General features: G+C 70.3%; 91 protein-coding genes and 4 pseudogenes. 48 read left to right on the top strand and 47 right to left on the bottom strand.

Going from position 1 to position 113,691, the window contains the following annotated elements; genetic code table 11:
• Nucleotides 1-878 precede the first annotated feature (878 nt).
• A complete protein-coding gene (locus POF73_RS29165) occupies nt 879-2,453 on the bottom strand; it encodes a Na+/H+ antiporter (RefSeq protein ID WP_272121374.1) in 1,575 nt (524 codons plus the stop codon).
• Between the two features lie 233 nt (nt 2,454-2,686).
• Between POF73_RS29165 and POF73_RS29160 the strand changes: the two genes are divergently transcribed.
• Both POF73_RS29160 and POF73_RS29155 read left to right on the top strand, forming a co-directional pair.
• Nucleotides 2,687-5,200: a sensor histidine kinase gene (locus POF73_RS29160; RefSeq protein ID WP_272121372.1), complete on the top strand. Its 2,514-nt coding sequence runs from the start codon at nt 2,687-2,689 to the stop codon at nt 5,198-5,200.
• Nucleotides 5,201-5,302: 102 nt separating this feature from the next.
• The gene (locus POF73_RS29155) at nt 5,303-6,100 is read left to right on the top strand and encodes a DUF4118 domain-containing protein (protein ID WP_272121370.1); all 798 of its coding nucleotides are present in this window, start codon (nt 5,303-5,305) and stop codon (nt 6,098-6,100) included.
• A gap of 24 nt (nt 6,101-6,124) precedes the next feature.
• Here the strand turns inward: POF73_RS29155 and POF73_RS29150 are convergent, their stop codons facing one another.
• Nucleotides 6,125-6,655, bottom strand: a complete 531-nt coding sequence (locus POF73_RS29150) for a hypothetical protein (protein ID WP_272121368.1) — start codon at nt 6,653-6,655, stop codon at nt 6,125-6,127.
• 225 nt (nt 6,656-6,880) lie between these two features.
• On the opposite strand from POF73_RS29150, the gene POF73_RS29145 reads away from it, so the two are divergent.
• The 9 genes from POF73_RS29145 (at nt 6,881) to POF73_RS29105 (ending at nt 18,868) form a co-directional block, all read left to right on the top strand.
• The gene (locus tag POF73_RS29145) at nt 6,881-8,722 is read left to right on the top strand and encodes an APC family permease (RefSeq protein WP_272121366.1); all 1,842 of its coding nucleotides are present in this window, start codon (nt 6,881-6,883) and stop codon (nt 8,720-8,722) included.
• 261 nt (nt 8,723-8,983) lie between these two features.
• Nucleotides 8,984-9,073 (top strand): K(+)-transporting ATPase subunit F, encoded by a 90-nt coding sequence (gene kdpF, locus POF73_RS29140; RefSeq protein ID WP_016434100.1) that lies wholly within the window; start codon nt 8,984-8,986, stop codon nt 9,071-9,073.
• A gap of 8 nt (nt 9,074-9,081) precedes the next feature.
• Nucleotides 9,082-10,746: a potassium-transporting ATPase subunit KdpA gene (kdpA, locus tag POF73_RS29135; protein WP_272121345.1), complete on the top strand. Its 1,665-nt coding sequence runs from the start codon at nt 9,082-9,084 to the stop codon at nt 10,744-10,746.
• Nucleotides 10,743-12,878 (top strand): potassium-transporting ATPase subunit KdpB, encoded by a 2,136-nt coding sequence (gene kdpB / locus POF73_RS29130; protein ID WP_272121342.1) that lies wholly within the window; start codon nt 10,743-10,745, stop codon nt 12,876-12,878. Before kdpA ends, kdpB begins: the two co-directional genes overlap by 4 nt.
• Nucleotides 12,879-12,884: 6 nt before the next feature.
• Complete coding sequence (locus POF73_RS29125; protein ID WP_272121339.1) at nt 12,885-13,553, top strand: potassium-transporting ATPase subunit C; 669 nt, start codon at nt 12,885-12,887, stop codon at nt 13,551-13,553.
• Between the two features lie 133 nt (nt 13,554-13,686).
• Nucleotides 13,687-14,370 (top strand): response regulator, encoded by a 684-nt coding sequence (locus POF73_RS29120; RefSeq protein WP_272121337.1) that lies wholly within the window; start codon nt 13,687-13,689, stop codon nt 14,368-14,370.
• A 2-nt stretch (nt 14,371-14,372) separates the two neighbouring features.
• Complete coding sequence (locus POF73_RS29115) at nt 14,373-16,919, top strand: sensor histidine kinase (protein ID WP_272121336.1); 2,547 nt, start codon at nt 14,373-14,375, stop codon at nt 16,917-16,919.
• Nucleotides 16,920-17,175: 256 nt separating this feature from the next.
• Complete coding sequence (locus POF73_RS29110) at nt 17,176-18,114, top strand: alpha/beta hydrolase (protein WP_272121335.1); 939 nt, start codon at nt 17,176-17,178, stop codon at nt 18,112-18,114.
• A 10-nt stretch (nt 18,115-18,124) separates the two neighbouring features.
• A complete protein-coding gene (locus POF73_RS29105; protein WP_272121334.1) occupies nt 18,125-18,868 on the top strand; it encodes a helix-turn-helix transcriptional regulator in 744 nt (247 codons plus the stop codon).
• An 827-nt stretch (nt 18,869-19,695) separates the two neighbouring features.
• Here POF73_RS29105 and POF73_RS29100 read toward each other — a convergent pair.
• The gene (locus tag POF73_RS29100; RefSeq protein WP_272121333.1) at nt 19,696-20,370 is read right to left on the bottom strand and encodes a hypothetical protein; all 675 of its coding nucleotides are present in this window, start codon (nt 20,368-20,370) and stop codon (nt 19,696-19,698) included.
• Nucleotides 20,371-20,416: 46 nt separating this feature from the next.
• Nucleotides 20,417-22,600, bottom strand: a complete 2,184-nt coding sequence (locus POF73_RS29095; RefSeq protein ID WP_272121332.1) for a glycoside hydrolase domain-containing protein — start codon at nt 22,598-22,600, stop codon at nt 20,417-20,419.
• Nucleotides 22,601-22,979: 379 nt separating this feature from the next.
• Here POF73_RS29095 and POF73_RS29090 point away from each other — a divergent pair, with 379 nt between their 5' ends.
• Complete coding sequence (locus tag POF73_RS29090) at nt 22,980-23,978, top strand: helix-turn-helix domain-containing protein (RefSeq protein ID WP_272121331.1); 999 nt, start codon at nt 22,980-22,982, stop codon at nt 23,976-23,978.
• Here the strand turns inward: POF73_RS29090 and POF73_RS46335 are convergent.
• Both POF73_RS46335 and POF73_RS29080 read right to left on the bottom strand, forming a co-directional pair.
• Nucleotides 23,950-24,147, bottom strand: a complete 198-nt coding sequence (locus POF73_RS46335; protein WP_443049659.1) for a rhamnogalacturonan lyase family protein — start codon at nt 24,145-24,147, stop codon at nt 23,950-23,952. The genes POF73_RS29090 and POF73_RS46335 overlap by 29 nt on opposite strands.
• 173 nt (nt 24,148-24,320) lie before the next feature.
• A pseudogene (locus tag POF73_RS29080) lies at nt 24,321-24,526 on the bottom strand (transposase); the annotation flags it as partial.
• 229 nt (nt 24,527-24,755) lie between these two features.
• On the opposite strand from POF73_RS29080, the gene POF73_RS29075 reads away from it, so the two are divergent.
• Nucleotides 24,756-25,442, top strand: a complete 687-nt coding sequence (locus POF73_RS29075) for a phosphatase PAP2 family protein (RefSeq protein ID WP_272121330.1) — start codon at nt 24,756-24,758, stop codon at nt 25,440-25,442.
• Between the two features lie 92 nt (nt 25,443-25,534).
• On the opposite strand, the gene POF73_RS29070 is transcribed toward POF73_RS29075, so the two are convergent.
• From POF73_RS29070 to POF73_RS28970, 21 genes are all read right to left on the bottom strand, one after another.
• Nucleotides 25,535-26,890, bottom strand: coding sequence for a glutamate-1-semialdehyde 2,1-aminomutase (locus tag POF73_RS29070; RefSeq protein WP_272121378.1), 1,356 nt, complete (start codon nt 26,888-26,890; stop codon nt 25,535-25,537).
• A 49-nt stretch (nt 26,891-26,939) separates the two neighbouring features.
• On the bottom strand, nt 26,940-27,491 hold the full coding sequence (gene rfbC / locus POF73_RS29065; RefSeq protein ID WP_272121329.1) for a dTDP-4-dehydrorhamnose 3,5-epimerase: 552 nt from the start codon (nt 27,489-27,491) through the stop codon (nt 26,940-26,942).
• Nucleotides 27,488-28,729: a polysaccharide pyruvyl transferase family protein gene (locus tag POF73_RS29060; protein WP_272121328.1), complete on the bottom strand. Its 1,242-nt coding sequence runs from the start codon at nt 28,727-28,729 to the stop codon at nt 27,488-27,490. Before POF73_RS29060 ends, rfbC begins: the two co-directional genes overlap by 4 nt.
• Nucleotides 28,726-29,682, bottom strand: coding sequence for a glycosyltransferase family 2 protein (locus tag POF73_RS29055; protein WP_272121327.1), 957 nt, complete (start codon nt 29,680-29,682; stop codon nt 28,726-28,728). The genes POF73_RS29060 and POF73_RS29055 overlap by 4 nt, the downstream gene beginning before the upstream one ends.
• Nucleotides 29,679-30,977 carry a hypothetical protein gene (locus tag POF73_RS29050; RefSeq protein WP_272121326.1) on the bottom strand — a complete coding sequence of 433 codons (1,299 nt, stop codon included), beginning with the start codon at nt 30,975-30,977 and terminating at the stop codon, nt 29,679-29,681. The genes POF73_RS29055 and POF73_RS29050 overlap by 4 nt, the downstream gene beginning before the upstream one ends.
• 5 nt (nt 30,978-30,982) lie before the next feature.
• Nucleotides 30,983-32,266 (bottom strand): DUF4910 domain-containing protein, encoded by a 1,284-nt coding sequence (locus POF73_RS29045; RefSeq protein WP_272121325.1) that lies wholly within the window; start codon nt 32,264-32,266, stop codon nt 30,983-30,985.
• Nucleotides 32,254-33,279: an NAD-dependent epimerase/dehydratase family protein gene (locus POF73_RS29040; RefSeq protein ID WP_272121324.1), complete on the bottom strand. Its 1,026-nt coding sequence runs from the start codon at nt 33,277-33,279 to the stop codon at nt 32,254-32,256. Before POF73_RS29040 ends, POF73_RS29045 begins: the two co-directional genes overlap by 13 nt.
• Before the next feature lie 3 nt (nt 33,280-33,282).
• A complete protein-coding gene (locus POF73_RS29035; protein ID WP_272121323.1) occupies nt 33,283-33,930 on the bottom strand; it encodes a PIG-L deacetylase family protein in 648 nt (215 codons plus the stop codon).
• Nucleotides 33,927-34,721 carry a sugar phosphate nucleotidyltransferase gene (locus tag POF73_RS29030; protein WP_272121322.1) on the bottom strand — a complete coding sequence of 265 codons (795 nt, stop codon included), beginning with the start codon at nt 34,719-34,721 and terminating at the stop codon, nt 33,927-33,929. Before POF73_RS29030 ends, POF73_RS29035 begins: the two co-directional genes overlap by 4 nt.
• The gene (locus POF73_RS29025) at nt 34,718-35,953 is read right to left on the bottom strand and encodes a class I SAM-dependent methyltransferase (protein WP_272121321.1); all 1,236 of its coding nucleotides are present in this window, start codon (nt 35,951-35,953) and stop codon (nt 34,718-34,720) included. Before POF73_RS29025 ends, POF73_RS29030 begins: the two co-directional genes overlap by 4 nt.
• Nucleotides 35,950-37,194: a glycosyltransferase gene (locus POF73_RS29020; protein WP_272121320.1), complete on the bottom strand. Its 1,245-nt coding sequence runs from the start codon at nt 37,192-37,194 to the stop codon at nt 35,950-35,952. Before POF73_RS29020 ends, POF73_RS29025 begins: the two co-directional genes overlap by 4 nt.
• A 2-nt stretch (nt 37,195-37,196) precedes the next feature.
• Entirely contained in the window at nt 37,197-38,441 is a 1,245-nt protein-coding gene (locus POF73_RS29015) for an O-antigen ligase domain-containing protein (protein WP_272121319.1), read from the bottom strand.
• Nucleotide 38,442: 1 nt separating this feature from the next.
• A complete protein-coding gene (locus POF73_RS29010; protein WP_272121318.1) occupies nt 38,443-39,984 on the bottom strand; it encodes a right-handed parallel beta-helix repeat-containing protein in 1,542 nt (513 codons plus the stop codon).
• 9 nt (nt 39,985-39,993) lie between these two features.
• Nucleotides 39,994-41,961, bottom strand: coding sequence for a heparinase II/III family protein (locus tag POF73_RS29005; RefSeq protein WP_272121317.1), 1,968 nt, complete (start codon nt 41,959-41,961; stop codon nt 39,994-39,996).
• On the bottom strand, nt 41,958-44,138 hold the full coding sequence (locus POF73_RS29000; RefSeq protein WP_272121316.1) for a bi-domain-containing oxidoreductase: 2,181 nt from the start codon (nt 44,136-44,138) through the stop codon (nt 41,958-41,960). The genes POF73_RS29005 and POF73_RS29000 overlap by 4 nt, the downstream gene beginning before the upstream one ends.
• Before the next feature lie 17 nt (nt 44,139-44,155).
• Nucleotides 44,156-46,090: an asparagine synthase (glutamine-hydrolyzing) gene (gene asnB, locus POF73_RS28995; protein ID WP_272121315.1), complete on the bottom strand. Its 1,935-nt coding sequence runs from the start codon at nt 46,088-46,090 to the stop codon at nt 44,156-44,158.
• A 3-nt stretch (nt 46,091-46,093) separates the two neighbouring features.
• Nucleotides 46,094-47,647: a Wzz/FepE/Etk N-terminal domain-containing protein gene (locus POF73_RS28990; RefSeq protein ID WP_272121314.1), complete on the bottom strand. Its 1,554-nt coding sequence runs from the start codon at nt 47,645-47,647 to the stop codon at nt 46,094-46,096.
• A 2-nt stretch (nt 47,648-47,649) separates the two neighbouring features.
• Entirely contained in the window at nt 47,650-49,011 is a 1,362-nt protein-coding gene (locus tag POF73_RS28985; protein WP_272121313.1) for a Wzz/FepE/Etk N-terminal domain-containing protein, read from the bottom strand.
• Entirely contained in the window at nt 49,008-50,273 is a 1,266-nt protein-coding gene (locus POF73_RS28980) for a glycosyltransferase family 4 protein (protein WP_272121312.1), read from the bottom strand. Before POF73_RS28980 ends, POF73_RS28985 begins: the two co-directional genes overlap by 4 nt.
• Entirely contained in the window at nt 50,263-51,594 is a 1,332-nt protein-coding gene (locus tag POF73_RS28975; protein ID WP_272121311.1) for a nucleotide sugar dehydrogenase, read from the bottom strand. The genes POF73_RS28980 and POF73_RS28975 overlap by 11 nt, the downstream gene beginning before the upstream one ends.
• 73 nt (nt 51,595-51,667) lie before the next feature.
• Complete coding sequence (locus tag POF73_RS28970; protein WP_272121310.1) at nt 51,668-53,146, bottom strand: sugar transferase; 1,479 nt, start codon at nt 53,144-53,146, stop codon at nt 51,668-51,670.
• Between the two features lie 948 nt (nt 53,147-54,094).
• Here POF73_RS28970 and POF73_RS28965 point away from each other — a divergent pair.
• Nucleotides 54,095-54,472, top strand: a complete 378-nt coding sequence (locus tag POF73_RS28965; protein WP_272121308.1) for a hypothetical protein — start codon at nt 54,095-54,097, stop codon at nt 54,470-54,472.
• Nucleotides 54,473-54,669: 197 nt separating this feature from the next.
• Here the strand turns inward: POF73_RS28965 and POF73_RS28960 are convergent.
• Nucleotides 54,670-54,762: pseudogene (locus tag POF73_RS28960) on the bottom strand (transcriptional regulator); the annotation flags it as partial.
• Nucleotides 54,763-54,825: 63 nt separating this feature from the next.
• The gene (locus POF73_RS28955; protein WP_272121307.1) at nt 54,826-55,653 is read right to left on the bottom strand and encodes an alpha/beta fold hydrolase; all 828 of its coding nucleotides are present in this window, start codon (nt 55,651-55,653) and stop codon (nt 54,826-54,828) included.
• A gap of 491 nt (nt 55,654-56,144) precedes the next feature.
• Between POF73_RS28955 and POF73_RS28950 the strand changes: the two genes are divergently transcribed.
• Both POF73_RS28950 and POF73_RS28945 read left to right on the top strand, forming a co-directional pair.
• Nucleotides 56,145-57,194 (top strand): hypothetical protein, encoded by a 1,050-nt coding sequence (locus POF73_RS28950; RefSeq protein WP_272121305.1) that lies wholly within the window; start codon nt 56,145-56,147, stop codon nt 57,192-57,194.
• Nucleotides 57,195-57,196: 2 nt separating this feature from the next.
• On the top strand, nt 57,197-58,312 hold the full coding sequence (locus POF73_RS28945; protein ID WP_272121303.1) for a hypothetical protein: 1,116 nt from the start codon (nt 57,197-57,199) through the stop codon (nt 58,310-58,312).
• Nucleotides 58,313-58,366: 54 nt separating this feature from the next.
• Here the strand turns inward: POF73_RS28945 and POF73_RS28940 are convergent, their stop codons facing one another.
• The 3 genes and pseudogenes from POF73_RS28940 to POF73_RS28930 form a co-directional block, all read right to left on the bottom strand.
• Nucleotides 58,367-59,305: an amidohydrolase family protein gene (locus POF73_RS28940; protein ID WP_272121302.1), complete on the bottom strand. Its 939-nt coding sequence runs from the start codon at nt 59,303-59,305 to the stop codon at nt 58,367-58,369.
• Between the two features lie 215 nt (nt 59,306-59,520).
• Nucleotides 59,521-59,805 (bottom strand): annotated as a pseudogene (locus tag POF73_RS28935) (RICIN domain-containing protein); the annotation flags it as partial.
• 150 nt (nt 59,806-59,955) lie between these two features.
• Nucleotides 59,956-61,590, bottom strand: coding sequence for a hypothetical protein (locus POF73_RS28930; RefSeq protein ID WP_272121301.1), 1,635 nt, complete (start codon nt 61,588-61,590; stop codon nt 59,956-59,958).
• A 338-nt stretch (nt 61,591-61,928) separates the two neighbouring features.
• Between POF73_RS28930 and POF73_RS28925 the strand changes: the two genes are divergently transcribed.
• Nucleotides 61,929-63,131 carry a glycoside hydrolase family 64 protein gene (locus POF73_RS28925; RefSeq protein ID WP_272121299.1) on the top strand — a complete coding sequence of 401 codons (1,203 nt, stop codon included), beginning with the start codon at nt 61,929-61,931 and terminating at the stop codon, nt 63,129-63,131.
• Between the two features lie 87 nt (nt 63,132-63,218).
• On the opposite strand, the gene POF73_RS28920 is transcribed toward POF73_RS28925, so the two are convergent.
• Entirely contained in the window at nt 63,219-63,878 is a 660-nt protein-coding gene (locus POF73_RS28920; protein ID WP_272121297.1) for a helix-turn-helix transcriptional regulator, read from the bottom strand.
• A 597-nt stretch (nt 63,879-64,475) separates the two neighbouring features.
• Between POF73_RS28920 and POF73_RS28915 the strand changes: the two genes are divergently transcribed.
• From POF73_RS28915 to POF73_RS28905, 3 genes are all read left to right on the top strand, one after another.
• On the top strand, nt 64,476-65,357 hold the full coding sequence (locus POF73_RS28915; protein WP_272121295.1) for a hypothetical protein: 882 nt from the start codon (nt 64,476-64,478) through the stop codon (nt 65,355-65,357).
• Nucleotides 65,358-65,425: 68 nt separating this feature from the next.
• Entirely contained in the window at nt 65,426-65,965 is a 540-nt protein-coding gene (locus POF73_RS28910; RefSeq protein WP_272121293.1) for a hypothetical protein, read from the top strand.
• Nucleotides 65,966-66,092: 127 nt separating this feature from the next.
• On the top strand, nt 66,093-66,752 hold the full coding sequence (locus POF73_RS28905) for a TetR/AcrR family transcriptional regulator (RefSeq protein WP_272121290.1): 660 nt from the start codon (nt 66,093-66,095) through the stop codon (nt 66,750-66,752).
• A gap of 44 nt (nt 66,753-66,796) precedes the next feature.
• On the opposite strand, the gene POF73_RS28900 is transcribed toward POF73_RS28905, so the two are convergent.
• The 4 genes from POF73_RS28900 to POF73_RS28885 form a co-directional block, all read right to left on the bottom strand.
• Nucleotides 66,797-68,458 carry a carboxylesterase/lipase family protein gene (locus tag POF73_RS28900; RefSeq protein WP_272121287.1) on the bottom strand — a complete coding sequence of 554 codons (1,662 nt, stop codon included), beginning with the start codon at nt 68,456-68,458 and terminating at the stop codon, nt 66,797-66,799.
• Between the two features lie 56 nt (nt 68,459-68,514).
• Nucleotides 68,515-69,768 carry a choice-of-anchor Q domain-containing protein gene (locus POF73_RS28895; protein ID WP_272121284.1) on the bottom strand — a complete coding sequence of 418 codons (1,254 nt, stop codon included), beginning with the start codon at nt 69,766-69,768 and terminating at the stop codon, nt 68,515-68,517.
• A gap of 408 nt (nt 69,769-70,176) precedes the next feature.
• Nucleotides 70,177-70,998, bottom strand: coding sequence for an SCO6745 family protein (locus POF73_RS28890; protein ID WP_272121282.1), 822 nt, complete (start codon nt 70,996-70,998; stop codon nt 70,177-70,179).
• Nucleotides 70,999-71,000: 2 nt separating this feature from the next.
• Complete coding sequence (locus tag POF73_RS28885) at nt 71,001-71,882, bottom strand: alpha/beta fold hydrolase (protein WP_272121281.1); 882 nt, start codon at nt 71,880-71,882, stop codon at nt 71,001-71,003.
• A gap of 278 nt (nt 71,883-72,160) precedes the next feature.
• Between POF73_RS28885 and POF73_RS28880 the strand changes: the two genes are divergently transcribed.
• From POF73_RS28880 to POF73_RS28850, 7 genes are all read left to right on the top strand, one after another.
• Nucleotides 72,161-73,360 (top strand): acetyl-CoA C-acyltransferase, encoded by a 1,200-nt coding sequence (locus POF73_RS28880; protein WP_272121278.1) that lies wholly within the window; start codon nt 72,161-72,163, stop codon nt 73,358-73,360.
• Nucleotides 73,360-73,986: an HAD family hydrolase gene (locus tag POF73_RS28875; RefSeq protein WP_272121275.1), complete on the top strand. Its 627-nt coding sequence runs from the start codon at nt 73,360-73,362 to the stop codon at nt 73,984-73,986. The genes POF73_RS28880 and POF73_RS28875 overlap by 1 nt, the downstream gene beginning before the upstream one ends.
• A 130-nt stretch (nt 73,987-74,116) precedes the next feature.
• Entirely contained in the window at nt 74,117-74,818 is a 702-nt protein-coding gene (locus POF73_RS28870) for a TetR/AcrR family transcriptional regulator (protein ID WP_272121272.1), read from the top strand.
• Nucleotides 74,819-74,961: 143 nt separating this feature from the next.
• Nucleotides 74,962-75,780: an SDR family oxidoreductase gene (locus POF73_RS28865; RefSeq protein WP_272121269.1), complete on the top strand. Its 819-nt coding sequence runs from the start codon at nt 74,962-74,964 to the stop codon at nt 75,778-75,780.
• On the top strand, nt 75,777-76,601 hold the full coding sequence (locus POF73_RS28860; protein ID WP_272121266.1) for an enoyl-CoA hydratase-related protein: 825 nt from the start codon (nt 75,777-75,779) through the stop codon (nt 76,599-76,601). Before POF73_RS28865 ends, POF73_RS28860 begins: the two co-directional genes overlap by 4 nt.
• On the top strand, nt 76,588-77,817 hold the full coding sequence (locus POF73_RS28855; RefSeq protein WP_272121263.1) for an acyl-CoA dehydrogenase family protein: 1,230 nt from the start codon (nt 76,588-76,590) through the stop codon (nt 77,815-77,817). Before POF73_RS28860 ends, POF73_RS28855 begins: the two co-directional genes overlap by 14 nt.
• 1 nt (nt 77,818) lies before the next feature.
• The gene (locus POF73_RS28850) at nt 77,819-78,601 is read left to right on the top strand and encodes an SDR family oxidoreductase (protein ID WP_272121261.1); all 783 of its coding nucleotides are present in this window, start codon (nt 77,819-77,821) and stop codon (nt 78,599-78,601) included.
• 69 nt (nt 78,602-78,670) lie between these two features.
• On the opposite strand, the gene POF73_RS28845 is transcribed toward POF73_RS28850, so the two are convergent.
• Both POF73_RS28845 and POF73_RS28840 read right to left on the bottom strand, forming a co-directional pair.
• A complete protein-coding gene (locus POF73_RS28845; RefSeq protein ID WP_272121376.1) occupies nt 78,671-79,327 on the bottom strand; it encodes a TetR/AcrR family transcriptional regulator in 657 nt (218 codons plus the stop codon).
• 5 nt (nt 79,328-79,332) lie between these two features.
• Nucleotides 79,333-80,628, bottom strand: coding sequence for a PucR family transcriptional regulator (locus POF73_RS28840; RefSeq protein WP_272121259.1), 1,296 nt, complete (start codon nt 80,626-80,628; stop codon nt 79,333-79,335).
• A 188-nt stretch (nt 80,629-80,816) separates the two neighbouring features.
• Between POF73_RS28840 and POF73_RS28835 the strand changes: the two genes are divergently transcribed.
• Genes POF73_RS28835 through POF73_RS28815 form a run of 5 tightly spaced genes read left to right on the top strand, consistent with a single transcriptional unit; the run spans nt 80,817 to nt 85,702 of the window.
• Nucleotides 80,817-81,575: an ABC transporter ATP-binding protein gene (locus POF73_RS28835; RefSeq protein ID WP_272121257.1), complete on the top strand. Its 759-nt coding sequence runs from the start codon at nt 80,817-80,819 to the stop codon at nt 81,573-81,575.
• Nucleotides 81,572-82,378, top strand: a complete 807-nt coding sequence (locus POF73_RS28830) for an ABC transporter ATP-binding protein (RefSeq protein ID WP_272121255.1) — start codon at nt 81,572-81,574, stop codon at nt 82,376-82,378. The genes POF73_RS28835 and POF73_RS28830 overlap by 4 nt, the downstream gene beginning before the upstream one ends.
• 5 nt (nt 82,379-82,383) lie before the next feature.
• The gene (locus tag POF73_RS28825; protein WP_272121253.1) at nt 82,384-83,265 is read left to right on the top strand and encodes a branched-chain amino acid ABC transporter permease; all 882 of its coding nucleotides are present in this window, start codon (nt 82,384-82,386) and stop codon (nt 83,263-83,265) included.
• Entirely contained in the window at nt 83,262-84,419 is a 1,158-nt protein-coding gene (locus POF73_RS28820; RefSeq protein WP_272121250.1) for a branched-chain amino acid ABC transporter permease, read from the top strand. The genes POF73_RS28825 and POF73_RS28820 overlap by 4 nt, the downstream gene beginning before the upstream one ends.
• Nucleotides 84,420-84,424: 5 nt before the next feature.
• Nucleotides 84,425-85,702, top strand: coding sequence for an ABC transporter substrate-binding protein (locus tag POF73_RS28815; RefSeq protein WP_272121248.1), 1,278 nt, complete (start codon nt 84,425-84,427; stop codon nt 85,700-85,702).
• A 79-nt stretch (nt 85,703-85,781) separates the two neighbouring features.
• Here POF73_RS28815 and POF73_RS28810 read toward each other — a convergent pair whose 3' ends face one another.
• Both POF73_RS28810 and POF73_RS28805 read right to left on the bottom strand, forming a co-directional pair.
• Complete coding sequence (locus tag POF73_RS28810; protein WP_272121246.1) at nt 85,782-86,591, bottom strand: SDR family NAD(P)-dependent oxidoreductase; 810 nt, start codon at nt 86,589-86,591, stop codon at nt 85,782-85,784.
• Nucleotides 86,584-87,231 carry a carboxymuconolactone decarboxylase family protein gene (locus POF73_RS28805; protein WP_272121244.1) on the bottom strand — a complete coding sequence of 216 codons (648 nt, stop codon included), beginning with the start codon at nt 87,229-87,231 and terminating at the stop codon, nt 86,584-86,586. The genes POF73_RS28810 and POF73_RS28805 overlap by 8 nt, the downstream gene beginning before the upstream one ends.
• A 222-nt stretch (nt 87,232-87,453) precedes the next feature.
• Between POF73_RS28805 and POF73_RS28800 the strand changes: the two genes are divergently transcribed.
• Both POF73_RS28800 and POF73_RS28795 read left to right on the top strand, forming a co-directional pair.
• Nucleotides 87,454-88,641, top strand: coding sequence for a PucR family transcriptional regulator (locus POF73_RS28800; RefSeq protein ID WP_272121242.1), 1,188 nt, complete (start codon nt 87,454-87,456; stop codon nt 88,639-88,641).
• 63 nt (nt 88,642-88,704) lie between these two features.
• Nucleotides 88,705-91,125, top strand: coding sequence for a SpoIIE family protein phosphatase (locus POF73_RS28795; RefSeq protein WP_272121240.1), 2,421 nt, complete (start codon nt 88,705-88,707; stop codon nt 91,123-91,125).
• Nucleotides 91,126-91,164: 39 nt separating this feature from the next.
• On the opposite strand, the gene POF73_RS28790 is transcribed toward POF73_RS28795, so the two are convergent.
• Together POF73_RS28790 and POF73_RS28785 are read right to left on the bottom strand one after the other, a co-directional pair.
• Nucleotides 91,165-92,781 carry a sodium/solute symporter gene (locus tag POF73_RS28790; protein WP_272121238.1) on the bottom strand — a complete coding sequence of 539 codons (1,617 nt, stop codon included), beginning with the start codon at nt 92,779-92,781 and terminating at the stop codon, nt 91,165-91,167.
• On the bottom strand, nt 92,778-93,290 hold the full coding sequence (locus POF73_RS28785; RefSeq protein ID WP_272121236.1) for a DUF485 domain-containing protein: 513 nt from the start codon (nt 93,288-93,290) through the stop codon (nt 92,778-92,780). Before POF73_RS28785 ends, POF73_RS28790 begins: the two co-directional genes overlap by 4 nt.
• Before the next feature lie 210 nt (nt 93,291-93,500).
• Between POF73_RS28785 and POF73_RS28780 the strand changes: the two genes are divergently transcribed.
• From POF73_RS28780 to POF73_RS28770, 3 genes are all read left to right on the top strand, one after another.
• Nucleotides 93,501-94,508, top strand: a complete 1,008-nt coding sequence (locus POF73_RS28780) for an NADP-dependent oxidoreductase (RefSeq protein ID WP_272121234.1) — start codon at nt 93,501-93,503, stop codon at nt 94,506-94,508.
• Complete coding sequence (locus tag POF73_RS28775) at nt 94,505-95,308, top strand: SDR family NAD(P)-dependent oxidoreductase (RefSeq protein ID WP_272121233.1); 804 nt, start codon at nt 94,505-94,507, stop codon at nt 95,306-95,308. Before POF73_RS28780 ends, POF73_RS28775 begins: the two co-directional genes overlap by 4 nt.
• Nucleotides 95,309-95,388: 80 nt before the next feature.
• The gene (locus POF73_RS28770; RefSeq protein WP_272121231.1) at nt 95,389-96,186 is read left to right on the top strand and encodes a maleylpyruvate isomerase family mycothiol-dependent enzyme; all 798 of its coding nucleotides are present in this window, start codon (nt 95,389-95,391) and stop codon (nt 96,184-96,186) included.
• Nucleotides 96,187-96,204: 18 nt separating this feature from the next.
• On the opposite strand, the gene POF73_RS28765 is transcribed toward POF73_RS28770, so the two are convergent.
• Nucleotides 96,205-98,865 (bottom strand): SpoIIE family protein phosphatase, encoded by a 2,661-nt coding sequence (locus POF73_RS28765; protein ID WP_272121229.1) that lies wholly within the window; start codon nt 98,863-98,865, stop codon nt 96,205-96,207.
• A gap of 162 nt (nt 98,866-99,027) precedes the next feature.
• Here POF73_RS28765 and POF73_RS28760 point away from each other — a divergent pair, with 162 nt between their 5' ends.
• Complete coding sequence (locus POF73_RS28760) at nt 99,028-100,149, top strand: PP2C family protein-serine/threonine phosphatase (RefSeq protein WP_272121227.1); 1,122 nt, start codon at nt 99,028-99,030, stop codon at nt 100,147-100,149.
• A gap of 55 nt (nt 100,150-100,204) precedes the next feature.
• On the opposite strand, the pseudogene POF73_RS28755 reads toward POF73_RS28760, so the two are convergent.
• Nucleotides 100,205-100,985: pseudogene (locus POF73_RS28755) on the bottom strand (phosphotransferase); the annotation flags it as partial.
• An 80-nt stretch (nt 100,986-101,065) separates the two neighbouring features.
• Between POF73_RS28755 and POF73_RS28750 the strand changes: the two are divergent.
• Nucleotides 101,066-101,542, top strand: a complete 477-nt coding sequence (locus POF73_RS28750) for a tautomerase family protein (protein ID WP_272121225.1) — start codon at nt 101,066-101,068, stop codon at nt 101,540-101,542.
• A gap of 220 nt (nt 101,543-101,762) precedes the next feature.
• Here POF73_RS28750 and POF73_RS28745 read toward each other — a convergent pair whose 3' ends face one another.
• A complete protein-coding gene (locus POF73_RS28745) occupies nt 101,763-102,986 on the bottom strand; it encodes a GNAT family N-acetyltransferase (protein WP_272121223.1) in 1,224 nt (407 codons plus the stop codon).
• A gap of 366 nt (nt 102,987-103,352) precedes the next feature.
• Between POF73_RS28745 and POF73_RS28740 the strand changes: the two genes are divergently transcribed.
• The 3 genes from POF73_RS28740 to POF73_RS28730 all read left to right on the top strand — a co-directional run bounded on the left by POF73_RS28740 (nt 103,353) and on the right by POF73_RS28730 (nt 106,531).
• Nucleotides 103,353-104,243, top strand: a complete 891-nt coding sequence (locus POF73_RS28740; protein ID WP_272121221.1) for a LuxR C-terminal-related transcriptional regulator — start codon at nt 103,353-103,355, stop codon at nt 104,241-104,243.
• Between the two features lie 511 nt (nt 104,244-104,754).
• Complete coding sequence (locus POF73_RS28735) at nt 104,755-105,552, top strand: 2OG-Fe dioxygenase family protein (RefSeq protein ID WP_272121219.1); 798 nt, start codon at nt 104,755-104,757, stop codon at nt 105,550-105,552.
• 64 nt (nt 105,553-105,616) lie between these two features.
• The gene (locus POF73_RS28730) at nt 105,617-106,531 is read left to right on the top strand and encodes a DMT family transporter (protein WP_272121217.1); all 915 of its coding nucleotides are present in this window, start codon (nt 105,617-105,619) and stop codon (nt 106,529-106,531) included.
• A 359-nt stretch (nt 106,532-106,890) separates the two neighbouring features.
• Here POF73_RS28730 and dapA read toward each other — a convergent pair whose 3' ends face one another.
• Entirely contained in the window at nt 106,891-107,775 is an 885-nt protein-coding gene (gene dapA, locus POF73_RS28725) for a 4-hydroxy-tetrahydrodipicolinate synthase (protein ID WP_272121215.1), read from the bottom strand.
• 301 nt (nt 107,776-108,076) lie between these two features.
• Here dapA and POF73_RS28720 point away from each other — a divergent pair, with 301 nt between their 5' ends.
• From POF73_RS28720 to POF73_RS28695, 6 genes are all read left to right on the top strand, one after another.
• Complete coding sequence (locus tag POF73_RS28720; RefSeq protein WP_272121213.1) at nt 108,077-109,294, top strand: ATP-grasp domain-containing protein; 1,218 nt, start codon at nt 108,077-108,079, stop codon at nt 109,292-109,294.
• Nucleotides 109,295-109,556: 262 nt separating this feature from the next.
• Entirely contained in the window at nt 109,557-110,831 is a 1,275-nt protein-coding gene (locus tag POF73_RS28715; RefSeq protein WP_272121211.1) for a DUF1015 family protein, read from the top strand.
• A 10-nt stretch (nt 110,832-110,841) separates the two neighbouring features.
• Nucleotides 110,842-111,636, top strand: coding sequence for a hypothetical protein (locus tag POF73_RS28710; protein ID WP_272121209.1), 795 nt, complete (start codon nt 110,842-110,844; stop codon nt 111,634-111,636).
• A gap of 76 nt (nt 111,637-111,712) precedes the next feature.
• A complete protein-coding gene (gene sbnA, locus POF73_RS28705) occupies nt 111,713-112,690 on the top strand; it encodes a 2,3-diaminopropionate biosynthesis protein SbnA (protein WP_272121207.1) in 978 nt (325 codons plus the stop codon).
• A gap of 63 nt (nt 112,691-112,753) precedes the next feature.
• On the top strand, nt 112,754-113,344 hold the full coding sequence (gene cysC, locus POF73_RS28700) for an adenylyl-sulfate kinase (protein ID WP_443049658.1): 591 nt from the start codon (nt 112,754-112,756) through the stop codon (nt 113,342-113,344).
• Nucleotides 113,344-113,691: phosphoadenosine phosphosulfate reductase domain-containing protein (locus POF73_RS28695; protein WP_272121202.1), on the top strand; the 348-nt coding region annotated here is incomplete at its 3' end. The genes cysC and POF73_RS28695, both read left to right, overlap by 1 nt.

Raw genomic sequence — 113,691 nt, 5'->3', positions numbered from 1 at the left:
CCCCCCCCCCCCCCCCCCCCCCCCCCCCCCCCCCCCCCCCCCCCCCACGGCGGGCGCACGGGCGCCGGCGATGGGACGACGACAGGCGTGGTGCGCGGGTGCGAGCCGTTCGGACGGACGGGCACCGGGCCGCCCCGAGCCGCTGCGGAGCGTGGACTCCGGCGGCCGTGAGGCCGTTGACGCCAGCGGCCTCGGCGATGGCCGACAGGGAATCTAGCTGCGGCAGCGGCCCGAACCAGGCTTTCCGGCTCGGAATTTGCGGGACTCATACGGGCCGGGCACGGAGGTCGTCAAAGTCCCGTCAAACAGGTCAGGGAAACCATCAGGGGAGTGTCAACGCCGGCCGTTGGTGGCTCGATCCGGTCGCAGACTGATCGGCAATGGGGGACGGGCGACCGTCCGTGGCGTCATGTCGGTGGCGTCGTGACTTCACGACCGGCATGACGCGGGGCTCTCGATCAGGGCTCTGCGGCACCGCCACGACCACTGGCGATCGCCCCGCCGGGCGGTGCCCCGGGCCACGGAGACGAGGGGATCGCGGACGGGCGATCCGGGCCCGGGGCACGCCCGAGCAAGCAGACCGTGGCCGCGCGGGCCGCTCTGCGCCTCCGCCACCGGGCCACCGCACCCGCGCGGCTGCGCTTCCTGCGCGTGGCCACGGTCCTGCTCGCCGGGACGGTCCTGACCGTGCTGGGACCGCGGCCGCGACGCTCGGACCGAGGCTGTGACGCTGGGACCGAGGCTGCCACGCTGGGACCGAGGCTGTGACGCTGGGACCGAGGCTGCCACGCTGGGACCGCGGCTGTGACGCTGGGGCCGAGGCTGCCACGCTGGGACCGCGGCTGCGACCGAGGCGGCCGACTTCAGCCGGCCCTCGGTCACGCGTCCGTGAGCCGTGCTTCCTCCAGGTCGAGGGTGCGCTGGAGGCGGCGGCGGGTGGTGTCGCTGATGGTGTGGTCGTCGTAGAGGCGTTGCAGTTCCTCGGCCTCTACGGCGATCAGGTCGCGGCGCAGTTGACGGTAGATCAGGTCGGCCGACTCGGTGGGAGCGCCCGTGCCGTTGGTTTCGGCGAGGCGGTCGCGGGCGTCGTCGAGGCGGGCGGTGAGACCGCGGCGGAGGCGGTCGAGGACCATGTCGGGGACGGCCTCCAGCTCCGAGAGCTCCTCAAGACGCCGGATACCCGCGGCGGCCAGGCTGCAGCGGGCCGAGGTTTCCTCGCGCTCGGTGTGGTCGGGCTCCAGGGCGATGCCGGAGCGGCGTACGACGGGAGCCAGGGTGAAGCCCTGGACGACGAGGGTCACCACCACTACCGAAGTGGTCAGTACGAGGACCAGCGGGCGGTCGGCCAGCGGCGTGCCCGCCTCCGTGGCCACCGGGATGGACAGGGCCGCCGCCAGCGGCACCACACCCCGGGTGCCCGCCCAGGTCAGCACCACCGGCACCCGCCAGTTCATCCGCTGGATGCCGCCCTCGCGCTGGACCACCGCCGACAGCGGAGCCAGCCACAGCAGCCGTACGGCCATCAGGGTGCCGGCGACGGCGAGGGCGTACAGGGGCCAGGCCCGGTCGGCGTCGGACAGCGCCCGCACCTGCCCCGGCAGTGCCAGGCCGATGAGCGAGAAGACCACGCTCTCCAGGAGAAACACCACGGTGCCGTAGACCGCGTGCAGTTGGAGCCGTATGCGGGCGTTGGTGAGCCGATCGCCCCGGCCGCCGAGCACCACACCGGCGACCACCACGGAGGTGACGCCGGAGGTGTGGGCGGCCTCCGCGAGGACGTAGACGGCGTACGGGGTGACCAGGGCGATGACCGTCTCCAGGACCGGGTCCTCGGTGCGGCGGCGGATGAGCGCCACCACCCCGGCCACGGCGGCGCCGATGACCGTCCCACCACCCGCGAGCACGACGAACTCGCCGCCCGCCGCGCCCCAGTCGGATGCCGCGGTGGCCACGGCGACGCTCACCGCGACGCGGAACAGGACCAGCGAGGTGGCGTCGTTGAACAGACTCTCCGCCTGCACCAGGACCTGCACCTTGGGCGGCAGCGCGAGCCGTCTGCCGAGCGCGGTGACCGCCACCGGGTCGGTGCTGGCCAGGACCGCGCCCAGCACGAACGCCATCTGCCACGACAGCGGAGTCACCAGCGACGCCACCCAGCCGACCGCAGCTGCCGATGCCAGCACCAGCCCGATGGAGAGGACGCCGACCGGCTTCCACACGGCCTTCAGCTCACGCCAGGACAGTTCCTCCGCGCTGGCGTACAGCAGCGGGGGCAGGACGATCAACCCGATGACCTCGGGGCTGATCTCGATCTCCGGGGTGCCCGGCAGCAGCGCTACCGCAAGGCCCGCCACGACCAGCAAGGACGGTGCGGGAATGCGCCACCTGCGGGCGAAGGTCGCCACGACCGTGGCCAGGATGACCAATGCCAGAACAGTGCCTACGCCACGCATGCCGTCCCCCTGGGGCTTGACGGAGCCGCCGTGGCTCCCCGCCGACCAGACTTCCCGGCACACCGCTTTCACCCTATCCGCCCAAGAGATGTCAAGACAGTGTCAAGGTCCCCGGCACGGGCGCCAAGAAAGCGCTAACGCGCGTCCTGCTCCGTCCCCGGAAGCGCTTCCGTAGGGAGAAGTAACCCACCTCCCGAGGGAGTTGAACCAGTGAGCGGAGCGCGTCGACTGCGATGAGTGACGTACGGTCCGGACGACTGAAGGTCTACCTGGGGGCGGCCCCGGGAGTGGGCAAGACCTACCGGATGCTCGACGAGGGACGGCGGCGAGCCGCCCGTGGGTCGGACGTGGTGGTGGCGTTCGCCGAGTGTCATGGCCGGCCACGCACGGAGGCGATGCTCGACGGCCTGGAAACGGTTCCCCGGGCCCGCTGCGCCTACCGTGGCGGGCAGTTCGAGGAGATGGACCTTGCCGCGGTGCTGGCCCGCCGCCCACAGGTGGCGATCGTCGACGAGTTCGCGCACAGCAACGTTCCCGGCGAGGGCCGCAATGCCAAGCGGTGGCAGGACATCGAGGCACTACTCGCTGCCGGAATCGATGTCGTCACCGCGCTGAACATCCAGCACCTGGAGTCCCTCAACGACGTCGTCGAGAAGATCACACACGTGCCGCAGCACGAGACGGTGCCCGACGAGGTCGTACGCCGTGCCCAGCAGGTCGAGCTGGTGGACATGCCCCCGGAGGGGCTGCGGCGCCGTATGGCGCACGGGAACATCTACGCGCCCGAGAAGGTCGACGCCGCCCTCGCCAACTACTTCCGGCCCGGCAATCTGACCGCGCTGCGTCAGCTCGCGCTTTTGTGGGTGGCCGACCGGGTCGACGAGGCCCTCCAGATCTACCGCGCCGAGCACTCCATCGGCGGCGTGTGGGAGACCCGGGAACGGGTGGTCGTGGCGCTGACCGGCGGTCCGGAGGGCGACACCCTCGTCCGGCGGGCCGCCCGTATCGCCGCCCGGTCGGCCGGAGGCGATCTGCTGGCCGTGCACGTGGCCCGCAGCGACGGGCTCGCGGCCGGGGTCTCGCACGCCTCGCTGGCCCGGCAGCGCAGGCTGGTGGAGGACCTCGGCGGCAGCTACCACTCGGTCGTCGGCGACGACGTCGCGACCGCGCTGGTGGAGTTCGCGCGGGCCGAGAACGCCACCCAGCTGGTGCTGGGTACCAGCCGCAGAGGCCGTCTGGAGCGGTTCCTGACCGGACCCGGCACAGGGGAGACCGTGACCGAGATGTCCGGTGACATCGATGTGCACCGGGTCACCCACGAGCGGGCCGGACGCGGCACACTGCTGCCGTCCCGGCGGCGCACCCTTTCCAGGGCCCGGCGCATCGCGGGGCCGGTGGCCGGGCTCGTGCTGCCGGTACTGCTGACCGCCGCCCTCGCGCAGCTGCGCGGGCCGCTGAACCTGACCAGCGAGGCACTGCTGTTCCTGCTCACAGTGGTCGGCGTGGCCTGCATAGGCGGAGTCGTGTCGGCGCTGATCGCGTCACTGACGGCGTCCCTGCTGCTGAACTACTGGTTCGTCCCGCCCATCGGGTCCTTCACGCTGGAGGACCCGAACGCGCTGCTCGCCGTGAGCGTGTTCGCCGTGGTGGCAGCCACCGTGGCCGCCGTCGTCGACCGCTCCCTGCGCCTCTCCCGCCGTTCCGCCCGCGCCACCGCCGAGGCCGAGACCATGTCGTCGCTGGCCGGCAGCATCGTGCGCGGCGGCACGACGATCCCGGCCCTGCTGGAGAGGACCCGGGAGACCTTCGGCATGGACTCGGCGGAACTCGTCGACGAACCGCCTGACGCCGAGGAGATCACGGCTGTTCCCGCCGGCCCCGGCGCGTATCTGGTGCTGCGCGGGCGCACCCCGTCTTCCTCCGAGCGGCGGGTGCTCGCCGCGTTCGCCGCGCACGTGGGGTCGGCCGTCGAGCGTGCCCGGCTCGCCGAAGCGGCGGCCGAGGTGGAGCCCGTGAAGGCCGCGGACCGGATGCGTACGGCGCTGCTGCGGGCCGTCGGCCACGACCTGCGTACGCCGCTCGCCGCGGGCTGGGCGGCCGTGACGTCCCTGCGGAGCAGGGACGTGGATTTCTCGCCTGCGGACCAGGAGGAACTCCTCGCCACCGCCGACGAGTCGATGGCCAAGCTCAGCCGCCTGGTGGAGAACCTGCTCGACCTCAGCCGCCTGGAGGCCGGAGCCCTCACACTGAACCTGCGGGCCACCACCCTGGATGAGGTCCTCCCGATGGCGCTGGCGGACGTGCCCGCGGCCGAGGCGCGGGACATGGAGGAGATCCCCGCGGTGCTCGCCGATCCGCCGCTGCTGGAGCGGGTCGTCGCCAACCTCGTCGGCAACGCCGCCCGGCACACACCGCCCGGCCAGAAGGTGCTGGTGACCGCCAGTGCTCTGGCGGGCCGGGTCGAACTGCGGGTTGTGGACCGCGGACCCGGCCTCCCTCCGACGGGCCGGGACCGGATCTTCGAACCGTTCCAACGGCTCGGCGACACCGACAACACCACCGGCCTCGGCCTCGGCCTCGCCCTCGCCCGGGGCCTGACCGAGGCGATGAACGGCACTCTCACCCCGGAGGACACTCCGGGCGGCGGCCTGACCATGGTCGTGTCGCTGCCTTTCGCGGAGCAGGCCGGCGTGGCACACGGGACACCGTGTCCGGTGGAGCAGGCGCACCCGGCGGGAGGCGCCTGATGAGGTCCGGGAGCAACGCACGACGAATGCCGCAGCGCGAACACCGCAAGCCCCAGCCGACGGAGAACCCGCACCGCGTGCGCGGAATCTAGGAGGTACCCGATGACCACCGGAATCGGAACCGGAATCGGCACATGGCGGAGGCCGCACCGCAGGGGCGGGACCCGCGGCACAGCGGACTCCTGGCCGCTACGCGACCGGCTCGCCCTGGCGGCGGGGCTGCTTGCCCCCTTCCTGGTGGCGCTCGCGATCGTCCCGTTCCGTGCGGACCTGTCGCACACGAACGCGGCGTTGATCCTCGTCGTGGTGGTCGTCGCGGTCGCAGCGCTGGGAAGCCGTACGGCGGGTGTCGTGGCGGCGCTGTCCGCTGCGGCATGGTTCGACTTCTTTCTCACCCGGCCGTTCCAGACCTTCACCATCAGCGCGTCGGAGGACATCGAGACGGCCGTGCTGCAGCTGGTCGTCGGCCTGCTCGTGTCCCAACTCGCCGCCCGTGCACGGCGCCTGGAGGTCATCACGGTCACCGACGCGGCCCACCTGGCGCGGATCCACCGGACGGCCGGTCTCGCCCAGTCGCCCAACGCGGCGAACACCGTGGTCGACCACGTCCGGGGAGAACTGGTCGAACTGCTCGGGCTGCGCGCCTGCCGTTTCGAGTACGGGAGGCTGACGGGGCGGCCACCGCGCCTGCTCAAGGACGGGAGCGTGACCGGCGGGCGGGGGTGGGCGCAGGACGACATCGAGCTGCGGGCGTACGGCAACGGCCACTATCTCGGTCGCTTCCTGCTCACTCCCGGTCCCGGGCCGGTACCGGCGCTCCAGGCCCGGCTGGTCGCGGTGACTCTGGCCGACCAGGCGGGGGCGGCGCTGGACACGCCGGGGCGGGTAGGGCGGGGATGACCCCGAACCGCCGGGCTGAGTCCGCTATTCCAAACCGGAGGCTCTGAAGACCGCGTGGGCGGTCTCGCTGTCGATGCGCCGCGAGAGCCGGCGCAACGCCGTCGCCCCGCACAGCAGCGTGCTGCCGGCCGCCGACTTCTGGGCGCCCCTCTCCACAAGGAACCACAACTGCGGGTTCCTCTGGAGGACGTCCGGGTCGATCTCCACCCGGCCGCCGACCGCGTCCCGCAGCACGAGCCGCTCCGACATGCCCTCCAGACGCCGGACGGACACCAGCAGGTCGGTACGGACGCGGTGTTCGCGCAGCAGGCGGCGCGAAGCGAGCCAGCCGTCGCCGGCGGAGACCCGGGCGGGATACAGCACGAGGAAGAGCAGCAGCCCCAGGGCGAGCCACAGGGTGCAGCGCCAAGGAGTGAGGCGGCCCGTGCCCCAGTCGAGGAGAAGGAGCAGGGCGAGCAGCACACCGCTGCAGCGGACCGAGTCCCGTACATCCCGCGCCCAGCGGAGGTCGTGCGCTGCGTCACTGGGGCCACGCATGTCGTTACGGGGTGCCATGGCGGTGACCTTAGAGATCCGGAGAGCGGGAGCACCTCGCCTTTGACGCGACTCTGATGGCTCTGTCACCCGGGTCACATCCCCGTCAAGACCTCATCAAAGTCGGCCGGTTCAGCGCGAAGAAACCGCAATGAGCGGTCCGCCGCGGCCGGGACCGGACACACCCTGACTGCACCGCGCACACGTCAGCCCTCGCGCGGCCGAAGGAAGAAGGAGCACGCACCGATGTCCGTCCTGACCGTCCAGCCGGGTGCGACCCCCGCCGACGAAGAGCCCCCCGATACCGGCGAACGCCACCGGCTGACCGCCGTCACGGGCCTGGCCGCCCTCTCGCTGGACGCGATGGCGTCGGTGGCGTACGGACCCGAGGCGATCGTTCTCGTCCTGGCCGCCGCCGGCGCGCACGGCCTCGGGTTCACCCTGCCGGTGACGCTCGCCATCGCCGCCCTGCTGGCAGTACTGGTCGCCTCGTACCGGCAGGTGATCGCGGCCTTCCCCGACGGAGGCGGCTCGTACGCGGTCGCCAAGGCTCATCTGGGTGCGCGCACGAGCCTGGTGGCGGCCGCCTCGCTGGTCCTGGACTACGTCCTGAACGTGGCCGTCGCGGTCACGGCCGGCGTGGCCGCGCTGACCTCCGCCTTTCCGGGCCTGTACGGCGACCGGCTGGTCCTGTGCCTGGTGGTGCTGGCGTTGATCACAGCCGTGAATCTGCGGGGCATCGTGGAGTCGGCGAAGGCGTTCATCGTGCCGACCGTGGTGTTCGTCGGCTCGATCTTCGTGATGACAGCCGTCGGTCTGTTCCGGTCCGCCCCGGTCAGCACGGCCACCACCGCCGGGCATGCGTCGGTCCTGGCCGACAACGCGACCACTGTGGGTGTGCTGCTCCTGCTGAAGGCCTTCGCCTCCGGGTGTTCCGCCCTCACCGGCGTCGAGGCCATCGCGAACGCCGTCCCCTCCTTCCGGGTTCCGCGCGCCAAGCGCGCGCAGCGGGCGGAGGTCGCCCTCGGAGCGGTCCTCGGCGTGATGCTGATCGGCCTGTCGGTGCTGATCTCCCGCTTCCACCTCCAGCCCGTCGAGGGCGTCACGGTCCTCGCCCAGCTCGCGGACGCCTCCTTCGGCCACAACTGGGCTTTCTACGTCATCCAGTTCGCGACGATGATCCTGCTCGCCCTGTCGGCCAACACCTCCTTCGGCGGGCTGCCCGTGCTGCTGAAGCTGCTGGCCCGGGACAACTACCTCCCGCACGTCTTCGCGCTGAAGGCCGACCGCCAGGTCCACCGGCACGGCGTGCTCGCCCTGGCCGTTGTCTCCGCGGCGCTGCTGGTGTTCTCCGGCGGCGACACCAACACGCTCGTGCCGCTGTTCGCGATCGGCGTCTTCGTCGGCTTCACCATCGCGCAGGTGGGGATGGTCCGGCACTGGCGCGGCGAGCGTGGACCGGGGTGGCGGGGCAGGGCGCTGCTGAACGGCCTCGGCGGGCTGCTGACCGGCGTCTCGGCCGCCGTCGTCACCGCGTCCAAGTTCGAGGAGGGTGCCTGGCTGATCGTGGTGGCGCTGCCGCTGCTGGTGGCGGCCTTCGGCGTCGTGCACCGCGCCTACACCCGCATCGGCGAGCGGCTCGGCCTGGGCCGTGTCCCCGAGCCCCCGCACCGCGACCGCTCGCTGGTGATCGTGCCCGTCTCGTCCCTGTCCCGCCTGACGTCCGAGGCGCTGACCGCGGCAGTCTCCCTGGGCGACGAGGTGCGCGCCGTCACCGTCTGCTATCCGGATCCCGAGGACCGGGCCCAGATGCACGCGCTGGAGCACTCCTGGGCGGAGTGGGATCCCGGCGTGCCGCTGGTCCGGCTGGCCTGCGAGCGCCGCAGCCTGGGCCGCCCCATCGCCGCGTACGTCCGTGACGTCATGGCCTCGGAGCCGGCCACCCAGGTGACGGTGCTGATCCCGGAGGCCGAGCCGGAGCGGCTGTGGCAACGGCTGCTGCAGAACCAGCGGGGCGCGGTCGTCGCCCATGCCGTGCGGCGGGAGACGGACGCGGTGATCTGCCGACTGCGCTTCCGGCTGCTGTGAGCGTGGGGCTCCGTACCGTTACGGCCCCTGCTCCCGACCGGTCGGGAGCAGGGGCCGTAAGAGTCTCGTCAAGGCTCTGGCCGCCGCCGTAAGAGAGCCGTCAACGGACGACCGAATCCGGCCAGAGAGGCGCTTTCCTCTAGAGGTCCGTTGTTCCCGAACCTCACTCCAGGAGTCTGCGGTGGCCGATCTGGCCTTCGTCGTCACCACGATCGCGTGCTTCGCGATGGTGGCTCTCGTCGCCAAGGGGGTGACGAAGCTGTGACCGCCGAGAACATCGTCGGCCTCGTCGTGGCCGTCGCCCTGCTGGGCTATCTCGTCCTCGCCCTGATCTTCCCGGAGAGGTTCTGAGACAAGAAATGGGTCCCGTACTCGCCGGCGTGCTCCAACTGCTGGCCCTCATAGGCGCGCTGGCGCTCGCCTACGTCCCCCTCGGCAACTACATGGCCAAGGTCTACTCCTCCGACAAGCACTGGCGCGTCGAGAAGTGGATCTACAAGGGCATCGGTGCCAACCCCGACACGCAGATGCGGTGGCCCGCGTACCTGCGCGGCGTCCTGGCCTTCTCGGCTGTCGGGGTCCTGTTCCTGTATCTGCTGCAGCGTCTGCAGGGTGTGCTGCCCGGTTCGCCGGGCTTCGCCTCCATCGACGCGGACCAGGCGTTCAACACCGCCGTGTCCTTCGTGACCAACACCAACTGGCAGTCCTACTACGGCGAGCAGGCCATGGGCCACGTCGTGCAGACCGCCGGTCTTGCCGTCCAGAACTTCGTCTCCGCCGCCGTCGGCATCGCCGTCGCCGTCGCTCTCGTGCGCGGTTTCGCCCGCTCCCGCACCGGAGAGCTGGGCAACTTCTGGTCCGACCTGGTGCGAGGTGTCGTACGCATCCTGGTGCCGGGCGCTGCGATCGCCGCGGTCGTGCTGGTGGCCTGCGGTGCGATCCAGAACTTCTCCGGCATCCATGAGGTCGGGCAGTTCATGGGTGGACACCAGCAGTGGAACGGAGGTGCGGTCGCCTCGCAGGAGGCCATCAAGGAGCTGGGCACCAACGGCGGCGGTTACTTCAACGCCAACAGCGCCCATCCCTTCGAGAACCCCACTCCTTTCTCGAACCTCTTCGAGATCTTCCTGATCCTCGTCATCCCGTTCGCGCTGACCCGCACCTTCGGCCTCATGGTCGGCTCGGTGAAGCAGGGATACGCCATCCTCGCGACGATGGCGACCATCTGGGTGGGCTTCGTCGCCCTGATGATGTGGACCGAGTTCGCCCACCACGGCCCGGCGTTCGACATCGCCGGTGGGGCGTACGAGGGCAAGGAGGTCCGCTTCGGGGTCGGCGCCTCGTCGATCTTCGCGACCTCGACCACGCTCACCTCGACCGGTGCGGTGGACTCCTTCCACTCCTCGTTCACCGGTCTCGGCGGCGGCATCACCATGCTCGGCATGATGCTGGGCGAGATCGCGCCCGGCGGTACCGGCTCCGGCCTCTACGGCATGCTGATCATGGCGATCATCGCGGTGTTCATCGCCGGTCTGATGGTCGGCCGTACGCCCGAGTACCTGGGCAAGAAGATCGGCACCCGCGAGATCAAGCTGGCGGCCTGCTACATCCTGGTCACCCCGGCGCTGGTGCTCGTCTTCACCGCAGCGGCGATGGCCCTGCCGACCCCGGCCGACTCGATGACGAACTCCGGCGCGCACGGCTTCTCCGAGATCCTGTACGCCTACACGTCCGCCTCCAACAACAACGGCTCGGCCTTCGCCGGTCTGAACGCGGACACGCAGTGGTTCAACACCACGCTGGGCCTGTGCATGCTGCTCGGCCGCTTCCTGCCGATGGTGTTCGTGCTGGCGCTGGCCGGCTCGCTCGCCGAGCAGAAGCCGGTCCCGGAGACCGCGGGCACCCTGCGGACCGACAAGCCCCTGTACACGGGTCTGCTCGTCGGCACGATCCTCATCATCACCGGTCTGACCTACTTCCCGGCGCTCGCGCTGGGCCCGCTGGCCGAAGGGCTGGCGTCATGACCACTCGTATGGAGAACCAAGAGGACTCGATGTCCACAGCCACCCCGACCCGGGCGCCGCACAGCGACGTACCCACCGGGCACAAGCCCGCCGAGGGCCGCGTCGGCGCGGGCCTCTTCGACCCGAAGCAGCTGCTCAAGTCGCTGCCGGACGCCTTCCGCAAGCTCGACCCGCGGGTGATGGTCAAGTCCCCCGTGATGTTCGTGGTGCTGGTCGGCTCCGTGCTGACGACCATCTTCTCCTTCAAGGACCCGGGCGACTGGTTCGGCTGGGTGATCAGCGCCTGGCTGTGGCTCACGGTGATCTTCGCCAACCTCGCGGAGGCCGTCGCCGAGGGCCGCGGCAAGGCCCAGGCCGACACCCTGCGCAAGGCCAAGACCGACACCGTGGCACGCCGACTCCTCAAGGACGGGGCCGAGGAGCAGGTCGCGGGCACCGAGCTGAAGATCGGTGATCTGGTGGTCTGCGAGGCCGGCGACATCATCCCCGGTGACGGCGATGTCGTCGAGGGCGTGGCCTCCGTCGACGAGTCGGCGATCACCGGTGAGTCGGCGCCCGTCATCCGTGAGTCCGGCGGCGACCGCTCGGCCGTCACCGGCGGTACGAAGGTCCTCTCCGACCGCATCGTCATCAAGATCACGACGAAGCCCGGCGAGACCTTCATCGACCGGATGATCAACCTGGTCGAGGGCGCCGCACGGCAGAAGACGCCGAACGAGATCGCGCTGAACATCCTGCTCGCCTCGCTGACGATCGTCTTCCTGCTGGCGGTGGCGACCCTGCCCCCGTTCGCGGACTACGCGGGCACCCACTTGACCATGGTGGTGCTGGTCGCCCTCCTCGTCTGTCTCATCCCGACGACGATCGGCGCCCTGCTCTCCGCGATCGGTATCGCGGGCATGGACCGCCTGGTGCAGCGCAACGTCCTGGCCATGTCCGGCCGTGCGGTCGAGGCCGCCGGCGATGTCTCCACGCTGCTGCTCGACAAGACCGGCACCATCACGCTCGGCAACCGCCAGGCGGCGGAGTTCGTGCCGGTGCGCGGGACGACGGAGGCCGAGGTCGCGGACGCCGCCCAGCTGTCGTCGCTGGCCGACGAGACGCCCGAGGGCCGTTCCATCGTCGTCCTGGCGAAGGAGAAGTACGGCCTGCGCGAACGCCACCAGGGCGAGCTCGTGGGCGCCGAGTGGATCGCCTTCACCGCACAGACCCGGATGTCCGGCGTGGACGTCGACGGGCGCAAGATCCGCAAGGGCGCGTCCGGTTCGGTCATCGCCTGGGTCCAGGAGCAGGGTGGCACGGTCGCCGAGGACGCCGACACGATCTCCAACCGGATCTCCGAGGCCGGCGGCACGCCGCTGCTCGTGGCCGTCGAGGACGACCGGGGCGCCCGGGTCCTCGGCGTGATCCACCTCAAGGACGTCGTCAAGGACGGCATGCGCGAGCGGTTCGAGGAACTGCGCCGCATGGGCATCAAGACCGTCATGATCACGGGTGACAACCCGCTGACCGCCAAGGCGATCGCCGAGGAGGCGGGCGTCGACGACTTCCTCGCGGAGGCCACTCCCGAGGACAAGATGGCCCTCATCAAGCGGGAGCAGGCCGGCGGCAAGCTCGTCGCGATGACCGGTGACGGCACCAACGACGCCCCGGCGCTCGCGCAGGCGGACGTCGGCGTGGCGATGAACACCGGGACGTCGGCCGCCAAGGAGGCCGGCAACATGGTCGACCTCGACTCCAACCCGACCAAGCTCATCGAGATCGTCGAGATCGGCAAGCAGTTGCTGATCACCCGCGGTGCGCTGACCACGTTCTCCATCGCCAACGACGTCGCGAAGTACTTCGCGATCATCCCGGCGCTGTTCGCGGCCGTCTACCCGGGCCTGGACAAGCTCAACATCATGGGCCTGTCCTCGCCGGACTCCGCGATCCTGTCGGCGGTCATCTTCAACGCGCTGATCATCATCGCGCTGGTGCCGCTGTCCCTGAAGGGCGTGCAGTACCGGCCGGTCAGCGCTGACAAGATGCTCCGCCGCAACCTGACCGTCTACGGTCTCGGCGGTCTGATCGCCCCCTTCATCGGCATCAAGCTCATCGACCTGCTCATCTCTCTGATCCCCGGGATCGGGTGAAGGACCATGAACAACTCGGTAACGAACACGGCCCGGTTGATCGGGGCGGGCCTGCGCGCCCTCCTCGTCCTCACCCTGGTGACGGGCGTCATCTACCCGCTGGTCATCACCGGCATCGCGCAGGGGCTGTTCAACGACAAGGCGAACGGCTCCGAGATCAAGGCGGACGGCAAGGTCGTCGGCTCCTCGCTCATCGGCCAGTCGTACAACCTGCCGCTGAAGAAGGGCCAGGAGACCCCGGAGCCCGACCTGAAGTGGTTCCAGGGCCGTCCGCAGAACGGCCTCGGCACCAACAGCGTCAACACCCAGTACAAGCTGATCCTGTCCGGCGCCACCAACCGTTCCGCCGACAACAAGGAACTGATCGACTGGGTGACGGCCGCCAAGGCCGCGGTCATCAAGGACAACTCGACCGCCGACTACAACGTCAAGGCGTCCGAGGTCCCCGCCGACGCGGTGACGTCCTCCGCATCCGGTCTGGACCCGAACATCTCCCCGGCCTACGCGGAGATCCAGGTTCACCGGATCGCCGAAAAGAACGGACTGTCCGTCGCCCAGGTCGAGAGGCTCGTCGACGAGCACACCGAGAGCCGCACCCTCGGCTTCATCGGGGAGCCCCGGGTGAACGTCCTGGAGCTCAACATCGCGCTCAAGGACCTCCTGGCCAAGCGCTGATGGCGTTACCCGATCCACGGGGGGAGTTGGCGGTCCGGGAGAGATCCTGGTCCGCCAACTCCCGTCGTCATGAAGCCGGTTGCACCGCTCCCGGCGTCCAAGGCCCGACGTACGACAGGAAAGGCACACACCCATGACACGGGTGCTGGTGGTGGAGGACGATCCGCAGCTCGTACGGGCTCTCCTCATCAATCTCCAGGCACGCCAGTACGGGGTCGACGCGGCCTCCGACGGTGCCACCGCGCTCCGGCTCGCCGCGGCGCGGCAGCCCGACGTGGTCGTGCTCGACCTCGGGCTGCCCGACATGGACGGCACCGACGTCATCAAGGGTCTGCGGGCCTGGACGCGGGTGCCGATACTGGTGCTCTCCGCCCGCCAGGCGTCCGAGGAGAAGGTCGCCGCGCTGGACGCCGGTGCCGACGACTACATCACCAAGCCGTTCAGCATGAACGAACTGCTCGCCCGGCTCCGGGCCGCAGTCCGCCGTACCGAGGAGGTACCGCCGGCCCCCGGGGCGACCTTCGTCGAGACGGATGAGTTCACCGTCGACCTCCTGGCCAAGAAGGTTGTACGGGGCGGTCGCGACATACGCCTCACCCCGACCGAGTGGCACCTGCTGGAGATCCTGGTCACCAACCCGGGCCGGCTGATCACGCAGAAGCATCTGCTCCGAGAGGTCTGGGGCGTCTCGCAGAGCAGCAAGACCAACTACCTGCGGGTCTACATGGCCCAGCTGCGGCGCAAACTGGAGACAGAGCCTGCCCACCCCCGCTATCTCATCACCGAGCCCGGCATGGGCTACCGCTTCGAAGGGTGAACATGGCACGCGGCAAGCTCCGGATCTACCTCGGCGCGGCCCCCGGCGTCGGCAAGACCTACGCCATGCTGTCCGAGGCGCACCGCCGTGTGGAGCGGGGCACCGACTGCGTGGTCGCCTTCGTCGAGCACCACAAACGGCCGCGTACCGAGGTGATGCTGCACGGTCTGGAGGAGATCGAACGCAGGCAACTGGAGTACCGGGGCACCGTCTTCACGGAGATGGACGTGGATGCTGTCCTCGGCCGCCGCCCGCAAGTGGCGCTGGTCGACGAACTCGCCCACACCAACGTCCCCGGCTCCCGCAACGAAAAGCGCTGGCAGGACGTGGAGGAACTGCTGGCCGCCGGGATCGACGTCGTCTCCACGGTCAACATCCAGCACCTGGAGTCGCTCGGCGACGTCGTCGAGTCGATCACAGGCGTCAGGCAACGGGAGACGGTCCCCGACGAGGTCGTACGCCGGGCCGACCAGATCGAGCTGGTCGACATGTCCCCGCAGGCGCTGCGCCGGCGGATGGCGCACGGCAACATCTACAAGCCCGACAAGGTCGACGCGGCCCTGTCGAACTACTTCCGGCCCGGCAACCTGACGGCCCTGCGCGAGCTGGCGCTGCTGTGGGTGGCCGACCGGGTCGACGCATATCTGACCGAGTACCGCAGCGAGCACCGGGTGTCGAAGATCTGGGGTTCACGCGAGCGGATCGTGGTCGGCCTGACCGGCGGCCCGGAGGGGCGGACGCTGATCCGCCGGGCCGCCAGGCTCGCGGAAAAGGGCGCCGGAGGCGAGGTTCTCGCCGTCTACATCTCCCGCAGCGACGGCCTGACCGCGGCATCGCCCAAGGAACTGGCCGTCCAGCGCACCCTGGTCGAGGACCTCGGCGGCACCTTCCACCAGGTCGTCGGTGACGACATACCCGTCGCCCTGCTGGACTTCTCCCGCGGAGTCAACGCCACCCAGATCGTCCTGGGCGTCTCCCGTCGCAAGAGCTGGCAGTACGTCTTCGGGCCGGGGGTCGGCGCCACGGTCGCCCGTGACTCCGGCCCCGACCTCGACGTCCACCTCATCACCCACGACGAAGCGGGCAAGGGACGCGGACTCCCCGTCAACCGGGGCGCCCGCCTGGGCCGGTCCCGCCTGATCTGGGGCTGGCTGGTCGGCCTCGGCGGCCCTGCACTGCTGACCTTGCTGCTGAGCGGCGTCCTCCCGGACGTCGGGCTCGCCAACGACATGCTGCTGTTCCTGACGATGACGGTGGCGGCGGCGCTGCTGGGCGGGCTCCTCCCGGCCCTGGCCTCGGCGGCGGCCGGTTCCCTGCTCCTGAACTGGTACTTCACTCCGCCGGTCCACACCCTCACGATCGCCGACCCGAAGAACATCGTCGCCATCGCGATCTTCGTGGGCGTTGCTGTGTCCGTCGCCTCAGTCGTCGACCTCGCCGCCCGCCGCACGCATCAGGCGGCGAGGCTGCGCGCCGAGTCGGAGATCCTTTCCTTGCTGGCCGGCAACGTCCTGCGCGGCGAGACCAGCCTGGAGGAACTGCTGGAACGGGTCCGGGAGACCTTCAGCATGGAATCGGCGGCTCTGCTGGAGCGCGAGAGCGATGTGGCGCCCTGGACCTGCGCCGGCAGCGTGGGTCCCCGGCCCTGCGCCACCCCCGACGAGGCGGACGTCGACGTACCGGTCGGCGACCACATGGCCCTGGCGCTGACCGGGCGGGTACCACCGGCCGAGGACCGCCGGGTCCTCGCGGCCTTCGCCGCCCAGGCCGCCGTTGTCCTGGACCGTCAGCGCCTCCAGCAGGAGGCCGGGCAGGCCAAGGAACTCGCCGAGGGCAACCGCATCCGCACGGCCCTGCTCGCCGCCGTCAGCCACGACCTGCGCACCCCGCTCGCCGGTATCAAGGCCGCGGTCACCTCCCTGCGCTCGGACGACGTCGAGTGGTCGCAGGAGGACCAGGCCGAGCTCCTGGAGGCCATAGAGGAGGGCGCCGACCGCCTCGACCACCTCGTCGGCAACCTCCTCGACATGTCGCGCCTGCAGACCGGCACCGTCATGCCGCTCATCCGCGAGACCGACGTCGACGAGGTAATCCCGATGGCGCTCGGCGGCGTCCCCGAGGACAGCGTCGACCTCGACATCCCGGAGACCCTGCCGATGGTCGCCGTCGACCGGGGCCTCCTGGAACGGTCCGTCGCCAACATCGTCGAGAACGCGGTGAAGTACAGCCCTACGGACACCCCGGTCCTGGTCTCGGCGAGCGCCATCGCGAACCGCGTGGAAGTGCGGGTGGTCGACCGCGGCCCAGGTGTCCCCGACGAGGCCAAGGACCGCATCTTCGAACCCTTCCAGCGCTACGGCGACGCCCCGCGCGGCGCGGGCGTGGGGTTGGGCCTGGCGGTCGCCCGCGGTTTCGCGGAGGCCGTCGGCGGCACCCTGCACGCCGAGGACACCCCGGGCGGCGGCCTCACGATGGTGCTGAGCCTGCCGAGAGCGGCGGGCCCCAGGCCGCCGTCGGAACCGGATGTGCCCGTGACGGCGACCTCGTAGGTCGCGGCCCCGGCCGGGTTCCGATGGAGGCGTTCGCGACCTCCGCCGCCGACGCTTCTTCCACGTCTTCGTGCGCTGGACGATGATCTGGCGCCGGAGCAGCAGCGTCCGCGGGGCCTGGCCCCATCCCGCCGGCACTCAGCAGGGACGGCATGAGCAGGGCGGGATGGTGGCGCAGCAGGAAGTCAGGAGTGTGACGCAGTTCACCGATAAACGGTGACAGGGTGTTGTCGCGGACGACTGCGATGGTCGACGCATGACGATCACCGATGAGGACTGCCTCGCCGAGACCCTGGCATTCAACAAGCAATTCGAGGCCACGGCGGCGAGCCGTCCGGCCCGCGAGGAGACGCCCGATGCAACCATGCTGGCCGCCCTGAGGCGCAACCGGCTCGGCGGCGACACGCCACCGGTGCGACTTCCGCAGGGCCAAGACCGCCTCGTTGAGGGCGGGGTGAAGGTACGAGTCTTCGTCCCGGAGCATGTTGACGGCGTGTACCTGCACTTCCACGGAGGCGGCTGGACGTTCGGCTCCGCGGACGGGCAGGACGAAAGGCTGTGGCGACTGGCCGAGCAGACCCGGCTCGCCGTGGTCAGCGTGGACTACCGCCTCGCACCGGAACACCCCTTTCCCGCCGGACCCGACGACTGCGAAGTGGCCGCCCGGTGGCTGGTGAAGCACGCCGCGGCCGAGTTCGGTGCCGAGCGGCTGCTGATCGGCGGTGAATCGGCCGGCGCCCACCTCAGCGTCGTGGCGCTGCTGCGCCTTCGCGACCGGCACGGCATCACCGGTGCCTTCCGGGCCGCCCACCTGCTCTTTGGCCCCTACGACCTGTCGATGACACCCAGCCAGCGATCGTTCGGCTCCAAGCGGCTCCTGAGCAACACCGACACCCTGCGGCGGACCTATGAGATGGTCACCCCCGGCATGGACGCGGAGCAGCGCCGTGATCCCGAGGTCTCACCGCTGTTCGCCGACCTCGCCGGCATGCCGCCCGCCCGGATCGTGGTGGGCAGCGAAGATCCGCTTCGGGACGACTCGCTGTTCCTGGCCCAGCGGTGGCAGGCGGCGGGCGCCCCCGTGCAACTGGGCGTCGTGGCCGGCGCCATGCACGGCTTCACCCTCTTCCCGCTGACCATCGCCGAACGGGAACAGCACCGCGAACGGGACTTCCTGTCCACCACGGGCCTGTAGCGTCGCCGGCATGAACCGCACTGCCCGACTGTATGCGCTGGTGGAGGAGTTGCGGGCAGCCGTGCCGCGGCCGCTGACGGTCGCGGCACTCGCCGCGCGCTTCGAGGTGAGCGCGCGCACGGTGCAGCGCGACCTCCAGGCGCTGATGGAGACCGGCGTCCCGGTACGCACCACACCGGGACGTGGCGGGGGCTGGTCGATCGACCCGGCCATGACCCTGCCTCCAATCCACTTCACCGCCGAGGAAGCCTCCGCCCTGGCCGTCGCCCTCGCCGCGACCGATACCTTCGCCCCGTACGCCGGTGCGGCCCGCACGGCAGCCCAGAAGATCACGGCCTCGATGACCGGCCCCGCCTCAGCGGCGGCACAGAGACTGGCCACCCGGATCGTTGCGCTGCCCGTGGCCTCCGACACCACGGTCCGCACCGCGGTGGAACAGGCCCTCACCACCAACACGGCCCTGCGGCTGTCCTACACCGACGCGGCAGGACGCGAAAGCAACCGCATGGTCGAACCGGCCGGACTGCTCACCGCCGACGGCCGGTGGTACCTCATCGCCTGGTGCCGCACGCGACAAGCCGGCCGGGGCTTCCGGCTGGACCGCATCACAGCAGCGACTCCGACCACCGAGCAGGCACACCCTCACGACCTGACCGATCTCCTGCGCGGCTCGGCCGCAGCCGACGCGGTGCAACCCGCCACACTGGCTCCACTCACACCCCGCCCCGAGAAACCGATGGCACCACTCCGGTGAACCATCCCGGTCACGGCACCAGCAGGCCGTGTGCGACTCCGCCCGTACCACTCGACCATCCGCCAACCTGCCCAAATTCGGCTCGCGGAAAGTCGAAAGGCGGCAAGGCATGCGTGAAGAAAGCCATTGCCCGAACCCGAGTGGGATTCACCCTTTTCAACTCGAAGAGTTCCGCGGCCGGCGCACCTGCCTTGCACGCCATCTGCCCACGGGGCGCTCAACTGGTGGTCACGGGGGACCCGTCCGGCATGTGAGGTACTTCGCGGCGTCCTTCAAGGTGCTGCGATCGTCGGCGCTGTCATCGCGATGGGATCGACGCTGCTCGTGGAACGGCGCAGGACCCAACGTGAGACAGAGGCCGAATGGCGGCGAGCCCGCCAAACGCTGTACGCAGCATTCCTGGCTGCCCACGCGCAGGCAGGCAGCGATCTGAGGAACATTGCCGCCACGAGTTGGAGCTGCTGGCTCCGGACGACGTTGTAACTCCTGCGTATGAGTGCAGTCGGGCTGTCCGGGCGATGCGGCACGCCGTCAGCACTGGTGCGCGCCTCGACGCCCCCGAGTTTCAAGAGTTGACCGATCACTACCTGGACGCTCGGCTGCAGACGACGATCGCCATGCGCCGCGACCTCTGGGCGGGACATCCCTGAGCCGGCCCAGGCTCGCCACGGCGGGCCGGCCTGGCCCACCTCGGCCTGTCTTTCCGGACCCCGACAGGCGAAGTGGGGACTCTGGGCTCGGGACGAGGTTGGTCTGCGGGCCGCCCGTCGGTTCCTCGCGGTAACTCAGGGCGCGCGTCCACGGTCGCACGCGCCCTCGCTCGGCGGTCAGCGGGTCCGGATGCGCTGAACGCGGCGGGACTTGGCGAGGCGGGCGGGGGTGGCCGGGTCCGCGACCGCGCCGGCGGTCTGGGTCCGGAACTCGCTGTGCCGACTGGTGTCCAGCCGGGTGGCGACCTTCGCCAGGGCGCGGCTGCCGGGCCCGGCGTTGAGGTGGAAGTGCGAGGCCTTGACCGGGGTGAGGTCCGCGCCCCAGGTCACGATGCCTTCACAGTCCGCGAGGATGTCGCGGACGACGGCTTCCTGGTGGGGCCACAGTCGCTCGCTGCCGCCAAGGGGGTAGGCGGTGGGGTGGAGAGCGATGGCCGTGCCGGACAGATGGTTCGACTCGAAGTCGGCGCCGATGACGCGGCTGGTGGTGTGGCCGGTGACACCGCCGCCTTCGCCCGTGTCCAGCGGGGCGATCTCGTAGTGCCAGCGGCGTGCGACGTGCAGCAGCACCGAGGCCGCGGCGGTGTGCAGGGCGACCTTGGCGGTGGTGCCCTGGATTCGGTGGGTGCCGATGGCGGCGGGGGCGATGCGCCAGCCGTTGGCGGACCGGTCGCGGCTCCACCGACGGTCGGTCGGTGCCGCCGCGGCCGACCCGGGGACGAGGGCGCCGTCCGCGAGGACGAGCAGGCCGGTGCCCGCGGCGGCTCCCATGAAGGTACGTCTGGTGATCACGGACGGTTTCCTCGCTTCTCTTCCTCGGGGTTGGCCGGTGCGCGGATCAGGAGACACGGGACACCCCCGGGTCGCCGCCGTCGCGCCAGACGTTGTGGTCCAGGCCCCAGCCGGGCTGGAACTCGTACTCCCGTATCTGGTTGAGCGACCAGTTCGCCGGCAGGGGATAGCCGAGGTTTCCCGAGAAGCCCCAGGACATACCGGAGACGAACGACCAGCGGGCGTCGGCCTCGTGCGAGACGCGGATGCAGACGTTGCGGGAGCCGTAGACGCCGTAGTCGTAGCGGTTGCCCAGCGCGGCGAGGGCATCCCTGACGCCCTTGAAGTACGGCAGCACGTTGCTGTCGATCTCGGAGTCCATGGCGTCGTAGTCGACGGCGAAGTAGATGCAGGCGCCCGCTCCGATGCCGTGCTCCACGGCCTTGGCGTGGGCCTTCGCGCCCTGGTCGTGCCCCTTGTCGTAGGTGAAGTTGCCGAGTTGGGTGCCGTTGTACTGGAAGATCGGGAAGAGTCTGAGTCCGGCGTCGTAGATGACCTGCGGTTCGCCTGGCTTGAGGGCCTTGCCGAGGTAGTAGGGATCGCTCGGAGGGAGGTGTTCGTCGAGGTAGCGGCCGACGATCCGGTAGCCGGCGGCCTTGAGTGCCTGGGCCCGTGCCGGTGTGATTTCGGTGATGCAGTCGCAGCCCGTGGCGGGGCGCGAGGTGTCACCGGAGGACACCAGGAGCTGGGCCCAGGTCGTGTAGTCGTTGGTGGCGGTGACCGGGATCTGCGAGAACGCCTGGAACGATCGCAGCCACGTCAGGTGCGTACTGGTCTCGGCGTCCGTTCCGATGTCGTCCGGGTTGTACATCAGCGGCGCGCCGTTCGACAGGATCGTCGGCGAGTTGAAGTAGCAGGCCGCGCGGAACAGGTGGCGCAGGTCGCCGCTGAGCGTGGCGGAGCCCTTGCCCTTCAGCCCGGCCTGGGTGCCCGGACCGAAGTACCCGTTGATGGAGGCGGGGGCGATGCCGATCTCGTACTGGATGGCCATCATGAACCCCTGCTGGACATCACGGGAGTAGATGCCGTCGCAGGGGACGAGCCCCATCGCGGGTATACCGATGCCCGCGACATAGCGGGAGTTGAGACGGTGCTGGACGGCACGTATGTTGATGTCGCCGCCGCGCACGAGACGGAACTGGTCCATGCGCAGCAACGCCTTGGAGACGTGGGGCCACATGGCGTACTTCTGCGACAGGTTCGTGTACGACAGGCCGATGTCACCGTAGAGCTGGGCGAGCGCGTCCTCGGAGTCGCTGTTCCATATGCCGAGCTTGGTCGACGTCCAGTAGCCCTTGCACCACAACGCGCTGTTGTAGATGTGGACGATGTTGGCGTTGAACTCCTGGCCGGGCAGCGTGTTGTGGTTCTTCACGGCGGTGAAGGTGCCCGGTCCATAGCTCTGGACCGTGGGCGATATACCGAGTTCGTGTTGCAGTCCCTGGGTCAGGGACAGAACGGTCGACCAGCCCGTGTATCCGGTCTCCGGACATCTCACGTACCCGGAGGCGACCCCTGAGTAGGCGGCGTTCACCCACTTCTGCGCCGCGTAGACGTAGATGTCCCCGCGACCCTTCCACGGAACGGAGGGATCGATCGTCGAGCCCTGCTGCGCGTACATGGTGAGATTGCCGGGGCATTGGGTGTCGTATCCCTTGGAGTGCGGGAAGATGTTCGGCCCGGCCCGTCTGTCGCTCGGGGCCTCGCTGCGCAGATAGCCGATGAGGTCCCTGTACGACCGCAGCATCTCGTCGGTGGGGTAGTCCGGTTCGGCGAGCAGGGCACAGATCGAGTAGAAGGCGGTGTTCCGCCCGACGGCGCCGTAGCCGTCGACCCAGATGTGGCCCTTGGGGACGTCGCCGCTCGCCGGGGCGTCACCTCCGTTCGCCTCCCCCCGTTCCAGGCCGCGGCCCTCGTAGACGACGCCGTGCGGGCAGATCAGGAAGTTGTACTGGATGTCCTTCTCGCCGTCGTCCAGATCTTCCTCGAAGACGCCCGCGATGTCCTTCTTGCAGTCTTCCTCCGAGTCGGGATCGAAGGAGAAGAACGATCCTCTGTAGTGGATGAACACGCCGCCCTTGTACGGCTCCCACGGGCTCCCGGCTTCCGGCGGAGCGGCTGCCTTGGCCCGCTCCGCCTCGTCCTCCACGTACACGGCCCACGTGCTGCGCGGCTGGATGGTGACTGGCATGGTTCCTCGTTTCGCCTGAACGCGGTCTCAGTGGCGAGCGGTGCAACGGATGCCGTACTCGTTGTCGATCACCGGGTCGGACTCGTCGTCGTACTGGTGGGAGCAGGCCCGCGCCGTGATGTGCCCTGCCACTTTTCGGCCATGTTTGTCTCGGGCATGACAGGCCCTTCCCCCTCGGGGCATGCACCCTCGGCCGTCCCGGATCCGGCGTCGGGTTCGGTGAGCTGCGTTCGAACACGGACCGGCCGGATCGGTCCGGTGACACTCATGGTCGTGGTCCCCCGGCGGGTGGGGAGGGCATCCCGCCAAAGCTGGGAAATTCGGGGACGACCCCTCCACGACCTGGTGGGATGCCAGCCACCGTGGGAAGGATGGGGACATGACACGTTGGAGAGCGCTCCCGGAGGATCTCGAACCGGAGGTGGCTCACCTCGTTCGAGAACTGCGCGGCCTCAAGGACGTCACCGAACTGACGCTCGCCGCTCTCGCCTCGAAGACGGCTTACAGCAAGTCCGCCTGGGAACGCTACTTCAACGGCAAGAAGCTGCCACCCCGCCAGGCCGTCACCGCGTTGGCGGAGATCGCGGGCCCCGAGCACGTCGCACCCCTGCTCGCGTTGTGGCAGCGGGCGACACAGGCCGAGACGCGAGGCCGACCTCGCCGACAGGACGGCTCTGGGGGGACTGCGGCGGCTGACGAGCAACGCCGGCAGGATGGTTCTGGGGGGACTGCGACGGTAGACGAAAAACCCGTGATGACCGGCGGCGATGGCCACGGCGACGGCGACGAGGGGGCTGGTGGCAACGAGCCCCTCCCTTCAGGCCGACGTGCCCGACGGGGTGTCGTAGCCGTCTGCGCGGCAGCGACCACCCTCCTCACGGGCCTCGCCGTCCTCCTGGCCGTCGTCCTGCAGCAGCAGGAGCCCCGGATGCCGGGAAGCGGAACCGGAAAGGCCGGGGCGACGGCGGCAAGCCCCTCGCTCCTGGCGGCCGATCAGTCGGCAGCGCCGGTCGGCTGCCGGAAAGAGGCGTGCGAGGGGAAGGATCCTCAGCTGATGGGCTGTGGACAGGACGCGCGGACAGCGGCCTCCGTGTGGCTGTCCGGCACGCTGATCGAGCTGCGCTACAGCTCGCGCTGCCAGGCCGCCTGGGGTCGCATCCTGGCGGCGAAGGTGGGGGATCAGGTGCACGTCGACGCCGTGGACGGACGAGCGCTGACCGGCCGGGTGAAGTTCGGTGTCGACGCCTACAGCCCGATGGCCCCGGCCACGGACCCGTCCGAGGCGCGGGCCTGCGCCACACTGACGGAGAAGATCGCGAAATGCACACCCCAGGGGTCGAATGCCGTGGTCAGCCCGAGTTCTTCTTCCGGCGGCTGAAGGTCTCGCGGGGGCCGCGCATCTGTATCTCGTTACTGATGGGGGAGCCCGGGTGCGGAGGCTGGTTGTAACCGGAGTTCTGCCGTGCGGGCGCCGTGCGGTACTTGGTGTCTTGCAGCAGCGTCGTGATCTTCGTGCTCGTCTCCTGCGGCGTCGAGTGGTTCCGCAGCGCCGTATTGCCGGTCGTCGGCCAGACGACTCCTCGCGCGAGTCACCGAAGATGCCGCCGGACGGAGGTGGCGTTGCCTTGGTTCCGCTGCTGGACTGCACCGAGGCACCGGGTGGTGGAACGCCTGCCTTGGGCACGTCGGCGCCGAGTAGGTGCACCATTGGGCTGCCGAGCAGAGAGTCGGGGCGCCGACGCGGGCGACCCGGCCGCCCGCCCCCACGGGCGGGATGCCGTCGGTCAAGGCCAGGGTCTCGGTAACGTCGCCGACGTTTGCCGGGGTAGTGATGACCTTGAACGGGGTGCCGCGTCCGTCCCAGATCAGGTGGCGTTTGCTGCCCGTCTTCCACCGGTCGACCGGCGACGGACCAGTTTCGGCTCCAACGGCCGTTTGGCACCGCCGCGTTGTTGGTTAGGGTGGCCGGGGGAGACAGGTTCCGATGCCCTTGACCAGGGCGATGGACGGGCCGACGGCAGCGGGCAGTTCTCAGGGGCGCGGCATCGCGATTGCGGCGGGCGACATGGCGTCAACGGCCTCGAAGGTCTCGTCAGTCTCTAGGGGGACACATGGGTGGGCAAGGCACCTCAGGGCGACCGGACACGGTGGGCCCGTGACCGGCCGGTCGGCACCCACGGTGCTGCCTCCGGCGCTGCGCGCGTGGCTCGGGCTGATCGCGGCCCTCGCCGCGCTGGTGGTCGTCGTGCTCGGGGTTCTGTACGCCGGACACAGCGAGCCCGGCAGGGTCGACAGGTGGTTCGTCGACCCGACGGCGGACAGTGTGCGGCCGCCGTGGCGGCATGTCGCTCTGGCCACGGACTTCCTGGGGGAGCCTGTCGGAGCGGCGACGCTGGTCGTGGTCGCCGTGACGGGCTGCCTGCTCTTGCGGTGTACTCGCGCGGCGGTGTTCGTCGTTGCCGGGGCCGGCATCACCGTGGTGACGGCGACGCTGCTCAAGTCCCTGGTGGGACGCACCATCCACGGCGAAGGCAACCTGTCCTATCCGAGCGGGCACACCGCGTTCCTCACCGCGCTGGCCCTCGTGGTGGCGCTGCTCGCGACCGGCCGGCTCGGCCTCGGCAGGACGGCCGGCACGCTACTCGTGCTCACCGCGGCGCTGGTCGCCGGCGCCGCCATGGGCTGGGCCCAGGTCGCCCTGGGTGCGCACTACCCGACCGACGTCCTCGGCGGCTGGTGCACCGCGCTGGCGGTGGTACCGGCGACCGCGTGGCTGGTCGACCGGACGGCTGCCCGGCCGGTCGACCAGCCGGCCGGCGCCGGTCAGCGCGAGCGCAGCTGACGTCACATCACTTCACGTCAGGCCACGTCCCGCCAGGTCACGTCCCGCCAGGTCACCCCACACCACTCCACGCCACTTCACGTCGCCTTACATCACGCCAAGCGGCGGAACACCGGCTTCACCGGTCGTCCGGCCATCCAAGGAGTGGGGTCACCGGCGTCAAGTGCCTTCCGGTACACCGCACATGCCTGGGCCACCACGTCGACGGTGTGGTCGATGTCGGCCTCGTCGAGCGCGCTGCTCACCACGAACGACGGGGCCAGCACCCCGCCCGCGAGGAGCCGGCGCAGGAACAGGGTGCGGTACTGCTGCGACGGCTGCCCGTTCTCGTCGAGGGTGGCGAAGACCAGGTTGCTGGCCCGGCCCCGGACGACGACGTGGTCGCCGACGCCCATGCCGACCGCGGCGTCGCGGACACCGGCCGCCAACCGCTCGCCGAGGGCTTGCAGTTGTGCGGTGATGCCCTCCTCGGCATAGATGGTCTGCACGGCCATCGCGGCGGCCAGTGAGTGTGTTTCCGCACCGTGCGTGGTGGAGAGCAGGAACACCCGATCGCCGGAGTGGCGCAGCCCGCCCCACTCCATCAGATCGCGGCGCCCGGCCAGCGCGGAGACGGCGAACCCGTTGCCCAGGGCCTTGCCGAAGGTGGACAGGTCGGGGACGACGCCGTACAGGCCCTGGGCGCCCGCCTCGGACCAGCGGAAGCCGGTGATCATCTCGTCGAAGATCAGTACGCAGCCGTGCCGGTCGGCCAGTTCGCGCAGGCCGGCGAGGTATCCGGGCGGGGGCTCCGTGTGGGTGGCGGGTTCGAGGATCAGGCAGGCGACCTCGTCCTGGTGCCGGGTGAGCAGTTCCTCCGTGGCGGCCAGGTCGCCGTAAGGGAACGTCACCGTGAGCTCGTTGGTGGCCGCTGGAATGCCGGCGGACATCGGCGTGGTGCCGATGAACCAGTCGTCGACGGAGAAGAACGGATGGTCGGCGCAGATGGCCACCCGTGGGCGCCCGGTGGCGGCTCGGGCGAGGCGCACCGCGGCGGTGGTGGCGTCGGAGCCGTTCTTCGCGAACTTCACCATCTCGGCGGTCGGCACCGTGGCCAGGAAGCGTTCCGCGGCCTCGACCTCCACGATGGACGGCCGGACGAAGTTGCTGCCGCGTTCGAGTTCCCGCCGCACCGCCTCGGTGACGCGGGGGTGGGCGTGGCCGAGGCTGACCGACCGCAGGCCGGAGCCGTACTCGATGTAGCGGTTGCCGTCGATGTCCCACACATGGGCACCGCGGCCGTGGCTGATGACCGGGGCCAGGTCCTCTGGGTACTGGTCGTCGCCCTTGGCGTAGGTGTGCGCGCCCCCGGGGATCATGGCGTGCAGCCGCTCGTTCGCCGTCCGCGACCGGGGCAGGAGGAACTCCTCGGTCTCCTCGGTCGCGTCAGCCGCCTTGGGCTCGTCGATCTCGTCGGTCCCGACGGTCGCTTCGGTGTGTGCGGTGTTCACGCCGGCCTCACCTCTCCTCGTGCTTCAGGACCTCGGCGAGGCTCGGCGCCTCCCGGTCACGCTGGGACATCGATGTGACCGGCAGCGGCCAGGGAATGGCGAGCTCCGGGTCGTCGAAGGCGATGGTCACGTCCTCGGCCGGATCGTGCGGGCGGTCGATCCGGTAGGAGGTGTCGGCGGTTTCGGTCAGGGCCTGGAAGCCGTGCGCGCAGCCTGCCGGGATGTACAGGGTCGTCTGGGTCTCGCCGGACAGTTCGAAGAAGGCCCGGCCCAGGTATGTGGGCGAATCCGGCCGCAGGTCCACGACGACGTCGAAGATCCTCCCGTACGAGCACCGCACCAGCTTGGCCTCGCCGACGCCGGAGCGCAGGTGCAGGCCGCGCAGCACGCCCCGGACCGAGCGGGACAGGCTGTCCTGGACGAAGGCGTCCGGGTCGAGGCCCACCGAGCGGACCACGTCGGCGTCGAAGGTGCGGCAGAAGAAGCCGCGTTCGTCGGCGTACGGCGTCGGCTCGAACAGGAACGCGCCGTCGATCGCCGGGACTTGGGTCGCCTTCATGGAGTCTCCTGCCGGGTGCGGGCTTGCGAGTGGTCGTTCGCCGGGAACAGGGCGGCGGTCAAGGCGGTGAACTGGTCCCGGAGTTGCCGAGCGGCGAGCCGGTTCCGCTCGGCGAGGGTCTGCCGTAGCTCCGTCGATCGCTTCTCCAGCGCGCGGAACTGCTCCAGGAGCCGGTCGGCGTCGACCTCGCGAGCCGGGTGGCAGTAAGCGCCCAGGCCCATCCGGTCCATGAGCGCGTCGCTCTTCGCCGCATAGCTGAGCGCGAGCGTCGGAGTGCCGACCTTCAGTGCGCAGATCAGGTTGTGGTACCGGGTCGCCACCACGGTGTCGGCGGCCGCCGTCTCCTTCATCAGGTCGGCCAGCGAGGCCGTCTCGGCGGCGGCGACCAGCGGGGAGTCCACGGCGTCGAGGATCTCGGCGACCACGGAGGCGTCGCATCCGTCGCCGGTGAGCAGGCGGACCGGCCTGCCGTCCTCGACCAGCGCGCGGACGAAGCGGGTTGTCCCGTCCAGGTAGCGCCGGTGGATCTCCTCGGCTCGGGCGCGGTCGTCGTTGCCGCCGTGGAAGTCCATGACGCCGACGCAGACCAAGCCGCCCGGCGTGCCCGAGGGCGCGTTCCTCCGTGGTGTGGGCAGGGCGAACGCGAGGTCCGGGTAGACCTCGTCGCGGCTGGTGTCCACGCCCATCGCCCGCATCGCGTCACGGGACTGGGCGTCCCGGTACGACCGGTAGGCGGCCAGCCGCGCGGACCGGCGCATCAGGGCCCGGGTCGCCCGGTCGCCGATCGCGGCGGCGCCGACGCCGACCAGCGCGACCTTGGTGCGGAACAGTCGGCCGGTCGCGCAGAGCAGGAACAGCGAGTACGGGAATCCCCACGGCCGGAGCGGCAGCGTGGCCTCCAGGACGCCCATGCCCGGCACGATCACCACGTCGTGCCGGCGCACCCAGGCGGCGGTGCGGAAGACGTCGACGAGTTTGCCCAGACCCTTCCCCGCGATCGAGGCCGCACGGGACGCCGTCCGGTACTCCCCGCGGTACCAGTGCAGCCGCGTCGCCGGGATCCCGTACCGGGTCGCGACGACCTCGGGTCCGCCGCACAGCGCGTCCACGACCGCCTCCGGGTGCTCGGCGCGCAGGTACCCGAGCACGGCTTCGAGCGACCCGTCGTTGCCGAGGTTGCCGGAGCCGAGCAGGCCGAACACCCCGACGCGCGGTGGGGGTTGGTGCGCCGACGTCATGCCTGCCCTCCGGTACGTCCCTCGCGGCCGGCGACGAGGGCGTCGACGGACACGGTGAGCCGGGCCGGGTCGACCGGGGCGCGGTCCTCGACCCGCTCGCCGGCACCCGGCCGGACCCGGCTGGTCATCCATGCGGCGAGGTGGCGGTAGCACGCGCGGCGGTCGGCCGTGGACAGCGGCGCCCGCTGGATCGCTGAGACGAAGCCCCAGACGTACTCGGCGAGCAGCCGGGGCGTCGGGTGCAGCGCGCCCGCCCGGCGGGGGTCCAGGTTGACGCACCGGGAGCGCTTGGAAGGGTTCGCCCGCTCGGCGCGGGTGGGGTGGTCGCGGCGGAAGTACAGCAGCTCCGGCACCTGGTGGAAGGGTCCGTGCAGGACGATCTCGGCGACGAACGTGCGGTCCGCGTGGTGGTAGCTGTCGTGCGGCTTCACCCGGCGCAGCATGTCGGCACGCATCACCCCGTAGAAGTCGTCGCCACCGGGCTCGAACAGGAAACTGCGGAACCGCTCCGGCGCATGCGGCGAGGCGGTGGCGAGCCCGTACTCGTACGGGACCTTCACCTGCCCTTCGCCGTCGATGACCGCCTGGTCGGAGTGCGCGAGGACGGCGTCCGGCCGCTCGTCCAGCGCCTCCACACAGCGCCGCAGCAGGTCCCGGGCATATAGGTCGTCGTGCGAGGCCCACTTGAACAACTCGCCCCGGCACTCGGTGAACACGTAGTTGTGGTTGGGCGCGGCCCCGATGTTCCGGGTCAGCCGGATGTACCGGATGCGCGAGTCCTGCGCGGCGTACTTGCGGCAGATGTCCTGGGTCCCGTCGGTCGAGGCGTTGTCGGAGACGACCAGCTCGAAGTCCTCGTAGGTCTGGCCGAGCAGGGCGTCGAGCGACTCGGCCAGATACTCCTCGCCGTTGTACACGGGCAGGCCGATGCTCAGCCGGGGATGGGCGGTCATGACGTCCTCACTTCCAGGATGGAATGGTGCTGGTGCTCGTGGAGGGCGGACCGCAGATGCAGCCACCACACGGCCGAGGCGCAGCCGGTCGCGGCGGCGACGCCCCAGGCCGAGCCGACCGTGCCGGCCAGGGCGGCCCCGCCGAGACCGCCGGTGACGTAGCAGGCGGAGGCGAGCAGTTGGCAGCGCAGGCTGCGGCGGGCCGCGGCGAGTGCGCGCAGCCCCGCCGCCGCGCCGGTGCCGAGGCCGGCGCCCGCGACGCCGAGGGTGACCGGCACGATGAGTTGTGCGGCGGAGTGCCAGACGTCGCCGAGCACGAGCTCGCCGAGCCGGTCCGGCATCAGGAGCAGCGCCCCGCCCCACAGCAGCGCGGCGGCGGCCTGCGCGCCGCCCAGCAGGAGGCAGAACCTGCCGAGGCGGTGCGGGGCACGCCGCAGCACCCGTGCCGCCTCCGCGACGGTGACCAGCGACAGCCCCATCAGCACGGCGAGGAACGGGCCGAGCAGGAGCTCGGCGCCCCGGACCGCACCCACCGCGCCGACCCCGACGATCGCGCCGAGCCCGTACGCGCGCAGCTGGCTCGCGCCGCTGAGGCTGACGTTCTCGACCAGGTACCGGTAGCCGAGGTCGCGTTGCTCGCGAAGCCACGCGCGGGCCCGGGTCACCCGGGGCAGGATGCCGGACTGGACGTAGCCGTAGCCCGCGGCCACCGTGGCCGACGCGCCCCAGGCGAGCACGAAGGCGGCCACGCTGCCCACACGGGCCGCCACGACCATGGCGGGGACGAGCGCGACGCCCCACACGACGTCGTTGACGAACGCCTTCCGCCCGGCTCCGGCGGCGAAGAACGCGTACCGCCAGGCGTCCTGGAGCAGCAGCCCCGGCAGCATGACACCGAGGCAGGCGAACGCGGGCCCCACGCGGCCGCCGAGCGCGAGGCCGGCCACCAGACACGCCGCACCGATGGCGGCACCGACGCCGAGCGCGGTACCCGACGAGCGGGCCACGGCCCTGCGCCAGGACGTGTCCGGTACGCCGCTGAAGCGCACCACGAGCGGATCGGTGGCAAGCCCGCGGGAGACGTTGAGCACCACGCCGTAGGTCACCCAGGCGAGGCTGAACACCCCGAACGCGGTCACCCCCAGCGAGCGCGCCACGTAGATGCCCACCGCGAAGTTGCTGATGCTGGAGGCCGCCTGGTCGGCCAGTCCCCAGGACAGCCGGCCGACGAAGGCCCGCCGGGCGGATCCGGCCGGGGGCGCCGTCGTCGGCGGTTTCTCCTCCTCGGTGGTCATCGGCGTCACACCTTGATCAGTTCGGCGCCGTGCAGGGCGTCGGCCGCGGCGGCGACGGTGTCGAACGGCAGGCCGGACCGCTCGGCGACGTCCAGCAGACTGTGCTCGCCGTCGGAGAGGCTGAGCACCCAGAGCATGGCCATCTGGGCCTGCTTGGTGTCGCTGCGCCCGCCGAGCGCGTCGTACAACCCGCGCCGCCCCAGCTGTGGTTCGCCGTAGGGGCTGAGGTTGACGTACCGCCGGTTGCGGTCGAGGACGCCGAAGGCCTCGCGGCACACGGCGAGGGTGTCCGCCATCGCCTCCGGGGAGACGAAGTCCAGGTTGTCCGCCGAGGTGTGATACTCGGGGTAACCGGCGTACGGCGTCCGGCTGAGCGAGCCCACGCCGAGGTTGAACCCGGGCGAGCAGTACTGCCGCTCGTCGTAGCCGTACGGAGTGAACTCGGCGACACTGTGCGGGCGTTCGGAGGCGGCCAGCACATGGCCCATCACCCGGTCGATCTCCGCGTCGCCGCGCCTGCTCCGCTTGTACGTCAGACTGCCCGAGTCACCCGCGCAGGCCAGCACGAGCCCGTGCTTGACCCGCTCCACCCGCTCGGCGTTGCGGGCCAGCCAGGTGATCGCCCCGATGGTGCCGGGCGCGAAGATGAACCGGTAGGTGTAGTACGGCGTTTGCTTCGCCAGCTCCCGGGCCAGGAACGTCGCCACCGCGACGCCGGCCATGTTGTCGTTGGCCAGCGACGGGTGGCAGACGTGGCAGGAGACGATCACCTCGTCGGCGACCTGCCCGGGGACCACGTGCTCGGCATAGGTGAGGTGGCCGTCGGCGAGTGTGGAGTCGATCCGCACCTCGTACTCGCCGTCCGGCAGCGCGTCCAGGGTCTCCTGGGCCAGGCAGAAGCCCCACTCCGGCTTGTAGTAGCTGGTGCGGTACGGCACCCAGGACGGGTGCTCCGGCAGGGTGTGCAGGTGTTCGCGCAGCTCGGCGAGCGGCATGGTCGCCGACACCGGCACGCTGTAGCCCAGCACGTGCAGGCTGGACGCGGCGAAGTCGACGACCCGCTTGCCGGTGCTGTCGGCGACGTACGCGTCCCGGATGTTCCACTCCTGCGGCACCGTCCAGTCGAGCACCTGCGTCCCGGTCGGCACCTCGTGCACTTGCAGCGGGATGTACTCGCCGACGATGTCCAGGGTGGCGCGCACACCGTCGCCGGTGATGCTCCGGCAGAGCGGGTACAGCCGCTCCACCAGGGCGTACATCTCATCGCCTTGCGTGGTCACCGGCGCCACCGCAGGGTGTCGTCGACGGCGCCGGCCTCGGACGCCGCGCGCAGCACGGCAAGGCGGGTGAAGCGCTGGTCGAAGTTCTCCCGGGTCAGCCCGTGTTCGTGGTAGGCGTCGGCGAGTTCGAGCGCGCCCTGCTTCACCGACCACTCGCAGTCGAAGCCGGGGATCGCGGCGCGGAACCGGGAGAAGTCCACCCGGTAGGAGCGCGGATCGGCGCCGTTCTCCCCGGTGATCCTCACCTTCGCGCCGGACACCGCCTCGGCGACCTGCTCGGCGATCTCGGCGACTGTGACGTTGTTGGTCTCGCTGCCGATGTTGAACGCCCGGTCGTGCACCGCCTCGCGCGGCGCGGTCAGCGCGGCCGTGAAGGCCCGTGCGATGTCGGCGGCATGTACCAGCGGACGCCAGGGGGTGCCGTCGGAGAGCACCAGCACCTCGCCGGACAACAGCGCGTGGCCCACCAGGTTGTTCAGCACGATGTCGGCGCGCAGCCTGGGGGAGTAGCCGAAGGCGGTGGCGTTGCGCATGTACACCGGGCTGAAGTCGCCGTCGGACAGCGCGTGCAGGTCGTCCTCCACCCGCACCTTGGACTCCGCGTACGGCGTCACCGGGCGCAGCGGGGCGTCCTCGGCCACCAGGTCGTCACCGCCGGCGGCGCCGTAGACCGAGCACGTCGACGCGTACAGGAAGCGCCGCACTCCGGCGTCGCGGGCCAGCCGGGCCAGCCGTACGGAGGCGTGGTGGTTGATGTCGTAGGTGAGCTCCGGTGCCAGCGATCCCAGCGGGTCGTTGGACAGCGCGGCCAGGTGGATCACGGCGTCTACGCCTGCCACGTGTTCAGCCGTGACGTCGCGCAGGTCCACCCGATGTCCCGACGGGTCCGCGGGCGTCGGGCCCAGGACGCAGTCGGCGAACAGGCCGGCGTCGAGGCCGACGACCTCGTGCCCGGCGGCGGCAAGGACCGGGGCCATGACGGTTCCCAGGTATCCCTGATGTCCGGTCAGCAGTACGCGCATGGTTCAACCCCCCAGGTTGAGCGTGAGTTTGGTGACGGCGAACGCCTCGGCGTATCGCTCGTGGCATTCGATGCCGCGGATCCGTGCCAGCCCGAGGAAGGCCTCCCGGTCGTACCAGGGCCGGTGCCGCTGCGAGGGGTAGTGCTCCTGCAGCAGCCGCACCTTTTCTTCGGCGACCTCCGGCGCCAGCGGCTGGTACGCGGCCATCCGGCCGAGGTCGCCGTCCCACTTGACGATCTCGTAGCCGAGCACGAGATGGTCGCGGAACGCGGTGGGTATCAGCTGCGCCAGGCCGCGGTGGTCCTGGTGCGCGTCATCGGTGCGCGGGGCCAGGATCAGATCCGGGTCGGTCTGCCCGCGCAGTTCCTCGACCGCGGCCTTGGCCTCGTCCCAGTGCACGGGCATCCGGCCGTCCGGCAGCTTGAGCACGGTCAGCCGCAGGTCGGCGCCAGGGCAGAAGGCGGCGAGCGCGGCCCGCTCCTCCTGCTCGCGCTCGCTGCCGCCGCCGGAGAGCACCAGCGCGTCGACCCGCAGACCCGGCCGCGCCAGGCACAGCGTCAGCAGCGTGCCGCCGGCGCCGATGGCGATGTCGTCGCAGTGCGCGCCCACCGCGACGATCCGGTCCGGGCGCCCGGCGCCGAGCCGGATCACGCGCCCACCCCTGCGTTGTCGTGTTCCCACACGGCCCACGGGCGGTCGCCCCGGGCGTAGGCGTCGTCGAGCGCTGCCCGTTCCTTCACGGTGTCGGTCGGCTTCCAGAAACCGCGGTGCTGGTGCGCCACCAGCCGGCCGCGCTTGGCCAGTTGGGCGCACCCGTCGGCGACCAGGTCCCCGTTCTCCGGTATGTGGTCGAAGACCTCCTGGCGGAGCACGAAGTAGCCGCCGTTCTCCCACAGCGGCAGTTCGCTCACCGCGGTGATGCCGCCCACCAGGTTGTCCTCGCCCAACTCCACGCAGTGGAACGACGACTGCGGCGGCACCACCATCATCGACGCACCCGCGTCGCGCGCGGCGAACTTCTCGATCATCTTCGGCAGCGGGGCGTCGGTGAGCACGTCGGCGTAGTTGGCGAGGAACATCTCGTCGCCGTCCAGATGGTGCCGCACCCGGCGCAGCCGCTCACCGATCGGCGACTCGATGCCGGTCTGCGCGAACGTGATCGTCCAGTCGGCGATGTCGGTGGACAGCAGCTCGGTCCGCCCGCCGCGCAGCACGAAGTCGTTGGACGTCGTCTCCTCGTAGTTGAGGAAGAAGTCCTTGATGTGGTGCGCCCCGTACCCGAGGCACAGGATGAACTCCTTGTGCCCGAAGTGCGCGTAGTAGCGCATGACGTGCCAGATCAGCGGCCGGGGGCCGACCATCGCCATCGGCTTGGGTACGTCGTCGGAGGTGCCGTTGCGCATCCGCATCCCGTAACCGCCGCAGAACAGAACGACCTTCATGCCTTGACCTCGACAATGCTCAGTTCCGGGATGGGGAAGACCAGTCGGCCGCCCCAGTCGCCTACGAAGGACAGTTGCTCGACCAGCTCGGCCCGCAGGTTCCACGGGAGGACGAGGACGTAGTCCGGCCGGTCGGCCGCTATCTGATCGGGCGGCAGGATCGGGATACGGGTGCCCGGGGTGAACCTGCCGTGCTTGTACGGGTTGCGGTCGACCGTGTACGGGAGCAGGTCGGGGCGGATGCCGCAGTGGTTGAGCAGGGTGTTGCCCTTGCCCGGGGCGCCGTAGCCGACGACCGTCTCGCCGCGCTCGGCCGCCTCGATGAGGAACTTCAGGAGGTCCCGGCGCACCTTGGCGACCCGGGCGGAGAACTCGGTGTACCCGGACAGCTCCTGGAGTCCGGCGGCCTTCTCCCGGGCCAGTACGTCGGCCACCCGCTGCGTCGGCTCGCCGGCCACCTCGGCCGGGCGGGCCCACAGCCGGATGGAGCCGCCGTGCGTGGGCAGCAACTCGACGTCCACGAGCGTGAGTCCGCCGCTGGCCAGGGCCCGGATCGCGGAGGCGACCGTGTAGTACTGGAAGTGCTCGTGGTAGATCGTGTCGTACTGGTTCTCCTCGATCAGGGTCAGCAGGTGCTGCACCTCGACGGAGACCCAGCCGTCGTCGGCGACCAGGGCGCGCAGCCCCTTGGTGAAGCCGACCACGTCGGGGATGTGCGCGTACACGTTGTTGGCCACGACCAGGTTCGCCGGGCCGTGCTCGGCGCGGACGGCCGCGCCGGTGTCCGGGGACAGGAACGCCGTGAGCGTGGGCACACCCGCGTCCCGCGCCGCGGCGCCGACGTTCACCGACGGCTCGATGCCGAGGCAGCGCATCCCGCCGTCCACCACATGCCTGAGCAGGTACCCGTCGTTGCTCGCCACCTCGACCACGAAGGCGTCGGGGCCGAGAGCAAGGCGCTGGACGGCGTCGGCGACGAACGTGCGCGCGTGCTCCACCCAGGAGGTCGAGAAGGAGGAGAAGTACGCGTACTCGCTGAACGTGTCCTCCGGCGTGATCAGCGGAGGAATCTGCGCGAGCCAGCAGTCGGTGCAGACCCGCAGGTGCAGCGGGTACGCGGGCTCCGGCCGGTCCAGTTGGTCCGCGGCGAGAAAGCTCTCACACGGTGGCGTCGCTCCGAGATCGACGACGCTCGCCATCGCTTCCGAGCCGCAGAGTCGGCATTGTGTCATCTACTGTCCCCATCCCCCCTGTTCGCGTGGGTGTCCCCACCGCGAGCCAGTGCTGACCGACCCGCGATCGCGGTGCGGTACTCCTCCACCAGGCGCTCAAGGCCGACGGCCGGGCTGAAGCCCTGCTCGTAACGGCGCCGGGCCGCCTGGCCCATCTCTTGGTTGCGGTCCGGCTCGGCCGTGATCCGGCGGATGCAGGACGCGAGCGAGGCGGGCTCGCCCGGCCGGTGCAGCAGCCCCGTCACGCCGTTCTCGACGAGCTCGACGAAGGCGCCGTGACCGGCCGCGACGACCGGGACCCCGGCCGCCATCGCCTCCACGACCACCAGGCCGAACGCCTCCAGCCACGTCGAGGGCGCCACCACGGCGACCGACCGCGCGATGGCCTTCTGGCACTCGGCCGTGTCGTACAGGCCGACGTAGCGCACGTCGTCCCGGCCCGCCGCCCAGGCCCTGATCTCCGCCTCCAGCGGTCCCGTGCCGGCGATCATGAGCGGTACGCCCACACCGCCGCTCGCCGCGACCTCGTCCCACGCGGTCATGAGCAGCCGCACGCCCTTGGCCTCCGCGAGCCGGCCGAGGTAGAGCAGATGTTCACCGGTGTCCGAGCGGCGGGCGTCCGGGTCCGGCACGAAGTTGTGCTTCACCACCAGCCGCTCCGCCGGCATGCCGGCCCGCACCAGGACGTCGCGCTGCGCCGCGGAGATGCACAGGAACCGCTCCACGCCGGACCACCACCGCCGCCGGTTGGCCGACAGGCTGACCGCGAGCGGCACCGTCGCGAGGCGGGAGCCGCGGTAGCAGCCGTGCCGGACGGCGGGCAGCGGCGCCGCCGCCCCGACGCACTCGGTGCACGGCCGGCCGTCCCGCTGGAGCGTGCCGGGCGGGCAGACCTGGGTGTAGTTGTGCAGTGTGGCGACGGCGGGCACCCCGGCGTCGGCGCAGGCGGCGAGGACCGCGGGCGACAGGAGCGGGAAGACGTTGTGGACGTGCACCACGTCCGGCCGCTCGCTGCGCAGCCGGGCGGCGAGCTTCGCGCGGACCGCCGGGTTCCACGGCACCCGCAGGGGCACCGCGGCCTTGGCGAGCAGGGACATGGCGGCGATGTCGTCGCTGCGCCGCTCGAACACCTCGACCCGGTGGCCGGCCCCGCGCAGCAGCGCCACCTCCTGGTCGACGACCTTGTTCTCCCCGCTCGGCTGCGTCGAGGCGTAGCGGTTGTGCACCACGAGAACGTGCATGCTCAGCTCACCTCCGATCTCTGGGCCCATCGCGGGACACGTCGTCGTGGGACTTCGGGCGTCGAGAGGGGAGCCACCGCAGCAGGTGCCGCCAACAGCGAGGCGGCCACGGCCAGATGGAGCAGATACGGCGAGGCGTCGCCCAGCCCGGCCTCGGTGTACGACGCGATTCCGCAGTAGCTGATCAGGAAGATCGCGCAGGCCCTCGACAGCGAGGGCGGCCGCAGCAACGCGACGCCGCCCAGCACGACGATGATCGACGCGACCAGGGTGACGCCGATCAGACCCTGCTCGTTGTAGACCGCCAGCCAGCTGTTGTCGATCGGCAGCCCGCCGAACGACTTGTCGCCCAGGCCCACGCCGAACAGCTCCTGCGAGGTCGACCGGGGCGCGGCCAGCAGGGCGTCCCAGACCTTGGCCCGACCGGTGAGGTTGGAGAAGTTCTCCTTGCTCTGTCCGCGCAGGAACCACGTCTGCAGCGCGGAGGCGAACCCCACCGCGGCCACCACGGCGCACACCACCGTCCAGGTGAAGAACCGCCGGGCCGCGGCGCTGGTCAGGATCAGCGAGCCGATCGCCAACGCCAGCCCGATGAACAGGCCGAGCGTGGCCGTCCGGGTGTGGGTCAGCGCGAGCAGGACGAGAGACGGCACGATGACCACCGCCGCGCTGGTCCGGTCGGTCCGGCGGCCCAGCACGAGCAGCACGGTGAGCCCGATGATCACCGCGGCGTACTGTCCGATCTGCGGCGGGGTGAGCGGCCACAACGCGCCGACCAGGCGTCCGCCGTAGAGGTCGGGCAGGGCCGCGCCCGGTGACACGGCCAGGCCGGCGGCCACCGACCCGAGCACCGCGAAGTACATCCGGATGTGGTGCCGGACGAACGTCATGGAGCCGTCCCACCAGCGGCTGAGCAGCCACAGCGTGCCGACGAAGAGAGCCAGCCGTGCGCAGCGGAACAGCGCGCCGAACCCGGACTCCAGGTTGGCGCTGGAGATCACGCTCAGCACCAGCAGCAGGGTGAGCAGGAGCAGATAGGCGCTGGCCCGGATGCGCAGCCGGAGATTGACCGCGAGCGCCAGCGTGAACGCGGCGACCAGCGCACCCATGGTGACCATCTGGATGAGGGAGCGGGGCAGCGGGATGATGGTCTTCGCCCCGGCGGAGCCGAGCGTGTTGAGGATCAGCAGCCCCCACACGGTCCCGACGATCTTCGGCGGGTGGTCCGCGGATGCTATGGCGGTCATCTCAACCACCGTCCTGTGCACGGAGGGTGCTGCCCGTGTCCTGCCGGTACGGCGTGCCCTGCCACTGCCCGAAGTCGAGCACCCGGCTCGGGTCGTAGGCGACGAACGTCCACGGTCCGAGGTAGACGTTGTCGTGCCAGCGGTTGTGCTGCTTGCGGGTGATCGCCTCGGACACCCGCTCGCCCTGGTAGGGCGACCAGTCCGGATAGGTGCCGTAGTTGGCCAGCACCGCCATCCGGTCGCACTTCACCGTGCAGTCGAGGACGGACTTGTCCAGCACGAAGCGGTTGTCGTGGATGTCCACCCGCTGGGTCTTCCACCGGCAGTCGGCGTAGAGCGGTGCGCTGGCGATCGCCGGCTGTGCGCAGCGGTCGGTGTTCTTCACCAGCAACGTGCAGTCACCGGAGGAGGTGTTGGCCGGGCTGTTGCAGAACCGGTCGGCGTTCTCCCACAGGGTGATCCCGGACCAGTTGTTCTCCAGCACGTTCCGGTAGATCTCGATCTTGTCCGTGCGGGCTTTGACCCGTGGTTCGCCGCCGGACTCGGACAGGTAGACGGTCGCGAACGGGAAGTTGTCGCCGCGGTCGGCGTAACTGCGGCCCTCGACCCAGTTGTTCCGCCGGATCGTGTTCCTCCGGATGACCGCGTTGTAGCTGGTCTCGTAGATCAGCGCGGCGCCGTCGTTGGCCTCGAACACGTTGTCCTCGATGCGGAAGTCGTTGTTGTTGGTGTCCGCCCACAACCCGGTTCCGCGGTTGTCATGCACCCAGTTGCCGCGCACGTCGGCACCGTTGACGGCCCAGAACTTGATGCCTCCGGTGCAGCCGCAGCCCTTCCGGCGCCGCTCCCAGTCGCCGGTGTTGTTGCCCACGATCTCGTTGCCCTCGACCACCAGGCCGCGGATGGGATCACCGGCCTTGTACGCGTTCATGCCGTACTGGCCGTTGTCGCGCAGGCAGCTGGCGCGGACCTGCTGATGGGCACCGGCCATCAGCCCGGCGCCGGAGTTCTTCTGGATCGTCGCGTGCTCGATCACCCACCCGTCGGCCGAGTCATGGTTGACCACGCCCTCGTTGTGCGGCGCGACGAACCCCTGCACGGTCAGGTAGCGGATGGTGACGTCGCGGGCGGTGCCGCCGAACGCGTACTGGTTGGTCTTCCGGCCGTCGAGCACCGCGCCCGGCGCGCCGAGGTAGGTGTTCCCCTTCTTGGGGATGACCTGGGCGTAGCGGTCCGGCTCAAGCCGGTGCTTGCCCGGCCGGAGCCAGAACGTGGTGTTCGGAGGGCTGCTCTTGGTCTTCGCGGCCAGGTCACCGGCCACCGCGGGGTCGACCGTCACCGCGCCCTTCGGCGCCTCGGCCGGCCCGGCCGCGGGCTTGGCGCACACCCGGGCCACGGACGTGGACGGTGCCCCGGACGTGACGGGTGCAGCGTTCGGCCCCGCCGCCGGGGTGCCCGGCGTGCTGCTCTCGCAGCCGGTCACCGCCAGCAGGGCCAGCGCCAGCGGTGCCGCCGACGCCCAGTGCCGTCTGTTGATCCCCACGCGCGCCCCCTAGCCGCGGAACCTGAGCACGGTGGTGAAGCCCTCCGTGCCGTCGGCGAAGCCGGTGCCGACCAGCGTGGTGGTGGGTTCCTTGCGCCCGAATCCGGCGGAGTACCAGCCCAGCGGCGGGTTGCTCTCGCCGCGATGCGCCCGCCATGACAGCTGCCCGGGCAGGTCGAGTGCCGCGGAACGGTCCTCGCCGTCCCGGGTCCAGGTGAGCACGGCCCGGTTCCCCACCAGGTCCGCGGCGATCGCCGGACCGAGGTGGAACGCCAGCCGCACGGCCCGGCGCGGACCGCGCACCTCGTCGACGACCCGCAGCTCCCGGCTGGCGGCCGTCAGCTCCACCCGGCGGCGGTGCACGGAGCCCTGGTAGCCGTCGTGCTCGGCGACCCAGCGGGCCGTCCCCCCTGCGGAGGCGTCGGATGTGTCCGCGGTCAGGACGCGGCTGCGGGCATGCCGGGTCCACAGGAACGGGCCGCCGGAGACGGACTGGTCACCGCCGTCCAGTTGCAGGGTGTTGTGGCCGAGGGTGGACCGGAAGTACTGCCGCCACTCGGGCTGCCCGTGGTAGCAGTACGTCCCCGGGTCGGCGAGCACGTCGACCCCGTCGTGCCGGACCTCCACGGACAGCGCGTCGGCGTGGGCGTGCGCGGCGATGGACAGGAAGCCGTGCGGACCGCCGTCGCAGCGGCACCAGATCTCCTCAGGACCGCGCAGGATGGTGAGCCCCGCGTCGGCGAAGTGGCCCGGTCGGCCTGCCGGGCGGGCCACGGCCGGTGCGGTTCCCTTGTTCGCGTACGGCCGGATGAGCGAGGCCAGCAGCGGGGTGCGCACATCGGTGCCGGTCACCACCGGCCACCAGTCGAGCCGGCCGAACACGGCGTCCCCGGTGGCCAGCAGCGAGGCCCAGCGGTCGGTGCCCGTGCCGTCCACGACCAGACCGTGCCCGTCGTCGGCGTCGCCCTGGCGCGGCGGCCGCAGCCGGTTGTCCACGACGGCCGCGAGCGCGTCGGTCATCCGCAGCAGCACCAGCCGGATCGACGCGGGAACCGGCACAGCTGCGGTATCCGCCTCGGCCACCGCGGCCAGGCCGAGCTCCAGCACCAGGCCGTGATATTCGGTGGCCAGCTCGCGGTTGAGGCCGGAGCCGAAGGTGTTGCCGCGCAGATGCCGCTCCAGCGACCGCAGCGCGTCGGCCCGCCAACGCGCCGAGGTGGGGAACCAGTCGAACGCGCAGGCCGCGGCGAACTGCCCGGCGGCCTCGGCGATGATGTGGTTGTTCGCCGAAGATCCCCGGCTGGGGAAGGCGGCCAGCCAGCGCTGGTGGTGCCAGATCTGGTTCAGCGCCACCGGGTTGCCCTCGAACAGCCCGGCCGCGCCCGGCCAGCCGTCGAGCAGCCGGCGGATCCACACCCAGGACAGCAGCCGGATCCCCAGCTCGATGCCGCTGGTCCAGTGCACGCCGCGCAGCGGGGGGTTGGCCGCCCACCACGACCGCAGATGCTCGGTCACACGCTCGGCGTACCGCTCGTTCCCGGTGACCGCGTAGGCGGCGGCGAGCACGGTGAGGTACTGATGCCGGGACAGCTCCCAGATCTGCTTGATGTCCCCGACCGCGTCCTCGCTGCGGTACGGGACGTCGAAGGCGTAGCCCCACGGGGCGCGGCGGCCCGTCTTAGGGTCGTACCACCAGTCCGGGTCGGCCAGATCGTCGCGGTCCACCCCGAAGAACTCGGCATGACCGGCCATCAGCCGGTCCGCCTCGGCGATGAGATGTTTCGCGGCGTCCGGCGGCACCGCGGCGACCGTCCCTGCGGGCAGTACGGCGGTGAACCGGGCGCCGGTCACGCTCGGGCAGTCCGGCCGCGCCGACCGCCACAGCCGTCTGCGCACCGTGTCACCCACTCGGCCGCCGACCTCCCGCGGCCCCATCCGGGACAGTCGGCGCAGGTACCAGCCCGCGCTCATGGTCATCGTGCCCTCGCCAACGTCACGGGCGCGCCGCCGGCCAGGCCGGCCCGCACGGCGAGGGTGGCCGCCGTGGTGGCGACCAGCGACTCCAGCGGCACCGGCATGGGCCCGCCGGTCCGTACGGCCTTGACGAACGCGGCCAGTTCGGCGTTCTGGCCCTTGTCCCGGGCCTTGGGCAGCCGCGAACTCAGCCACCGCTTGCGGTCGTACACCGAAGCACGGACGAAGTCGTCGAGCTGGAGCACCTTGCCGTCCGCGACCAGGTCCAGCGTCTCCTTGGGGAAGCCGGCCGCTCCGGTGGTGACGTAGCTGATGGTGGCGGTGGACCCGTCCGGGTAGCGCAGTACGACCTGGAGGTCCTCGTTGCCGGCCGCGGCTACCGCGTACACCGACACGGGGTCGGCATCGAGCAGCCAGCTCGCCGTGTCGATGAAGTGTCCGCCCTCGCCGGCGAACCGCGAGCCCTCGGTGCCCTGTTGGAGATACCAGCTGCCGTGGTCGAGCCGCCCCGCGTTGACCAGGTAGCGCAGGCTCGCCGGCCCGGTGCGGGCGCCGAACCGCTTCTTGGCCTCCTGGAGCAGCGGCGCGAACCGGCGGTTGAAGCCCACCTGGAGCCGGTCGTTGCCGGACTCCTCCACAGCCGCGAGCACGCCGGCCAGCTCGTCCTCGGTCAGCGCCAACGGCTTCTCCACGAACACTGCCTTGCCGGCCAGCAGTGCCTTTCGGGTCAGGTCGGCGTGCGAGCTGTGCCGGGTGACCACGAACACCGCGTCGATGGACTTGTCGCCGAGCACGGCGTCGAGGTCGGTGGTCGCCTCGGCGAAGCCGAACTTCCGCTGCGCGTTGGCCGCGGACAGCGCCGTCGTGGTGACGACGGTCGACAACTCGACGCCGTCGCGCGCTGCCAGATGCGGCAGCAGCATCGACGTCGCGTAGTTGCCCGCGCCGATGAACGCGAGGCGCACCGGCGTCCCGGCGGCCCGGGCCGGACTCCGCTTCACGCTCACCGTCGGCACGGCCACCGCCGGGGCCTCGGCCTCGGCCTTTTCGGCCGCCTGTTCGGGGTACCGGAACAGCACCGCCACGGCCTTCAAGTCGCCGTCCTTCAGGCGCTGATACGTCTCGACGGCGTCGTCGAAGTCGGCGATGTGGGAGACCAGCGGCTCCACGTCGACGCGGCCTCGGGCGACGAGGTCGAGGAAGCACGCCAGGTTGCGGCGCTCCGTCCAGCGCACATAGCCGATCGGGTAGTCCCGTCCTTCGAGCTCGTACTCCGGGTCATAGCGGCCGGGGCCGTAACTGCGGGAGAACCGGACGTCGAGCTCCTTCTCGTAGTACGCGTTCCACGGCAGGTCCAGGCGGCACTTGCCGATGTCGACGACCCGGCCGCGGTCCCGGCAGAGCCGGGCGGCCAGCTCGACGGGCTGGTTGCTGCCGCCGCCCGCGGCCAGGTACACCTGGTCCACGCCGTGACCGCCGGTGAGCTCGGCGACGGCCGTTTCCACGGCCGCCGACGCGGGATCGCCGCAGGTCACAGCACCCAGCCGCGCGGCGAGTTCGCAGCGCGCGGGGTCGGGGTCGGCGCCGACGACGCGGACTCCCGAGGCGGCGAGGAGCTGTACCACCAACTGCCCGATCAGGCCGAGGCCGATGATCAGCGCCACCTCGCCGAGCTGCGGCTCGCCCTGGCGGACGCCCTGCATCGCGATCGACCCGACGGTGCCGAAGGCCGCGTGCCGCGCGGCCAGGCCGTCCGGCACCGGGGCGTAGAGGTTCTTCGGCACCCAGTTCAGCTCGGCGTGCAGCGCGTGCTCGTTGCCTGCGCAGGCCACGAGGTCGCCGACCTTCACGTCGTCGATGCCGGTGCCGACCTGCTCGACCACCCCGCACAGCGAGTAGCCCAGCGGTGTGTAGGAGTCCAGCTTGCCCATCACCTTGCGGTAGGTCGCGGGCACTCCGTTGGTGGCCACGCTCTGCATGACCTTGGCGACCTGGTCCGGGCGGGAGCGTGCCTTGCCCAGCATCGACATGCCGGCCTCGGACACCTTCATCAGCTCGGTCCCGGTGGAGATCAGCGAGTAGGCGCTGCGTACCAGCACACCGCCCGGCTTGCACCCGGGCACCGGCACGTCGAGCACCGCCAGCTCGCCGCTCTTGTAGTTCTGTACAACCTGCTTCACCCGAACTCCTCTGATTCCTAAGCCGTTAACCGAGTGCTCTGGCCGGACCCAGAGATCGCGTCGCGATACCAGTACTCAAGGGTCAGCACATGCCACAGATGCTTGGAGAAGTCCCGCTGTCCGGCGGCGTCCTCGGCGGCCATCCGCTCCAGCGCGTCGCGGCGCAGGAACCCTGAACGGACGAGCTCGCCGTCGTGGATCACCTCGCGCACCAGCGGGGCCAGATCCCGGCTCATCCAGGCCCGCAGCGGCGCGCTGAACAGGCCCTTGGGCCGGTAGACGATCTCCCGGGGCAGGATCGAGGTGGCCGCCTCCTTGAGGACGGCCTTGCCCTGCCGGCCCACGATCTTGCGATCACCGGGCACGGCGAACGCCGCCTTCACCACCTCGACGTCCACGTACGGCACCCGCACCTCGGTCGACGCGGCCATGCTGGAGCGGTCCGTGTACGCGAGGTTCAGGCCCGGCAGGAACATCCGGGCGTCGCCCAGGCACATGCGGTTGACGAAGTCGTCCAGCTCGTTGTCCTCGTAGACGTCGGCATGCTCGGTCAGCACGTCGTCGACCGTCCCGGCCAGGTCCGGATCGACCAGGGCGAGCAACTCGTCCTGGTCGTACATCGTGTAGCTGCGCCGGAACGCGGTCTCCTCCGGCAGCTCGGCGAAGGACAGGAACCGCTTCGCGAAGCGCACCGACCGGTACCCCCGGCGGGCCGAGGCGACCGGCAGCCGGTCCACCACCGCGGACACCCCGCGCCGCAGCGGCCGCGGGACGCGCTGGTAGCGCAGCGCGAGCAGATTGGCCAGGTGCTTGCGGTAGCCGGCGAACAGCTCGTCGGCGCCCATCCCCGAGAGCATCACCTTGACCCCGGCCTCCCGGGCGGCCGAGCAGATCAGGAAGGTGTTGATCGCGGCCGGGTCGCCGATCGGCTCGTCCAGGTGGTACGTCATCTGCGGCAGCAGATCGAGCACGTTCGGGGCGATCTCGATCTCGTGCAGGTCGACGCCGAACCGCTCGGCCACCTGCCGGGCGTAGCGCAGGTCGTCCGGCATCGCCTCGAACTTGGCGTCCTCGGCGCGGAACCCGATCGTGTAGGCGGAGATCCCGGGTTGGTGGCGGGCCGCCAGCGCGGTCAGGTAGCTGGAGTCGAGACCGCCGGAGAGGAACGTCGCCACGGGTACGTCGGAGAGCAGGTGGCGTCGGGTCGACTCCTCGACGATGGCGGCCAGGTCCGGCTGCTCGCCGGCCCGCGCGCGCTCCCGGCCCTCGGCGGCGACGTCCTTCAGGTTCCAGAACCGGCCGCGCTCCACCCGGCCGTCGGGCCGGATCCGCAGCCAGCTCCCCGGCGGCAGCTTCTCCGCCTCGCGGAACGCACACCGTGAGTCCGGCACCCAGTAGTACAGCAGCGAGGCCACCAGCGCCCCATGGTCCACCTGCAACGCCCCGCCGGTCACCGCGGCGAGCGCCTTGAGCTCGGAGGCGAACACCAGACCCTCGCCGCGCCGCAGCAGGAACAGCGGTTTGATGCCGAGCTGGTCGCGGGCCAGCACCAGCTCACCGGTCCGCTCGTCGAAGACCGCGAATACGAACATGCCGCGCAGCCGGGGCAGGCAGTCCGTGCCCCAGCGCCGCCAGGCCTCCAGCAGCACCTCGGTGTCGGAGGTGCCGCGGAAGCGCACCCCGGCTGCGGCCAACTCCGCCCGCAGCTCGGGCGCGTTGTACAGCTCGCCGTTGTACGAGAGGGCGAGGCTGTCCTTGACCATCGGCTGGGCGCCGGTCTCGGACAGGTCGATGATGGACAGCCGGCGGTGCCCGAGGTGCACCTCGCCGTCACCGGCTAAGTGGCTGTACCGGCCCGCCCCGTCCGGGCCGCGGTGGGCGAGGGTCTCGGTGAGCCGGTCGGTCACGACCTTCCCGTCCGGCCATCGGTAAGTGCCTGCGATGCCACACATGTGCTACCGCGCCTCCTGGTCGCTGTCCGGGACCCGCGTCGCCCACATCGGCTGCCGCTCCGTCCGCAGTTGGCCCTCTCCCACTGCCTTGACGGCGTGGGAGGTACCCCCGCTGTTCTGCCGGGCCTGCCGTTCGCCGTGGCCCCGCAGCGCGGTGTGGAGCCCGTTCCACAGCGTGCCGTCGGTCCGGTCACGCGGATCGGGGTCGATCAGCACCACACCGATCACCTCGATGCCCTGGTCCGCGAGCTGCCGCGCCACGGTGTGCAGCCATGCGGCGTTGCCGTGCCCGGCACGCACCACGAGCACGGTCTGGGTGCCGAGGTACTGGAGGTCGGTCCACGCCGTGCCGGGCGCGACCGAGCCGACGCCGAACCGGCGCTCCTCGTACGAGAGATCCGCGGCACGTTTGCCGCTGACCACGGTCGGGTCTCCCGGCTTCTGCCGGCGGCCCGCGAGCTGCCGGCCGGGCAGCGCGTCGACGATCACAAAGGGCCCGTCCGGTGCCAGCGCTGCGGCGAGGTCCAGGGCGATCACGCTCGCGCTGCGCGCACAGCCCAGTTCCAGCAGCGACACCGGTTCCGCCGAGCCGCGCACGGTGCGGGCCAACGACGCGGTGAGCCGTTCGCGTGCCGCCCGGATCCGGCGGCGCTGCCACAGCCTGCCCGACCGGCGGGGCAGCTCCGCGATGACGGAGGCGCCGAGGTTCGCCGCGATCTCCCGGCGCAGTACGGGCCGGTCCGCGACCACCGTGCCGACCGCGGCCACCACGAGCCCGAGGACGAGCCCGAGGACGAGCCCGATCCCGGCGTTGGTGGCAGCGGCCTTGGGCAGGGAGTGCCGCACCGCGCGCGGGGCGTCCACGACCTGGGTGCCGGCGACGACCTTGGGTGTGCCGGTGCGCGCCTCCGCGGCGCGCTGGCCGAAGTCGGTGATCCGCGAGGTGAGTTCGGCCCGGCGGGCGAAGAGCGACTCCATGTTCGCCGACGCCTTCGGCCCGCTCTCCGGGGATCCCTCGCCGATCGCCTTGTTGACCTGGGCGAGCTCGTCCCGCATGCGGTCACGCTGGTCGAGCAGGGCCTTGGCCTCGGCCGTCGCGGTGTCCCGCATCCGCTTCACATGGTCGGCGACGAACGCGTCGGCCAGCGCCTTGGCCCGGGCCGTCGCCTCCGCGTCGCTGTCACCTGTCACGGTGATCTGCAGCAGGTTGTTGGTCAGGCCGGCACCCCGGTAGTCCCGCATGAAGTCTTCCGGTTTTTCCGGGGACTTGAGGGATCGCAGGGCCTTCTCGGCGATCCGGGTGGTCCCCAGTAGTTCGACGTCGGTGCGGATCAGCGTTCCGGTGTCGTTCGGCTGGTCCTCCTGATGCGCGACCAGCACCTTGGTCACCGCGGTCGGGGGCGGCGGTATGAGGACCGCCACCGCCGCGCCGGCCAGCAGTCCCAGCAGTGCCATGGCGCTCCAGAGGCGGCGGCGCCTGCGCACCGCCACCACCAGGGCCTGCAGGTCGAGGAGCGGAGTGGAGGCCGACGACTCCGCTGTCGTGCTCGTCGTCACGCTCAACCTCCCGTCGCGGGGCCGCGCACCGCGACAGCCAGAGTGGCCTCGTCGGCAGGACGTTCGGCGGTTCGCGGGGGATGGACCCGGACCGGGTCGGCGACGACGATGCCGACGACCTGATGGCCGCCGTCCGCACACGCCTCGGCGATGCCGGCGAGCTCCTCCGCGGTCCAGCTGCCCGCGCTGAGGACGACCAGGGCACCTGCCTCGGTGTCGCGGTCCGGCACCGTCGGCCGGTCCACCGAAACCTCCACCACCCGCAGCAGCGGATCGCTCTTGGCCTCGGTGACGAGCTGCCCGGCGGCCCGGCGGGCGATCTCGTCGCCGTCCGGTACGACGACCAGCAGCCGTCGGGGGGCAGGCAGCTGGTTCCGGAGGCGAGCGCACACCCGCCGGTAGCGGATCCGTCGGCCGGCCTCGTCGCCGGACCGCTGCGGGGCCGGTACGTCCCACGGGGTGTCGAGGCCGAGGAGCCGGCGGACACCGGCCCGTGGGCCACTGCCTTGCGGCCGGTGCGCGTGACCTTCGGCAGGCACGTCGACGGTGCCGAGGAGCCCCGAGCCCAGCGCCGCGGCGATCTCCGGTTCGGTGCGCAGCCGCCGATTCATCCGTGCGGCGACGAGATGGCCGATGACCGCGAGCAGGAAGGACAGCAGCGCCCCGGCGACGACGAGCTGAATCCGCGTCGGCGGCGCCGCGCCGGTCGGCCGGGCTGCCGGCCCCATGACGACCATGCTGGCCTTGTTGGCCGCCGGGTCGGCCTCGTCCAGCTTCTTCATGGCCTCCTGCAGCGACGTACGCAGCTTTTCCAGCTCGGTGCGGGCCTGCACGCTCTCCACGGTCTGCCCCGGATCGGCCCCATTGGCCAGGTCGGTGATACGGCGGTTGGTCTCCGCCACCTTCTGTCGCAGCGCCTCGGCCTCCGTGGCCGCCTCGGGGTCGGTGTCGCCGCCCGCGATCCGCGCGGCGAAGCCGACGAACTGCTGGGCCACCCGGTCGGCGAGCTGCTGCGCGCGCGCCGGGGTGTCGGCCGTACCCGCGATCTTGATGATGTTGCCGTCGGCGGCGGTGGCGCTCACCTGTTCGCGTAGCTCGCTGCCGCTGACGCCCTTCCAGCCGAGCTTGGCCGCCACGCCGTCGACCACCGTCGAACTGGTCGCGATGTCGACCTGGGTCAGCAGCTCGCGCTCCTCCCACTGCCCCGGCAGCAGGACCGAAGCCGACGCCGTGTACCGCGGCGGAAACACCACCGAGGCGCCGTAGCCGACCAGCGCGCCCACCACGGCGACGATGGCGAGAAGCCGCCACCGTCGACGGAGTATCCACCCGATCGTGACCAGGTGGATCGTGTCATCGCTCAACTGCCCGGCCTCTTCCCTGTGCGAACCGGGGCGCCCGCCGAGACCGGAGTACGGTCACGGCACGCGGCGGCGTAGGCGGCGAGCAGCGAGACTTGCGAGTTTCGCCAGGAAAGCGGTCCGCTGATCCGCTCCTGGCCGACCTTGCCCATCCGGGCCCGCTTCTCCGGATCGTCCAGCAACAGCGTGATGAGCCCCGCGAACTCGGCCTCGTCGTTGGCGGGCGCGTAGACGGCGGCGTCACCGGCGGAGACGCGCGCCTCCTTGAGGTCGAACGAGACGATCGGCCGGCCCATCGCCATGTACTCCAGGACCTTGTTCATGGTCGACACGTCGTTGAGCGGATTGCGCGGGTCGGGGGAGAGGCACACGTCCGCGGTGGACAGGTAGCGCACCAGGTCGGCGTCCGGAATGCGCCCGGTGAACTGCACCTGCTCCGTGAGTCCGAGTTGCCGGGACAGCTCCACCATCGCGTCGAAGGCGTCGCCGGCGCCGACGAACACCGCGTGCCAGTCGGTCCGTCCGAGCTCGTCGCGCAGTTTCGCCAGGGCTCGCAAGGCGTAGTCGACGCCGTCCTGCGGGCCCATGACGCCGAGATAGCACAGCAGATGGGGCTTGCCGCGCTTCAACTCCGGCTCGGGCGGCACCGGTTGGAACCGCTCGATCTGGGGTGCGCTGCGCACCACGAAGACGTCCTCGGGGCGTCGACCGCCTCGGCGTATGGCGACGTCCCGGTAGCTCTCGTTCGTGGCGAGCACGATGTCGGCGGCCCGGTAGGTCCGCCGTTCCAGCGCGCACACGGCGCGGTAGAGCAGATCCTTGCCGCGGTCGAACCGGGACAGGTACAGCTCGGGTACCAGGTCGTGCTGGTCGAAGACGAACCGCGCGCCGCGCCGCCTGAGCCACCTGGCCGCCAGGAACAGCAGGTCGGGCGGGTTGCAGGCGTGGACCACGTGGACCGGGCCGACCTTGCGGGCCAGCCGGGCCGTGTGCCAGAGCGCCGATCCGTACTCCCGCAGATAGCCGGCCGGCCCTCCGGTGGCCGCGCGCAACGGGTAGCGGTGGATCCGCACCCCGTCGACCAGCGCCTCCGGTTCCGTGTCCCGCTTCTCCCCCCGCGGGCAGATGACGTGTACGTCCCAGCCCGCGTCGCGCAGTGTCGTGCACTCCTGCCACACCCGCCGGTCGAACGGCACCGACAGGTTCTCCACCAGGATCAGCGCGCGTCGCCCCGACCCGTCACCACTGATTGCATTACCAAGCAAGGCCTATGTACCCCGGTTCGGTCCGGCGCGTCTCGGCGTCGGGTAGGCGGATGAGGTCGACTATCACCGGGCCGTCGGCGCCGCCGTGGGGCAGCGCCGACAGGACGGCCGGATCCCTGGTCCCGACCAGGCACACCTCGGCGTGCTCAAGCACTTCGTCGACGGAATCCGCGAGCAGCTGCGCGAGATGCGGCAGCCGGGTCTCGATGTACTCGCGGTTCGCGCCGAGCAGCCGGGAGAGGCTCACGTTGGCGTCATAGATCTTGAGGTCGTACCCCTTGCCGAAGAGCCTCTCCGCCAGCTCGACCAGCGGGCTCTCGCGGAGGTCGTCGGTGCCGGGTTTGAAGGACAGCCCGAACAATCCCGCCCGGCGCTTGCCGGTGCGCTCGACCAGCTCCACCGCGCGTTGCAGATGGTCGGAGTTGGAGGGCAGCACATGGGAGAGGATCGGCACCGAGACGTCGGCCCGCTGCGCCGCGTGCACCAGGCTGCGCAGGTCCTTGGGCAGGCAGGAGCCGCCGAAGGCGAAGCCGGGCCGCAGATAGGCGGGGCTGATGTTCAGCTTGCGGTCGGCCAGGAACACGTCCATCACCTGGTGCGAGTCCACCCCGAGCGCCTGGCACACCGCGCCCAGCTCGTTCGCGAAGCCGATCTTGAGGCCGTGGAAGGCGTTGTCCGCGTACTTGATCGCCTCGGCCGTCGGGACCGGCACCCGGAACACCTCGCCGGGCAGGCCGTCGTACAGCGCCAACACCGCATCGCCGCTTGCCCGGTCGAGCTCGCCGATGACGGTCTTGGGCGGGTCGAAGAAGTCCCGCACGCTGGTGCCCTCGCGCAGGAACTCCGGGTTGACCGCGACCCCTACGTCCACCCCGACCGTGCCGCCGAGGTTCTTCTCCAGGATCGGCACCAGCAGGTTCAGGCAGGTGCCCGGGAGCATGGTGCTGCGGAACACGACGGTGTGCCGGCCCCCCTGCTTGGCCCCCTCGGCCAGCGCCGCGCCGATCTGCTCGGTGACCCGCTCCAAGTAGGTGGTGCACAGACTGCCGTTGGGCTCCGACGGCGTGCCCACGCAGACCAGCGACACCTCGCTGTCCATGATCGCCTCACGGACGTCACCGGTGGCTCGTAATGCTCCGGTCCTTACGACGTCGGCGATGAGCTCGCCGATCCGCTCCTCGACCACCGGGGCCTTGCCGTCGTTGACCAGGTCGACCTTCACCTGGTTGACGTCCACCCCGATGACCTCGTGACCCATGCTGGCCAGGCACGCGGCCGACACACAGCCCACGTAGCCGAGCCCGAAAACGCTGACTCTCATGACCCGTTCCTCCCCCCGCGCAGGCCCTTGTGGCCTGCGCTCCGCGCGCCGTCCGAACGACGCCCCCCGCGCATCAGTAGGCCCCCTGCCCATGCAGCACCGCACGCAGCGTCTTCCACAAGATCACTGTGTCCAGGGCGAGCGACCAGTCCTCCACGTATCGCAGGTCCAGCCGGACCGCCTCCTCCCACGGCAGGTCGCTGCGTCCGCTTATCTGCCACAGGCCGGTGAGCCCGGGCTTGACCAGCAGCCGCCGCCGGATGTCCGGGCCGTACGCCGCGGACTCCTCCGGCAGCGGAGGCCGCGGACCGACGAGCGACATCGATCCGGCCAGTACGTTGAACAGCTGCGGGAGTTCGTCGAGCGAGTACCGGCGCAGCACCGCCCCGACCCGGGTCACCCGCGGATCCCGGCGGAGCTTGAACAGCAGCCCCGCACCCTCGTTGCGGTCGGCCAGCGCGGCACGTGCCCCGTGGGCCCCGACGACCATGGTGCGGAACTTGAAGATGGTGAACTCGCGGCCGTCCTTGCCGACCCTGCGCTGGCGGTAGAACGCCCCGCCCCGGCTGTCCAGCACCACGAGCAGTCCGACGAACACCATCAGTGGAGCCAACAGCATCAGCAGGATCGCTGAGCCCATCCGGTCGACGACCGCTTTTATCGCCCGGCGCCCTCCGGTGAAGGTCGGCATGCTGACCCGCAGCAGCGGGATTCCGAGCACCGCGTCGACGTGCAGCCGCGGGCCGGCCACCTCCATCAGCACGGGGGCCACGACCATCTCGGCGTCGCTGCCTTCGAGGTTCCACGCCAGCCGCTGCAGCCGGTCCGGTGTCCAGTGCGGGTCCGGTGTGACCGCGACGACACGATAGCCGTCGTTGTCGACGTACTTGGCGACGTCCGTCAGTTGGCCGACGACCGGCACTCCGTCCAGTTCGTCGCCGTCGAGCCCGCGACCGTCCGTCGTGCACACTCCGTCCACCCGCCATCCGAGGTGCGGGAACTTGCGGGTGCGGCTTATCAGGTCGCGCACGGTGTCGGGGCTTCCGGCAGCGAGAACCGGTCTAAGACACCGCCCTTCGTTGCGCTGTTTGTGCAGCCCGAGGCGGAGCAGATACCGCGCGGTCATGGTGATGAGCGCGATCGCCGGGATCGCGACGAAGATCCAGAGCTTGATGTTGCGCGAGGTCAGGGCGATCCCGCCGAGCGCGAGCACGACGGTCGCCGTGAACAGTGAGCGTCCGAGCCGACGGAATTCCTCGGCCCCCTGGCCGAGCACGGCCGGAGCCCACGACCGGCTCACCGCAAGCGAGCCCAGCACCAGCAGCTCGGTGCCGAATGCGAGAATTCCCCACTTCTCGTGCCAGTTGGCCGCGTCCCGGGCCCCGAAGAAGTTGCCGATCGCCGCCACCACCAAGGCGGTGGCCACCGTGTCGCTGATGATCACGGTACGGCGGTACCGCTGCTCCCAGTCGATCGCGGGCTGGCTGATCGCCCCGTTCGCCAGACGCCCGCGCGCCGACGGAAACGGGCTGACTAATCCCCCTTGCCGCACAGAACCCCCCAGGTTCCCAGTGGTTCGGCGTGACCGCCCAACCCTGCCTCTCCCCTCGGAAGGCGCCCCCCGCCCCCCGTGCCGCGCTGTTCCTCCCCTCGGGAGGCCCCCGCCTCCCGCGCATGACATGCCGGCTGTTTGAGCGCTACTTGAACCCGCCCTGGCGGCAGCGGACTGGCGTGTCCTGCCGGCCTGTCGAAGTGCGCGCGAACCCGTCGAAATCTTGAGTGCTCCCCGCACTCAAAGCCCCCTCACGGACCCCAAGAACGTGTCCGATCAGCTGAAGCACGGTCAATCTAGACCATCGGGGCCCAGTGTGTAGAGGGGATGTGTGTAATTTGTGTTCAAGCTTTGAGCCTGCATCCAAAGGCGGGTAAACCCGCTATAGGCGCCTTCACGCCACCACGCGCTCCCGCAGCTCACCCGGACCCCGAGTGCGGCTTCGACACGGCGGCCCGAGGCACCGTCAAAACCAGCCGACCGCAGGGGACCGCATCAGCGGAAGCCGCCGTCGTCGGCAGAGGCTCGATGGTGGTCCCGGACTCGCCGTCTCCCTGTGGGACTGGCTGAGCGTCATCGCTGCCTCCTGGTGTGTTCGCTGCGGCCAGTTCTGGAACCCGCGGTCCGGTTGCCTGAGTTGTGCCGGGGGGCGTGACGGTGGCGCCGGAGGCGCTCGGGGATTGCGTGTACCCAGTGATGCCAAGCCATCTTCATGATCTCGCTCGTGCGCAGGTGCTCGCCAAGTGCCTTTCAGGACAGGGGAGTTGATGGCAATAGGTCCCGAACTGCTCGGCTATGCTCATACCTCTCGAACAGGCGACGGCCGGTGGAGCGCCGAGACCGCCGGGAAGGAACTGCACATCCTCACCCCGGCGACGAGAAGCACCGCACCCGGCCGCGCCGGGCGATCCGTGAGCCCGTGCCGTCGCCCGGGTACCCCACCCGCACGTGGTCGGCGTCCAGCCGGTGACCGGTGCGCCCGTCCAGCGGGGAGACGGGGTCACCGTGCGGTTCGTCGCGGGAGAATGGACGGCCGCCAACGCGAACATGCCCACGACCGGGCCGACCGGATACGACGCGCAGGCCGACAGGAGGCTTGACGGCGCGAAGGGCTGCAAGGTCAAACGGGGGACGCCGTTCGGCGCACTGCTGGCCGCCTTGCCGGTGTCAAGAACGGCCCTGTTCACACCGTCGGACGGGGAGTTGAACTTCCGCGCCGCCGGCAACGGCACCCTCCAACTGGGCATGAACGACACCGCCGGACACTGCTCCCAGGGCAACAGGGGCACGTGGACCGTGCGCGTGAGCGTGACGCGCCCGAACTGAGTGCCGAGGGGCGTCCGCAGTTACGTCAAGCCCTCTGGCGCACCGTCAGGTCGGCTCCGGTCGGGCGACCGGCTGGTGATGCAGCATGCCGTGCCCCTGTCCATCGAGGTGGGCCGGCGGATGCGCTCGCCGCGCCACCGCCCCGCAAGCCGCCCCTCCGCCCCTCGGCTCCTCGTGTCAGCTGCGCCGCTCGCCCCCGTCGGTGTCATGTCCTGCGTGCCGATGACCGACAGCAGCTCCGGCTGGGCGGCGCCCCGGGTGCCGGGTGGGGCGTCGAAACACAGCAGGCGGGGCGGCCTGACCCTCGCCAAACTCCAGCAGGCAGGGGGTAGTTGACGGGTGTCGACCGGCCTTCATCGAATTCGGTATGGGGACAGATGCCCCAGCAGGAGCTCGGTGAGGCGTTCAGGTGTGCGCAGAGGCAGGTAGTGGTCGGCGTCGGGGACCATCTCGCCACGGGCGCCGGGGATGTCGGCGATGAGCCGTTTCGCTATGGCGCCGATCTCGGGGTGATCCCGGTCGCCGTGGATGACCAGCGTCGGTGCGGTGATGTCGCCGAGATGGGCTTCGGCGTCGTGGTTCGGGGAGTGCGCGAGGTACGCCTCGCTCACGATGCGCCGGCGGGCGTTGTCCACCACCATCGCTTCGATCAGCTCTCCTCCACGAGCCGCGCGGCCCATGGACGCCCAGACCGACAGCTCAAGTGCGGCCAGAGCGGCAGCGTCCCGCTCGCGGCGGGCCGCGGCATAGGCCACCGACTCGGGATCCTGCGGCCACGGATGACCGCTCACCGAGGCGCCGACCAAGCCCAGCGCGGCGACCCTGCCGGGATGCGCGAGGGCGAAATCCAGCGAGGTCTCCCCACCCATGCTCAAGCCGACCAACGCCGCCCGGCGCAGGCCGAAATGGTCAAGCACCGCCCGCAGATCTTCGACATCGCTGAACGGCTGCTCCGGAGCCGTGGAGCGGCCCAGGCCGCGTGCGTCGTAGCGAATCACGTCATGATGACGAGCCAGCTCGGGGGCGACGACGTCCCACAGCCGAGAGTCCATGCCGGCGCCGTGCAGCAGCACCACCGGGCTGCCGGTCCCGCCGCGCTCGGCCCACAACCTGCCGCCGCCGGGACCGGGAGGCCGGACTTCGTGTACGACCGGGACGGTCGGACCAGTGTTCGAACTCATGCCGCGATCATGCCAGAGCACTCGGCCCGCAGCCCCGCCGTTCACCGCTCCGGATCGTCGCAGGCGGTCGGGCGGCGTATGACTGGTGGCGCCGACGGGGACGATGCCAGGGTCAGACCACGGCTCCTCGCGCAGGTGCCGACTCCTGCGGCCTTGGGGCGGTCGGTCTCGGATTCCGGCGTGTGGGGGAGGAGACGGAGCAGTTCGGGCGTGTCCGGTGCGTGATCGATGTGCTCGGCAAGGTGGCGAATCACCGTGACCGCGTGGGCGTGGCGCTGGTGCGCTTCCCGTCGTTGGTGAGCAGTCCGTCGCCGAAGGTTTGTCGGAGCCCGGAGGAAGTGAATTCGCCCGCAGCGACAGGAAGTTGGCGCAGGCCGTCCCGCTGTCGCGGACGAGCCGTCGGACGGGCTGGGGCGTCATGGCCGGATGGCGTCTGTTCACGGTTGAGTGAACGCCCATAAGCTCTGCGACCTCCGTGGTCTGGGGGTCTCGTGAACGGTCTCCGTGCGGTCATCGTCGGCCTTGTGATCGCGTGTGCCGCGACGGTGTCGCCGGCCGCGGCTGTGACACCGAGCTGGTCGGCGCTGCCGGTGCCGGCTGCGGTCCCGCCGGTGACCGTGTCCGATCTCGCCGCCCGCGGGCCCGGCGAGGCGTGGGCCACCGGGTACGAGCAGGCCGCCGAGGGACTGCGGCCGATGCTGTACCGGTGGGACGGCACGGCGTGGAGCCGGGACACGGCTTTTCCCGGCGCCGGTGAGGTGGGCTGGCTCGGAAAGGTGCAGTTCGTCGGCGAGGAGGTGTGGATCTTCCACAACCGCGCGGGGGCGGGGGAGATCCTGCGTCGGTCGGCGGGCGGGTGGAGTACCGTTCCGCTGCCGCAGACTCTTTGGACCTACCAGGACTTCACCGCGGTACCGGGTGCCGCATGGGTCGTCGGTGAGGACGACACCGGACTGAAGGTGTTGCACTACGACGGTTCCGGCTGGACCACACAGTCCACCCCGGACGGCGTGCTGTTCCTGATGGGGATCACCGCGCGTACCGCCACCGACGCCTGGGCCTGGGCGGACACCAGCACCGGAACCACCGTCCTGCGCTGGGACGGCAAGACGTGGAGGGACGCGAACGTGCCGCTGCCGCCGAACAGCAACGTGCACACGATCCTGCTCGAACCGTCCGGCCACGTCACCATCGGCGGCAGCCAGTACACCGACGGCGTGGCCCGCACCTACCTGATGACCTGGAACGGGCTCGGGGCCTGGCGCACCACCCACCCATCACTCGGCGACACCTACACCGAGGCCATGGTGCGCGGCCCGGACGGCGCGCTGTGGCTGCCGGTGCGCAGCGACCGCGCGTTCTCGAAGTACGCACGGGTGGCCGGCTCCCGCACCACCTTCTCCTACGGCCCGGAGCGCACCAACGCGATCGACGTCAAACCGCGTGCACTGGCAAGGGCCGGGTTCTCACTGCTGTCCTTCGGGACCGTCGAGATCTACGGCTCGAAACCGAACCTGATGAGCGAACGGCAGGGAGGCTGACCATGGCACGCAGACTGCTCGTCGCGGCCCTCGCAGTCGCCATGACCATCGTGACGATCATGAGCTCGGCCGCGGCGGAAACCCCGTCCTGGCAGCACGTTCCGATCCCGGCACAGATACGCCCCCAGGCCGGGCTGAACGAGGCGGTGGCGCTCGGGCCGGACCAGGCGTGGGCCGTGGGCGCCGACGCCGTCGGTCGCGAGGCGCCGGGCTTCCCGCTGGTGTTGCGCTGGGACGGAACCGCGTGGCAGCGCCAGAGCCTTTCCGGCATCGGCTGGCAGGGAGAGCTGCTGTCCATCGCCGCGACCTCGCCCACCGCGGTCTGGGCGGTCGGCCGCGACTCGACGGGCGGCGCCCACCTGCTCCGCTTCGACGGCAACGCCTGGTCCGAGAGCCGGCCGCCGAGCGGTGTCGTGCTGACCAAGGTCGTCGCCGGAACCGGAAGCGGTGAGACCTGGCTGATCGGGTCGCGGGACGGCACGCAGGTATTGCTGCGCCGGGACGGGCATGGCTGGCGGGACGTGCCGGCGCCTGCGGGAACCGTGTACGGCCTGCACGTCCTGGCGGCCGACGACGTCTGGGCCGCGGGCGCCACCGGCTCGGGTGCGGCCGTGTCGCACTGGAACGGGCAGTCGTGGGAGCAGACGATCGTGGACGGGTTCCCGCGGTCGGCCGTGGGCAGTGTGCTCGCGGTTTCGCCGACGGAGGTGTGGGCGGGCGGCACGGCCGGGTTCGTCGGGGGCCCGCCGGGCCGGCCGATTCCGCCACTGCTGGTCCGCTGGGACGGGCAGGCGTGGAGCCGGGTGAGCGTGCCGACCGACTTCGGCTCGATCAGCTCACTGACGCCCGGCACGTCCGGCGCGTTGTCCTGGGTCTCGGTGGCCGGCTCGCAGAAGTGGGGCCCGCCGGGCAGCTCTCCGCCGCTCGTCCCCGGGCCCGATTTCCTTGCCTGGAACGGACAGTCGTTCACCGCGTACAGCGAACCGGCGGTGGCAGGGGAGGGCCGCTCCCGGGTGCTGCGACTGGCACCTGTACCGGACACGACGACGGTGTGGTCGGTCGGCCGAGCCGACGGCCCCGAGGGCACCTTCGCAGCGCGCATCCTGCGGTTCGGCTGAGTACCCCGACAATCTCACCGCAGTGGGTTCACCAACGCCTGTAGGGAGGTGCTGTTACAGGCCGAACAGGTTCGCCGCGTTGTCGTGGCACACGGCCCGCAGCCACTCCTGTCCGAGTCCCAGCCGCTCCAGGGCGTGGAGCTGGTGCAGGTACGAATAGGGGATGTTGGGGAAGTCGGAGCCGAGCAGGATGCGGTCACCGAGGTCGGCAAGGCGCGGCAGGTCCGGGCGCGGGAACGGCATGAATCCTTCGGTGAAGTCGGTGAACGCCATCGTCGTGTCGAGGCGTACCTCGGCGTACCGCTCGGCGAGATCGAGGAACTCCGCGTACTCCGCCATGCCCATGTGCGCGACGATCAGCCGCAGTCTCGGATGGCGTGCCAGCACCCTCGCGATGGGCTCGGGTCCGGTGTGCTTGCCGGGGGCGGGCCCGGAGCCGCAGTGCACCACCACGGGGATCCCGGCCTCGGCCAGCAGCCCCCATGCCCGCTGGAGCTGCCCGTCGGCCGGGTCGTAGTCTCCCACCTGCACATGGGCCTTGAACACGCGCGCGCCTGCTTCGACGGCCTCACGGACGTACGTCTCGACGTCCGGCTCGGGGTGGAGAGTGGCGGTGTGCAGGCAGTCGGGGGTGCGGCGGGCGAAGTCGGCCGCCCATGCGTTCAGCCACCTGGCCATGCAGCGAGAGGTGCCCCGGTGGTCGCGGACGAGGTCCTCCAGCATGGCGGCGTAATGGTCGGCATAGAGGATTCCCTCGACGACCGTGTGGAATCCGGCGTCCAGCGCGTAGCGAGCTGTCATGCCGATCAAGCCGATGTTGGCCGCGCCGGGCCGGTCACGCTCCCGCAGTACGACGCGCCGCAGGTTGTCCTGGCCGATCAGGGCCAGGTTGCGGCCGAACCGCTCGCGCAGGCCGGCCGCGATGGAGGACTTCCCGGAGGCGCTGTTGCCGCGCACGACGATCAGCCGGGTCTCCTCGGTTCCCACCATCACGACGGGCACGATACTGGCGGCCGCTGACACCTGTGCGCGCCCTGGGGCTCACCGATGGGGTCCGCCGGCCTCCTGGCCCGGGACCTGACGGGCGGCCAACTGCTCGCCGGCCTCCGGGAGACCGTCTGCCGCCGGAGACTGTCTGCCGCCGAGGCCGCCTGCCGCAGCCTTTCCTGAGGATCCGTCAGACGGGCACCCTTGCGGCGCCTCGCAGTTCAGGTGCGCGGTGTCGTTTCGTCGGTCACGGTCCAGCGCTGGTTGGCGTTCGACGTCGGCGTCCAGGTCGTCACCCTGGAGCCGTCCGCCGTGGCGTGCCCGGCGACATCGAGCAGTCGGCCGGTGGCGGCGTTGACGAGCGTCCAGGTGCCGTCACCGGTCGTCGACATGAGCCACTGGGCCTCTCTGCCGGCAGGCCCGGAGGCCGCGTCCTCCAGGACCGCTCCGCCGTCCTGCACCGCGAGCCTCTTGCCCGTCCCGGAGTTGACGAGGGCGTAGCGCTCAGACATCGCGCGTAGTTCGAGGTGATTGCGCAGCCGCCGGTCCTCGTCGTCAGGTTCCGGACGGTTGGGGGCACACGCTCCGGCCGCCGCCCCGTGCTTCGGCACGCGCGACGGCCGGAACGCATTCGTCGGGCCTTGTGAGGTGGAGGGTTACGACAGTGACTTGGTGCAGACCGTCGTGGTGCCCTCGCTGATGCAGGCCCGTACCTGCTGTCCGGTCGTCGCCTTCATCTCGGTGGTCGCCACCTTGCTGTAGGAGCCGTCGGGCTGCCGGTCCTCCAGCCAGACCGGGGCGCCCGTGGCGGTCGAGTGGGCCCACGCGTAGTAGTCGGTCACCGACCAGTTCGGCTTGCCGCCTCTGAGCGTGACCTTCTTGCCGCTCGGGAGGGCGGCCGTGGCCCAGTCGGTCGCGGGGGAGGACCACTTCGTCACCGAGCCGGGGAGTATCCCGTCACACGCCGAACCCGGTGCGCAGGGGCCGACCGCGCCCTCCACGTCGGTCTGGCTCATGTTGTTGCCCTGGCGGGTGGCGAACGACCAGTTCTTGCCGTCCACGACGAGTCCGGCGATCTTCTTGGCGGACAGCGGGTCGAGGGCGAACATCTTGGTCTTCCCGGAGGCCGTCAGTCGCGCGCCGGGGATGGCCTCCGGGCGCTTCTCGCGTGAATCGGGGCCGCCCGCGGCGTGGGTCATCAGCGTGGCGGAGGCGCCCGTGGCGCCGGGCGGGAGTTCGGCCTCGCCCCAGTAGTAGAGGTGGTGCGGGTCCCAGGCCGGGCGTCCCTCGTAGATCTTCAGTCGGCCGCCCAGGTAGATGTTCGCGTCTTCCAGCAGGCTCGGCTCGTAGTTCGGCATCCATTCCGTGACGGACGCCGGGTCGATCCCCTCGCACGGCAGTTGCGCGCAGGGGGCCTGCGTGGGAGCCGTGGTGGCGGCGTCGGCATCACTGGTGCAGGCGGTGCCGGAGCTGTCACGGACGCAGGCGCGCAGCGACGGAAGCCAGGAGTAGGCCCGGGTGCTGCCGGATGTGGTGCGCGAGGCGCCCGTAGGCGTGAACTCGGTCCACACCTCGCCCCAGCGGCCGGTCCCCTGCCAGTTCTCCAGCCAGATCCGCCCGCCTCCGGGCAGCGATCCCTCGGCCCAGTTCAGGTAGCTCCCCTGCTTCAGGCGGCCCTCGGCGTGCTGCACCCAGGCGCCGGACGGCAGTTGCACACGGCGGTAGTCGGGACGTGAGACGTAGTCCCAGGCGTCCTTGGCGATCGTGGTGGGGTCGGCGTCCGAGCACCAGCCCTCGCACGGCCCGGCGGGCTTCACCTCGGAGTAGGAGGCGGTGACGCACGCTGTCTGGGTGCCGTCCGTGAGGCAGGCGCCGTTGGCGTAGACGACTCCGTATCTGCTCGTCTCGTGCAGGAACATTCCCGTGGTGCCGCTCGTGTCCCGGTACGAGCGGGGGTGGGTGAGCGGCGTGATGATGTTGATGCCGTCGCCCTCGTTCTGCTCCGTCCGCAGCCAGACCCGTCCCTTACCGGGGAGGGTCGCCTCGGCCCAGGAGTACACCTGCTGGGCTGGGTCCCAGGCGGGCTTGCCGGTGTAGAGCCTGATCCGCGCCCCGGAGGCCAGCACGGCCTCCTTCCTCAGCTGAGGAGCGCCACCCGCGTGCCACTCGGTGACGGCCCCGGGGTCGGAGCCCTGACACGGCAGTTCCGTACAGGGCGCCACGGGCGCCGCCGCAGCAGCCGTAGGCGTAGCCGCGGCCGACGGCGGCGCCGTCAGCAGCACTGAAGCCACCGCCGCCACGGCAAGCGGAATGACCTCTCTCCATGACCCGCGTAACCTGCGTAACCCACGTGATCTGCGTGTATCCACGCCCTCCGCACCTCTTTCCCCTGTGCGCTCATTCATGTCATGACAGAGGAAATACAATCCCCGCGCGCTCTCCCGGGCCTCTCCCCGGCGTCTTCCGCGCGGACGGTGAACGGGCTGCTGCGGCGATCCCCTGGGGGGGCGGCAGAGTCCGCGGAGCGCACCGGCCTCCTCCGTACTCATTGACAGGTCCGTACCAAGGCGGAACGCTGAGAGCGCTCTCAGAACTTCCTGGATCGACCATCGTCGAACGGAGACAGAGCATGTTACGGACACTCAGACGCCGGGCCCGGGCGGCCGGGTTGGCCTTCGCCGCGGTCCTCGCCGGCTCACTGCTGGTGGCCGGAGGGGAGACGTCGGCCCACGCCGTCCCGGCGACGATCCCTCTGAAGATCACCAACAACTCGGCCCGCGGCGAGCAGGTGTACATCTACAACCTGGGCACCGAACTGTCGACCGGGCGACAGGGCTGGGCCGACGCCGGCGGCACGTTCCACCCCTGGCCCGCGGGCGGCAATCCGCCTGCTCCAGCGCCCGACGCCTCGATCCCGGGCCCGGCAGCGGGGCAGTCGGCAACCATCCGCATGCCGAAGTTCTCCGGCCGCGTGTACTTCTCCTACGGCCGGAAACTGGTGTTCAAGCTCACCACCGGCGGCCTGGTTCAGCCCGCTGTGCAGAACCCGACCGACCCCAATCGGGACATCCTGTTCCACTGGTCCGAGTACACACTCAACGACTCGGGCCTGTGGATCAACAGCACACAGGTCGACATGTTCTCCGCGCCCTACTCGGTCGGCGTACAGCGAGCGGACGGCAGCACCGCAAGCACCGGCCGGCTCAAGCCCGGTGGATACAACGGCTTCTTCAACTCCCTCAGGGGACAACCCGGAGGCTGGGCCAACCTGATCCAGACCCGCCCCGACGGCACCGTGCTGCGCGCCCTGTCGCCGTTGTACGGACTGGAGACCGGTGCACTGCCCGCCACGGTCATGGACGACTACATCAACCGCGTCTGGCAGAAGTACGCCACCTCGACGCTGACGGTCACGCCGTTCACCGACCAGCCCAACACCAAGTACTACGGCCGGGTCTCCGGCGGCGTCATGCAGTTCACCAACAGTGCAGGCGCCGTCGTCACCAGCTTCCAGAAGCCGGACGCCTCCTCGGTCTTCGGCTGCCACGGGAGGCTCGACGCACCGAACGACCTGGTACGCGGCCCGATCTCGCGCACGCTGTGTGCCGGGTTCAACCGCTCCACGCTGCTGGTCAATCCCAACCAGCCCGACTCCAACGCCGACGCCTTCTACAAGGACGCCGTCACCAACCACTACGCCCGTAAGATCCACGCGCAGATGGCCGACGGGAAGGCGTACGCGTTCGCCTTCGACGACGTGGGCCATCACGAGTCGCTCGTGCACGACGGCAACCCGCTCCAGGCCTACCTCACACTCGACCCGCTCAACTGACCACCTGTCAGAGACGGTGAGGCCGGCAGCCACCGGCACCGGGAGCCGATCGTGTGCCGGTGGCTTCGGCCGGGCTCCGTCAGGGCGTCACCCGCTTCGGACGGACTCGGCGCCGAACCGCCGGATGAGCTCGGCGCGCGACGTGATGCCAAGCTGCTGGAAGACTCGTCGAAGGTGGTAGTCGACGGTGCGCGGGCTCAGGCAGAGCCGCGCCGCCGCTTCCTTGTTGGTTGCCCCCGCCGCGACCAGCCGGACGATATCGAGCTGACGCGCGGTCAGGCCGTTCGGCCCCGCGGAGTCGGTCGGCAAGGCATCGTCCGCGGGCGTGGAGGTCGCGTTGTCACCGCTGGCGCGCAGCTCGGCAGAGGCCCGGTCGAGCCACAGCCGGGCCCGGTGCCTGCGGAAGATCTCCGCCGCCTCCCGGAGGTGGACGCGGGACTCCGCCCGGCGGCGCTCGCGTTTGAGGTATTCGCCGTAGAGGAGGGCGGTGCGCGCCTGCTCCAATGCGCGGTCATGGGGCCCGTGCAGACGCAGAGCCAGCCGGAAGTGCTCTTCGGGGTCATCGTGGGCCAGGACCGCACGGCACTGCGCCACCAGTGCGGTCGGCCAGCCCTGGCCGACCCCCTCGGCCCAGCGCGCGAACGCCGCGGTGGCCCGTTCCGCCGGCAGGCGGAGCCCGGCGCGGACGGCGGCCTCCACATACGCGGGCATCGCCTGGAGCGCGACACCGGGGTGACCCGGTTTCATCCGGGTGAGCCGACGCAGTTTCGCGGCCGCCTCCTCCCAGTGTCCCGATGCCGCGGCCTGCGCACGCCTCGTGCTGTGCCTATCCCTCGGAGTGGACGTGCTCGCGGCCGTGCAGGCGGAGAACCCGGACCACGGTGCCTGGACCTCGCTGATGCATGCTCTGTTCGCAGGGCTGGGTCCTGGCGAATAATCCGCATCGGTGGTGCTACGACCACGAATCGGTGAAGTCGCCGGTCTCGCCCTGGCCGGTGTGACCGGGAATTCAACGAAAGGCTCTGGTCGAACCCGTGCGAGTGTGTTTCCGTAATTCGCGTGTCTCCCGCGTGCGTTGACATCGCAAATGGTGCACGCCACTCTACCGGTGAGCCGCAGCAAGGCCGTAAACGCGAACCGTGAACCCCGCACCTGATTCCAGGGGTGATTCTTCTCCTTTCGGTTCCGCGGTGATTTCCGCAACACGCCTTCTCGTCCGGCAACCAAGTCCTCAAGAATGAACGGGAGATTGACATGTGCCATCGAAGTCTGCCCCGTACCGCCCCTGTGCTCGTGACCGCATTGGGGACCACCGCGGCACTGATGATCACCACTGCCGTCCCGGTGGCCGCCGCGGAGCCGACGTCTGCGCGGGCGGTGCGGCTCAACGACGACGCGAGGACGACAACGACCGTCCGCTACGGGCCCATCACCCTCCCCGCCGCGTCAGGTGACGACCACGCCGAGACCGGCAACCGGCTCGCGTTCAACATCGCCAAACCGTGCGACGACTGCATCATCACGAGCTTCAAGCCGAACCTCGTCTACGCGGACGGGTCGAACGCCAACGTCAACACCGGTCCGATGCTGCACCACGCGGTGCTGGGCACCCACGCCAGGAGCGACGTCGTCTGCGGCGGCCCCCAGCGGATGTTCGCCTCCGGGAACGAGCGCGTGGAGAGCGTGCTGCCCTCGGGATACGGCATCAAGGTGCGCCCGGGGGAGCGCTGGAACATGCTCTACGACCTCATGAACCATGCACCCCAGAGCAAGACCGTCTACATCACCTTCACGTTCACCCATGAGCCCGCCGCAGCTTCACGCCTCAAGCCCGTGACACCGATCTGGATGGATGCCGGAGGCTGTCTCGGCAGTGCGTACGACGCACCGGACGGCGTCAGCGAAAAGGTCAGGAAGTGGCGCTCCACCATTTCCGGAAAGCTCGTTCATATGCGCGGCCACCTGCACCATGCGGGCCGCTTCGTGCGTACGGAAAACCTCACCACGGGAAAGCTATTGTGCAACGTCGTGGCGGAAGAGGGAGGAAGCCCCGAATTCATCGACCTCCACGGACACACGGAAATCTCGGACATGCCTCCATGCAGCGGTGATTCGCTCGGCACCATCGAACGGGGCGACGTCCTGCAGATCACCAGCAGGTACGAGAGCGCCCACGCGCACGGCGGCGTCATGGGGATCATGGCCGGCTGGGTGGCCGAGGACTGATCCGTGCCACCCATGGTCGTGGGGACAGCGCGGCCCGTGCCGACAACACACCGCCCAGAGGTGACCCCATGAGCCCGGACCGGTTCCGGGGAGCGGTGCGCGGCTGGATGATCGGTGCCGCAGACGTACTGGTCTGCGGGGTGTGGGCGGCCGGAGTGTGGGCGGCGGTGCACATCGAAGCCGGCCCCGGGCTGCGCACCGTGGCACTCTTCGTGCACCTGGCAGCGCTGATCCTCGGGTTCGGCACCGTGCAGACCATCGACTACTACGGACTGCTCTGGCTGCTGGGGCGGCGCAGCCTGCGCCAAGTGCTGGACTTCACGGGCCCGTTGCAGGTCCTCGTCTGGTGCGGTCTGGCAGGAATGGTGATCAGCGGTGCGGCCCTCGGCCCTGACCCGGCGTCGGCAGTCACCCGGGTGAAGCTCGGACTGGTCCTCCTGGTCGCTCTCAACGGTGTGCACGCACACGCTCTGCACCGAGACCTCGCCGAGCGGGCGGCAGAAGGTGTGGACACACGGCTTCTGGTGCGTGGAGCAGTCTCCGTCGTGGTGTCGCAGGTCGGCTGGTGGGGAGCCGTGGCGATCGGATTTCTCAACAGCCGGTCCTGAAGGGGAAGCCGGCTCTGCGGACAGATACTCCGGGCTGTTCGGCGTCGTGCGGGGCCGCGGCCGGATGTGATGCCGAGAAGCTCCGCGAGGCTGATAGAGAACCGACATCTCGCCTACAGTCGGCCGCATGACGCAGGCACCGGCCCAGAACCGCGGCGCACGGTCCCGCGACGCGATTCTCGACACCGCCGGCGAACTGATGTCGCGGTACGGCTACGCGGCCACGTCCATTTCCATGATCTCGGCCGAGTGCGGTCTGCCGCCCAGCTCGATCTACTGGCACTTCGGCAGCAAGGACGGGATCTACGTCGCGGTGCTGGAGCGAGCCAGGACCGCGCTGCTGGCAGCCCTGCCCCCGACCGAGGTGCCGGGTGCCGACGTCGAACAGCGCCTCGACGCCTTCCTCGTGGAGGTCGACGACGCCTTCCGGCGCCACCCACACGGAGTGAAACTGCTGCTGGGGCTGGGCATGGTGCAGCAGGACGCCAGCGCGGCGGCAGTGGCCGAGGTGCATCACTACCGCGACGCGCTGGTGGCCTGGGCCCGGGATGCGCTGATCGCCGTATTCGGCCTGAACGACCGCGCGGACGTCGCGGACGAACTGGCGCGCTTCACGCTCAGAATGGCGAGCGGCACCGCTGTCGCCCGCTGGTTCGAACCGGGCGCCGTCCTGGAGACCGGGCCATTGCGCGTCGCCCTACTGGCGCTCGCGGCCCACCACAACGTTCTGATGAGCGGAACCTCGGCCGAGGGCGCCGTGGCGCGTGGCGTCACTGACGGGGAATGACGACGACGGGGGACACGGTCCGAGCGAGCGAGAACAGGCCGATGTCATCGCACGGCTCCGCGGGGAGCGGAGGAGGGAAGCCAGAACGCGCAGTGGTGGTCGGTCGCGAAGCCGGTGGTGGGTCCGACCCGGTCCGGGGCCAGCACCTGGATGCGATCCCCTTCCGCCGTGTAGCGCGGCCAGGCGGGGGCACCGGGCGCGTTGGGGTCGCCGGTGGCGGCGAACCGGGCCCAGTAGGCGGTCATCGTGGCGGACAGCCGCTGCTGGGCGGGCGTCAGGCGCAGGGAGTCCATGGGGAAGAGATAGGCCAGTTCGGAGGCGTGGAACGCGCCCTGTGGTGTGTGCGGTGCCGGGATGAACGGTGGTGCCTGGGGGTCGTGGAACTCGTACGCGTAGACCGGCGCCCGGGCGCCGTGAAGGCGGCTGTCGGACCGTGCCGGGCACGCGAACCGCTGATCGGTGTTGACCGCCGAGTAGGCCAGGTTGGGGGACGGGTACGCCGAGGCCGGATAGGTGGCCAGGACCGCCGCGGCCCGGCTGCCGTGCTGGAGCTCGATCAGGGCGGCGTACGAGGCGGTGGTGAGGGGGCCGCCGCCTGGCAGATCCACGTACAGCGCGGTGAAGTACCGGTACTCGTCGTGGGTGTTGCCGTTGAGGGTCGGGACCGCGTTCACTCGTCCCTCAGCCCACGCCTGGTGCGGAGGGCGCGGCAGGACACGTGGCTCCGTGTTCGGGCCCCACAAGGAGGCTGCCCCGGTCCCGGCGCCGCGCAGGAGCTCGGTGGTGGGCAGGGCGCGCAGACAGGGCGCCGCGGTCGTCGGGTCCGCGCAGCCGAGCGAGGCCGCGAAGTTGCTTCCCTTCCGCTCGGCCGCGCCGAGCGTGAGCGGTGTCAGACCGCCGTCCGAGGCGCAGCTCCCGCTCTGCTGAATCGCCTGCTGGAACAGGCCCTTGGCGGTCGGGGAGGCGATGTGGGCGCAGGTGTCCGCCGATCCGGCGGACTGGCCGCCGAGGGTCACTCGGTGGCGGTCGCCACCGAAGGCGCCGATGTTGTGCCGAACCCAGCGCAGCGCGGCCTGCTGATCCATCAAGCCGTAGTCGCCGGAGGCATGGTCCCTGCTCTCGGACGACAGGGCGGGGTGGGCGAGGAACCCCAGTGCTCCCAGGCGGTAGTTGACGGTGACGACCACGACGCCGCGCGCGGCCAGCGCCGAGCCGTCGTAGTCGCTGCCCGCGCCGTAGGCGTTGCCGCCGCCGTGCAGCCACACCAGCACCGGGAGCGGCCGGCCGATGGTGCGGGCCGGCGTCCACACATTGAGATACAGGCAGTCCTCCGTCGTGCTGCCGGTGCGGTTGGACTCGCCAGGCAGGACGGGGCCGCCGTCGGGGAGCAGGGTCAGCGGCAGTTGGGGGCAGGGGCGGGCCGGTGCGGTGGCGTCCCGCACGCCGGACCAGCGCTCGGCGGGCCGTGGCGGACGCCAGCGCGACCTCCCCGTCGGCGGGGCGGCGAAGGGGATGCCCTGGAAGACCCGGCCGCCGTCACGGTGGGCCGCGCCGCGCACCCAGCCGCGGTCGGTGCGCACGACCAGGGAGTCGTGCGCGGCAGCGGCCCGGGCCGTCGACGGGGGAGCGGTGAGGAAGGACAGCAGCAGGGCCAGAAGCACGGTCGTGGCGCGGGAAAGGGCGTTGCGCAGGCTCGGCGATCTCATCAAATCTCCCGATGCCGGTACGAGTCGTATCCCCTGACGTGGTGCGAGCGGCGTGGTCATGACGTGTGCTCGTAGGCGCCGATGTCGCAGGCGGCGCCCTGGGGGCGGGCGACTCCGCGCTGATCCGTGGCCGGGCAGTCGACCGCCGCGTCCAGGGCGGGGCTGCCCGGCAGCAGCGCGGCGGTGTCGGTGGGACCGCCGTTGTCGGCGAGTGGGCCGATCAGCGGTGCACGGCTGGGCAGGTCGCCCACTCCGGTGAGTCGGCAACTTCCGTCACCGTCGAGGTTGTGGCCCTGCGACGCGATGGTGGCGAAGGCCTTCTTGCAGTCGGCGGCCTTGCCGTCGACGGTGTTGCCGGCGACGACGGAGTTGCGCAAGGTCAGCCGACCCAGCGGCAGATCTATGACGTCGGGGATCGGGGAGGGCAGACTGTCCAGGTAGGCGGGAGCGATGTTGACTCCGCCTCCGCCATCGCTCGAACTGTTCCCGGAAATGGTCGAGTTGAGGATCTCCACGGGTTCCAGGCCGCGGACGTCGATCCCGCCGCCGTAGCCGGCGAGGCTGCCGGGGCGGTCGCCCGGGTTCGTCACGCGGTTGCCGGCGACCGTCGAGTTGGTCACGGTTCCGCTGTCGTCGAACCTGATGCCACCGGCCTCTCCCGCGACGTTCCCGCTGACGGTGCTGTCGATCAGATCGAGGTGTGAACCGGGGACGTTGAAGATGCCGCCGCCGTAGCCCGCTGAGTTCCCGGTCACGGCGACCCGTCGCAGCGTCATGTGGTGTCCGTTGGCGATGGCGCCGCCGCCGGTGTCGGTGATGGGCAGTTCGCGTTCCTTGGCCACGCCCCCGGTGATGGTCAGATCGGACAGCCTCGTGTCCGCCTGCATACGGAACGCGCGGTCCAGCCGATTGGCGTCGATGAGGGTGGTCCGTGCGCCGGAGCCGCGGATCGTGGTGGCTGCGGCGACGTTGAGGTCGCCCGTCGTCGGGTCGGGGTGGTCTCCGTTGATCAGGCGGGGATCGGGTGGGACGGCCAGCCGATAGCGCCCCGGCGGCAGTGTGATGGTGCTGCCCGGGCGGGAGTTGGCGGCCATCACCGCGGCGCGCAGGCTGCAAGTGCCCGACACGGTGCGGCACAGGCCGTCCGACGGGTCGGCATCGACCGCGTCGGACGTGGTGCCCACGGTGAACCCGGTCGGCTCGGTGGCCACGGACGCGTCGGCCCTGGCTGCGGGGGTGGCGAGTGCTGCTGCCGTGGCGAGGACGATGGTCAGTGCCGCCGGGCTGGTTCTGAGGGCTCGGAGGTTCATCAGGTGAACTCCTCTCGGCGAGGAAAGGGAGGCTCGGCTGATGCAGGAACAGGGAGGACACGGCTGTTCCGCGGACTTCCTGCTGGTGCGATATGCGGCTCGTGCCAGCAACGCGGCAGGGCGCCTTGCGGTGTGACGCTGGAGCGGCGGGCCGGAGCAGAGGGACGGCGCCATGCGAACGGCGCGTGAACCGCCTGTGCTCTGTAGGGAGCGTTCCATTCAGGAGCTGCCGTGTCTACCGGCCGGTAGGGGAATGACCGGATAGAGACGGCAGCCTCTTTCGGGCGGAAGGCGCTTGAGCGCCAAGGAGGTTGTCGCTCGATCAGCTCTTGGCCGCCGGTGAGCAACGGCCGGTGTGGGCGGGCAGAGCTCCCGTGACGCGGGAGCTGCCCGACGCGGCTCCCGGCCTCAGCCGAGCTTGAGAAGGCCGGCTTCGACGACGGCGCGGCCGAAGGGGGTGGCGAGTTCGGCGAGACGCTCGCAGCCGGCGTCACCGAGTGCGGCGTAGGCGGGGAGCGCCAGGTGGTCGGTGCGGTCCTCGATGCGTCGACGCAGGGCGACGCCCTCCGAACTGAGGGAGTCGCCGTCGAGGAGACCTCGCTTGCGCAGGCCTTCCTGGGTGTCGGCCCACTCCTCCTCGGGCCATGCGCGGCTCAACTTGAGGAAGTCGACGGGAACCTCACCGGTGGCGGCGTGCAGAACCAGGGCCTCCAGGCTCCCGACGCCCTCGCTCAACAGGCACGCGACATGGCCGTCTCCACGGAACTCACGGAGCAGGGTCTGGGCGTGCCACAGTTGCAGCACCGGCTCCTGCGGCCAAGGCAGTGCGGCGTGCGCGGCGAAGAGCGGGCGGCCCTGCGCATGTTCACAGGCCGTCTCGGCGGCCCGGCGGGTCAGTGCCACGACCTCGTCCAGGTAGGGCAGTTCGTGGATTCCCGCCCGTCGCAGGGCTTCGTCCGCAGCGGCGTAGCGGGCGTCCAGCACCTGTTGCGGCGACGTTGCGTCCCAGGCCCCGTCGAGCGCCTGCCGTACGAGATCGGGGTTGAAGTTGTAGAAGGTCGCGATGATCAGCTCGGCGGATGCTCGGCCGAACGCGGCGCTGCGGGAGCAGAAGTAGCCGGCGCGTCCGCTCAGTCCGAGGTCCGCGTACCGTCGCCTCGCCTCGGGGACGAAGTAGATCATGCCGTGTACGGGTTCGAGTCCGCGCCAGGCCGCGCGCGCTGTCTTCACGGTTACCTCTTCGGAGAGTCGGGGGAGGGGGCATGTGCTGCGGTTCGGTACTCGCCGTGCGCTCGCAGGTGTTCGAGGAGCAGGCGGTTCAGGGTTTCGGGCGCCTCCTCGGGGACCCAGTGGCTGACGCCCTGCAGGGTCTCGAATCGGTACGGCCCGTTGACCCAGCGTTCGGTCTCCTGCGCCGGTGCCGGGCCGAACGCGCTGTCGTCCGTGCTCCAGACGTACAGCGTGGGCACGTCGATGACGCCGATCCTGCCGTCGGGGCGGCCTGCCCGGTACCAGTTCAGCGCTGCGGTGAGGGCGCCGGGCCGACGCAGGTGCCGTACATAGGCCTCGGCACTGTCCTGCGGGACCTTTCCGGCGTAGAGGGCGCGGAGCAGCTGAGCGTCGTGGGCCAGCATGCGCTCCTCGGTCGCGGGCGTCTCGCGCCAGTCGATCATGTAGTGCGAGCGGCTGCGCTGGTCCTCGTCGGTGCGCAGGGCGGTGGCCAGAGCGCCGGGATGCGGTGTCGACACGACTGTCAGGGTGCGTACGCGGCCGGGGTGGGCGGCAGCGGTCCACCAGGCCACCGCGCCTCCCCAGTCATGGCCGACCAGGTCGAACGCCTCCCAGCCCAGTTCCTCCGTGATCGCGACCACGTCGTCGACGAGGAGACTCATGCGATAGTCCTCGGGCCGCTCAGGGCGCGCACCGGGGGAGTAGCCGCGCTGGTCGGGCGCCACCCCCCGGTAGCCGTGCGCGGCCAACTCCGCGATCTGCCGCTGCCAGGCCAGCCCCGTCTGCGGGAAGCCATGCAGCAGCAGCACCGGGCGGCCCTCGGGCGGACCCGCCGCGATCGCGTCGAACGCACCCGCACCGGTGGAGATGCTCAGCTCGGTCACGATCCACCCTTCATACCGACTGGTCGGTAGCCTCCAGGTAGAGGCACGCGCTGTCAAGGTCGCGTGCATGTGGGTCCGAATCTCGTCCGGAGGGGAGAGGAGAGGGTCTGGTTGAACATGACGCCGGATTCAACTATAACCGGATCCGGAGGCCGACGTACGTGCCCCCTGCGGCCATGGCTCATGTCGTCGGTCACCGGGGAGGCGGTCAATGAGCCCTCACCGCGCCGCAGTTGGCGCTCGGTACCCCCTGGACCAACAAGAAGCAGTGAGGCGACATGAGGGAAGCAGTCATAGTTTCGACGGCGCGGACGCCGATCGGAAAGGCTTACCGCGGCGCGTTTAACGACACCCAGTCGCAGGAACTTGCCGCCCATGCCCTTTCCCACGCCGTTCAGCGCGCCGGGCTTGAGGGCGGCGAGGTCGAGGATGTGATCTTCGGCTGCGCCGTGCAGCAGGGGGCATCCGGTTTCAACGTCGCGCGTCAGGCCGCTCTCCGTGCCGGGCTTCCGGACACCGTGTCGGGGATGACGATCGACCGGCAGTGCTCGTCGGGCCTGATGGCCATTGCGACGGCCGCCAAGCAGATCGTCGCGGACGGCATGCAGGTCGCCGTCGGCGGCGGCGTCGAGTCGATCTCCCTGGTGCAGAACGACCACATGAACACCCACCGCATGACAGATCCCTGGCTGGTCGAGCACAAGCCCGGCATCTACCTGCCGATGTTGCAGACGGCGGAGATCGTCGCCGAACGCTACGGCGTGAGCCGGGAACGCCAGGACGAGTTCGCGCTGGTGTCACAGCAGCGCACCGCGGCGGCGCAGGAGGCCGGCCGGTTCGACCAGGAGATCGTCGCGCTGGGCAGCGTCAAGAAGACCCTCGACAAGCAGTCGGGGGAGGTGCGGGACGAGGAAGTCACCCTCACCCGGGACGAGGGCAACCGCGCGTCCACGACGCTCGAAGGGCTGGCCGGGTTGGCGCCGGTACTGCCCGATGGTCAGGTGAGTGCGCATTCCAGCGTGACGGCGGGCAACTCCTCCCAGTTGTCGGACGGGGCGTCGGCGTCGGTGCTGATGGAGTCGGGGGAGGCCGAGCGCCGCGGGCTGGAACCGCTGGGCGTCTACCGGGGCATGGCCGTTGCCGGGTGTGGCCCGGACGAGATGGGCATCGGCCCGGTGTTCGCCATTCCGAAACTGCTGAAGCAGCACAGCCTCACCATCGACGACATCGGCCTGTGGGAGCTCAACGAGGCGTTCGCCTCCCAGGCGTTGTACTGCCGCGACGAACTGCACATCGACCCGGAGCGGTTCAACGTCAACGGCGGCGCGATCTCGGTCGGTCATCCGTACGGAATGACCGGTGCCCGGCTGGTGGGGCATGCCCTCATCGAGGGCAAGCGCCGCGGGGTCCGGTATGTGGTGATCTCTATGTGCGTCGGCGGCGGCATGGGCGCAGCCGGCCTGTTCGAGGTCGCCTGATGGCAAGGGGCCGAACCGCGGTCCTGGTGGACTTCGGAGGGGTCATCACCTCCAGTGTGCTGCGGGCTTTCACCGACTTCGGTGCCTCCCTCGGCGGCGACCCGCGCCTGCCGTTGGACCTTCTCAGCCGGGACCAGCCGTCACGCACCCTCCTGGTCGACCACGAGTGCGGCCGCATCGACGCGGAAAGCTTCGAGCGAGGGTTCGCCGAACGTCTCCGCGTCCACGGTGCCGACGTGTCGGCCGAGGGGCTCACGGCCCGGATGCAGGCGGGCATGTCGATCGACCAGGACATGCTCACGCTGCTCGGTGATCTTCGAGCCGCCGGTCGTCCCGTCGCGCTGGTGTCCAATTCGTTCGGCACCGGGACCTACGACGGCATCGATCTCGCCGCTGTCGCCGATGTCGTCGTCATCTCCTCCGAGGTCGGGATCCGCAAGCCCTCCCGACGGATCTACGCGATCGCATGTGAACGCCTCGGCATCGCCCCCGAGGAGGCGGTCATGATCGACGATCTGCAGCAGAACCTCGACGGAGCGGCACGGCTCGGAATCGGCGGCGTACTGCACACCAGCGCCGCCGACACCCGTCGCCAACTCGCGGAAGGCTTCCGTATCACTACTTGACCGACAGGTCGATCACGGGCGGCACCCGGAAGGCGCCGCCCGTGATCAGCGTCTTCGCAGAACACCGATCGATCCCGCCCGCCCCTTGAGGCTTATGACTATGGCGTCGGATTCAAGTAAAGTCCCGAGGATGGACACAACTGCGCCCGAGGAGATCGACAGCGAGAGTGCGCCGCCCGTGGCGCCCTTCTCGCAACTTCGCGAGCCGCCGACGACGCAGCGCGGGGCGCGGACACGGGCCGCCTTGGTGAAGGCTGCGCGGAAGGTGTTCGAGCGGGACGGCTACCTCGACACCCGCCTGACCGACATCACCAAAGAGGCTCGATGCGCGGCGGGATCCTTCTACACATACTTCGCCAACAAGGAAGAGGTGCTTGCCGCCGTCCTCCTGGAGGCGCAGGAGGACATGATGCACCCCGGCATGGGGCGGGTGCAGGGTACCGACGATCCCTATGCGGTACTGGAGGCGAGCAATCGCGCCTATCTCGCGGCGTACCGGCGGAACGCGAAACTGATGGCACTGCTTGAGCAGGTCGCGCAAGTGGAGCCGGAGTTCCGCGAGTTCCGAAGGCGGCGCGGGGACGCGTTCATCCGCCGGAATGCCCGCGGCATCGCCGAACTGCAGGCGCGGGACGTCGCGGACCGAGAGGTCGATCCGATGTTGGCGTCCCGTGCGCTGTCGGGGATGGTCAGCGTCATGGCCCACAACGCCTTCGTGCTCACTGAAGGGCAAGAAGGGCAGGACGAAGCCGCGGCGGCGGACTTCGAGGAGCTCGTGTCCACGGTCACCCGGCTCTGGGCGAACGCCCTGCGGTTTCCCGGCCACCGCTGATCCGCCTGCCTCATAGCCGCTCACTCCCCTGGGGGTTGGGCGGCTTTCTGCGTGTGGGGCCGTGCGGGCAACTCTTGAACATGACGTCGGATTCAACTATACAGATGCCAGGCATTGCACGCCTTCGACGGAGAGGGTCCGCCATGAACGTTGCACAGAGAGTCGCCATCGTCACCGGTGGCGGCGGCGGTATCGGCAGTGCGCTGGTCGCGCGGCTCGCTCGCGAGGGCGCCCGGGTCGTCGTCGCGGACCTCGACGCGGACAGCACGCGGGCAGTGTCGGAGAGGGTCAACTCCGACCATCCGGGAAGCACCGTCAGCGCCGGCCTGGACGTGTCGGAGACCGCCCAGATCCAGCAGCTGATCGCCCTGGCGGAGAGCACCTTCGGTCCGGTCGACCTCTACTTCGCCAACGCGGGCATCGCGGGCGCGCCCGGCCTCGACGCGAGTGAGCGGGACTGGGACCTCTCGATCGACGTCAACCTGCGCGCCCACATCCGTGCGGCAAGACTGCTGCTGCCGCGGTGGCTCAAACGCGGCGAGGGCTACTTCGTCAGCACCGCCTCCGCCGCCGGGCTGCTCACGCAGATCGGCTCCGCCACGTACGCCGTCACCAAGCACGCCGCCGTCGGCTTCGCCGAATGGCTGAGTGTCACGTACGGCGATCGCGGGGTCCGCGTCAGCTGTCTGTGCCCGATGGGGGTGAACACCCCGATGCTGTCCGCCGGGAAGGACTCCGGGGACGCGATGGGGCGAGCGGCCACGCAGGCTGTCACAGGCGCGGGCGACGTCCTGGAGCCGGCCGAGGTCGCCGACGCCGTCATCGCCGCGATCGCGGACGAGCGCTTCCTGATCCTGCCGCACGAAGAGGTGCTGGACATGTACCGGCACAAGGGCGCGGACTACGACCGGTGGCTGCGCGGGATGCGCCGCTACCAGGGCTCCCTGCTGGAGCAGCAATGACCGTCGAGCCGGGCGAACTCGTCCTCGCCGAACACCGCGGGGCTGTACTGGTGCTCACGTTCAACCGGCCCGCCAAGCTGAACGCCTGGACCGATGAGCTCGAAGACCGCTACTTCGCGCTCCTCGACTCCGCCGAGGACGACCCGGACGTACGCGCCGTCGTGGTCACCGGTGCGGGGCGTGGCTTCTGCGCCGGCGCCGACCTGCAACAGCTGCAGGCGGTCGGTGAGATCGACGAGGCCTCCGCGGCGGACCGGGCCCGGCGTCGTCCGCGCGACGTGCCGCTGACCCTGCGCAAACCGCTGATCGGCGCGGTCAACGGGGTGGCCGCGGGCCTGGGCATGGTGGAGGCGCTCTACTGCGACATCCGCTTCGGCTCGCCCTCGGCCCGGTTCATCACGGCCTTCGCGCAACGCGGGCTCATCGCCGAGTACGGGATGTCCTGGCTGTTGCCCCGACTGGTGGGGCGGAGCCGGGCCGCGGACCTGCTGCTGTCGAGTCGCATGGTGGACGCCGAGGAGGCACTGCGGATCGGACTCCTCGACCACCTGGTCCCCACCGGCAGCGTGGTCGACGCCGCTGTCGCGTACGCCGCCGATCTGGCGACGCGCTGCTCCCCGGGGTCCATGGCCACCATCAAGAGCCAACTGCGCACCGACGCGGACGGCACCTACGCCGACTCCGTGACCCGGGCGGAGAGCCTCATGCTCCAGGCCTTCCGAGGCGCTGACGTCGTCGAAGGCGTGGCCAGCCACCTCGAAAAGCGCCCGCCCAATTTTCCTTCCCTACCTCCTGTCAGGAGTACAAATGTCCCTGTTTGAGACATCGGACCGTGCCAAGAAGTACCAGGCGGATCTGCTGGAGTTCATGGACTCGCACATCTACCCCGCCGAGTCGGTGTACCACGAGCAGATGGCCGCCTCCGGTGACCCGCACTTCCAGCCGCCGATCATCGAGGAACTCAAGACGGAGGCGCGAAGCCGCGGACTGTGGAACCTCTTCCACCCGCATCCGGAGTGGGGGCCGGGGCTGACCAACCTTGAGTACGCGCCGCTGGCGGAGATCATGGGGCGCAGTCACATCGCCTCCGAAGCATGCAACTGCAACGCTCCCGACACCGGCAATATGGAGGTGCTCACGCTGTTCGGCAGCGACGAGCACAAGGAGAAGTACCTCAAGCCTCTGCTCGACGGGACGATGGCCTCGGCCTTCGCGATGACCGAGCCGCGGGTCGCCAGTTCCGACGCCACCAACATCGAGTTGCGGATGGAGCGCGACGGCGACGAGTACGTGCTCAACGGCCGCAAGTGGTTCGCGTCCAATGCCCTGCACCGCAACTGCAAGGTCCTCATCGTCATGGGGAAGACGGACCCCACTACGGCTGTGCACCGGCAGCAGTCGATGATGGTCGTCCCGATCGACGCCCCCGGGGTCACGGTGATGCGCGGCCTGCCGGTGTTCGGCTACCAGGACCGCGAAGGACACGCCGAGATCGACTTCGCCGACGTACGGGTGCCGGCCAAGGACCTCCTCAAGGGCGAGGGCGAGGGCTTCGCGATCAGCCAGGCCCGGCTCGGGCCCGGTCGTATCCACCACTGCATGCGGGCCATCGGGGCGGCCGAGCGGGCGCTGGAGCTGATGTGCCGGCGCGCGCAGTCCCGGGTGACCTTCGGCAGTCCGGTGGCCGAACGCTCCAACATCCAGGACTGGATCGCGGAAGCGCGCATCGACATCGAGATGATCCGCCTGCTCACGCTCAAGGCCGCCCACCTGATGGACACGGTCGGGAACAAGGAAGCGCGCACCGAGATCGCGGCCATCAAGGTGGCCGCCCCGAACATCGCCCTGAAGATCGTCGACCGTGCGATCCAGGTGTACGGGGCAGCGGGAGTGACCGAGGACTACCCGCTGGCGATGATGTACGCGGGGCTGCGGACGCTGCGGCTGGCGGACGGTCCCGACGAGGTCCACAAGCGCGCCATCGCCCGGCAGGAACTGCGGCAGTACCGCGACACGGCCACGACGGCGGTGAACTGAGATGGCAGGACTCGATCTCACCGGCCGCACCGCCGTCGTCACCGGTGCCTCGCGCGGTATCGGGCTGGCGATCGCTCAAGCCCTCGTCGCCGCCGGCGCGAACGTCGTCCTCACCTCCCGCTCCCAGGAGGCGGCGGATGCCGCCGCGGCCCAGGTCGGCGGCGCCGCGGTCGGCGTCGGTGCGCACGCGGTCGACGAAGAGGCGGCACAGCGCTGTGTGGATCTGACGCTGGAGCGCTTCGGAAGCCTGGACATCCTCGTCAACAACGCGGGGACCAACCCGGCCTTCGGCCCGGTCATCGACCAGGACCACGGCCGGTTCGCCAAGACCTTCGACGTCAATCTGTGGGCTCCTGTCCTGTGGACGGGGCTGGCCACCCGGGCCTGGATGGGCGAGCACGGCGGCGCGGTCGTCAACACGGCGTCGGTCGGCGGCATGGCCTTCGAGGCGAACATCGGGTTGTACAACGCGTCCAAGGCCGCACTGATCCACCTGACGAAGCAACTGGCCCTGGAACTCTCGCCGAAAGTCCGCGTCAACGCGGTGGCGCCGGGTGTGGTGCGCACGAAACTGGCCGAGGCTCTGTGGAAGGAACACGAGCAGACGGTGTCCGCCTCGACGGCACTCGGGCGCATAGGGGAGCCCACTGACATCGCCTCGGCGGTCGCCTTCCTCGTCTCCGACGCCGCGAGCTGGATCACCGGCGAGACGATGGTGATCGACGGCGGGCAGTTGCTCGGCGACGCCCTCCCGTTCAGGCAAGGTGTCGGAATCGGTTTCTAGAGCCGGACATCGTCGGATTCGGCGCCGGGCAGTGCCCGGCACGGTGCCCCCGGGCCTGTGTCGGGCATTTCAGCCGGGCGGCGCCGACAGATAGATCAGGATGCCGCACACTTCGGCCACGATCTCACCGGCCTCCGTCTCGTCCTCGCAGTCGCCCAGCTCGCGTGCCGCCCCGCCGATGACGGTCGTCAGCACGCTCACCCGGACCCGGCCGGCGCGGCGGCGCTCGTCCACCTCCAGTAGCCGGGCGTTGCGCCGTACCCATGCGCGGTCCCACTGGCGGCGCAGCGCCTCGAAGCCCGCCGGGCCGTCGTCCCCCGCGAGGAGCCTGGCGAGCCGTCGGCTGGCCCAGGCGCCCTCCAGATACGCCCTGGCTCCCGCCACGAAGAGGGCGATGGGGTCGTCCACGCCGTGGCCGCGCTGCGCGGCCAGTGTGGCCGCGGTCCGGTGCTCCTGTTCCTCCCGGAACTCCTCCCACAGGGCGAGGTAGAGCCCTCGCTTTCCGCCGTAGTGCTGGAAGAGGGTGCCTGCCGGGACGCCTGAGCGTGCCGCGATCTCGGTGAGGCCGGTGTCGGTGTAACCCCGCTCGGCGAACACCTCCAACGCGGCGTCCAGCAGTACGCGCCGGACCGTCCGGTCCTGCCCGGCGTGCTTCACCGGCAGGCCCATGTCCCGCTGCCCATCCGGGAGTTGACGTGCCGCCCCGGTCCCGGCGGATTCCACCATCCCGCTCACGAGCAATCCTCACTCTCCGCGTCCCCGTCGCGGATGGCGAGGGCGACCAGCAGTTCCAGAAGGTCGGCGATCCGGCGCGGATTGCGGCCGGTGCGTTCCTCGATCCGGCGCAACCGGTAGTGCGCCGTGTTGTGATGGATCCGCAGCCGGTCGGCGGCCAGCCGCAGATTGAGATCCGCCTCCGCGAAGGCCCGTACGGTGGCGGCGAGCGTGTCACCGCGTCTGCGGTCCTCCTCCAGGAGAGCACGCACACGGGGATCGACCAGTTGGCGTGCGAGGTCGTCGGCACGCAGCGCCAGGTAGTCGAAGGGGGACAGCCGCGGCAGCGCCGCCACCCCGCCCCCGCTCGGCACCAGGTCGAGGGCGGCCCGCGCCTCCTCGTAGGCGCGCGGCAGTTCGGACGCGCCCTGTGCGACGGTGCTGATGCCCATGGAGAGCAGGGTTCCCTCCCGCGCGAGCCGCCGCTGCACGGCCTCGAAGTGGGCGCAGACGTCGTCCGCGTTCATGCCGGCGCGGACCACGGGGACGGCCACCACCTCGCCGTGGCGCACGACGACCAGGGTCCGGCCGGCCCAGGGCCCGGCGAGGGTGATCGACGCGCTGGTGGCGTACCCGTTCTCGGCCGAGATGAGATCCCCGGTCTGGGTGTCGTCCACGCACACCGCCACGACCGCCATCATCGGCGAGCGCGGTCCGATGCCGTACGCCTGTGCCGCGGCGAACAGCGGCCCCCGCGCCGGTGCCATGCCTGCCAGGAGCTGGTCCAGGAGGTCCCGGCGCTCCCGGTCCGCGTCCGCCACCACGTGCTGCTGGTACTCGACGTAGGCCTGCGCGGCGTGGGTGCTGGCGTAGTCGACGTATCGCATCAGAGGTGTGACCAGGGACAGCGCGGCCTGCTGAGCCTCGGCGGACGTGCCCGCACAGTGCAGCAGCGCGTCCCACAGCACTTGCCGCCCGACCCGGAAGGCACTGATCCAGTCCTCCAGGGCGAACCCCGCGCGTGCCCGGCGCATCGCCGCCCCGCGGCTGAACACCAGGTCCTCGGGAGCGATGTCCCGGTCGCCGGCCAGCGCCGCCAACTGCATCCGGTAGTGCTCAAGCACCTGCCCACGTACGTCCTCGAAGAACCGCTCGTCCTGCAGCGCGTACGACGGGATCTCCGCGCGCATCACCTCGACGGCGGTCTCCGCCACCTCCTCGACCCGGTCGTGGACGGCGTGCAGGATCCGCCCCCGCTCCCGGCGGAGCGGTTCGGAGAGTCGGGGAGTGCCCAGGACAGGACCGCGAGGCATGGAGCCGATCGTCGCCGTCCGCTTCGTGCTCCGTCAACAGTCTCGGCGTGAGACATCTCCCGGCACCTGTGCGCGGCGCACAGTCCGGCGACCGGGAAGTTGGGTGCTCACACCCAATGTGCGCCCGGAAGGCCCCCACCTACTGTGACGCTCTCCCACCCCCCAGCACGTCGGAAGGGGCGTCACCCATGCTCGTGGTCGACGGTATCAGCGTGCGCTTCGGCGGGATCACGGCCTTGGACGGTGTCGCGTTCACCGTCGAGCCGGGCACCGCCGTAGGGCTCATCGGGCCGAACGGAGCCGGCAAGACCACCTTGTTCAACTGCCTCACCAGGCGCTGCACTCCCGACGGGGGAGAGGTGCGGTTCCAGGACGAGGACCTACTGGCCCTCCCGCCGCACGCCGTGGCGGCGCGCGGCATCGCCCGCTCCTTCCAGAACCTGGGCCTGTTCCCGCAGCTCACGGTCCTGGAGAACGTCATGGTCGGCGCCCACAGCCGGGGGCGCACCGGACACCTCGCCGCGGCGCTCCGGCTGCCCCGCGTCCGGCGGGAGGAGAGGGAACTACGTGATCAGGCGGACGACTTGCTACGGCGGCTCGGTCTGGCGGACGTCGCCGACCACCCCGCCTCCGGGCTGCCGTTCGGCACGCTCAAACGCGTCGAACTCGCCCGGGCGCTCGCCGTACGGCCCCGGCTGCTGTTGCTCGACGAACCCGTCAACGGGCTCAGCCACGGCGAGGTCGGCCAATTCGCGGATCTCGTCCGTTCGGTGCACCAGGACTTCGACCTCACCCTCGTGGTGGTCGAACACCACATGGGATTCGTGATGGGCCTGTGCGACAAGGTGATCTGCCTCGACTTCGGCCGCAAGATCGCCGAGGGCTCGCCGGAGCAGATCCAGCGCGACCCGGCGGTTGTCGAGGCGTACCTGGGGGTGGCCGCATGAGCGAGCCCACGTCCGACCGCACCGAGGCCCGGGAGAGTGCGGAGCCGGAGGCCTTCCTGAAGGTTGCCGGACTGCACGCCGGATATGGGCAGGCCCGCGTGCTTCAAGGCCTCGACTTCTCCGTCGCACGCGGCGAGGTGTGCGCCATCCTCGGACCCAACGGCGCGGGCAAGACCACGACGCTGCGGGCACTGTGCGGCATGGTCCGCGGCCACGGCTCGATCACCCTGAACGGCACCGAACTGCTGGGCCGCTCGCCCGAACAGGCCGCCCGGCTCGGCGTGGCGCATGTGCCCGAGGGCCGGGGCACCTTCAACGACCTGAGCGTCGAGGAGAACCTGCGCATCGGTGCCCACCTGCGCGGCGCCCGCTGGCGCAGTCGCACCGAGCGTGCGGCCGTGGCGGCCGACCTGGAACGGATCTACGGCCACTTCCCCAAACTGCGCCAGCGGTCGCGTCAGGCCGCCGGCAGCCTCAGCGGCGGGGAACAGCAGATGCTCGCCATCGGCAGGGCCCTGATGCTGCGGCCCTCGCTGCTGCTCCTGGACGAGCCGTCGCTCGGGCTCGCCCCCCTGGTCACCCGCGAACTGTTCGAGATCGTCCGGGCCGTGAACGAGGAGGAACGCACCACCGTGATCGTCGTCGAGCAGAACGCCCAGCTCGCGCTGGACATCGCGCATCGGGCGCACGTACTGGAGGCCGGCCGGCTGGTGCTGTCCGGGCCGGCCCAGCAGATCCGGGAGGACGGGCAGGTCGCCGAGGTGTACCTCGGTGTCTCCGTCGACTCCCTGAAGGCCGGGTGAGTGCCGTGACAGAGCTTCTCCAGCAAGTGGTGGAAGGGTTGGGCTCCGGCGCGGTGTACGCCGGCCTGGCGCTGGCCCTGGTGCTGATCCACCGGTTCACGGGGATCGTCAACTTCGCGCAGGGCGAGCTGGCCATGCTCTCGACGTACGTCGCCTGGCAGCTGATGGCGTCCGGGATGCCGTTCTGGCTGGCGCTGCCGATCACCCTCGCGGTGTCCTTCGCCGGCGGCATGCTGGTCGAGCGGATCGTCATCCGCCCCGTGCAGGGCGCGCCCGAGCTGACCGTGGTCATCGTCACGGTCGGCCTGTTCGTCCTCGTCAACGCGATGGCCGGGCTGATCTGGTCGTTCACCGTGAAGGACTTCCCCCAGCCGTTCCCCGACGGCGGGCTCGACCTGGCCGGGGTGCGCGTGGACTGGTCGACGCTCGGGATCATCGGCGTGGTGGCCGTCGTGATGGGCCTGCTGTACCTGCTGTTCCAGCACACCTCCATCGGCCTGGTGATGCGGGCGGCCGCCTGCAACCCCTCCTCCGCCCGGCTGTCCGGCATCCGCGTGGGCCGGGTGCGGATGCTGGGCTGGGGTCTGGCCGCCACGGTCGGCGCGGTGTCGGGCGTACTCGTCGCCCCGCTGCTGTTCCTGGAGCCCAACATGATGGGCGGAGTGCTGATCTACGCGTTCGCCGCGGCCACCCTCGGGGGCTTCGACAGCCCGGTCGGTGCGGTGGTCGGCGGCCTGTTCGTGGGCGTCGCCGAGACCCTGACGGGGGCGTACGTGGACGTGATCGGCGCCGATCTGAAGGTGGGCGTCCCCCTGGCGATCATTCTGGCGGTGCTGCTGGTACGGCCCCAGGGCCTGTTCGGACGGGCGGCGGTGGAGCGCGCATGAGCACGATCGTCGTCACACTCGGCACGGACCGCGCGCGGCGTCTGCGGGCCGCGCTCACCGTCCTGCTCGCGGCGGCCGCCGCCGTCGGCGCACCGTTCTACTTCGCCCCCTTCCAGGTCTTCCAGCTGACCATGGTGCTCCTGTACGCCGTGGCGCTGGCGGGACTCAACCTGCTGGTCGGCTTCGGCGGGCAGATCTCGCTCGGGCACGGTGCGTTCTTCGCGGCGGGGGCCTACACGGCGGCGGTCATGCTCGACCGGTACGACACCGCACACCTGGCCACCCTGCCGGTCGCGGCCGCCGGATGCTTCGTGCTGGGCCTCGGGTTCGGAGTGCCCGCCCTGCGGCTGCGCGGACTGTACCTGGCCCTGGTGACCCTCTCGTTCGCGGTGTTCCTGCCGCCCCTGCTCAAGCGGCTCGAACCGGTCACGGGCGGATCCATGGGCCTGACCGTGGACAAACTGCAGCCACCCGCCTGGAGCGGGCTCGCCGAGGACCAGTGGATGTACTTCGTCGTCCTCGCCGTCACCGCGGCGGCCCTGCTGCTCGCCCGCAACCTGCTGCGATCCAGGGTCGGCCGGGCACTGCTCGCGGTGCGGGACAACGAGAGCGCCGCCGAGGTCATGGGCGTACGGCTGTCTTTGCACAAGACGCTCGCCTTCGCGTGGAGCGCGATGTTCGCGGGTGTCGCCGGATGTCTGTACACCTGGGTGATCGGCTTCGTCTCGCCCGACTCCTTCAGCTTCGTGCTGTCCATCACCCTGCTGGCCGGCCTGGTGGTCGGTGGGCTCGGCTCGCTGTACGGACCCCTGCTGGGGGCGGCGTTCGTGATGTACGTGCCGAGCGTCTCCCAGGACCTCAGCGAGGCGGCACCGGGAGTGGTGTTCGGCCTGCTGATCATCGCCGTGATGTTCGTGGCCCCGACGGGCCTGGCCGGTCTGCCGGGCCGCGTCCGGGCGGCTGTCGCCCGGCGCCTGCCCCGCCCCGCAGCCACTCCAACCACCCTCGCCGGGCCCCCCGAGGCCGCATCCGCGCCGGACGGGGAGCCGGAGCCCCAGGCCGAATCCGAACCCTCCGCGACGGTCACCCCCGCGGACCCCGCAGTTGCCGATGCCGAACCCGTGGGCGCACCGCCCCGCACGGAAAAGGAATGAATCAGATGCGCAAGACCACCGCACTGCGGGCGGCCGCGGCCGCGACCGCCGCTCTGCTCACCGCGACCGCCTGCAGCAGTCAGCGAGGGCAGGACTCCCAGGACACCGCCGCCGATGGCGCGTGCAAGGGCCAGCAGACCACCGGTATCACCGACAAGACCATCAAGCTGGGCGGGATCTACCCGCTGTCCGGACCTGCCTCCGCCTACGGCACGATCAGCAAGGGCGTGGCCGCCTACTTCGACCACGTCAACGACAAGGGCGGCATAGACGGCCGCAAGGTGGAGTTCATCGTCCGCGACGACGGCTACCAGCCGCCCAAGGCGGTCGAGGAGGCCCGAAGACTGGTCGAGCGGGAGAAGGTCTTCGCCGTGTTCCAGAGCCTTGGCACCCCGTCCACGGCAGCCGTCTGGGACTACCTCAACAAGCAGAAGGTGCCGCAGCCCTTCGTCGCCACGGGCGCCTCGATCTGGGGCACGGACGACAAGCACCCCTGGACCATCGGCTGGCAGCCCAACTACGTGTCCGAGGCGCGCGTGTACGCCAAGTACCTCAAGGACGAGAAGCCCAAGGCCGAGGTCGCGGTCCTCTTCCAGAACGACGACTTCGGCAAGGACCTGCTCGGCGGCTTCAAGGAGGCCGTCGCGGGCAGTGGCATCAAGGTGGTCGCCGAGGAGAGCTACGAGGTCACCGACCCCTCCCTCTCGGCGCAGATGACGAGCCTCGCCCGGTCCAAGGCGGACGTGCTGCTCGACATCACCACGCCCAAGTTCGGCAGCCAGGCCCTCGCCGCCGACGCCAGGAACACCAAGTGGAACCCGCTGCACATCGTCAACAATGTGTCCTCCTCCACCGCCGTGCTCCAGCCCGTCGGGTTCAAGAACGTCCAGGGTGTGGTCTCGGCGACCTACTTCAAGGACCCCGCCGACCCGCAGTGGGCGGACGACCCCGAGATGAAGACCTACACAAGCGCCCTGCACAAGTACGCCTCCGACGCCGACCCGGCCAACCAGTTCAACGCCTACGGCTGGGCCGTCGCCTCCAGCCTGCACAAGGCCCTGGACACGATGAAGTGCCCGACCAGGGAAGGGCTGCGGGACGCGGTGCGCAACCTGAAGGACGTGAAGGTGGGCCTTCTGCTGCCCGGTGTCACCCTGTCCACGGGCCAGGACGACGCCTTCCCGCTGGAAACGATGCAGCTGATGCGGTTCAAGGGCGAGCGGTGGCAGCTGTTCGGCAAGCCGGTGGACACCCGCAAGGAGTTCGGTCCACCGGCGAAGTGAGCCGGCGGGGGCGGTCCCGGTCGATGCCCTCCCTCTCGGGACCGCCCCCGCCACACGGAGCCGAAAGGCGCCCACCTGCTCAGACGGCGTTGAGTCCGCCGTCCACCACCAGGCTCTGCCCCGTGATGTAGGAGGCGCGGTCGGAGAGCAGGAAGGTGACGGCTGCGGCCACCTCCCAGGCGGTGCCCTGGCGTCCGAGCGGTATGCGGCTGAACGAGGTGGAACGCGACGCCCGCCGGGCCGAGGCCTCGCGGCCCATCGGGGTGTCGATCAGACCCGGGACGACCAGGTTGGCACGGATCTCGCGGGGCCCGCCCTCCTTGGCGACATGACGGGTGAGACCGAACAGGCCCGCCTTGGAACTGTCGTAGGCGGGCGAGTCGGTGGCCGCGCGCAGCCCGGCGACGGAGCCGACGAACACGATCGATCCTTTGTCGGCGATCGCGGGCAGTGCGTACTTGGCGGCGAGGAAGGGGGCGCTCAGGTTGAGCGAGAGCACGCGCTCCCACTGCTGCGGTGAGGTGTCCGCCAGGCCCGCGCCGAGACCGATGCCGACGTTGACCACGAGCGCGTCGAGCGCACCGAGTTCGCGGACGGCCTCGGCGACCATGGCCGAGGACTGGGCCGGATCCGTGGCGTCACCGACCACGGGCAGGCCACGGGCCTCCTCGTCGGCGACCAAGGCGGCGGTGGTCGCCGCGGCGGAGGGGGAGACGTCGGCGCAGGCCACGGAGGCTCCCTCGCGGGCGGCGAGGACGGCCACCGCCCGCCCGTTGCCCACCGGGGCCCTCGGATCGTCGCTTGGGCGGGTGCCCGCGCCGATGACCAGTACATTCCGGCCGCTCAGGAGGCCGACCGGGTGGGTCGTGGCGGGACGGGGCTCAGGCATCGCCGTGTGCGCCTTCCGTCATGTCCGCGCCGGCGCGGACAGGCTCGGGCAGGGCTTCCGTGTCGTAGCCGGCCTCAAGCTGCGTACCGGCGGAGTTCAGGAAGAACGCCACCATGTGGTACTGGCCGACGAGCATGGTGATCTCGATCAGCTGTGCCTCGTCGTGGTCGGCGCCCAGCGCGGACCAGGTGGCCGTGGACAGGCGTGCGTCGCGGTGCAGTTCGTCGGCGGCGCGCAGCAGATGGGCGTCGGCCGGCGTCCACCCCTGGGCGTCCGGGCCCGCGCCGACCCGCCGGATCTCCTCGTCGGTGACCCCTGCGGCCCTGGCCAGCGGCACGTGGCGCCCCCATTCGTAAACGGCCCGGGTGTTGCAGGCGGTGCGCAGGATCAGCAGTTCCCGGCTTCGGGCCGGTAGACGGCCGTCGCGCAGCAGATAGGTGCCGAACGGCAGGAAGTGCCGGAAGAGATCGGGGTGCCGTACCAAGGTGGTGAAGACGCGGGCGAGGCTGCCGTCGGCGTCCTGGGGAATCGGGGCGAGCAGCTGCCGGGTGGCCGGGTCCCAGCCGTCCTCGGGCAGTGGTGCGAGGCGCGGATCGGTGTCGGCGGCGCGGTGGGGTCGGTCATGGGGCTCGTCGGTCATGGCGGTCTCCGCACGGTTCGTCAGGATGGGTCGGTGGCGCGGTAGCGGGTCCGAGCACGGTCGAGCGGCGCCTTGCTGCCTGCGCGCCGTGGCTCTCCTTCCCCGCGGTGCCACTGTGCTTTCGTGGGTGGGGAGTTGTCGACGGCTCCCCGGCCAAGGCGGCGGGGCGGCACATTGTTCGGTTGCACAACGGCCGGTGCCCGAGGGACGGAGGTGAGGTCCATGCGCGCACAGCCGGGCGCCGGCGCGGCGGCGTCCCTCGAACGGGTCATCGCCGCGATGGCCGCGCGGCAGCGGCATTTGGGCGGACGGCTGCACGCGGAGGTGACGGACCGTATTCCGTCCTACCGGGAGGTCCCGCGGGACCTCCTGGACCAGATCTGGCATCGGCACTTCCAGCGGGCTCTCGCCGTGGTGCGAGAGGGGACGGTGCCCGCTCCGGAGGACTTCGGCGAAGCCGACGTGGCCCGGGACCGGGTCGACCGAGGCGTGCCGCTGGGCGACGGGCTGCGCGCCTTCCGCCGGGCGCTGAGCGGCATACGGGACCTGTTCCTCGCCGAGGCGACCGAACACGGGCTGGACCCCGGCCTCATCCTCGACCGCACCACATGCCTGTGGGAGCTCGCGGACGTCGCGAGCCTGCAGATCGCCACCGTCCACCGGCAGGCGGAGGTCGCCTCCGCCCTGTCCGACGCCCGCCGCCGCGCCGACTTCCTGCGTGGCCTGCTCTACGGCACGCTGAGCGCGTCGGAGATCCACAGCGGTGCGGCGATCTACGGGCTGGACCCGGGGCGGCCGTACCAGGCCGTCACAGCCGTACCCAACGGCGACATCGGTCCGGACGCGCTGGAACGCTCCCTGGACTCCCACGGCCGCAGGAACGGCCGAGGGGCGCTGTTCACCGTGCTGGACGAGACGGTCGCCGGAGTCGTCGAGGCAAAGCCGCAGATCGGTGACCTGGAGGTGACGGCGGGGCTCGGCCCGCCGACGGACCTCGCCGCGGCGCACCGCTCCTTCCGTTCTGCCGGCCGACTGCTGGAAGCCGCCCGCGCGTACGGTCTGCGCGGCGTGTACGACCTGAGCGACCTGTCCTGGCGAGTCGCCGTCGTCGCCGAACCGGAACTCGCCGAGTTGCTGCTCGACCGCTATCTGCGCCCACTGGAGGCGGAGGGCGAGTTCGGAGCACTCATCGAAATGTCGGTGCGGGGATACCTGGAGAAGGGACGGCACATCCGCGAGGTCGCCCGCGGCGCACACGTCCATGTCAACACCGTCCGCTACCGGCTGCGCCGGTTCGAGGAGCTGACCGGCACCAGCCTGGACGCTCCGGACACCGCGGTGGAGCTCAGCTGGGCGCTGGCGGCACGCGAGCTGAGGACACTTCCACAAAGTCGGCCAGGACCTCCGTAGGCTTACCTGGCATCAGCAGGTCAGCGTGCGGGGGGAACGCCGAGCGACTGCCTGGAGACGCGGATGACGGAGTTCAGCGAAGCCCACGAGGATCCGTTCGCCCCACACCTCGCCGCCCTGGCCGTGCTCGACGACCGGGGAGCCGTGGTCGGCTGGAACCGGCGGGCGCAGGAACTGCTCGGCCATCCGGCGACAGCCGTGATCGGGCGTCCGGCATTCGAGGTCCTTGTCGATCCCCGCGATCTGCCCGATGTCAGGGCCGCCGCGGCGAGCTGCAGAAGAGCCGACGGCTGGTTCGGGGTGCTCAACGTGCGGCACCGCGACGGGCAGCTCGTGGAGATGGGGCTCAGGGCCCATCCGTTCGCACGAGATGACCGCAGCCGTGAGTGGCTCCTCGCCGGGGCACTCGCGGTCGACGTCCTGGAGTGGCAGAGGGACCGCGCGGTGCTCGACGGGTTGTATCGCCGATGCCCGGTCGGCCTGGTCGTGCACGGCCCCGACCTGCGGCTTCTCCGGGTCAACCGGGCCATCGAACGCTTCAGCGGCGTCCCGGCAGCGGAGTTCCGGGGGCGGCCCACCGGCTGTTTCCTCGTCCCCGACGACGCGCGGAGGGCCGTGGACCGTGTGCGTCAGGTGATGGAGACCGGAAGGCCGATGGTCTACTCCGAGCAGTTCGTCCGGCTGGAGTGGGATCCGGCGCGGGAGCAGGTCGCGATGGTCTCGTCCTTCCCGCTGGAGGATGCCTCCGGCCGCACGCTGGGGGTGGCCGAGATGATCGAGGACATCACCGAACGCCATCGCGCCCAGCGGCGGCTCGCGCTCCTGGACCAGGCCGGCAGCCGTATCGGCACCACCCTCGACGTGGCGGAGACCGCGCGGGAACTCGGCGAGGTGATGGTGCCTCACCTCGCCGACCATGTGTCGGTGGACCTGCTGCAGCCGGTGACGCGCGGTGAGGAACCGGCGCAGGCCCTGGCAGGCCCCGTGGTCCGGGTGGGGGTCTGCAGCGTCGGCGCCCAGCAGCCCGGCCCGCCCCATCCCCAGGGCGAGCCGGTCCAGTTCGCGCCGGACACTCCGCAGGGCAGATGCCTGGCCGAAGGGCGGGCCGTCCTGGAACCGGTTCTCCCGCCCGACTGGTTCTCGACGGACGGCCGCCAGGGAACCCACGCTCCGGACCTGGGCGCCCACTCGCTGATCGTGGTACCTGTCGCCGCCCGTGGCCTGGTGCTCGGCGTGATGACCTTGTGGCGATCGCGCCGCCCCGATCCGTTCGAGGCGGACGATCTCACCCTCGCCCAGGAACTCGCCTCGCGCGCCGCCGTCTCCATCGACAACGCCAGGCGCTTCACCCAGCAGCAACAGACCGCGTTCGCCTTGCAGAGCAGCCTTCTGCCCCGGGCGGTGGCGGACCAGTCGGCCGTCGAGGTGGCCCTGCGGTACCTGCCGGCCAGCGCGGCCCCGGGCCTGGGCGGCGACTGGTTCGACGTCATTCCGCTGTCCGGGGCGCGGGTCGCCCTCGTCGTCGGCGACGTGGTGGGACGCGGCATCCACGCGGCCGCCACCATGGGCCGGCTGCGTACCGCCGTACACACGCTCGCCAGCCTCGACCTGGAACCCGACGAGGTGCTCTCCCGGCTCGACGACCTGGTCGACCTGCTGGCAGCCGAACAGGAAGCATCCGGCGAACGGCCCGTGGGGGAGCAGGTCATCGGGGCCACCTGTCTCTACGCCGTGTACGACCCGACCTCCGGGCGGTGCTCCCTGGCCCGGGCCGGCCATCCCCTGCCGGTGGTGACCGCGCCGGACGGACAGGCGGCCCTCCTCGACCTGCCCGCCGGTCCACCCCTCGGGCTGGGCGGCCTGCCGTTCGAGGCCCGGGATGTCGAACTGGCCGAGGGAAGCCTGCTGTGCCTGTACACCAACGGACTCATCGGCGAACGCCACATCGATGCCGACCTCGGCCTGACCAAGCTGTGCGCGGCGCTCACCCGGCCCGCGGACGCGCTGGAACGGACATGCCAAGCGGTGGTCGACTCACTCGTGGCAGCCACGCCCACCGACGACGTCGCGTTGCTGATCGCCCGCACCCGCATGCTGCCACCGGACAACGTCGCCTCCTGGCGTCTGCCGCTGGAGCCCACCAGCGCCGCCTGGGCCCGGGCCCTGACCTCGGCCAAGCTGAGCGAATGGGGTCTGGAACACCTGGCGTTCACGACCGAGCTGATCGCCAGCGAACTGGTCACCAACGTCTACCGCTACGCCAGTGGCCCCGCGACCTTGCGGCTGATCCGTGAACGGAGCCTGGTGTGCGAGGTCAGCGACACCAGCCACACGTCACCACACCTGCGCCGCGCCCGTACCACCGACGAGGGCGGGCGCGGCCTGCTGCTGGTGGCCCAGATGGCCGAGCGCTGGGGTACCCGCTACAGCCGCGAGGGCAAGACCGTGTGGACCGAACAGCCACTGGCCGGCCCCTTCGCCTGACCGACTCGGGCGTGGCGGGCTTCCGTGTCGGCTGCCCGATCATTCGGCTGCGGCGAGCAGCCGGGCCTCGCTCTCCTCGTACAGCCGCCGGCTCTCGCGGCTGTCGGCGGCACGGTGCCGGCGGTCCGACCGGCTTCCCAGCCAACCCGCCAGGTACCCGAACGGGATGGAGACCAGCCCGGTGGACTGCATGGGGAACAGGGCGAAGTCTGCGTCCGGGAAGACGGCGGACGGCGTGCCAGAGACGGCCTTGGAGAAGACCATGAGCACCATCGCGCAGGCCGCGCCGCCGTAGAGGGTGGCGAGCAGGCCGGTGCGGGTGAATCCGCGCCAGAACAGGGAGTAGGTGAGCGCGGGTGCCACCGCCGATGCCCCGATGCAGATGGCCAGGGTGGTCAGCACGCCGACGTCCCAGTGCTGGACCACGGTGGCCAGCCCGATGGCGACGGTTCCCACGGCCACGCTCGTCCACGCCGCGACCGTCATCTCCGTACGCGGCTCGGCCTGTCCCCGGCGCGCCGCGTGGGCGAACAGGTCGTGGGCGAGCGACGAGGCCGCGGCCAGGGTCATCCCCGCGACCGACGACAGCAGGGTGATGAACACCATGCCTGCCACGGCCGAGTAGAGAATCGTAGACCCGGCCGAGTCGGGGGCGCCGCCGAGTACCTGCGACAGCATGAGCACCGACGCTCTGCCCTGCGGATCGGCCGCGGTGATGTACCGCGATCCCACCAGCGCCGCGGCACCCGTGCCCATGATGATCACGAGCAGGCAGAACGTGGTGACCGTGCCGACCGCCCACGACATGGAGCGGCGCACGGCCGGCACGTCCCGCGCGGAGTACAGACGCATCGTGATGTGCGGCAGACAGGCCACGCCGAGGACCACGGTGATCTGGAGACCGACGAAGTCCAGCCGGTCGAGGGTCGAGGTACCCAGCTGAAGGCCCTGCTCCAGGAAGGCCGGGCCCGCACCGCTGCCCTGTTGCGCTGCCCTGAGGACGCCGCCGGGACTCCAGTCGAAGCGGTTCAGTACGAGGGCGGCGACGACGAGGCTGGTGCCGAGCAGGATGATGATCTTGATCATCTGGATGAGCGCGGTGCCCCGCATGCCGCCGATCGCCGCGTAGATGATCATCAGGCTGCCGACGATGACGATGCACGCGGTCCTGGCGCCCGCCACGTGCGGCATGTTCAGGATGAAGGTCAGCAGCGAACCGGCCCCGGAGAGCTGGACGACCAGGAAGGGCAGCGTCGCCGACAGCGTCACCACACAGGCCGCGACACGCACGGCCCGGCCGGGCATGTTGCGGGCCAGGACGTCGCCCATGGTGAACCGGCCGGCGTTGCGCAGGGGTTCGGCCAGCAGGAACATCAGCAGCACCAGGGACAGTGCTGTGCTGACCGCGAGGACGTAACCGTCGTATCCGGCGAGCGCGATGATGCCGGTGGTGCTCAGCACCGTGGCCGCGGAGATGTAGTCGCCCGCGATCGCCAGGCCGTTCTTGAGCGGGGTGAGCGAGAGGTAGCCCGTGTAGAAGTTCGTCAGGTCGTCGCGGTCCGGTCCCGCCATCACGCACATCATCAGCGTGACGGTGACCAGCGTGGTGAACAGGATCAGGACGGCGGCCTGCGTCCCGGAGCTGAAGTCGTTCATCTCGCGACTCCCGGGTACCGGCCGGCGGGGACCGTCCCCTCCCTGACGGCGCGGGCCAGCGGGTCCACCGAGCGCTGTGCGCTGCGTCCGTACCAGAACACCGCCGCGAAGGTGACGACGAGCTGGAGGACCCCCAGGGCCATGCCCAGGCTCAGCTCTCCGGCGATCTTGGACCCCATCAGGCCCGGTGCCCAGCAGGACAGCACGACGTACACCACGAAGGAGCCGAGCGCGGTCAGCGTGGAGATCCGGCGGAGCAGGCGGTAGGCCGAGCGGAGCGCGGCGAGGTCGGTACGGCGCCGATGCGTCTCGTACGAGTCGTACGGCTCGTGTCGAGGGGGCTGACCGTATGGCTCGTGTCGAGGGGGCTGACCGTATGGCTCGTGTCGAGGGGGCTGACCGTATGGCTCGTATCGAGGGGCGTCATACCCGTACCACGGGGGTTCGGTGTGCGGCGGCCACCACTCCGGTTCTGCGGGCGGATAGCGGTTCTCGTCGGCAAATGTCATGGCGGGGCCTTCCGCTACGGATCGGATCCGTGGAGGTGGACGGGACGAACGGCTGTGGCGGCGCACGATACCGACTGGTTGGAATGCCTAGAAGGTCGCCGTGGGTCACGTTTCGGGGTCGGTGCGGTCGGGCCTGTGGTGAACGTCACGCACTCAGACATACCTACCGGTCGGTACCCTACGGCGAGGCCGTGAACGACAGGAGGCGCGATGTCTGCGACCAACCGCCAGATCCGACTGGCAGCCCGCCCCGTGGGCGAGGTCAAGCCCGATGACTGGGAGCACTTCTCGGGGCCCGTCGACGAACCGGGCCCGGGCCGGTTCGCGGGCCGTACAAGGGTCATCTCCCTGGACCCGGCCATGCGTGGCTGGCTCGACGACCGCCCCTCCTACCTGCCACCGGTGGGCATCGGCGAGGTGATGCGCGCCGGATCGGTCATCGAGGTCACCGCCTCCAACCACCCCGACTTCCAACCGGGCGATCACGTGGTCGGCACGTTCGGCGTCCAGGAGTACGTGATCTCCGACGGCAAGGGCGCCCTGAAGATCGACACCTCGCTCGCCCCGCCCTCGACCTACCTCGGCGCGCTGGGCATGCCGGGCATGACCGCCTACTTCGGCCTGCTGGACGTCGGGGCGCTGAAGGACGGTGAGACCGTCGTGGTGTCCGGCGCGGCCGGGGCCGTCGGCACCATCGCCGGCCAGATCGCGAAGGCCAAGGGGTGCCGGGTCGTGGGCATCGCCGGAGGGCCGGAGAAGTGCGCCATGCTCGTCGACGAACTGGGCTTCGACGCGGCGATCGACTACCGCGCCGAGGACGTCAGGAAGGCGCTGCGCCGGGAGACCCCCGACGGCATCGACGTCTACTTCGACAATGTCGGAGGGGACATCCTCGACGCCGCCCTGACGCGGCTCGCGATGCACGCGCGAGTCGTGGTCTGCGGTGCGATCAGCCAGTACAACAACGCCACGCCCGTCAAGGGCCCCTCCAACTACCTCTCGCTGCTGGTGCGCCGCGCCCGCATGGAGGGCTTCGTCGTCTTCGACTACGCCAAGCGCTACGCGCAGGCCGCGCAGGAGATCTCCGCCTGGATCGGCGCCGGCCGCGTCAAGGTCAAGGAACATGTGGTGACGGGGAGCGTGGACGACTTCCCCGAGACGCTGGGGATGCTCTTCCGCGGGGAGAACGTCGGCAAGCTCGTGCTGGAGCTCGTATGACCGCCGTCGACAGCGACACCGCGGCCGGGCCGGGGCAGGCGGTCGGCGCCGTGCTCCGGGGCAAGGTGGCCATCGTCACCGGCGGTGCCAGTGGACTGGGCCGGGCCACGGCGCTCGCGCTGGCGAAGGCCGGGGCCCGCGTGGTCGTCGCGGATCTCGACGCGCGGGGCGGCCGCGAGGTGGCCGACCTGGTCGGCGGCCACTTCCGTGCCTGCGACGTCTCCGACCCCGACGCCAACCGTGCGCTGGTGGACTTCACCCAGGAGCAGTACGGCGGTGTCGACATCGCCCTGCTCAACGCCGGCGTGACGACCGGATGCGGCCTCGGCAAGGACTTCGACCTGGCCCGCTACCGTCGCGCGATGGGAGCCAACCTCGACGGCGTGGTCTTCGGCACGCACGCGGTGCTGCCCGCGCTGCGAGCCCGCGGGGGAGGGGCGATCGTGGCGACCGCGTCCCTGGCGGGTCTTGCGGCCGTACCGCTCGATCCCCTCTACGCGGCCAACAAGCACGCGGTCGTAGGGCTCGCCCGCTCCCTGGGGCCGGCTCTCGCGCCGGAGAACGTGCGCTTCAACGCCGTCTGCCCCGGGTTCGCGGAGTCGCGGATCATCGATCCGCTGCGCGACATGCTCTCCGGACAGGGACTGCCGATCATCCCGGCTCAGGTCGTGGCGGATACAGTGCTGCGGATCGTCACCGGAGACGGCACCGGGGAGTGCTGGTTCATCCAGCCCGGCCGCGACCCGGAGCCGTTCCGGTTCCGTACCGTCCCCGGTCCTGGGCGGCTCGCCGACGTCTGAGACAGGGCGATCCGTACGACAAAGCCGTTCTCAACCAGCCGTCCGGGATGGACCTCCGGCGTCTCCGAAAGGCATGCACGATGAAGACCTCTGACCACCGCGACCACGCGTCCGCCGTCACCGCGGTCGATCACCGCACGGCGATCGCGGCGGAGACCGCCCGCTTCGTCGCGGTGGTCAAGGGCGCCGACCTGGCCACGCCGGTGCCCAGCTGTCCCGGCTGGACACTGGCCGAGCTGGTCAAGCACACCGGAAGCGTCCAGCGCTGGTTCTCGGTGCTGTTGCGGGCGCGCATCCAGGAACCCCCGCGCAAGCGTGAGGTGGACCTTCGGCTCCCCGACCACGAGGACGGATACGCCGACTGGCTGGCCGAGAGCGCGACCGTGGCCGCGGACGCCTTCGCGGGCACCGACCCGAACCAGCCGATGTGGGCTTGGGGCGCCGACCAGCACGCCCGATTCTGGGCGCGTCGGATGCTCTTCGAGACGCTGCTGCACCGGGCCGACGCCGAGCTAGCACTCGGACTCCGGCCCGCGATGGACCGCCTCGTCGCGGTCGACGGGATCGACGAGTTCCTGGTCAATCTGCCCTTCGCCGCCTTCTTCGCCCCCGAGGTGGCCAAGCTGCGCGGCCCCGACAGGACCATCCGCTTCCGCACGACCGACGGGGACGAAACATGGGTCGTCCGCCTGCGCCCCGACGGCTTCGGGCTCGATACGGCCCACCCGGCCGAGGCCGCCGCCGACGCGACCGTCCAGGGAACCGCGGCCGACCTGCTCCTGCTCGTCTACGGCCGGCTGCCCTACGAGGCAGAGGTCCTCACCCACGAGGGGGACGAGGACCTGCTGGCCCACTGGTTCGCCAACTCCGCGTTCTGAGCAGGGACACCCCCGCCCTCACCCCTGGACCTTCGGGTCGGACTGCTGGACGACCTCGGGCAGGGCCTGTTCCGCCCAGATCACCTTGCCCTGCGGGGTGTACCGGGTGCCCCAGCGCTCGGCCATCTGGGACACCAGGAACAGGCCCCGGCCTCCCTCGTCCATCGTCGCGGCGTACCGCAGATGCGGTGAGGTGCTGCTGCCGTCGGCGACCTCGCAGATCAGCTTGCGGTCGCGGATCAGCCGCACATGGATCGGCTCGGCGCCGTAGCGGATGGCGTTGGTGATGAGCTCGCTCAGGATGAGCTCCATGGTGAAGCCGAACTCCGACAGGCCCCATGCTTCGAGCCGGTGAGACACGGCGTCGCGCATCTGGCCGACCGCCGCCGGGTCCGCCGGTACGTCCCAGTCGGCGATCCGGTCGGGTGGCAGTTCCCGCGTGCGGGCCACGAGCAGGGCGACATCGTCCTTGGGGCGCTCGGGGAGCAGACTGTCCAGCACGTCCTGGCAGGTCTCCTCGGGCGGCCGTCCGGGGTGGTCCGCCAGCGCGACCCGCAGCAGTTCCATGCCCGCGTCCAGGTCGCGCCTGCGGTCCTCGATGAGACCGTCGGTGTACAGGACGAGCTGGGTTCCCTCCGCGAGGCACAGTTCCGCGGTCTGGAACGGCATGCCACCGACGCCGAGGGGCGGGCCGGCCGGCACGTCCGGGAAGGTGACCGTTCCGTCGGGCTGGACCAGCGCGGGCGCCAGATGCCCCGCACGCGCCATGACGTAGCGGCGCGTCACGGGGTCGTAGATGCCGTAGAGGCAGGTGGCGCCCACGACGCCCGCGGCACTCTCGGCCGCCTCGTTCTGGTCGATGCGGCCGACCAGGTCGTCCAGATGGCTCAGTAGCTCGTCGGGCGGCAGATCGAGGGTGGAGAAGTTGTGCACCGCGGTCCGCAGTCGTCCCATCGTGGCGGCGGCGTGGAGGCCGTGGCCGACCACGTCGCCGACGGCCAGGGCCACCCGGCTCCCCGGCAGAGGGATCACGTCGAACCAGTCCCCGCCCACGCCCGACTGGGCGGGGAGGTAGCGGTAGGCGATGTCGAGGGCGTTCTGCTCGGGCATGGCCTGCGGCAGCAGGCTGCGCTGGAGGGCGACCGCCAGGGTGTGCTCACGGGTGTAGCGGCGGGCGTTGTCGATGCTGATCGCGGCCCGGGCGACCAGTTCCTCCGCCAGCGACAGGTCCTCCTCGTCGAAACGCTCATGGTGTTGCGCGCGCCAGAAGTTGGCGACGCCCAGCACGACGCCACGGGCCTGGATGGGGGCGGTGATGAGGGAATGGATGCCGTAGCCAATGATCGCTTTGGAGCGCTCCGGGTCCTGCACGCGCCAGTCCGCGGCGGTCGGCAGATCGCTCACCAGCTGGGAGCGGCCGCTGCCGTAACCGCGCGCCTGGGGGGTGGAGGGGAGATAGTCGAAGAGCCGGCCCTGTTCGGAGAGCGGATGGTCGTCCCAGATTCCGCATACGGCCGCGCGTCGCATGTCCGTCGCCGTGGGCGCCGGCTCCTCGCCGCGCAGGACGGCGTCGGCCAGGTCCACGGTGACGAAGTCCGCGAAGCGGGGAACGGGAACGCGCGCCAACTCGTCGGCGGTGCGCAGCACGTCCAGCGTGGTGCCGATGTGGAGTCCGGCGTCGTACAGCAGCCTGAGCCGCTCCCGTGCCATCTCGGCCCTGCCGGTCACCGTCTGCAGTTCGGTGGAGTCGCGCAGCGTCACCACCGTTCCCTTGGGGCCTCCCTTGCGGTCCGTGGGCCGCTGGTTGACCGCGAGGAGCCGCTCTCCGGCGAGGTGCACCTCGTCACTGGCCTCGCGCCCGGAGGTGAGCAGCGCCTTCGTCTCGGGATCGAGGTCCGGCAGTTCCGAGACAAGCCGCCCCTCGACGTCCGCAGGCAGCTCCAGCAGCCGTCTGGCCTCGTCGTTCGCCAGCATCACCCGCCCGTCGGCGGCCACGATCAGCACGCCTTCCCGGACGGAGTGGAGCACCGTGTCGTGGTGCTCGTACATCAGGGTCATCTCGGTCGGTGCCAGGCTGTGGGTCTGCCGTCGCAGCCGCCTGCCCACCAGTGCCGTCACACCGGTGGACAGCGCGAGCGCTCCGGCCCCGGCGCCCAGGATGATCGGCAGTTGCCGGTCCACCTGACTCTCGACGTTCTTGACCTTCATCCCGGCCGAGACGAGGGCCACCACCTTGTCGTCGGCGTCCTTGATCGGGACCGTGGCCTGGACCTCGCGACCGAGCGGGCCGTCGACGCTCTCCACGTAGACCTTCCCCTCCAGCGACGGCCCGATCTCGCCCACGAACCGCCCTCCGATCCGCTCGGGCAAGGGGTGCGTGTAGCGGATGCCCTCGGTGTCCATGACCACGATGAAGTCGACGCCGGCGGCCCGGCGTGCCGCCTCGGTGAGCGGCTGGAGAATCTTGCTCGGGTCCGGGGCCTGCAGGGCCTCCAGGACGCCCGGTGCGTGTGCGAAGGTCTGTGCCACGGCGGTGGAGCGGCGCCTGGCCTCGGCGCTGGTGTCCCGCTCGGACTGCAGGACGAGGGCGATGACGCCGCAGGCCACGAGCAGCACTACCAGAGCCACCTGGAACACCAGCACCTGCCCGGCCACGCTTCGCGGGCTCTTGCTGATCATTCGCTTGGCCGATAGGCGCTTAAAACGGGCGAAACGGTTCGCCATGCGACCTTTCTAACATCGGTGATCCCAGGTGGCCAGAGCCCGCCCGCCCGATCCTCGCCCGGCCGACCTCGGGTGCGCTCGATGTCCGATCGGGTCGATATGATGCATTTTGTGGTCATGTCTGCACGGCTGCGGCGCCGTCGCCCCGCCTACAGCGGTCGATGGGAAGCTGCTCGGCTGGCACCCGTGATCCTGACCGTCCTCATCGCCGGCCTGGCGTTCTCCACCCCCAGGGAGATCGCCGTCAGCCGCCTGCTGCCCGCCGCGCCCGCCCTGGCCGCCGCGATGTGGCCCGTGTTCCCCACGGTCCTGTTGGGGGCATTCTGCCTGCTGACCATGATCGTCCTCAGCTTCTTCTACACCGATCTGGGGACGCCGTACACGTCGGCCGCGATCGTCGCCGTCACCTTGGCGGCCGCATACGGCAGTCATGTCCGACTGCAGCGGGAGGAGATCCTCTTCCAGGTCCGGCTCGTGGCCGACGCGGCCCAGAAGGTGCTGCTGCGCCCTCTGCCCCGCCGCATCGAGGACGTCGAGATCGAGTCGCTGTATCTGGCGGCCCAGGAACAGGCCCGGATCGGCGGCGACTTCTACGAGGCGATCGGGACGCCACACGGGGTCCGGCTGCTCATAGGCGACGTACGGGGCAAGGGCCTGTCCGCGGTGGGGGCGGCCTCGGCGGTGATCAGCTGCTTCAGGGAGGCCGCGTACGACGAGCCCGACCTGAGGGCCATCATCCATCGCCTGGAAACCACCATCACCCGCCACAGCGCCGCGTTTCCCGCCCACGACCAGCCCGAGCACTTCGCCACCGCCCTCCTCGCCGAGATCCCGCACGGCGGCGGCCAGGTGCGGCTTCTCAACTGCGGGCATCCCCCGCCGCTGATCGCGCATCGCGGGAAGGTCCGGGTCCTGGAGCCCAGCATCCCCTCGCCGCCCCTCAACCTCGCAGCGCTCATCGGTGACCGTTACTGGGTCGACATCGTCGCCTTCGCCCCGGGGGACCAGCTGCTGCTCTACACGGACGGCGTATCGGAGGCCCGGGACCATGCCGGCCAGTTCTTCCCGCTGCCCGACTGGATGCGGCGGCAGGCCGAGGAGCAGCCCCGCGAACTGCTCGACCGGCTGCACCGGGATCTGCTCCAGCACAGCGGCGGACGGCTCGACGACGACATCGCGGCCCTCGCGCTCAGGCGCTCCGGCGTGGAGGAGCGGGGGGCTGTCGATGTGGAGAGCTGAGTTGCAGGGGGAGGGCGGTTCGTTGATGTGCCGGTGCCCCGGGCCGCCTTGGCTCAGCCGGTTTGTCCATCAGGGCGGCCACGTAGGCATCCAACCGCTGCTCCACGGCTCGGGTCGTCAGCTCGGTCCTGCCCGCCTCCCGCCAGGGCCGCGCCACCAGTCGCAGTTCCTCCGAGAACGCCAGCCCGTCCCGCACCTGCCAGTACACCCGCTCGCTCGCGGTCGCTGCCGGCACCCCGCCGGCCTCCTCGTACGCCTCGGCGAACCGCGGACCCCACGCCGGGCCGTGCAGCAGCGCGAGATTGGTGGAGCAGTGCGCGACATCGAGGTCCGCCGGGCCCCAGGAGGCCCCTGCCCGGTCCACGACGCCGGTGATCCGGGTGCCTGCCGGGCTCCCGGGGTCGCTCGGCGGGGCGCAGTGCGTGGATCGCGACGAGTCGATGGGCCAGCAGAGGGATGCGCGCCTCCGTGCCCTCGTCGTCGAGGACCGTCCGGCCCGCCAGATGCGTCTTCAGGAGCGACGGATACTCGCAGTGGGCGGCGGTCGGATCAACCGCGACGAGTTCAGGAGCCGGCAGGCCGGTCCCCGTGAGCAGGGTCAGGGCATCGGCCTCCCTGTTCGGCCAGTCCTCGGCGTGCGCCACATCGACAAGGGTCCGCAGCGCCAGGCCGCGCGTGCCTCCGTCCCGTGTGTCGACGGTCGGCCGCCGTATTTCGGCGGTGATGCCGCCGCGCAGCGCCTCGGTTCTGACGATCCGTTCACCGACCTCCAGGTGTCGGCGCACCCAGGTCGGAGTCAACGGTCGGACAGCCGCTGCCTCGTCGTGGTTGGGCAACGTGATGCTCCAGCTCGATATGACGGTCGTTATAGAAGTGTGTAGTCTGCCTCCTATAACAACTGTCATAGGAGCGTGTCGTGACGATCATCACTGTGAACGCCCCCAAGGGGCGCCTGAGCCTGGAACAGCGTCGTGAGCTGGCCGAGACCCTGACGGATGCGGTGCTGGTGCCCGAGGTGGGTCAGCCCGCCCCGGCGGCCCGGGCCGGGTTCCAGGTGCACTTCGTCGAGCGTGAGCGGGACATGATGGCCATCGGCGGTCGGCTGCTGGCGGACGTGGACCCGGAGCTCGACGTGATGGTGATCGACCTCGCCGTCATGGACGCCGCCTGGCAGCCGGAGGTGCGCGCCGAGGTCATCGAACGCGTCCTGGCCGCACTGGCGGCAGCGTGCGGGCTGGAGAAGCCGGCGCCGGCCTGGTGGGTCAACTTCCGGGTGATCGACGAGGGCAGCTGGGGCTCCTCGGGCGGCGTGCTGTCGATCCTGCCGTTGCTGGAGAGCGGGGTGTTCACGGAGGAGCGGGTCAAGGCCGTCCGTGCCGCGCTGGGCGCCTGAAGGCCGAGGCGCCGAGCTCGGTCCGTGAACGCCGGTGTGGCTCACGCGCCCATGACGCGAACCCGCCGCTCGTGGTCGCGCCCGCGCAGGCCGGTTCCCGGCCGCGGGCCGCGCGGGGCCGGCCACGGCGGGCGTCATTTCCGGCGCGTCCGTCCCCGAGGTCCTCGGCGGTCGATGCGGGCGCCGACCGCCTGACGCCCTGCGGCACGCAGATGCTCCCTCAACCCGTATAGCGGCGCAGATACGCCGTGTTCCTGGCGTCGAGGAAATCGAGCAGGGTGCCCGGTTGCTTGCCTGTCCCCGAGTCCGGAACCCAGATCCACATCTCCCGTGCCTCCACCACGGCTCCGCGCTGGGTCTTGGCCTCGAACCCCTCCAGCCCGAGCCGCACCGTCCCGGCCCCGTGCTCCACGGCCATGCGGATGGGGTGGTAGAAGCAGGCCCAGGGATACGACGGACCGCGGTCCGCCACGTCGTAGTCGCAGCCGTACGCCATGAACAGGCTGCTGCGCCGCCCCAACAGATGCAGCGCACAGGCGATGAGCAGGTCGTCCCGGTGCACGGCGGGCACCCGGACCGCCGCCGGCAGTGCCTCCGCCAGCACGGTGCGGGCCCGGCGGATCGCCTCCGGGTCGGGGCGGCCGCCGTGTCTGGCCAGCGTCTGTGCCTCCAGTTCGGCGATCCGCCCGGCGTTCGGGACGAGGTCGATCTCGCCGGTCGACAGACCGGAGGCGAGGAGTTGCCGTTCCTCCTGGCGGTACCGGCGCCGGCGTCGGCTCGGCAGCGCTTCCAGATACTGGTCGTAGGTGGAGCAGCCGTCCAGGCGGAAGGCGGAGGCCGCGGTCGTCACCCCACCGTGGAAGCCCTGTTCGGCCAGCACGCCGCGCAGCATCCGGTCGCCCGGCCGTACGAACGGGAAGACCACGGCTCCCGCCCCGTGGTCCAGTGCCGCCGACTGCGCCTCCTGGATCAGCCGCCCCGTCACCCGCTCGGCCGTGACGGCGTCCAGCCCCGGCTCCAGGATCACCTGGCTGTTGTCGAAGCCCCTGATCACGTAGCAGGAACCGAACCGCCGGTCGAGTATCTGCCAGAGCGGTTCCGCGTCCGTTGCCGACGCCGGCTGCTGCGCGCCGGCGAGATCCCGCTGGGTACGGCGCGCCTGCTCGGCATCCGGGTCGTCCTCTGCGAGCCGTAGTACGGCCTCCGAACCGATGAACTTCCAGGGGTGACTGGCCAGTCCGGTGCGGGGAGTGGTGAGGGCGCCGTGGAGGGCCCCGCGCAAAGTGCCGGACTCTCGCGCGGTCACCATCACGCTCTGGCCGGATTCCAGATATTCCCGGAAACGCAGATAGCCCCGGTCCGCGTCGATATCGAGCTCTTGGGCCATAGCGTCCCAGGCGTCGGCGGGAATCTCGCTCACGCTGTGCAGAACATCCACGGTCATCGCTGGGCAGTGCTCCTCGCCTGTCCGGTTGTCTGTCCAGGTCCTCTCGCTGCCGCTCGGGAAGCCCGGTCCACCTTATGGGGTCACGGTATTCGATTTCCGAGTGGTGGCCGAAATCCGATGCGAAGGAAGATGTAGGCGAAAATGGCTGACACACACTCTTGAGGTTCGGATGGTCGAGGTGTTAGCGGCAGCCGGATGCGTGCGAGTCCCCGTGCGATGATTCCACGGTCGGGCATGCGTATGGCCCGAGTGCCCGGATTCCCGGTTCGCCGGTGTCAGGTTGCCGCTGTTGAGGCGTCGGACATAGGAGTTTGGGGAGTCATATACGTGCACAGCACGATCGTGAATGGGGGAGAAATGCGGATGTCATCGAACGAAGCTCATCAATCGGAGACCCGACTAATGCCCTGGGTGGGCCCGCAGCGCTCGGACAGCTCCCTGTCCCTCGCCGCCCTGGAACAGGAAGCCCGGGCGATCCAGGGGAAGCTGGGCGACGTCCGGGCCGGGCTGGCGCAGCTGCGGCAGGTCCAGGAGGCCCTCGGCAAGAGCAGCGAGCATGGTGGCGAGTTGCGCCGGATCTCGGGACTGCGTGAGATCAACGCGCTGCTGACCGCCGCCGCGACCGACTGCCGGGAGAGCCTCGCGACCGCCCAGCCCAGAGGGCCGCGGCAACCGGAGGTCCTGGAGGAGGCGCTGCCGAGGGATGTCGCGATGCTCAGGCGCGGCGTCCGTATGCGCACCCTCTACCAGCACCCGGCGCGCTTCAGCGCCCCGACCCAGGCCTACGTGGAGAAAGTCACCGCCCTCGGTGGAGAGGTCCGCACCCTGGCCGAGTTCTTCGAGCGGCTGATCGTCTTCGACCGTGCCGTGGCTTTCATTCCGGATCCGGACGACCAGGAGGCCGCGGTCATGATCAGGAACCCGGCGGTGGTGGAGTTCCTCGCCGGGGCGTTCGACCGGGTCTGGCTGACCGCCGTGCCGTTCAGTTCGGCCTACGAGAGCCGTACCGAGGACGGGATCGTTTCGGCCATCCAACGGGCCATCGCCCGACTGCTGTTGCACGAGGAGAAGGATGCGGCCATCGCGCGGCGCCTCGGGATCAGCGAGCGTAACTGCCGGGGCCACATCGCCAAGCTGATGAAACATCTCGGCGCTCGCAACCGGACCCATCTGGGCTATCTGCTGGCCTCGTCCGACTTGCTCACCACGCACGTCGAACCGGACGGCGAGGCCGATCCGATCCCGCAGAGCTGAATTCCGGAGGCCGCACACTCTTCCGCGTGGTTCGCAATGCCTTTTATGTGTGCTCGCTCACCTTCTGCCAAATGCCGGAGCCGTACCGACCGCGGTGAACGGTGAAAGACATGATTTCGAATCTGTCGCCGGGTGCATACCCCCGACTGGGGTCAGGTTCAGGACGGGGGTAAAGAGGATGGAACTGTTACCGGAGGTTGGCCGCTGAATAGATACCCGGTGTATCGACGCGTGGCTGATTAAGGGCGTCCGGCGCCCGGAAGGATGTTGCCTGTTGTAGAAACCTGTGCGTAGCATCCAGTTGCAGATTGCGCCCCGGCGAGTGCCGGGGCGCGACCATGTGAAACGGGGGATCCCTGAAGGCTGATTCCGGCCTGCTCACGAGGCGGCCGTTCGACATCGCCGGCCATTTGGCGCCGCTCCAGGTATCGGCTGCAGTCGCTGCACCGCGTCGGGCCGTGCGGAGCGGAACAAGTGTCGCCACCAGTTGGGCCATATAGATGGGAAAAGCATGAGCGTGGAAACACTGGGCACGGGAACGACCACCGAGCTCAGCGAGGCGGGGTTCGCACGGTACGCCGCCGAGGACTTCCTGACGAGGGTCGACGGATTCGACACCGACCGGCTCCTCAAGGAACTGCAGGGACAGTTCGTGGGTATGCCGAGCGACCCCTACGGTCCGAACACGAACAGGTACCGCCGCTACGGCCGGGCGGTGTACGTGCCGTGGAGCGGAAACCTCACCTGGCTGCCGACCGTCGAGGACGCCGAGTTAGGCCCGGCGACCGAGTATTTCCAGGGGGACTTCAACCCGGAGTTCCCGGGTGCGCGCCGCCGGTTCCCGGCGATCCCGGAGGAAGCCCGGAACAACGAACTCCTGCGCCAGATCGTCCTGTTCGACGCCGAGCAGGCCCTGTGGCTGGATGAGCTCCGGGACGGCCCGGTGCACATCGGTGTCCACTTCCTGACCCTGCGCGTCGACGGCGAGGGCGAACGGGCCGTGCCCTCCCCGGACTTCCTCCACCAGGACGGCGAACGCTTCACCTTCGCCCACCTGATCAACCGTGACAACGTCGTCGGCGGCACGAATGTCATCGCGCCCCCGCGCTGCGCCGGGATGAAACCGGAGGAGATCTCCGCGGACCTCCGCCAAGCCGAGTTCACCCTGGAGAACCCGCTGGACTCCTACGCGGTCTACGACGAGAAGGTCAGCCACTACGTGAGCCCGGTGTGCGGGGGATCCGCGCCACGCCCCGGGGAGCGCTCGATCCTGCTGATCGACTTCACCCCCTACATCCCCCACATCTAGCTGTACCTCCGGTGTGCGGCCCTCCGCGGACGGCCGCACACCGGTCCGACGACAGGAATCATCGATGGTCGTAGAGGAAACCGTGGCCCCGGCACGATCAGCGCCGCTCACGGTCTGGCTGGCTCTGCTGGGCGCACTCGCCCTGTGGGCTTCCGCCTTTGTCGGGATCAGTTCCGCGCTCGCGGACTTCACACCGGGTGCCATCTCACTCGTGCGCTACACGGTTTCCTCTGTGGTCGCCGTACTGATGTGGCTGGCGTACAGCCGCAGGCGGCGGGAGCCGCTGGAGGCGCCCGCCCGCCGGGACGTGTGGCCCATCCTGGTCAGTGCCCTCATGGTCGTCGTGGTCTACAGCCTCGGTGTCAACTACGGCGAGCAGTCGGTCACTCCCGGCACGGCCAGCTTCATCGCCGGCCAGGCTCCGGTCTTCAGCATCCTGCTGGCGTTCCTGCTCCTGAGGGAGCGCGTCACGGGACGCGGTTGGCTGGGCGTGGCCATCGGAGCGGCCGGCGTGGTGCTGATGCTGTTCGCCGACCAGACCGGCGTACAGGTCAACACCGGTTCGCTGTACGTGCTGGCCGCCACGGTCGGCGAGTGCCTGTACTTCGTGCTCTCCAAACCGCTGTTGGAGCGCTACAGCCCGCACGCCCTCAACGCGTGGGTGACCGTCGCCGGAACCGTCATGCTGCTGCCGTACGCCGGACAGGCCCTGTCCTCCCTGTCCTCCGCGTCCCTCAGCAGCATTCTTCTCCTGGTGTATCTGGGCGTCTTTCCGGGCGCGGTCGCCTATCTGCTCTGGAACATGGCGCTGGCCCACCTCAGCGTCACCGCGACGACTTCGTCGCTCTACGCACTTCCCGCCATGACGATCGTGATGTCCGTGCTCTGGGTCGACAAACTCCCGAGCACGCTCGGAGTGATCGGCGGGCTGGTCTCGCTGGTCGGCGCCGGACTGGTCGCCAATCGGCAGAGCCATTGATTCGCAATTCCGTTCCTGAACCGACCCGAGAAAGACAAGAGGCACGATGTCTGTTCGATGTCCCGCTTCGACCGTTTCCCTCTCTCCCGCTCGCGCGGTGTGCCCCTCCATGCCGTCCGTGAGTGACGAGGACACCGGGTGGGGTTTGCTCGGTGCCCTGTTACCGAGCGAGTTCCGAGAACACCTCAACGCTGCGACGGACCCGGCGTAGCCGGTTCGAGGAGTCACGGAAGCGGCTTGCCCCGCCGACCTGTTCGGCGGGGCAAGCCGGTCAGGCTTCCCAGGCGCCGTCGTCGACCGTGAACCGCTCGTGCACGTACCGGCCGTACCGGCCGGAGTGCGGCCGCGCCACGCGGGACCTACTGGGCGGACAGCCGTCCCACGAGGTCGTCCAGCCGGCCCGCGAGCTGCTCCGAGACGCGGGTCAGCGGCAGCCGGCACTCGGCGGAGCGGATCAGGCCGAGACGCCAGAGGCAGTACTTCAGCGGCATCGGGTTCGACTCGCTGAACAGGGTCGGGATCATGGGACTGATGCCACGCCAGGACGAACGCGCCTTCTCCAGACGCTCGTTGGCGAGGGCCTCCGTGACCTCGACGAACGTCGTCGTCGCCAGATGGGCCGAGGCGAGGATGCCGCCCGCGGCGCCGTTGGCCAGGCTCGTGAAGTACAGCGGGTCCTCGCCGGTGAGCACGGCGAGTTCGTCCGGGGCCCGGTGCAGCAGATCGAGGCTCTGCAGGACGTTTCCCGTGGCGTCCTTCACGGCCCGGATGTTGGGCACGCAGGCGGCCAGTTCGAGGACCGTGTCGTTGGAGAGATTGACGCCGGTGCGATACGGCACGTTGTAGGCGATGATCGTCCGCCCGGTCTGGTCGGCCACGGCCCGGAAGTGCTCGACCAGACCGTCCGCGGGCGGCCGGTTGTAGTACGGCGTGACGACCAGATAGCCGTCCACGTCCATGGACTCGTACGACGCGATGCCGCTCGCGACGTGCTTGGTGGAGTTGCCGCCGACACCGACGTAGACCGGTAATTCCCCGGCCACCGCGTCGAGTACCGCGGCGACGAGCGACTTCTGCTCGCCGGGCTCGATCGTCGGACTCTCGCCGGTCGTTCCGAGCAGGACGAAGCCGGCCAGCCCCAGGCCCTTGTAGTGCCCCACCAGACGCTGCAGCGACTCCAGGTCGACGGCGCCGTCGTGGAACGGTGTCACGAGGGGGAGATATACGCCTTCCAGCTTGTTCACCCGTCAGCCTCCAGCATCTGGTTCCGGGAACAACGAGAAGTAGATCAACGACCCCCGTAGGAACGGCTGTTGATGGTGCGAGCGTATCCAACCGGGGGTGCGCGGGGGGACGTACAAGACGCCATTCGATGGGGATCGTCCCTCTTGTTCCGGCGGCCTATCCGTGTCGGGCAGAAACCTGATCCCTGACCTTCCTGGCCGGGTCCGGGGTCAAGGGCAAGACTGGCCCCGCCGTTCCTCCACGCCTTCGTGCGTCCTGTACGGCGGCGGAGGGCCCGCACATCACCACCAGGAGATGATCTTGGACGCGAACGTCCTGTTGTTGCACGTCATGAAGAACGTACTGCCGGAGCGTATCCACAACGCCGAGGAGCTCGGCCGCCTCACGGTGATCACCGAGCCGGGTCACGTACAGCAGTACGGCCCCGATGTGGACGTCCATCTCGTGGAGAGCGTGCAGAACCTGGAGGTGATGCGGGCGAAGGTGCTCGAAATCCTGCGCGAGCGCCGTATCGACCGTATCTTCGCCCCGTTCGAGCTCGGCCAGTCGGCGGCGGGCTACCTCCGCTCGTACTTCGGGCTGCCCGGTACCGGCCTCGACGTGGCCAACAACTTCTCCAACAAGTACGTGATGAAGCAGCGCCTCGCGGCCGGCGGGCTGCCCGTCACCGACTTCCGCCTCGCGGCCGGGCTCCATCAGGTTCCCGAGGCCGCCGACCGGCTGGGCTGGCCCGTCGTCATCAAGCCCGTGATCGGGGGCGGCTCCATCAACGTGAGCGTCATCGACGGGCCCGAACACTTCGAGGAGTTCTGCCGGACGCCCGCCGCCGAACGCCTGCGCGCACTGCCCGTACCACTGCTCGCCGAGCGGTTCGTGCGGATGAGCGCCGAGTACCACTTCGACGCCGTGGTCGAGAACGGCCAGGTCCTCTTCTCGGTCGGCTCGCGCTACTCCTCGCCCGTCCTCGCTCGCGACAGCTTCCTGGGCTCGTGCATCCTGCCGCCCGACGACCCCACGCGTCAGCGCATGACGGACATGCACGCGCAGGCGGTGAGCAGTCTCGGGCTGGATTCCGGCGTCACACACATGGAGTTCTTCGAGATGCCCGACGGCTTGCTCGCGGGTGAGATCGCCTGCCGGCCCGCGGGCGGGTCCTTCCCCGAGTGCATCCGCATGCACACCGGCGTCGACCTCTGGCGCGCCTGCCTGGAGGTGTCGCTGGGGCTCAGCCCGAAGCTGGAGCTGAAGGCCGAGGAAGGCGTGCTGGCCCACTGCCACCTCCCCGTGTCACCCGGGCGGATCGTCGAGCAGACGTCGGAGGAGGAACTGGCCGCGCTGCCGTCGGTCGTCCGGGTCGACATGCTCCGGAGAAAGGGCGATGTCGTCCCGGCCCACCTGAACTCCGCGTCCGCCAGCGCTGTTGTCTACGTCCGTGGCGACAGTCCGGAGGAGGCCGAGGCCGCGATGCGGCGCGTCGTCGAGGCGTACAAGATCGAGATCGTGCCGGAAGATTCCTGATCACACGGCTCCGGTGCCACGGAATTCAGCGTCATGTCCGGATGATCCCGGATATTCGAATTCTGTGACTCGCGGTGGTTCCTGCTGCCTTCCTGATTAGGCCCTACCGATTGATGATCGCTCGCGGGACTGCTCTTCCCCCTGTGGGCGATGGCAGCATCGCCGTGGGAAGTGGCGCCAACAGCAGAACTTCCCACGGACAGTCATCGCGGCCGTAAACCTTGCGGTTCGCGTTCGGCCCACTCCTGCTCCGAAAGTGTCCATGCCCCACAGCCGAACCCCTGTGCATCGTCAGGCGGACCACAGTAAGCACACCGGACTTCGATTAGAGCCGTTCGCAGGCGTCTTCTACAACGCGGGACGCCCCGGCGCGGCATCCGCGTTCATCGCCTCGTCCACGGAGGCGGGGGAGGCGGCCCGACGAGAGTCCGACGCCTTCGCCGGACTTCCCCCACACCACGTTCTACGTCTGGTCCTGCCTCACGAGGGCTTCGACCACGACGACTCCGGGCGCCTGCTGCGCGCATGGCTGCCCCGCGGCGTACTGAGGGCCGATACCCGCCCCGCGCTCTACGCGTACGAGCAGCGTGAGCCCTCCGGCGCCGTGCTGCGCGGACTGATCGGCGCACTGCGCGGCGATCGGCACCCGACCGGCGGAGTGGCCCCGCACGAGGACGTCGCGGCGGATGTCGTCGACCGCCTCACCACCATGCTCGCCGGCCTCCGGGCCGACGTCGAACCCCTGCTGCTGTGGTACCGGGGCACCGGCACCGTGGCGTCCGTCATCGGCACCGCCACCGAGCGGCCCCCCTTACTTGAGGCGGTCACCGGCCACGGCACCGTACACCGGCTGTGGGCGGTCACCGCCGAGCAGGAGATCACGGCCGTCCAACGCGAACTGGCCGTCAGCCAGGCCGTGATAGCCGACGGACACCACCGCTTCGCGGCGCACACCCGGCTCAGCGGGGAGGCACGACCGCACGACCGGCCCGCCGGATTCTGGGACCACGTCCTGGCACTCGTCGTCGACACCGAGCAGCACTCGATGACACCGCGCGCCATCCACCACGTGGTCCGCGACGTCCCCCTGCCCACCGCCCTGGACCGGCTCGGTCCGGCGCACCCGTACGAGATCTGCGAGGGCACGCTCGCGGCCGCCCTCACCCGGCTGGCCGCCCACCGGGACCGCCGGATCGCGCTGCTGAGCGACGGCGAACGCCACTGCCTCACCCACCTCGGGCCGACACCGCCCGAACCGGACCTCACCGATGCCGAGCTGGCGGCCCGTCACCTCCTGCCCCGGATCGGCGGCACCGGCGCGCCGCACGCCGAAGCCATCGACTCCGCCGCGTACGCGGCGGCCGAAGCGGGCCGGGCGGGCGGGTCGCCGTACTGCTCAATCCACCTGACGAAGCCGACATCCGCCGCGCCGCACTCGCGGGACGTCGACTTCCCAGAAAGTCGACGTACTTCCCGCTCAAGCCGCCCCTCGGCCTGGTCATGCGGGTGCACACGAGTCCTGAGCCGGAACCGATGAAGGAGGAACGATGTCCCACCCTTCCCCCGAACTGACCGCCAAGCATGAAGCCGTCCATGTCGTCGTGGCGCCTCCCCGCACCGCTTCGACGGCCTTCGCCCGGGTCCTCTGGAACAACCCCGCCGTCGGCTACTACGCCCACGAGCCCTTCGAGGCCGGCTACTTCGAGGGATACGGCCCGGAACACGCCTGGGAGTCCGTGCGCGACGCCGTCGACCTGTCGGCCGTGGTCGGCGCGAAGAGCGGGAACTCGCTGCTGATCAAGGAGATCGCCTTTCAGGTCGGCGAGCGCATCGGGGAACTCCTCGCGGTGGCCACCTCCGTGCCCGTCTTCCTGATCCGCGATCCGCGACTGACGATCAGCTCACGGCGGGAGGTCAAGCGCAGGGCGGGAAGCTCGCTGGAGTTCCCCCTGGCCGAGACGGGCTGGCAGGCGCTCGACCGGCACATCACGCACTGCCGGGACAACGGCATCGACTACGTCCTGGTCGACGCCTTCGACTTCCGCTCCCAGCCGGCCTCCGTGATGAGCCAGGTCAGCGCACGCCTCGGCCTCGACTTCGACCCCGCTCAGCTCACCTGGGAGCCGCGCCCGGACATGGCGCTGAGCAACCACCGCACCACAGGTGTCGACCACTTCTTCACCCGCGTGCTGAACAGCAAGGGCATCGAACCGCCCATGGAGACCGTCCCCGAGCTCACGGAGTTCCCCGAGGACGGCGGCCTTCGAGCGCACGTTCGCTGGGCCGTGGACCTGTACCAGCACCTGCTCGACGACCCCAAGCGGATCGCCCCGCGGTCCTGACGAGGAGCGGTTCGCACCATGCGAGTCGAGACAGCCGAACGATGTCCCCCGAGAGTCACAGGCGGTTGAGCGCAGCATGCCCACGATTCAGTCCCCGGACGAGTTGTTCATCGACGACCTCTACGTGAATCTGCAGCCGATCCTCGACCGGCAACTCCTGCTCAAGTGCGAGGGATTCAACTTCGCGGGTTCCGTCAAGCTCAAGGCCGCGACCTCCATGGTGGAGGCCGCCGAGCGCGAGGGCCGGCTGAGACCGGGTTCCGTCCTCGTGGAGTCCTCGTCGGGGAACCTGGGGGTCGCCCTGGCCGTGGTGGCGGCCAGCCGGGGCTACCAGTTCGTCTGTGTCACGGACCCGAGGTCGAACGCCACCACCCGGGCCCTGATCGAGGCCGTCGGCGCACGCGTCGTCCTGATCACCAAACCCGACGCCGGCGGCGGATACCTCGGATCCCGCATCAGCTACGTCCAGGAACTCTGCCGGCAGAACCCCGCCGTCGTCTGGCTGAACCAGTACGCCAGCCCGTACAACTGGCAGGCCCACTACGAACTCACGGCCCCCGCCATCGACAAGTACCACCCCGACCTGGACTATCTGTTCGTCGGCGCGGGCACAACGGGCACCCTGATGGGCTGCGCCCGCTACTTCAGGGAACACCGGCCCGACGTACGCATCGTGGCGGTCGACAGCGTCGGCTCCGTGACGTTCGGCGGCTTACCGACGCCGCGGTACATCCCGGGTCTGGGCACCAGCAGGCGGCCGGAGATCCTCGACGGGAGCCTCGTGGACGAGGTCATCCTCGTGGACGAGGCGGACACGGTCACCACATGCCGTGAACTGGCCCGCCACGGCTATCTGTTCGGAGGCTCCACCGGAACCGTGGTCAGCGCCGCACGCAACCGCCTCCCCGAGGGAGGAGACGCCGTCGCGGTGGCCATCGCCCCCGACCTCGCCGATCGCTATGTCGACACCCTCTACAACGACGCATGGGTGATCGAGACCTTCGGTCCGCTTGCGGGCCTGCACGCCGCAGACCCCTCGGAACTTCCGCTCTAGGCCTCCTGCCGCGCCTTCGCACGGCAGCCGAAACCTCACCCACGACGGAGAGACCCAGTGAACGTGCCCACCCAGCGCCTCGATGTCACCGCGGCACCGTCCGCCGCCTCACAACTCCCTCCCTACGGTGCCACCGTCTGGCTCACCGGACTCCCGAGCGCCGGCAAGACCACCATCGCCTCCGCCACCGCCGGAAGACTGCGGGCCCGTGGCCGCCTCGTGGAGGTGCTCGACGGCGACGAGATACGTACGTTCCTGTCCGCGGGCCTCGGCTTCAGCCGCGCGGACCGGCACACCAACGTGCAGCGCGTCGGCTACGTCGCCGACCTGCTCGCCCGCAACGGCGTGCTCGTCCTCGTCCCGGTCATCGCGCCCTACGCCGACAGCCGCGAGGCGGTCCGCAGTCGCCACGAGGCGACCGGCACGCCGTACCTGGAGGTGCACGTGGCCACTCCGGTCGACGTGTGCTCCGTACGCGATGTGAAGGGCCTGTACGCCAAGCAGGCCGCGGGCGAGCTGACGGGCCTGACCGGGGTCGACGACCCGTACGAGCCGCCGACCGCCCCCGATCTCCGGCTCGACACCCAGTCGCTGACCGTGGACGAGTCGGTGTCGTCGGTCATCGACCTCCTGACCGCGAGGGGCCTCGTCTGATGGCCACCACGGTGGCGCCCGGCGGTATACGCGACACCCTGCACCGGTCCGGTCACCTGGGCGCGCTGGAGTCGGAGGCGGTGCACATCTTCCGTGAGGTGGCGGGCGAGTTCGAGCGGCCGGTGATCCTGTTCTCCGGCGGCAAGGACTCCATCGTCATGCTGCATCTGGCGTTGAAGGCGTTCGCCCCGGCGCCGGTTCCCTTCTCGCTGCTGCATGTGGACACGGGACACAACTTCCCCGAGGTCATCGAGTACCGCGACCGTGTGGTGGCCGCACATGGGCTGCGGCTCCATGTGGCCTCCGTACAGGACTACATCGACCGGGGTGTGCTGCGCGAACGTGCC

The sequence above is a fragment of the Streptomyces sp. HD genome (genome assembly GCF_028369295.1).
In the GTDB taxonomy this organism is placed as follows: domain Bacteria; phylum Actinomycetota; class Actinomycetes; order Streptomycetales; family Streptomycetaceae; genus Streptomyces.
Note: the sequence above shows the minus strand (reverse complement) of the source record. Positions and strands in the feature narration are given on the sequence as shown.

Bases quoted from the DNA above. Each gene is read 5' to 3' on its own strand.
- POF73_RS28735 (WP_272121219.1), top strand. From the start codon at position 104,755: ATGAGCGTGGAAACACTGGGCACGGGAACGACCACCGAGCTCAGCGAG.
- POF73_RS28745 (WP_272121223.1), bottom strand. From the start codon at position 102,986: ATGACCGTGGATGTTCTGCACAGCGTGAGCGAGATTCCCGCCGACGCC.
- POF73_RS28895 (WP_272121284.1), bottom strand. From the start codon at position 69,768: ATGAACCTCCGAGCCCTCAGAACCAGCCCGGCGGCACTGACCATCGTC.
- POF73_RS29050 (WP_272121326.1), bottom strand. From the start codon at position 30,977: ATGACCACCGAGGAGGAGAAACCGCCGACGACGGCGCCCCCGGCCGGA.
- POF73_RS28740 (WP_272121221.1), top strand. From the start codon at position 103,353: ATGTCATCGAACGAAGCTCATCAATCGGAGACCCGACTAATGCCCTGG.
- POF73_RS28765 (WP_272121229.1), bottom strand. From the start codon at position 98,865: ATGATCAGCAAGAGCCCGCGAAGCGTGGCCGGGCAGGTGCTGGTGTTC.
- POF73_RS28875 (WP_272121275.1), top strand. From the start codon at position 73,360: ATGGCAAGGGGCCGAACCGCGGTCCTGGTGGACTTCGGAGGGGTCATC.
- POF73_RS28880 (WP_272121278.1), top strand. From the start codon at position 72,161: ATGAGGGAAGCAGTCATAGTTTCGACGGCGCGGACGCCGATCGGAAAG.
- POF73_RS29030 (WP_272121322.1), bottom strand. From the start codon at position 34,721: ATGAAGGTCGTTCTGTTCTGCGGCGGTTACGGGATGCGGATGCGCAAC.
- POF73_RS28730 (WP_272121217.1), top strand. From the start codon at position 105,617: ATGGTCGTAGAGGAAACCGTGGCCCCGGCACGATCAGCGCCGCTCACG.
- kdpA (WP_272121345.1), top strand. From the start codon at position 9,082: ATGGGTCCCGTACTCGCCGGCGTGCTCCAACTGCTGGCCCTCATAGGC.
- POF73_RS28845 (WP_272121376.1), bottom strand. From the start codon at position 79,327: ATGGTGGAATCCGCCGGGACCGGGGCGGCACGTCAACTCCCGGATGGG.
- POF73_RS28900 (WP_272121287.1), bottom strand. From the start codon at position 68,458: ATGAGATCGCCGAGCCTGCGCAACGCCCTTTCCCGCGCCACGACCGTG.
- POF73_RS29060 (WP_272121328.1), bottom strand. From the start codon at position 28,729: ATGACGTCGGCGCACCAACCCCCACCGCGCGTCGGGGTGTTCGGCCTG.
- POF73_RS28820 (WP_272121250.1), top strand. From the start codon at position 83,262: ATGAGCACGATCGTCGTCACACTCGGCACGGACCGCGCGCGGCGTCTG.
- POF73_RS28835 (WP_272121257.1), top strand. From the start codon at position 80,817: ATGCTCGTGGTCGACGGTATCAGCGTGCGCTTCGGCGGGATCACGGCC.
- POF73_RS29040 (WP_272121324.1), bottom strand. From the start codon at position 33,279: ATGCGCGTACTGCTGACCGGACATCAGGGATACCTGGGAACCGTCATG.
- POF73_RS28780 (WP_272121234.1), top strand. From the start codon at position 93,501: ATGTCTGCGACCAACCGCCAGATCCGACTGGCAGCCCGCCCCGTGGGC.
- POF73_RS28840 (WP_272121259.1), bottom strand. From the start codon at position 80,628: ATGCCTCGCGGTCCTGTCCTGGGCACTCCCCGACTCTCCGAACCGCTC.
- POF73_RS28905 (WP_272121290.1), top strand. From the start codon at position 66,093: ATGACGCAGGCACCGGCCCAGAACCGCGGCGCACGGTCCCGCGACGCG.
- POF73_RS28870 (WP_272121272.1), top strand. From the start codon at position 74,117: ATGGACACAACTGCGCCCGAGGAGATCGACAGCGAGAGTGCGCCGCCC.
- POF73_RS29055 (WP_272121327.1), bottom strand. From the start codon at position 29,682: ATGACCGCCCATCCCCGGCTGAGCATCGGCCTGCCCGTGTACAACGGC.
- POF73_RS28815 (WP_272121248.1), top strand. From the start codon at position 84,425: ATGCGCAAGACCACCGCACTGCGGGCGGCCGCGGCCGCGACCGCCGCT.
- POF73_RS28955 (WP_272121307.1), bottom strand. From the start codon at position 55,653: ATGAGTTCGAACACTGGTCCGACCGTCCCGGTCGTACACGAAGTCCGG.
- POF73_RS28920 (WP_272121297.1), bottom strand. From the start codon at position 63,878: ATGAAACCGGGTCACCCCGGTGTCGCGCTCCAGGCGATGCCCGCGTAT.
- POF73_RS28910 (WP_272121293.1), top strand. From the start codon at position 65,426: ATGAGCCCGGACCGGTTCCGGGGAGCGGTGCGCGGCTGGATGATCGGT.
- POF73_RS28865 (WP_272121269.1), top strand. From the start codon at position 74,962: ATGAACGTTGCACAGAGAGTCGCCATCGTCACCGGTGGCGGCGGCGGT.
- POF73_RS28795 (WP_272121240.1), top strand. From the start codon at position 88,705: ATGACGGAGTTCAGCGAAGCCCACGAGGATCCGTTCGCCCCACACCTC.
- POF73_RS29165 (WP_272121374.1), bottom strand. From the start codon at position 2,453: ATGCGTGGCGTAGGCACTGTTCTGGCATTGGTCATCCTGGCCACGGTC.
- POF73_RS29005 (WP_272121317.1), bottom strand. From the start codon at position 41,961: ATGACCATGAGCGCGGGCTGGTACCTGCGCCGACTGTCCCGGATGGGG.
- POF73_RS28805 (WP_272121244.1), bottom strand. From the start codon at position 87,231: ATGACCGACGAGCCCCATGACCGACCCCACCGCGCCGCCGACACCGAT.
- POF73_RS28830 (WP_272121255.1), top strand. From the start codon at position 81,572: ATGAGCGAGCCCACGTCCGACCGCACCGAGGCCCGGGAGAGTGCGGAG.
- POF73_RS28770 (WP_272121231.1), top strand. From the start codon at position 95,389: ATGAAGACCTCTGACCACCGCGACCACGCGTCCGCCGTCACCGCGGTC.
- POF73_RS28855 (WP_272121263.1), top strand. From the start codon at position 76,588: ATGTCCCTGTTTGAGACATCGGACCGTGCCAAGAAGTACCAGGCGGAT.
- POF73_RS29150 (WP_272121368.1), bottom strand. From the start codon at position 6,655: ATGGCACCCCGTAACGACATGCGTGGCCCCAGTGACGCAGCGCACGAC.
- POF73_RS29020 (WP_272121320.1), bottom strand. From the start codon at position 37,194: ATGCACGTTCTCGTGGTGCACAACCGCTACGCCTCGACGCAGCCGAGC.
- POF73_RS28860 (WP_272121266.1), top strand. From the start codon at position 75,777: ATGACCGTCGAGCCGGGCGAACTCGTCCTCGCCGAACACCGCGGGGCT.
- POF73_RS29125 (WP_272121339.1), top strand. From the start codon at position 12,885: ATGAACAACTCGGTAACGAACACGGCCCGGTTGATCGGGGCGGGCCTG.
- sbnA (WP_272121207.1), top strand. From the start codon at position 111,713: ATGCCCACGATTCAGTCCCCGGACGAGTTGTTCATCGACGACCTCTAC.
- POF73_RS29115 (WP_272121336.1), top strand. From the start codon at position 14,373: ATGGCACGCGGCAAGCTCCGGATCTACCTCGGCGCGGCCCCCGGCGTC.
- POF73_RS29025 (WP_272121321.1), bottom strand. From the start codon at position 35,953: ATGACACAATGCCGACTCTGCGGCTCGGAAGCGATGGCGAGCGTCGTC.
- POF73_RS29090 (WP_272121331.1), top strand. From the start codon at position 22,980: ATGACACGTTGGAGAGCGCTCCCGGAGGATCTCGAACCGGAGGTGGCT.
- POF73_RS29095 (WP_272121332.1), bottom strand. From the start codon at position 22,600: ATGCCAGTCACCATCCAGCCGCGCAGCACGTGGGCCGTGTACGTGGAG.
- POF73_RS28800 (WP_272121242.1), top strand. From the start codon at position 87,454: ATGCGCGCACAGCCGGGCGCCGGCGCGGCGGCGTCCCTCGAACGGGTC.
- asnB (WP_272121315.1), bottom strand. From the start codon at position 46,090: ATGTGTGGCATCGCAGGCACTTACCGATGGCCGGACGGGAAGGTCGTG.
- POF73_RS28785 (WP_272121236.1), bottom strand. From the start codon at position 93,290: ATGACATTTGCCGACGAGAACCGCTATCCGCCCGCAGAACCGGAGTGG.
- POF73_RS29110 (WP_272121335.1), top strand. From the start codon at position 17,176: ATGACGATCACCGATGAGGACTGCCTCGCCGAGACCCTGGCATTCAAC.
- POF73_RS29160 (WP_272121372.1), top strand. From the start codon at position 2,687: ATGAGTGACGTACGGTCCGGACGACTGAAGGTCTACCTGGGGGCGGCC.
- POF73_RS28810 (WP_272121246.1), bottom strand. From the start codon at position 86,591: ATGCCTGAGCCCCGTCCCGCCACGACCCACCCGGTCGGCCTCCTGAGC.
- POF73_RS28945 (WP_272121303.1), top strand. From the start codon at position 57,197: ATGGCACGCAGACTGCTCGTCGCGGCCCTCGCAGTCGCCATGACCATC.
- POF73_RS29120 (WP_272121337.1), top strand. From the start codon at position 13,687: ATGACACGGGTGCTGGTGGTGGAGGACGATCCGCAGCTCGTACGGGCT.
- POF73_RS28975 (WP_272121311.1), bottom strand. From the start codon at position 51,594: ATGAGAGTCAGCGTTTTCGGGCTCGGCTACGTGGGCTGTGTGTCGGCC.
- POF73_RS29155 (WP_272121370.1), top strand. From the start codon at position 5,303: ATGACCACCGGAATCGGAACCGGAATCGGCACATGGCGGAGGCCGCAC.
- rfbC (WP_272121329.1), bottom strand. From the start codon at position 27,491: ATGAAGGCGACCCAAGTCCCGGCGATCGACGGCGCGTTCCTGTTCGAG.
- POF73_RS28925 (WP_272121299.1), top strand. From the start codon at position 61,929: ATGTTACGGACACTCAGACGCCGGGCCCGGGCGGCCGGGTTGGCCTTC.
- POF73_RS28850 (WP_272121261.1), top strand. From the start codon at position 77,819: ATGGCAGGACTCGATCTCACCGGCCGCACCGCCGTCGTCACCGGTGCC.
- POF73_RS28715 (WP_272121211.1), top strand. From the start codon at position 109,557: ATGCCCCACAGCCGAACCCCTGTGCATCGTCAGGCGGACCACAGTAAG.
- kdpB (WP_272121342.1), top strand. From the start codon at position 10,743: ATGACCACTCGTATGGAGAACCAAGAGGACTCGATGTCCACAGCCACC.
- POF73_RS28790 (WP_272121238.1), bottom strand. From the start codon at position 92,781: ATGAACGACTTCAGCTCCGGGACGCAGGCCGCCGTCCTGATCCTGTTC.
- POF73_RS28760 (WP_272121227.1), top strand. From the start codon at position 99,028: ATGTCTGCACGGCTGCGGCGCCGTCGCCCCGCCTACAGCGGTCGATGG.
- POF73_RS29015 (WP_272121319.1), bottom strand. From the start codon at position 38,441: ATGACCGCCATAGCATCCGCGGACCACCCGCCGAAGATCGTCGGGACC.
- POF73_RS29105 (WP_272121334.1), top strand. From the start codon at position 18,125: ATGAACCGCACTGCCCGACTGTATGCGCTGGTGGAGGAGTTGCGGGCA.
- POF73_RS28710 (WP_272121209.1), top strand. From the start codon at position 110,842: ATGTCCCACCCTTCCCCCGAACTGACCGCCAAGCATGAAGCCGTCCAT.
- POF73_RS29145 (WP_272121366.1), top strand. From the start codon at position 6,881: ATGTCCGTCCTGACCGTCCAGCCGGGTGCGACCCCCGCCGACGAAGAG.
- POF73_RS28775 (WP_272121233.1), top strand. From the start codon at position 94,505: ATGACCGCCGTCGACAGCGACACCGCGGCCGGGCCGGGGCAGGCGGTC.